At 66.8% G+C, this 109,583-nt stretch carries 99 protein-coding genes (1 of these 99 running past the window's edge); 55 read left to right on the plus strand and 44 right to left on the minus strand.

Annotation, left to right across the window (positions count from 1 at the left end):
* On the plus strand, positions 1-249 hold the 3' portion of the coding sequence (locus ACT6UX_RS09290; protein ID WP_444774866.1) for an aldo/keto reductase. The gene continues 657 nt to the left of window position 1, outside the view; the window shows 249 of its 906 coding nt (coding positions 658-906); its start codon lies beyond the left edge, outside the window; its stop codon occupies positions 247-249.
* Here the strand turns inward: ACT6UX_RS09290 and ACT6UX_RS09295 are convergent.
* The 4 genes from ACT6UX_RS09295 to ACT6UX_RS09310 are packed head-to-tail and all read right to left on the minus strand — an operon-like array spanning position 246 to position 4,329.
* Entirely contained in the window at positions 246-1,145 is a 900-nt protein-coding gene (locus tag ACT6UX_RS09295; RefSeq protein WP_444774867.1) for an NAD-dependent epimerase/dehydratase family protein, read from the minus strand. The genes ACT6UX_RS09290 and ACT6UX_RS09295 overlap by 4 nt on opposite strands.
* An 11-nt stretch (positions 1,146-1,156) precedes the next feature.
* Positions 1,157-2,236 (minus strand): DNA polymerase IV, encoded by a 1,080-nt coding sequence (gene dinB / locus ACT6UX_RS09300; RefSeq protein WP_444774868.1) that lies wholly within the window; start codon positions 2,234-2,236, stop codon positions 1,157-1,159.
* Positions 2,237-2,284: 48 nt separating this feature from the next.
* A complete protein-coding gene (locus tag ACT6UX_RS09305; RefSeq protein WP_444774869.1) occupies positions 2,285-3,649 on the minus strand; it encodes an ATP-binding protein in 1,365 nt (454 codons plus the stop codon).
* Positions 3,646-4,329: a response regulator gene (locus tag ACT6UX_RS09310; protein WP_444774870.1), complete on the minus strand. Its 684-nt coding sequence runs from the start codon at positions 4,327-4,329 to the stop codon at positions 3,646-3,648. The genes ACT6UX_RS09305 and ACT6UX_RS09310 overlap by 4 nt, the downstream gene beginning before the upstream one ends.
* Before the next feature lie 120 nt (positions 4,330-4,449).
* Between ACT6UX_RS09310 and ACT6UX_RS09315 the strand changes: the two genes are divergently transcribed.
* From ACT6UX_RS09315 to ACT6UX_RS09340, 6 genes are all read left to right on the plus strand, one after another.
* A complete protein-coding gene (locus tag ACT6UX_RS09315) occupies positions 4,450-5,694 on the plus strand; it encodes an efflux RND transporter periplasmic adaptor subunit (protein WP_444774871.1) in 1,245 nt (414 codons plus the stop codon).
* Positions 5,695-5,742: 48 nt separating this feature from the next.
* The gene (locus ACT6UX_RS09320) at positions 5,743-8,901 is read left to right on the plus strand and encodes an efflux RND transporter permease subunit (protein ID WP_444774872.1); all 3,159 of its coding nucleotides are present in this window, start codon (positions 5,743-5,745) and stop codon (positions 8,899-8,901) included.
* Positions 8,898-10,442, plus strand: coding sequence for an efflux transporter outer membrane subunit (locus ACT6UX_RS09325; protein ID WP_444774873.1), 1,545 nt, complete (start codon positions 8,898-8,900; stop codon positions 10,440-10,442). Before ACT6UX_RS09320 ends, ACT6UX_RS09325 begins: the two co-directional genes overlap by 4 nt.
* 19 nt (positions 10,443-10,461) lie before the next feature.
* On the plus strand, positions 10,462-11,487 hold the full coding sequence (locus tag ACT6UX_RS09330; RefSeq protein ID WP_444774874.1) for an adenylate/guanylate cyclase domain-containing protein: 1,026 nt from the start codon (positions 10,462-10,464) through the stop codon (positions 11,485-11,487).
* 94 nt (positions 11,488-11,581) lie between these two features.
* A complete protein-coding gene (locus tag ACT6UX_RS09335; RefSeq protein ID WP_444774875.1) occupies positions 11,582-14,737 on the plus strand; it encodes an efflux RND transporter permease subunit in 3,156 nt (1,051 codons plus the stop codon).
* A gap of 42 nt (positions 14,738-14,779) precedes the next feature.
* Positions 14,780-15,574, plus strand: coding sequence for an alpha/beta fold hydrolase (locus ACT6UX_RS09340; RefSeq protein ID WP_444774876.1), 795 nt, complete (start codon positions 14,780-14,782; stop codon positions 15,572-15,574).
* Here the strand turns inward: ACT6UX_RS09340 and ACT6UX_RS09345 are convergent, their stop codons facing one another.
* Positions 15,575-16,519 (minus strand): hypothetical protein, encoded by a 945-nt coding sequence (locus ACT6UX_RS09345; protein ID WP_444774877.1) that lies wholly within the window; start codon positions 16,517-16,519, stop codon positions 15,575-15,577.
* Positions 16,520-16,697: 178 nt separating this feature from the next.
* Between ACT6UX_RS09345 and acnA the strand changes: the two genes are divergently transcribed.
* The 6 genes from acnA to ACT6UX_RS09375 all read left to right on the plus strand — a co-directional run bounded on the left by acnA (position 16,698) and on the right by ACT6UX_RS09375 (position 25,146).
* Complete coding sequence (gene acnA, locus ACT6UX_RS09350; protein WP_444774878.1) at positions 16,698-19,385, plus strand: aconitate hydratase AcnA; 2,688 nt, start codon at positions 16,698-16,700, stop codon at positions 19,383-19,385.
* Between the two features lie 20 nt (positions 19,386-19,405).
* Positions 19,406-19,960 (plus strand): DinB family protein, encoded by a 555-nt coding sequence (locus ACT6UX_RS09355; RefSeq protein WP_444774879.1) that lies wholly within the window; start codon positions 19,406-19,408, stop codon positions 19,958-19,960.
* The gene (locus ACT6UX_RS09360) at positions 19,960-21,081 is read left to right on the plus strand and encodes an alpha/beta fold hydrolase (RefSeq protein WP_444774880.1); all 1,122 of its coding nucleotides are present in this window, start codon (positions 19,960-19,962) and stop codon (positions 21,079-21,081) included. The genes ACT6UX_RS09355 and ACT6UX_RS09360 overlap by 1 nt, the downstream gene beginning before the upstream one ends.
* Positions 21,082-21,087: 6 nt before the next feature.
* Positions 21,088-21,759 carry a nitroreductase gene (locus ACT6UX_RS09365; protein WP_444774881.1) on the plus strand — a complete coding sequence of 224 codons (672 nt, stop codon included), beginning with the start codon at positions 21,088-21,090 and terminating at the stop codon, positions 21,757-21,759.
* Between the two features lie 85 nt (positions 21,760-21,844).
* Entirely contained in the window at positions 21,845-23,782 is a 1,938-nt protein-coding gene (gene acs, locus ACT6UX_RS09370; RefSeq protein WP_444774882.1) for an acetate--CoA ligase, read from the plus strand.
* An 8-nt stretch (positions 23,783-23,790) separates the two neighbouring features.
* Positions 23,791-25,146 (plus strand): amidase, encoded by a 1,356-nt coding sequence (locus ACT6UX_RS09375; RefSeq protein WP_444774883.1) that lies wholly within the window; start codon positions 23,791-23,793, stop codon positions 25,144-25,146.
* A 55-nt stretch (positions 25,147-25,201) separates the two neighbouring features.
* Here the strand turns inward: ACT6UX_RS09375 and ACT6UX_RS09380 are convergent, their stop codons facing one another.
* A complete protein-coding gene (locus ACT6UX_RS09380) occupies positions 25,202-25,837 on the minus strand; it encodes a flavin reductase family protein (protein ID WP_295134660.1) in 636 nt (211 codons plus the stop codon).
* Between the two features lie 94 nt (positions 25,838-25,931).
* Here ACT6UX_RS09380 and ACT6UX_RS09385 point away from each other — a divergent pair, with 94 nt between their 5' ends.
* The 8 genes from ACT6UX_RS09385 to ACT6UX_RS09420 all read left to right on the plus strand — a co-directional run bounded on the left by ACT6UX_RS09385 (position 25,932) and on the right by ACT6UX_RS09420 (position 32,124).
* Complete coding sequence (locus ACT6UX_RS09385; RefSeq protein ID WP_444774884.1) at positions 25,932-26,510, plus strand: SCO family protein; 579 nt, start codon at positions 25,932-25,934, stop codon at positions 26,508-26,510.
* Positions 26,511-26,586: 76 nt separating this feature from the next.
* A complete protein-coding gene (locus ACT6UX_RS09390; RefSeq protein WP_444774885.1) occupies positions 26,587-27,807 on the plus strand; it encodes a polyhydroxyalkanoate depolymerase in 1,221 nt (406 codons plus the stop codon).
* A 53-nt stretch (positions 27,808-27,860) separates the two neighbouring features.
* Positions 27,861-28,661 (plus strand): mechanosensitive ion channel family protein, encoded by an 801-nt coding sequence (locus ACT6UX_RS09395; RefSeq protein WP_444774886.1) that lies wholly within the window; start codon positions 27,861-27,863, stop codon positions 28,659-28,661.
* A 15-nt stretch (positions 28,662-28,676) separates the two neighbouring features.
* Positions 28,677-29,534, plus strand: coding sequence for a metallophosphoesterase (locus ACT6UX_RS09400; RefSeq protein ID WP_444774887.1), 858 nt, complete (start codon positions 28,677-28,679; stop codon positions 29,532-29,534).
* Between the two features lie 76 nt (positions 29,535-29,610).
* The gene (locus ACT6UX_RS09405) at positions 29,611-30,000 is read left to right on the plus strand and encodes a YciI family protein (RefSeq protein WP_444774888.1); all 390 of its coding nucleotides are present in this window, start codon (positions 29,611-29,613) and stop codon (positions 29,998-30,000) included.
* On the plus strand, positions 29,997-31,238 hold the full coding sequence (locus tag ACT6UX_RS09410) for an RNA polymerase sigma factor (protein ID WP_444774889.1): 1,242 nt from the start codon (positions 29,997-29,999) through the stop codon (positions 31,236-31,238). Before ACT6UX_RS09405 ends, ACT6UX_RS09410 begins: the two co-directional genes overlap by 4 nt.
* A gap of 76 nt (positions 31,239-31,314) precedes the next feature.
* A complete protein-coding gene (locus ACT6UX_RS09415) occupies positions 31,315-31,725 on the plus strand; it encodes a VOC family protein (RefSeq protein ID WP_444774890.1) in 411 nt (136 codons plus the stop codon).
* A gap of 6 nt (positions 31,726-31,731) precedes the next feature.
* Positions 31,732-32,124 (plus strand): DoxX family protein, encoded by a 393-nt coding sequence (locus ACT6UX_RS09420; RefSeq protein WP_444774891.1) that lies wholly within the window; start codon positions 31,732-31,734, stop codon positions 32,122-32,124.
* A 1-nt stretch (position 32,125) separates the two neighbouring features.
* Here the strand turns inward: ACT6UX_RS09420 and ACT6UX_RS09425 are convergent, their stop codons facing one another.
* The 3 genes from ACT6UX_RS09425 to recQ form a co-directional block, all read right to left on the minus strand.
* Complete coding sequence (locus ACT6UX_RS09425; protein WP_444774892.1) at positions 32,126-34,171, minus strand: ATP-binding protein; 2,046 nt, start codon at positions 34,169-34,171, stop codon at positions 32,126-32,128.
* Positions 34,168-35,661 carry an ATPase domain-containing protein gene (locus ACT6UX_RS09430; RefSeq protein ID WP_444774893.1) on the minus strand — a complete coding sequence of 498 codons (1,494 nt, stop codon included), beginning with the start codon at positions 35,659-35,661 and terminating at the stop codon, positions 34,168-34,170. The genes ACT6UX_RS09425 and ACT6UX_RS09430 overlap by 4 nt, the downstream gene beginning before the upstream one ends.
* A gap of 111 nt (positions 35,662-35,772) precedes the next feature.
* Positions 35,773-37,590 carry a DNA helicase RecQ gene (gene recQ / locus ACT6UX_RS09435; RefSeq protein WP_444774894.1) on the minus strand — a complete coding sequence of 606 codons (1,818 nt, stop codon included), beginning with the start codon at positions 37,588-37,590 and terminating at the stop codon, positions 35,773-35,775.
* 158 nt (positions 37,591-37,748) lie between these two features.
* Between recQ and ACT6UX_RS09440 the strand changes: the two genes are divergently transcribed.
* Positions 37,749-37,958, plus strand: coding sequence for a DUF3309 family protein (locus tag ACT6UX_RS09440; RefSeq protein ID WP_444774895.1), 210 nt, complete (start codon positions 37,749-37,751; stop codon positions 37,956-37,958).
* Between the two features lie 65 nt (positions 37,959-38,023).
* Positions 38,024-38,380: a hypothetical protein gene (locus ACT6UX_RS09445; RefSeq protein ID WP_444774896.1), complete on the plus strand. Its 357-nt coding sequence runs from the start codon at positions 38,024-38,026 to the stop codon at positions 38,378-38,380.
* A gap of 145 nt (positions 38,381-38,525) precedes the next feature.
* Here ACT6UX_RS09445 and ACT6UX_RS09450 read toward each other — a convergent pair whose 3' ends face one another.
* The 3 genes from ACT6UX_RS09450 to ACT6UX_RS09460 form a co-directional block, all read right to left on the minus strand.
* Positions 38,526-39,299, minus strand: a complete 774-nt coding sequence (locus tag ACT6UX_RS09450; protein ID WP_444774897.1) for a short-chain dehydrogenase/reductase — start codon at positions 39,297-39,299, stop codon at positions 38,526-38,528.
* A gap of 173 nt (positions 39,300-39,472) precedes the next feature.
* The gene (locus tag ACT6UX_RS09455; RefSeq protein WP_444774898.1) at positions 39,473-40,363 is read right to left on the minus strand and encodes an MBL fold metallo-hydrolase; all 891 of its coding nucleotides are present in this window, start codon (positions 40,361-40,363) and stop codon (positions 39,473-39,475) included.
* 24 nt (positions 40,364-40,387) lie between these two features.
* Entirely contained in the window at positions 40,388-42,064 is a 1,677-nt protein-coding gene (locus ACT6UX_RS09460; protein WP_444774899.1) for an SMP-30/gluconolactonase/LRE family protein, read from the minus strand.
* Positions 42,065-42,188: 124 nt separating this feature from the next.
* Here ACT6UX_RS09460 and ACT6UX_RS09465 point away from each other — a divergent pair, with 124 nt between their 5' ends.
* The 3 genes from ACT6UX_RS09465 to ACT6UX_RS09475 are packed head-to-tail and all read left to right on the plus strand — an operon-like array spanning position 42,189 to position 44,460.
* A complete protein-coding gene (locus ACT6UX_RS09465) occupies positions 42,189-43,340 on the plus strand; it encodes a CaiB/BaiF CoA transferase family protein (RefSeq protein ID WP_444774900.1) in 1,152 nt (383 codons plus the stop codon).
* Between the two features lie 24 nt (positions 43,341-43,364).
* Entirely contained in the window at positions 43,365-44,060 is a 696-nt protein-coding gene (locus ACT6UX_RS09470) for an EI24 domain-containing protein (RefSeq protein WP_444774901.1), read from the plus strand.
* Between the two features lie 10 nt (positions 44,061-44,070).
* Entirely contained in the window at positions 44,071-44,460 is a 390-nt protein-coding gene (locus tag ACT6UX_RS09475; protein WP_444774902.1) for a hypothetical protein, read from the plus strand.
* Between the two features lie 5 nt (positions 44,461-44,465).
* Here ACT6UX_RS09475 and ACT6UX_RS09480 read toward each other — a convergent pair whose 3' ends face one another.
* A complete protein-coding gene (locus ACT6UX_RS09480; protein WP_444774903.1) occupies positions 44,466-45,956 on the minus strand; it encodes an alpha/beta fold hydrolase in 1,491 nt (496 codons plus the stop codon).
* A 120-nt stretch (positions 45,957-46,076) separates the two neighbouring features.
* Here ACT6UX_RS09480 and ACT6UX_RS09485 point away from each other — a divergent pair, with 120 nt between their 5' ends.
* The gene (locus ACT6UX_RS09485; RefSeq protein WP_444774904.1) at positions 46,077-46,880 is read left to right on the plus strand and encodes a LytTR family DNA-binding domain-containing protein; all 804 of its coding nucleotides are present in this window, start codon (positions 46,077-46,079) and stop codon (positions 46,878-46,880) included.
* A 134-nt stretch (positions 46,881-47,014) separates the two neighbouring features.
* Here the strand turns inward: ACT6UX_RS09485 and gtdA are convergent, their stop codons facing one another.
* Positions 47,015-48,058: a gentisate 1,2-dioxygenase gene (gene gtdA / locus ACT6UX_RS09490; RefSeq protein WP_444774905.1), complete on the minus strand. Its 1,044-nt coding sequence runs from the start codon at positions 48,056-48,058 to the stop codon at positions 47,015-47,017.
* A gap of 7 nt (positions 48,059-48,065) precedes the next feature.
* Positions 48,066-48,881 carry a gamma-glutamyl-gamma-aminobutyrate hydrolase family protein gene (locus ACT6UX_RS09495; RefSeq protein WP_444774906.1) on the minus strand — a complete coding sequence of 272 codons (816 nt, stop codon included), beginning with the start codon at positions 48,879-48,881 and terminating at the stop codon, positions 48,066-48,068.
* Positions 48,882-49,043: 162 nt separating this feature from the next.
* Here ACT6UX_RS09495 and secB point away from each other — a divergent pair, with 162 nt between their 5' ends.
* Positions 49,044-49,565, plus strand: a complete 522-nt coding sequence (secB, locus tag ACT6UX_RS09500; RefSeq protein ID WP_444774907.1) for a protein-export chaperone SecB — start codon at positions 49,044-49,046, stop codon at positions 49,563-49,565.
* Here secB and dnaQ read toward each other — a convergent pair.
* From dnaQ to ACT6UX_RS09515, 3 genes are all read right to left on the minus strand, one after another.
* Positions 49,562-50,245 (minus strand): DNA polymerase III subunit epsilon, encoded by a 684-nt coding sequence (gene dnaQ / locus ACT6UX_RS09505; protein ID WP_444774908.1) that lies wholly within the window; start codon positions 50,243-50,245, stop codon positions 49,562-49,564. The genes secB and dnaQ overlap by 4 nt on opposite strands.
* A 26-nt stretch (positions 50,246-50,271) precedes the next feature.
* Positions 50,272-50,934 (minus strand): dephospho-CoA kinase, encoded by a 663-nt coding sequence (gene coaE, locus ACT6UX_RS09510; RefSeq protein ID WP_444774909.1) that lies wholly within the window; start codon positions 50,932-50,934, stop codon positions 50,272-50,274.
* A 187-nt stretch (positions 50,935-51,121) separates the two neighbouring features.
* A complete protein-coding gene (locus tag ACT6UX_RS09515) occupies positions 51,122-52,099 on the minus strand; it encodes a quinone oxidoreductase family protein (RefSeq protein ID WP_444774910.1) in 978 nt (325 codons plus the stop codon).
* 112 nt (positions 52,100-52,211) lie between these two features.
* On the opposite strand from ACT6UX_RS09515, the gene ACT6UX_RS09520 reads away from it, so the two are divergent.
* The 5 genes from ACT6UX_RS09520 to ACT6UX_RS09540 are packed head-to-tail and all read left to right on the plus strand — an operon-like array spanning position 52,212 to position 56,486.
* Entirely contained in the window at positions 52,212-53,348 is a 1,137-nt protein-coding gene (locus tag ACT6UX_RS09520) for a PQQ-dependent sugar dehydrogenase (protein ID WP_444774911.1), read from the plus strand.
* Positions 53,349-53,353: 5 nt separating this feature from the next.
* Complete coding sequence (locus ACT6UX_RS09525) at positions 53,354-53,953, plus strand: Maf family protein (protein ID WP_444774912.1); 600 nt, start codon at positions 53,354-53,356, stop codon at positions 53,951-53,953.
* Positions 53,950-54,840 carry a shikimate dehydrogenase gene (locus tag ACT6UX_RS09530; RefSeq protein ID WP_444774913.1) on the plus strand — a complete coding sequence of 297 codons (891 nt, stop codon included), beginning with the start codon at positions 53,950-53,952 and terminating at the stop codon, positions 54,838-54,840. Before ACT6UX_RS09525 ends, ACT6UX_RS09530 begins: the two co-directional genes overlap by 4 nt.
* Before the next feature lie 3 nt (positions 54,841-54,843).
* Complete coding sequence (locus tag ACT6UX_RS09535) at positions 54,844-55,281, plus strand: PaaI family thioesterase (RefSeq protein ID WP_444774914.1); 438 nt, start codon at positions 54,844-54,846, stop codon at positions 55,279-55,281.
* The gene (locus tag ACT6UX_RS09540; RefSeq protein ID WP_444774915.1) at positions 55,278-56,486 is read left to right on the plus strand and encodes an MFS transporter; all 1,209 of its coding nucleotides are present in this window, start codon (positions 55,278-55,280) and stop codon (positions 56,484-56,486) included. Before ACT6UX_RS09535 ends, ACT6UX_RS09540 begins: the two co-directional genes overlap by 4 nt.
* Positions 56,487-56,651: 165 nt before the next feature.
* Here ACT6UX_RS09540 and rho read toward each other — a convergent pair whose 3' ends face one another.
* The 11 genes from rho to ubiE form a co-directional block, all read right to left on the minus strand.
* Positions 56,652-58,031 (minus strand): transcription termination factor Rho, encoded by a 1,380-nt coding sequence (gene rho, locus ACT6UX_RS09545; RefSeq protein WP_444774916.1) that lies wholly within the window; start codon positions 58,029-58,031, stop codon positions 56,652-56,654.
* Positions 58,032-58,172: 141 nt separating this feature from the next.
* On the minus strand, positions 58,173-58,616 hold the full coding sequence (locus ACT6UX_RS09550; RefSeq protein WP_444774917.1) for a cupin domain-containing protein: 444 nt from the start codon (positions 58,614-58,616) through the stop codon (positions 58,173-58,175).
* A 12-nt stretch (positions 58,617-58,628) separates the two neighbouring features.
* Entirely contained in the window at positions 58,629-59,537 is a 909-nt protein-coding gene (locus ACT6UX_RS09555; RefSeq protein ID WP_444774918.1) for an NAD(P)-dependent oxidoreductase, read from the minus strand.
* Positions 59,534-60,007 (minus strand): GNAT family N-acetyltransferase, encoded by a 474-nt coding sequence (locus ACT6UX_RS09560; protein ID WP_444774919.1) that lies wholly within the window; start codon positions 60,005-60,007, stop codon positions 59,534-59,536. Before ACT6UX_RS09560 ends, ACT6UX_RS09555 begins: the two co-directional genes overlap by 4 nt.
* Before the next feature lie 3 nt (positions 60,008-60,010).
* Positions 60,011-60,445, minus strand: a complete 435-nt coding sequence (locus ACT6UX_RS09565) for a carboxymuconolactone decarboxylase family protein (RefSeq protein ID WP_296333097.1) — start codon at positions 60,443-60,445, stop codon at positions 60,011-60,013.
* A 36-nt stretch (positions 60,446-60,481) separates the two neighbouring features.
* Complete coding sequence (locus ACT6UX_RS09570) at positions 60,482-60,943, minus strand: RrF2 family transcriptional regulator (RefSeq protein WP_444774920.1); 462 nt, start codon at positions 60,941-60,943, stop codon at positions 60,482-60,484.
* An 18-nt stretch (positions 60,944-60,961) separates the two neighbouring features.
* Positions 60,962-61,444 (minus strand): dUTP diphosphatase, encoded by a 483-nt coding sequence (gene dut / locus ACT6UX_RS09575; protein WP_444774921.1) that lies wholly within the window; start codon positions 61,442-61,444, stop codon positions 60,962-60,964.
* A 52-nt stretch (positions 61,445-61,496) separates the two neighbouring features.
* Positions 61,497-62,723, minus strand: coding sequence for a bifunctional phosphopantothenoylcysteine decarboxylase/phosphopantothenate--cysteine ligase CoaBC (gene coaBC, locus ACT6UX_RS09580; protein ID WP_444774922.1), 1,227 nt, complete (start codon positions 62,721-62,723; stop codon positions 61,497-61,499).
* A gap of 13 nt (positions 62,724-62,736) precedes the next feature.
* Entirely contained in the window at positions 62,737-63,477 is a 741-nt protein-coding gene (locus tag ACT6UX_RS09585; protein ID WP_444774923.1) for a sulfite exporter TauE/SafE family protein, read from the minus strand.
* 4 nt (positions 63,478-63,481) lie between these two features.
* The gene (ubiB, locus tag ACT6UX_RS09590; protein ID WP_444774924.1) at positions 63,482-65,008 is read right to left on the minus strand and encodes a 2-polyprenylphenol 6-hydroxylase; all 1,527 of its coding nucleotides are present in this window, start codon (positions 65,006-65,008) and stop codon (positions 63,482-63,484) included.
* The gene (gene ubiE, locus ACT6UX_RS09595; protein WP_444774925.1) at positions 65,009-65,806 is read right to left on the minus strand and encodes a bifunctional demethylmenaquinone methyltransferase/2-methoxy-6-polyprenyl-1,4-benzoquinol methylase UbiE; all 798 of its coding nucleotides are present in this window, start codon (positions 65,804-65,806) and stop codon (positions 65,009-65,011) included. It abuts the gene before it with no gap.
* 25 nt (positions 65,807-65,831) lie between these two features.
* Here ubiE and ACT6UX_RS09600 point away from each other — a divergent pair, with 25 nt between their 5' ends.
* The 6 genes from ACT6UX_RS09600 to ACT6UX_RS09625 all read left to right on the plus strand — a co-directional run bounded on the left by ACT6UX_RS09600 (position 65,832) and on the right by ACT6UX_RS09625 (position 72,246).
* Positions 65,832-66,566, plus strand: a complete 735-nt coding sequence (locus tag ACT6UX_RS09600) for an SDR family oxidoreductase (RefSeq protein WP_444774926.1) — start codon at positions 65,832-65,834, stop codon at positions 66,564-66,566.
* 143 nt (positions 66,567-66,709) lie between these two features.
* Positions 66,710-67,648 carry an ABC transporter permease gene (locus ACT6UX_RS09605; protein ID WP_444774927.1) on the plus strand — a complete coding sequence of 313 codons (939 nt, stop codon included), beginning with the start codon at positions 66,710-66,712 and terminating at the stop codon, positions 67,646-67,648.
* The gene (locus tag ACT6UX_RS09610) at positions 67,645-68,541 is read left to right on the plus strand and encodes an ABC transporter permease (RefSeq protein ID WP_444774928.1); all 897 of its coding nucleotides are present in this window, start codon (positions 67,645-67,647) and stop codon (positions 68,539-68,541) included. Before ACT6UX_RS09605 ends, ACT6UX_RS09610 begins: the two co-directional genes overlap by 4 nt.
* A gap of 65 nt (positions 68,542-68,606) precedes the next feature.
* A complete protein-coding gene (locus ACT6UX_RS09615; RefSeq protein WP_444774929.1) occupies positions 68,607-70,178 on the plus strand; it encodes an ABC transporter substrate-binding protein in 1,572 nt (523 codons plus the stop codon).
* The gene (locus ACT6UX_RS09620; protein ID WP_444774930.1) at positions 70,178-71,164 is read left to right on the plus strand and encodes an ABC transporter ATP-binding protein; all 987 of its coding nucleotides are present in this window, start codon (positions 70,178-70,180) and stop codon (positions 71,162-71,164) included. Before ACT6UX_RS09615 ends, ACT6UX_RS09620 begins: the two co-directional genes overlap by 1 nt.
* Positions 71,161-72,246, plus strand: coding sequence for an ABC transporter ATP-binding protein (locus ACT6UX_RS09625; RefSeq protein ID WP_444774931.1), 1,086 nt, complete (start codon positions 71,161-71,163; stop codon positions 72,244-72,246). Before ACT6UX_RS09620 ends, ACT6UX_RS09625 begins: the two co-directional genes overlap by 4 nt.
* A 6-nt stretch (positions 72,247-72,252) precedes the next feature.
* Here the strand turns inward: ACT6UX_RS09625 and pdxR are convergent, their stop codons facing one another.
* On the minus strand, positions 72,253-73,803 hold the full coding sequence (pdxR, locus tag ACT6UX_RS09630; RefSeq protein ID WP_444774932.1) for a MocR-like pyridoxine biosynthesis transcription factor PdxR: 1,551 nt from the start codon (positions 73,801-73,803) through the stop codon (positions 72,253-72,255).
* A gap of 91 nt (positions 73,804-73,894) precedes the next feature.
* On the opposite strand from pdxR, the gene ACT6UX_RS09635 reads away from it, so the two are divergent.
* Positions 73,895-74,632, plus strand: coding sequence for a pyridoxamine 5'-phosphate oxidase family protein (locus tag ACT6UX_RS09635; RefSeq protein ID WP_444774933.1), 738 nt, complete (start codon positions 73,895-73,897; stop codon positions 74,630-74,632).
* Here ACT6UX_RS09635 and ACT6UX_RS09640 read toward each other — a convergent pair.
* Positions 74,605-75,567: a LysR substrate-binding domain-containing protein gene (locus ACT6UX_RS09640; protein WP_444774934.1), complete on the minus strand. Its 963-nt coding sequence runs from the start codon at positions 75,565-75,567 to the stop codon at positions 74,605-74,607. The two genes, ACT6UX_RS09635 and ACT6UX_RS09640, sit on opposite strands and share 28 nt — an antisense overlap.
* A gap of 84 nt (positions 75,568-75,651) precedes the next feature.
* Here ACT6UX_RS09640 and ACT6UX_RS09645 point away from each other — a divergent pair, with 84 nt between their 5' ends.
* On the plus strand, positions 75,652-76,983 hold the full coding sequence (locus tag ACT6UX_RS09645; RefSeq protein WP_444774935.1) for an MFS transporter: 1,332 nt from the start codon (positions 75,652-75,654) through the stop codon (positions 76,981-76,983).
* On the opposite strand, the gene ACT6UX_RS09650 is transcribed toward ACT6UX_RS09645, so the two are convergent.
* Positions 76,970-77,947 carry a Bug family tripartite tricarboxylate transporter substrate binding protein gene (locus tag ACT6UX_RS09650; RefSeq protein ID WP_444774936.1) on the minus strand — a complete coding sequence of 326 codons (978 nt, stop codon included), beginning with the start codon at positions 77,945-77,947 and terminating at the stop codon, positions 76,970-76,972. The genes ACT6UX_RS09645 and ACT6UX_RS09650 overlap by 14 nt on opposite strands.
* A gap of 174 nt (positions 77,948-78,121) precedes the next feature.
* Here ACT6UX_RS09650 and ACT6UX_RS09655 point away from each other — a divergent pair, with 174 nt between their 5' ends.
* Positions 78,122-78,403, plus strand: coding sequence for a type II toxin-antitoxin system ParD family antitoxin (locus ACT6UX_RS09655; protein WP_444774937.1), 282 nt, complete (start codon positions 78,122-78,124; stop codon positions 78,401-78,403).
* Positions 78,400-78,705 (plus strand): type II toxin-antitoxin system RelE/ParE family toxin, encoded by a 306-nt coding sequence (locus ACT6UX_RS09660; protein ID WP_444774938.1) that lies wholly within the window; start codon positions 78,400-78,402, stop codon positions 78,703-78,705. The genes ACT6UX_RS09655 and ACT6UX_RS09660 overlap by 4 nt, the downstream gene beginning before the upstream one ends.
* Before the next feature lie 15 nt (positions 78,706-78,720).
* On the opposite strand, the gene ACT6UX_RS09665 is transcribed toward ACT6UX_RS09660, so the two are convergent.
* Together ACT6UX_RS09665 and ACT6UX_RS09670 are read right to left on the minus strand one after the other, a co-directional pair.
* The gene (locus tag ACT6UX_RS09665) at positions 78,721-79,683 is read right to left on the minus strand and encodes a ribonucleotide-diphosphate reductase subunit beta (RefSeq protein WP_422032403.1); all 963 of its coding nucleotides are present in this window, start codon (positions 79,681-79,683) and stop codon (positions 78,721-78,723) included.
* A 106-nt stretch (positions 79,684-79,789) separates the two neighbouring features.
* Entirely contained in the window at positions 79,790-81,658 is a 1,869-nt protein-coding gene (locus ACT6UX_RS09670) for a ribonucleoside-diphosphate reductase subunit alpha (protein ID WP_444774939.1), read from the minus strand.
* A gap of 450 nt (positions 81,659-82,108) precedes the next feature.
* On the opposite strand from ACT6UX_RS09670, the gene ACT6UX_RS09675 reads away from it, so the two are divergent.
* Positions 82,109-86,947: an NAD-glutamate dehydrogenase gene (locus tag ACT6UX_RS09675; protein ID WP_444774940.1), complete on the plus strand. Its 4,839-nt coding sequence runs from the start codon at positions 82,109-82,111 to the stop codon at positions 86,945-86,947.
* Positions 86,948-86,977: 30 nt separating this feature from the next.
* Here ACT6UX_RS09675 and ACT6UX_RS09680 read toward each other — a convergent pair whose 3' ends face one another.
* From ACT6UX_RS09680 to ACT6UX_RS09690, 3 genes are read right to left on the minus strand one after another with little or no spacing between them, the layout of a single operon-like run.
* Positions 86,978-87,964: an alpha/beta fold hydrolase gene (locus tag ACT6UX_RS09680; RefSeq protein WP_444774941.1), complete on the minus strand. Its 987-nt coding sequence runs from the start codon at positions 87,962-87,964 to the stop codon at positions 86,978-86,980.
* A gap of 38 nt (positions 87,965-88,002) precedes the next feature.
* Positions 88,003-88,872 (minus strand): metal ABC transporter permease, encoded by an 870-nt coding sequence (locus ACT6UX_RS09685; RefSeq protein WP_444774942.1) that lies wholly within the window; start codon positions 88,870-88,872, stop codon positions 88,003-88,005.
* A gap of 16 nt (positions 88,873-88,888) precedes the next feature.
* Positions 88,889-89,635 (minus strand): metal ABC transporter ATP-binding protein, encoded by a 747-nt coding sequence (locus ACT6UX_RS09690; protein WP_444774943.1) that lies wholly within the window; start codon positions 89,633-89,635, stop codon positions 88,889-88,891.
* A 265-nt stretch (positions 89,636-89,900) separates the two neighbouring features.
* Here ACT6UX_RS09690 and ACT6UX_RS09695 point away from each other — a divergent pair, with 265 nt between their 5' ends.
* Positions 89,901-90,659: a DUF1223 domain-containing protein gene (locus ACT6UX_RS09695; protein WP_444774944.1), complete on the plus strand. Its 759-nt coding sequence runs from the start codon at positions 89,901-89,903 to the stop codon at positions 90,657-90,659.
* A gap of 3 nt (positions 90,660-90,662) precedes the next feature.
* On the opposite strand, the gene ACT6UX_RS09700 is transcribed toward ACT6UX_RS09695, so the two are convergent.
* From ACT6UX_RS09700 to ACT6UX_RS09725, 6 genes are read right to left on the minus strand one after another with little or no spacing between them, the layout of a single operon-like run.
* A complete protein-coding gene (locus ACT6UX_RS09700; RefSeq protein ID WP_444774945.1) occupies positions 90,663-91,649 on the minus strand; it encodes a Bug family tripartite tricarboxylate transporter substrate binding protein in 987 nt (328 codons plus the stop codon).
* Between the two features lie 35 nt (positions 91,650-91,684).
* Entirely contained in the window at positions 91,685-92,461 is a 777-nt protein-coding gene (locus ACT6UX_RS09705) for an enoyl-CoA hydratase/isomerase family protein (protein ID WP_444774946.1), read from the minus strand.
* Positions 92,458-93,642 carry a CaiB/BaiF CoA transferase family protein gene (locus tag ACT6UX_RS09710; protein WP_444774947.1) on the minus strand — a complete coding sequence of 395 codons (1,185 nt, stop codon included), beginning with the start codon at positions 93,640-93,642 and terminating at the stop codon, positions 92,458-92,460. Before ACT6UX_RS09710 ends, ACT6UX_RS09705 begins: the two co-directional genes overlap by 4 nt.
* Position 93,643: 1 nt before the next feature.
* A complete protein-coding gene (locus ACT6UX_RS09715) occupies positions 93,644-94,432 on the minus strand; it encodes an enoyl-CoA hydratase/isomerase family protein (protein WP_444774948.1) in 789 nt (262 codons plus the stop codon).
* A 9-nt stretch (positions 94,433-94,441) separates the two neighbouring features.
* Positions 94,442-95,197 (minus strand): enoyl-CoA hydratase/isomerase family protein, encoded by a 756-nt coding sequence (locus tag ACT6UX_RS09720; RefSeq protein WP_444774949.1) that lies wholly within the window; start codon positions 95,195-95,197, stop codon positions 94,442-94,444.
* Positions 95,198-95,255: 58 nt separating this feature from the next.
* The gene (locus ACT6UX_RS09725; protein ID WP_444774950.1) at positions 95,256-96,242 is read right to left on the minus strand and encodes a Bug family tripartite tricarboxylate transporter substrate binding protein; all 987 of its coding nucleotides are present in this window, start codon (positions 96,240-96,242) and stop codon (positions 95,256-95,258) included.
* A gap of 92 nt (positions 96,243-96,334) precedes the next feature.
* On the opposite strand from ACT6UX_RS09725, the gene ACT6UX_RS09730 reads away from it, so the two are divergent.
* From ACT6UX_RS09730 to ACT6UX_RS09755, 6 genes are all read left to right on the plus strand, one after another.
* Positions 96,335-97,234 carry a LysR substrate-binding domain-containing protein gene (locus ACT6UX_RS09730; protein ID WP_444774951.1) on the plus strand — a complete coding sequence of 300 codons (900 nt, stop codon included), beginning with the start codon at positions 96,335-96,337 and terminating at the stop codon, positions 97,232-97,234.
* A gap of 45 nt (positions 97,235-97,279) precedes the next feature.
* Entirely contained in the window at positions 97,280-100,597 is a 3,318-nt protein-coding gene (locus tag ACT6UX_RS09735; protein WP_444774952.1) for a helicase-related protein, read from the plus strand.
* Positions 100,598-100,621: 24 nt separating this feature from the next.
* Positions 100,622-100,876, plus strand: a complete 255-nt coding sequence (locus tag ACT6UX_RS09740; protein WP_298315795.1) for an RNA-binding S4 domain-containing protein — start codon at positions 100,622-100,624, stop codon at positions 100,874-100,876.
* 78 nt (positions 100,877-100,954) lie between these two features.
* Positions 100,955-101,290: a ferredoxin FdxA gene (gene fdxA / locus ACT6UX_RS09745; RefSeq protein WP_298315792.1), complete on the plus strand. Its 336-nt coding sequence runs from the start codon at positions 100,955-100,957 to the stop codon at positions 101,288-101,290.
* A gap of 290 nt (positions 101,291-101,580) precedes the next feature.
* On the plus strand, positions 101,581-102,108 hold the full coding sequence (locus ACT6UX_RS09750) for a CarD family transcriptional regulator (protein WP_298315789.1): 528 nt from the start codon (positions 101,581-101,583) through the stop codon (positions 102,106-102,108).
* Between the two features lie 97 nt (positions 102,109-102,205).
* Positions 102,206-103,015, plus strand: a complete 810-nt coding sequence (locus ACT6UX_RS09755) for a hypothetical protein (RefSeq protein WP_444774953.1) — start codon at positions 102,206-102,208, stop codon at positions 103,013-103,015.
* Here ACT6UX_RS09755 and ACT6UX_RS09760 read toward each other — a convergent pair.
* Positions 103,012-104,424, minus strand: a complete 1,413-nt coding sequence (locus ACT6UX_RS09760; protein ID WP_444774954.1) for a M48 family metalloprotease — start codon at positions 104,422-104,424, stop codon at positions 103,012-103,014. The two genes, ACT6UX_RS09755 and ACT6UX_RS09760, sit on opposite strands and share 4 nt — an antisense overlap.
* A 112-nt stretch (positions 104,425-104,536) precedes the next feature.
* Between ACT6UX_RS09760 and pip the strand changes: the two genes are divergently transcribed.
* The 4 genes from pip (at position 104,537) to dnaK (ending at position 109,476) form a co-directional block, all read left to right on the plus strand.
* A complete protein-coding gene (gene pip / locus ACT6UX_RS09765) occupies positions 104,537-105,547 on the plus strand; it encodes a prolyl aminopeptidase (protein WP_444774955.1) in 1,011 nt (336 codons plus the stop codon).
* Between the two features lie 27 nt (positions 105,548-105,574).
* Positions 105,575-106,630, plus strand: a complete 1,056-nt coding sequence (locus ACT6UX_RS09770; RefSeq protein ID WP_444774956.1) for a TauD/TfdA family dioxygenase — start codon at positions 105,575-105,577, stop codon at positions 106,628-106,630.
* Positions 106,631-106,708: 78 nt separating this feature from the next.
* Complete coding sequence (locus ACT6UX_RS09775) at positions 106,709-107,311, plus strand: nucleotide exchange factor GrpE (RefSeq protein WP_444774957.1); 603 nt, start codon at positions 106,709-106,711, stop codon at positions 107,309-107,311.
* Positions 107,312-107,535: 224 nt separating this feature from the next.
* A complete protein-coding gene (dnaK, locus tag ACT6UX_RS09780; protein ID WP_444774958.1) occupies positions 107,536-109,476 on the plus strand; it encodes a molecular chaperone DnaK in 1,941 nt (646 codons plus the stop codon).
* Positions 109,477-109,583: the final 107 nt, after the last annotated feature.

Raw genomic sequence — 109,583 nt, forward strand, 5'->3', positions numbered from 1 at the left:
CAGCCGTTCGGCGGCGGCGGACTCCTGCGCAAGCTCCTCAGGCGCAAGCTTCCGGACTGGGCCGGCGAGATCGGTGCCACGAGTTGGGCACAGCTCCTGCTCAAGTTCGCGCTGGCGAACCCGGCCGTGACCTGCGTGATCCCCGGCACGGGCAAGCCCGAGCACATGGCGGACAATCTGAAGGCGGGCTTCGGCATCTATCCCGACTCGGCGCTGCGCAAGAAGATGATCGACGAGATCGCTGTCTAAAGCGGCAGCTCCGCCTCGATCCATTTCGTCGCCGAGCCGTGCTTCGGCTGCCAGCCCAGTTCGCTGCGGGCGCGCCGGGCGCGGACGCGGCTGTTGGAGCCGAACGTGTAGGCCGCGCTGTTCTCGCCGAGTTCCCTGGCGGCTTCTTCGAACGGCCAGGCCTGCGGCTCGCCCAACTTCAGGCGGCGCGCGATCGCCACGCAGATTTCACGATACGAGGCCTCGCCGTTCTCGGCGAAGTAGAAGGCACCCGCCGGGGCCTTGCCGAGGGCGAGACGATAGAGGTCGGCCACGTCCTCGACATGAACGTTCGACCAGATGTTCAGCCCCTTGCCGACATGGCGCACCACGCCTGATGCCTGCGCCCGCTTCGCGAGGCCTGGAATCTGTGCGCTGTCTCGCGCAAGGCCCAAGCCGTTGCCATAAATCATCGTCGGGCAAACGACGATGGAGCGCACGCCGCGGCTGCTCGCGTCGCGTATCATCCGGTCGATGGCGACCCGCGCCTGCTTGCCGGGCACCGGTACGAACGACGTCTCTTCGTCGTAGATCTTCTCCGAGGCGACATCGCCATGGGCATCGTCGGCCACGATGCTGGAGCCGCTGGTATGCAGGAACGGCTTGTTCGATCCTGCAAGCGCCTCCAGGAACGCATCGATTGCACCGCGATGATCGCTGTTCGCGGTGTTGACCACGGCATCGGCGCGCCTGGCTTCGGCGGAGAGGATCGCGGCATCGTCGAGGCCGCCAATGACCGGCTCGACACCGAAGACCGCGAGTTTCTTACCCTTCTCCGCATCGCGAACGAGACTGCGGATCGCGTGTCCATCGTCGAGCAGGCGGCGTGCGATCGTGCCCCCGATATATCCGGTCGCGCCGGTCATGAAGATCTTCATGGTCATGTCTCCTAGAGAGCCAGTGTCATTTGGGGCGATGCCTTGCGCTCTTCGCGTAGGTGGAGGTTGTGCAGCGAGACGCCCAGCAGGCGCACTTTCTTTTCGAGCGGAAAGATCGAGCGCACCAGTTCGCGCGCCGTGCGTTCCAGCAGGTCGCGGCTGTCGACACCCTCTTCGAGGGTCCTGCTGCGCGTCACGATCCGGAAGTCGGCATACTTGATCTTCACCGTGACCGTGCGCCCAACGATGCCGGTACGCTCGCAGTACGACCACACATCGCCCAGCACCGAGGCGACGCCGTCCTCCACTGCCGCCGGCCGGTCGAGATCCTCCATGAAGGTCGTCTCCGAGCCGACCGACTTGCGCGGCCGGTTGGGCACGACGCGGCGCTCGTCATGGCCGCGCGCGATGGCGTGATAGTAAGTACCGGAACGGCCGAAATACTGCTGCAGCAACTCGAGCGTCTGGGCCTTCAGGTCGGCGCCGCTGTGGATGCCCAGACGGTTCATCTTTTCCGCCGTCTTCGGCCCCACGCCGTGAAAGCGACCGACTGGAAGCCCTTCCACGAAGGCTGGACCCTTCTCCGGCGGGATCACCGTCTGGCCGTTGGGTTTACGATGATCGGAGGCGAGTTTGGCCAGGAACTTGTTGTAGGAGATGCCCGCCGACGCGGTGAGGCCCGTGCGTTCGAGAATGCGCGCGCGGATCTCGCGGGCGATCTCGGAGGCGAGGGGCATGCCCTTGAGGTTGGTCGTCACGTCGAGATACGCCTCGTCGAGCGAGAGCGGCTCCACCAGCGGCGTATAGTCGAGGAAGATCTCGCGGATCTGCCGCGACACCTCCTTGTAGACCTCGAAGCGCGGCTTCACGAACAGCAGCTCCGGACACAGGCGCTTGGCGGTGACCGAAGGCATGGCGGAGCGCACGCCGAATTTCCGCGCCTCGTAGCTCGCCGCCATCACGACGCCGCGCTGCCGTCCCCCGACCGCGACCGGCTGGCCACGCAGCGAGGGATCGTCGCGCTGCTCCACCGACGCATAGAAAGCGTCCATGTCGACGTGGATGATCTTGCGGATCTCTGCTTCCGCCATGGCAGGAGTATAGGGCTCTCGCGATCCGCGGTCCCCTGGATCAGTGCCTCAGGCCGGACGGGACGATTGCAGGCGAAGCGTGAAGACCGCGCCTCCGCCGGGCCGGTCATCGACGGAGATGGTGCCGCCATGAGCCGCGGCGACGCGTGTCACGATGGCCAGTCCCAGCCCGCGGCTTTCTGGCCGGGCGCGGTCGCGCCGCCAGAAGCGCTTGAAAATCGTCTGGCGTTCGGCGACCGGCACGCCCGGCCCTTCGTCGAGCACGCGAACCGTTCCGTCCGCTGCGACCTCGACTTCGATCGCCCCGCCGGCCGGCGTGTGGCGAATCGCATTCTCGACCAGGTTGCGAACCGCGCGGAACAGCGCCTCGGCATGGCCATGCACCCATACCGGCGCTTCGACACCGGTCAGAGCGATCGTCTTGTCGCTGTCGACGGCAAGCGGTGCCATGAAGGCGACCGCATCGGCGCATACGGCCTGGAGGTCGGCCTGGGCGCCCCCGTCCACGACGAATGCCTCGAGTTCGGCGATGTCGAGGACCTGGTTCACGGTGCGCGTCATGTTGACGATGTCGGCTTCCAGCGACCGTCGCAGCGGCTGATCTTCCATCGTGTCGATGCGCGCACGCATGATGGCGAGCGGCGTCCGCAATTCGTGCGCCATGTCGGCGGTGAACTCGCGCTGCGCACGGAACCCTGCCTCCAGCCGGTCGAGTGCCTGGTTGACCGCGTGCACGAGCGGAACGATCTCCCTCGGCATCGACTGCTCGGACAGGCGGACATCGGTGCTGGTCGGGCCGATCGCCGCCGCCGTATTCGACGCTTCGCGCACCGGATCGAGCGCGCGACGGAAGATCATGATGTCGATCAGCAGAAGCAGCAGCAGGATGGGAAAGGTGATCCACGCGACGCGCGGCAGGAAGGAGGCGACGATGTCATCGATGATCACGTCGCGGTGTGCCAGGTCCTGTCCGACCTGGATCCAGTAGAGATGATCGCCGATCGCGCGCGGCACGTTGACCCCGATGAGCAGGGTGCCCTTGCTCCGGCGTCGCATGAACGAATCGTTGATCAGCGGATCGTCCGGCGCCGAGAGCGGCGCATCATCCGGCCGCGAGGTGAACAGGACATTCCCCTTCGCGTCGAGAATCGCATAGGCATACAGGGCGTACTCGCCCGAATAGATCGGCCGGGCCTCCGGTGGGATATCGAGCGTGACGTCGCCGCCATCGGGCATGGGATGCAGGAAGCTGGCGATCGTCAAGGCCTGCGCCCGCAGCGCATCGCGATGGAGACTGTTCGCGGCTTCGTAGAGCAGCCAGTACAGCGCAAGCGGCATCAGGATGGACGTGACGCCGATCGCCACGATATGCAGCGCGACGACACGGGAGATGATCGATCGGAAGCGCGTCAAACGGCAGCCTTTTCCTCAGCCAGCAGATAACCCACGCCGCGCACGGTATGAATCTTCACCGTCGCGCCGCAGTCGGTCAGCATCTTCCGCAGACGATGGACATAGACCTCGACCGCATTCGAACCGACATCTCCCGACAAGCCGAACAGCTGGTCCTCGAACAGACGCTTCGGGACCACATGGCCGCCGCGTCGCAGAAGAATTTCAAGGATCGCCGTCTCCCGCGCGGGAAAGACCCGCACCGTGCCGTCGATGAAGACCTGACGTCCCTCGGTCTCGAGCGAGACATTGCCGAAAGTGAGCTGGCGGCCCAGCAGATTGCCGGGCCGCCGCAGCAGCGCCTGCAGGCGCGCCACCAGCTCTTCCATGGCGAAGGGCTTCACGAGATAATCATCGGCCCCGGCGCGCAACCCGTTGACCCGATCGCTCACCCCGCCACGGGCCGTGAGCACGAGAACCGGCGTCGAATCGCCGCGTCCCCGGATTCCCCGCAGCAGCGACAGCCCATCCTGGTCCGGCAGACCGAGGTCGAGCACGATCGCGGCGTAGCGCATGGCCGCCAGGGAATGCTCCGCATCCCCAGCATTGCTCACTGAATCCGCTGAGAATCCGCTGCGCGCCAGGCCTTTCGCCAGCAAGGCGACGAGTTCCGCGTTGTCCTCGACGACAAGGACTCTCATGAACGTCCGTCCTCCCGACGTAGTCGCAAACTTCGTCATCCTATCACGGCAAGCGCTTTGTAACTGCCGGGCAGGCAGCAAGTCAGGCGCACGTAATGTGAAGCGAATAGCTTCCGCGCCATGACCGCTGCGCCCAAAACCTCCACCACAGCTCGCTCGCGTCGCTACCGCCTGTGGTTCGCCGGCGCTGGCATCGTAACCCTCGCCCTCGCAGCGGTTTGGACCCTCGATACCGGTCCGACCAACGCGCTCATTCGGCCGGCACTGGCGGTGGAGAACGACGGCGCCTTCCGTCCCAGCGAGACCCAGTGGGCCAGCCTGCGCATCGCGCCGGTCGAAGCCGCTTCCTTCCGCGACGAGCGCGCGACCGACGGCAAGATCGGTATCAACGAAGACACGACGACGCCCGTCTTCTCGCCATATTCCGGCCGGGTGACGCGCCTGATCGCCAAGCCGGGCGAGCGCGTCCAGCGCGGCGACCCTCTCTTCGCCATCGAGGCCAACGAGTTCGTCCAGGGCCAGAACGATCTCGTGAGCGCCGTCGCCGGCGTCGAGAAGGCCCGTTCCAAGCTCGCGCTCGCGCAGAATTTCGAGAAGCGTCAGAAGGAATTGCTGGCGATCCGCGGCGGCTCGCTGAAGGACCTCGAACAGGCTCAGTCCGACCTGGTCTCGGCACAGGGCGACCTGCGCTCCTCCGAGATCGCACTGGCCGCGGTGCGCAACCGCCTGCAGATCCTCGGCCGCACCGATGCCGAGATCGATGCGCTGGAGAAGGTCGACCATATCGGCGCGGAAGCGATCGTGTCGGCGCCCATCGCCGGCACCGTGATCCAGCGCAAGATCGGCCTCGGACAGTACATCAATGCCGGCGCCGCCGACCCGGTGTTCAACATCGGCGACCTCTCGACGGTCTGGCTGGTCGCCAACGTCCGCGAATCCGACGCGCCGAAGATGAAGGTCGGCGCCCCGGTCGAGGTCTCCGTGCTGGCCCACCCCGACCGCGTCTTCAACGCCCGGCTGTCCTACGTCGCGCCCGCGCTCGATGCCAACACGCGGCGCCTGCCGGTCCGCGCCGAGATCGCCAATGCCGATCGCGAACTGATGCCGGAGATGTTCGCCAGCTTCCGCATCGTGACGGGCGAACCGACGACCAACCCGGCCGTCCCGCAGGAAGCCGTCGTCTATGAGGGCGCCAACGCCCATGTCTGGGTTGCCGATCCAAAGGACAAGTCCGTCGCGTCGCGCCCGATCGAGGTTGGCGCGACCTCGAATGGCATGGTCGAGGTCAAAAAGGGCCTCGCCCTGGGCGAGAACGTGGTGACCAGCGGCACACTCTTCATCGATCGCGCGGCCAAGCGCGACTGACGGCCCGGCGCGCCCTTCAAGCGCGTCCCTCCAACCCATCGGCTGCCCATGCAATCCATCGTCGCCGCCGCCCTCAAGCAGCGAATCCTCGTCGTCATCCTGAGCGTGGTGTTGTCCGTCGCCGGATTGTTCGCCTACTCGCGGCTGAATATCGAGGCCTACCCCGATCCGGTGCCGCCGCTGGTCGACATCATCACGCAGAACCCGGGCCAGTCTTCCGAGGAGATCGAGCGGTACATCACGATCCCGATCGAGATTCAGATGGCCGGCCTGCCCTACGTACAGGCCATCCGCACGGTCTCGCTGTTCGGCCTGAGCGACGTGAAGGTACAGTTCACCTACGACCTGACGTACCAGCAGGCCTCGCAGATGGTGATCAACCGCCTGTCGCAGCTCGGCCCGCTGCCGAACGGCGCTCAGCCCACCCTGTCGCCGACCAGCCCGATCGGCGAAGTCTTCCGCTACCGGATCGTCGGCCCGCCGGGTTACTCCGTCTCCGACCTCAAGACGCTGCAGGACTGGGTGCTGGAGCGCCGCCTGAAGGCGGTGCCGGGCGTCGTCGACGTCACCGGCTGGGGCGGCAAGACCAAGACCTACGACATCACCGTCAATCTCGACCGCCTGCTGGCCTACGGGCTCACCCTGAAGCAGGTGCTGGACGGGCTGAACAACGCCAACATCAATGTCGGCGCCAACACCGTGAACATCGGCTCGCAGTCGGCGATCGTGCGCAGCGTCGGCCAGATCCGGTCGATGGACGACATCCGAAACACGATGCTGACCGTGCGCGACGGGGCGCCCGTCCTGGTCTCCGACGTCGCCGACGTCACCGTCGGCAATCAGCCGCGGCTCGGCATCGCCGGCCAGAACGACGACGACGACATCGTGCAGGGAATCGTGTTGATGCGGCGCGGCGCGGAGACCATGCCGACGCTCAGCGGCGTGCTGACGGAAGTCGACAGGATCAACAACGCCAACATCCTGCCACCCGGCGTGCGCATCGAGCGCATCTACGATCGCAGCTCGCTGGTAAACATCACCACCCACACCGTCCTGCACAACATGGTCGTGGGCGTCTGCCTCATCTTCCTCATCCAGTGGCTGTTCCTGGGTGATCTGCGCAGCGCCCTGATCGTTTCCGCCACGATCCCCTTCGCGCTCCTGTTTGCCGTGGTCGTCCTGGTGCTGAGCGGCGAATCGGCGAACCTGCTCTCGATGGGCGCGATCGACTTCGGCATCATCGTCGATGCCACCGTCATCATGGTCGAGAACATCTTCCGGCATCTGTCCGAAAGCGATCACCAGTCCGGCTCCCAGCGGCGCGCGCCGGACGGTCTCACCGGCAAGCTGGCGACGATCTTCAACGCCTCGACCGAAGTCACCCAGGCGATCTTCTTCTCCGCCACCATCATCATCGCGGGCTTCCTGCCGCTGTTCACTCTGTCGGGAGTCGAGGGCCACATCTTCGGACCGATGGCGCGGACCTATGCCTACGCCCTGCTGGGCGGCCTGATCGCCACCTTCACCGTGTCGCCCGCGCTCTCCGCCCTGCTGCTGCCCGACAAGATGGCGCATGCCGAAACGCGTGCCGTGCGTGCCCTGCGCCGCGCCTACGAGAAGCTACGCAACGCCGCCCTGGCCAGCCGCCGGGCCACCTTCGCAGCCGGACTTGGCGCGCTGGTCCTGGCGGGCGCCGCCGGCAGCACGATCGGCCTCGAGTTCCTGCCCAAGCTCGAGGAAGGCAACATGTGGATCCGCGCCGTGATGCCCGCATCGATCTCGCTCGAGGCCGGCAACGACTATGCCAACCGCATGCGCCGGCTCATCAAGACCTTTCCGGAAGCCGAGACCGTCATCTCCCAGCACGGCCGCCCCGACGACGGCACCGATTCGACCGGCTTCTTCAACGCCGAGTTCTTCGTGCCGCTCAAGCCGGTGGACCAGTGGCGAAAGGGTCTCGACAAGGAAGCCCTGATCGCCGAGATCAACGGCGCGCTCGAGAAGACCTTTCCCGGTGTCGAGTTCACCTTCTCGCAGTACATCCAGGACAACGTCCAGGAAGCGGCCTCCGGCGTGAAGGGCGAGAACTCGGTCAAGATCTCGGGCAACGACCTCGAAACGCTGGCCAAGCTCGGCAACGAGATCAAGGCGGTGCTCGCCACCGTGCCCGGCATCACCGACCTCGCCGTGTCGGCCTCGCTCGGCCAGCCGACCATCCGCATCGACATCGACCGCGCCAAGGCCGCGCGGTACGGCCTGTCACCGGGCGACATCAACGCCACGGTGCAGGCCGCGATCGGCGGCCAGGCCGCGGGCGACGTCTACGAGAGCGGCAGCGACCGTCACTTCCCGATGGTCGTCCGCCTCGCCTCCCGCTATCGCCAGAGCCTCGACGCGATCAGCCGCATCCAGATCGGCGTGCAGGGCGCGAACGGCACCATCACGCAGGTGCCGTTGAGCGAAGTCGCCAAGGTCGAGCTGGTCTCCGGCGCCTACTACATCTACCGGGAGCAGCAGGAGCGCTACGTCCCGGTCAAGTTCAGCGTTCGCGGCCGCGACCTCGGCAGCACCATCATCGAGGCGCAGCAGCGCGTCGCGGAGAAGGTGCAGATCCCGGGCGGCTACCGCATCGAATGGGTCGGCGAGTTCGGCAATCTGAAGAATGCCCTGCAGCGGCTCGCCGTGGCCGTGCCGATCGCCATCGGCCTGATCGGGCTGCTGCTCTACATGAGCTTCGGATCGTTCCGCGACACGCTGCTGGCCGCGAGCGCCATTCCCATGGCGCTGACCGGCGGCATCCTCGGCCTCTGGGTCACCGACATGCCGTTCAGCATCTCCGCCGCCATCGGCTTCGTGGCGCTGTTCGGCATCGCCGCCATGAACGGCATCATGGTGCTGAGCTGCTACAACCGGCTGATCGATGCCGGTCGCGATCGCAGCATGGCGCTCTACGAGACCTGCTCCCTGCAGATGCGCCCGGTGCTGATGACCTGCGTCGCAGCCGCCGTCGGCCTGCTGCCCGCCGCCTTCTCGACGGCGATCGGCAGCCAGGTCCAGCGCCCGCTCGCCATCGTCGTGGTCGGCGGCACTCTGATGGCGCCCTTCCTCTTCCTCACGGTGCTGCCGGCCATGATCGGCCTGTTCTCGCGCCGCCGTGCCGCGGTCCCGGCGTCTCACCCCCACGATACGGTTGCCGAGGCGACATGATGCGACACTCTCTCCTTGCCACGTTGCCGCTGCTCGCAGCCGGCGCCCTCGCCGGTTGCTCGGTTGGACCGGACTTCGCCTCGCCGGAAGGCCCGAAGACGGCGACCTATCTTCCAGACCAGAAGAACGACCTGATCGCTGCCGGCATACCGGGCGGCGAGGCGCAGCGGATCGTTCAGAGCATGGATATTCCCGGTCAATGGTGGGGCGTGTTCCAGTCGCCGCAGCTCAACAGCCTGATCGAGCGCTCGCTGCGCGCCAATCCGGACGTTAAAGCGGCCGTCGCCGGCCTGCGCGTTGCCCAGCAGAACGCGCGCGCCCAGCGCGCGACCCTGTTTCCGACCATTCAGGGTACGTTCAACGCCACCCAGAACCAGACACCGGCCAGCCTGCAATCGGCCACAGCCGACCAGCAGCCGATCTACGGCCTGTTCGTCGGCGGTCTCCAGATCACCTATGCCCTCGATCTCTGGGGCGGCAATCGCCGGCAGATCGAATCGCTCGACGCACTGGCGGAAGCTCAATGCTTCCAGCTCGAGGGTACCTATCTCTCGCTCGCCTCGAACGTCGTCGCGGCCGCCATCGTCGAGGCGTCGCTGCGCGGCCAGGTCGAGGCGACCAGGCGCATCGTCGCCACCCAGCGCGACACGCTCGGCATCCTGACGCGCCAGTCGGGACTCGGCGCCATCCCCGGCGCCGACGTCGCCACGCAGCAGGCCGCCCTCGCACAGGCCGAATCGACCCTGCCACCGCTCGAGAAGGCACTCGCCCAGCAACGCAACCTGCTGGCCACCCTGACCGGCCGGCTGCCGAGCGATCCCGTCGCCGAGCGCTTCGAGCTCACCGATCTCAAGCTGCCGTACGAACTGCCGCTCACGCTGCCCTCGCAGCTGGTCGAGCAGCGGCCCGACATTCGGGCCGCCGAAGCCAACCTGCATGCCGCCAGCGCCCAGGTCGGCGTCGCCATCGCCAACCAGCTGCCGCAGGTGACGCTGGGGTTCGGCCTCAACACCAGCGCCCTGTCGCTCGGCACGCTGTTCATGCCCGGACTCGCGGGCGCGACCACGGGCGCCAGCGCCATCCAGACTCTGATCGACGGCGGCGCACTGGCCGCCAAGAAACGATCGGCGGTCGCGGCGCTCGAACAGGCCGACGCGCAGTACCAGTCGATCGTGCTGGCCGCCTTTCGCAACGTTGCCGACACGCTGAACGCCCTCGAGTACGACGCGCTGGCGCTGAAGTCGGCGGTCGAGGCGGAGCGGGCGGCGGCCACGGCCCTCACCATCGCGCGCAAGCGTCTCGAACTCGGCGACACGACCTATGTCGTCGTGCTGATCGCCGAGCTCACCTATCAGCAGACTCTCCTGACCCGCGTGCAGGCGCAGGCCGCGCGTCTCACCAACACCGCCGCACTCTTCCAGTCGCTGGGCGGTGGCTGGTGGAATCGCGACGGCGCCGGCCCGGGGAATGGCCGGTCGCGCTGCAAGCCTCCGGCCTCTCCCTGGTCCATCTCCTCAAACACCCAGCGCCGACACGGCTGATCGGGGTGCCATGTCGGCCATGGCCACGAAGCCCCGCCAGCCGGCCACCGCATTCAAGGCAGCCATACTGTTGGCAGCCTTCGTCATGTCGGCCGCGGTGGGCTATGCCGACATCGTCACCGGCGACCTGCGACTCACCGCGCTCTATCTCGTGGTCATCTTCGGTGCGTCGTGGTTTGCCGGTCGGTGGATCGGCATCGCCGCGGCATCGATCGCCTTCGCGTGGATGGTGGGTGCAAATCCGCCACCGGATTTCGTCAGCACCCGGTTTACCTATTACGGCATCGAAGCCCTCGGCACCGTCGCGGTGTTCCTCGCCTGCGCGCTCCTCGCCGACCGGCTGAGGCAAAGCCTCGACCGCGAGCGGCTTCAGAATCTCAACCTCTCACGCTACCTGCCCTCGGAGCTGGTCGACCGACTGGCACGAGAGGGACTGCGTGCGGCCCGGGGCCGACGGATGAAGGCCGCGATCCTGTTCATCGACATGCGCGACTTCACCGCATCGGTGCAGACCATGGAACCCGACGCCCTGTTCGGCTTCCTCCAGGAATACCGGACCGTGGTCTCGCGCATCGTCGAGGGCGAGGGCGGACTCATCGACAAGTTCATCGGGGACGGCGTGCTGGCGCTCTTCGGCGCCCTGCGTCCATCGCCCAACGATGCAGCCGCCGCCATCCGATGCGGCCTCCGGCTGCTCGCGGCGATCGATGGCTGGAACGTCGAACGCGCGAAGCACGGCGAGTCGCCGGTCCGTGTCGGCGTGGGCATCCACCACGGCGAGGTCGTCATGGGCGCCATCGGTGACGAGCAGCGGCTCGAATATTCCGTCGTCGGTCACGCGGTGAACGTCTGCTCGCGCATTGAACGCCTGACGAAGAAATATCACTCTCCTCTGCTGATATCGGAAGAGACCCTGGTCGAGGCCGCGCGGAGCGGCATGTCGTTCGAAGGCTGGCACCATTTCATCGACGAGGAAGTGCGGGGCATCTCCGGTGAACTGAGACTGGCGGCACCGCGAAGTGCAGACCTGCAGAAGGTTGCATAGATGTTGTACTCGCAACGCTAGTGTGTCTGCGCGACTTGTGTCTTAGCTCCTCGCGAAGGCACCGCCATCCCACGGCCTGCCGCGAGGGCCGTAGATGCAAACGATCGTCGGCGCTGCACTCCGTCAGCGCATTCTGGTTCTGATCCTTGCCGTCCTGATGATCGCTGGCGGCCTGTTCGCCTACAAGCGCCTCAACATCGAAGCCTATCCCGACCCGGTGCCGCCCCTCGTCGACATCGTGACGCAAAATCCCGGCCAGTCATCCGAGGAGATCGAGCGCTACATCACGATCCCGATGGAAGTGCAGATGGCGGGACTTCCCTACGTGAAGTCCATCCGCTCGATCTCCCTGACCGGCCTCAGCGACGTGAAGGTCCAGTTCACCTACGATCTGACCTACCGAGAGGCCGCCCAGCTCGTGACCAATCGGCTGGCCCAGCTCGGCCCGCTGCCCAACGGCGCACAGCCCATCATCTCGCCGACCAGCCCGATCGGCGAGATCTTCCGCTATCGCGTGGTCGGTCCGAAAGGCTTCAGCGTCACCGAACTGAAGACGATGCAGGACTGGATCCTGCTGCGCCGTCTCAAGGCCGTAGCCGGCGTAATCGACGTCACGACCTGGGGAGGCAAGAGCAAGACCTTCGACGTCATCGTCAATCTCGACCGGCTGCTGGCGCACGGGCTCACGCTGAAACAGGTGATCGACGGCCTGAACGGCGCCAACATCAATGTCGGCGCGAACACGGTCAATCTCGGGCCGCAATCGGCAGTCGTGCGGGCCGTCGGCCAGATCCGGTCGATGGAGGACATCCGCAACACCATGCTCACGGTGCGAGACGGCTCGCCCGTCCTGGTCTCGGATATCGCCGATATCGCCGTCGGCAACGAGCCGCGGCTTGGCGTCGCCGGTCACGACGACGACGACGATGTCGTCGAGGGCATCGTCCTGATGCGTCGTGGCGCAGAGACGATGCCGACGCTACGCGCCGTCGAGCGCGAGGTCGAACGCATCAACGGATCGAGCCTGCTGCCACCCGGCGTGCGCATCGAACGAATCTACGATCGCAGCGTGCTGGTCGACGTCACCACCCACACGGTCCTGCACAACATGGTGATGGGCGTCTGCCTCATCTTCCTGATCCAGTGGCTGTTCCTCGGCGACCTGCGCAGCGCCCTGATCGTCTCCGCCACGATCCCCTTCGCGCTCCTGATCGCCGTCGCCATCATCGTGATCAACGGCGAGTCGGCCAACCTGCTCTCCATGGGCGCAATCGATTTCGGCATCATCGTCGACGCCACCGTCATCATGGTCGAAAACATCTTCCGCCATCTCGCGGAGGCCGGCCATGCCGGACCGGCACGGTCGGCGCGGGAAGAGCCGGAGGGCCTCACCGGCAAGCTGTTCACGATCTACGAAGCCTCGGGCGAGGTGACCAGGGCGATCTTTTTCTCAGCTACGATCATCATTGCGGGCTTCCTGCCGCTGTTCACCCTGTCAGGGGTCGAGGGGCGCATCTTCGGGCCGATGGCACAGACCTATGCCTATGCCTTGGCCGGCGGCCTGATCGCGACCTTCACCGTGTCGCCGGCACTCGCCGCCCTGCTGTTGCCGGAGAAGGTCTCCGAGACCGAGACTTTTCTCGTCCGCGGATTGCGTCGGCTCTATCGCCGGGCCTATTCGCGCGCACTCGCCTGGCGTCACGTCATGTTGGCCGTCGGCCTGGGCGTGCTGATGGCGGCCGGCGTCGCAGCAAGCACCGTCGGCCTCGAGTTCCTGCCCAAGCTCGAGGAAGGCAATATCTGGATGCGCGCCGCCCTGCCGCCTTCGGTCTCGCTGGACGAAGGCAACGGCTACGTGAACCGCATGCGCAAGCTCGTGAAGAGCTTTCCCGAAGTCGAAACGGTGATCTCGCAGCATGGCCGACCCGACGACGGCACAGACCCCGACGGCTTCTCCAACGCCGAGTTCTTCGTCCCGCTGAAACCCGCCAGCAAGTGGCGCAAGGGCCTCGAGAAGCCTGCGCTGATCAGCGAGATGAGCGACGCGCTGAGCCGGGCCTTCCCCGGCGTCACCTTCGCCTTCTCTCAATACATCCAGGACAATGTGCAGGAAGCCGCCTCGGGCATCGACGCGGAGAATGCGATCAAGATCTCCGGGCCCGACCTCATCACCTTGCGCAAGATCGCCGTCGACATCCGCGGCGTCCTGGAGGGCGTGCCCGGAATCACCGACATCCAGGTCCCGCCGCTTCTCGGCCAGCCGACCATCCGTATCGACATCGATCGCGCCAAGGCCGCACGATATGGCCTGTCGCCGGGCGACATCAATGCCACGATCCAGGCGGCGATCGGCGGACAGGCGGCAGGCGATCTCTACGAGGAGGGCAGCGACCGTCATTTCCCGCTGCTGGTGCGTCTGGCGTCGCGCTACCGCCAGGACATGGACGCGATCCGCCGCATCGCCCTCGGCACCGTCGGTCCCAACGGCAGCATCGTGCAGGTCCCGTTGAGCGAAGTGGCAACGGTGAAGCTGGCGACTGGCGCCTTCTACATCTACCGCGAGCAGCAGGAGCGCTACATACCGGTGAAGTTCAGCGTGCGCGGACGCGACCTGGGCGGCGCCGTGCTGGAAGCCCAGCAGAAGGTGAACGAACAGGTGAAGTTGCCGAGCGGCTACCGGCTCGAGTGGGCGGGCGACTTCGTCAACTTCGAGAGCGCCATAGCGCGCCTCGCCATCGCCGTGCCGATCGCCATCGGCCTGATCCTGCTGCTGCTCTATGTCAGCTTCGGCTCGCTGACCGACACGCTCCTCGCCGGTGCCGCCATGCCGCTCGCTCTGTCGGGCGGTATCCTGGCCCTCTGGTCCGCCGACATGTCCTTCAGTATCTCCGCGGCCATCGGCTTCGTCGCCCTGTTCGGCATCGCGGCCATGAACGGCATCATGTTGGTCAGCTGCTTCAACCGCCTGATCGCCGCGGGCGTCGACCGCGAACAGGCGCTGCGCCAAACCTGCGAACAACAGATGCGCCCGGTGCTGATGACCTGCGTCGCCGCGGCCGTCGGCCTGCTACCGGCCGCTTTCTCCACCGCGATCGGCAGCCAGGTCCAGCGCCCGCTCGCCATCGTCGTGGTCGGCGGCACCCTGCTGGCACCCTTCCTCTTCCTTACCGTGCTGCCGGCCATGATCGCCGTCTTCTCGCGGCGCCGCTTCAAAGCGCCCTTACCGCGAGCCGGTCTGGTGACAGCCTGACACCGTCTTGACCGCAAGCCGGGGGCCCCCGAAAAGAGGTCGATGTCCTCGACAGACGAATTCATCGACCTCGGCGACCGGCGGCTTCGGGTGCGCCGCCTCACCCCGGCGCGCGACGACGGGCTCGACCGCACGGTGCTCGTCTTCCTGCACGAGGGCCTGGGCTGCATCGAGATGTGGCGCGACTTCCCCCAGAAACTGTGTGATGCCACCCGTTGTGCCGGCATCGTCTACGACCGCACCGGCTATGGCCGGTCGAGTTCGTGGCCAAGTGATCCGGGCGTCCGCTACATGGAGATCGAGGCCGATCTCGTCCTGCCGCGCCTGCTGGCCGCGCTCGGCATCGAGGATTGTGTGCTGGTGGGCCACAGCGACGGCGGCACAATTGCCCTGAACTATGCCGCGACCGATCCCGAGCCGCTGCGGGCGGTGGTCACCCTGGCCGCCCACGCGATCAATGAACCGATCTGCGTCGAGGCGATCACGCGGGCGCGGGAAGCCTTCGCCACCGGCGACCTGCGCCCGCGGCTCGCCAAGTATCATGCCGATGTCGAAGGCGCCTTCCGGCTGTGGGCGGACGCCTGGGTCTCGCCCGGCTTCGAACCGATGGACGCCAAGGGCAGGCTGCCGGGCGTCGTCGTGCCGGTGCAGGCGATCCAGGGCGAGGACGACGAATACGGCACCGAGCTGCAGCTCGGAATCATCGCCGGCAAGGTCGGGGGCTATTGCGAAACGCGGCTGGTGCCGGACTGCGGCCACAGCCCGCACCTGCAGCAGCCGGTCTATGTCCTGTCCGAGATCACGCGCTTCGTGGCGCCGCTGGCGCTGGCCGGCTGATCAGAGCCGTTTCAGCTCGCTCGACGCTGCCCAGTTGAACTCCGAAACGGTCGGGCAGCGGGCCTGGGCAAGCTGGAACTGTTCGCGCGCGCGCTGCTTGTCGCCGCGCCGCACCGCGTCCATGCCGATGAAGAACGCCGCCGGGCATTTGCCGTTTGCGCGTTTGGCCCCATCGTCGGATTCAGCGGCAACCTCGAGTTCGCCGGCCGAGCTCTTGCCCATCAGGAACCGCATGATGGGACCCGGCCATTCGTTCAGGCTCTCCGCGCCCACGTCACGGACCAGGGCAGCGCGCCCATCGCGCCGGGCCCGGACCTGGGCGGCATAGCGCCAGAGCATCGGCGCCTGTTTCGTCTTGAAACTGGGTCGGCCCGCCAGGGTCGCGTCGAAATCGTCAGCGGACTGCGCGTAGTTGCCCAGGTTGAAATTGGCAAGGCCGCGGTAGAAGAGCGCCGACCGCCGCTCGCCCGGCGTCTGGGCACCGGCCAGGGCCGCATCGAGCAGGCCCAGCGCCCGCTGGAAGTCGGCGATCTGCATGTAGACTTGGGCCTGAGCCATCGTCAGGGACGGGTCGCCGGGCTTACGCTGCAGTGCGCTGTCCAGGGTGCGCAGCGCCGCCGCCCGGTCGCCGCCGCCCGCCAGGCCCGGCATCGTGCTGGAAAGCACGACCTGCCAGTCGCCGGGCAGGACCCGGCCCATTTCGGCGATGTCCTTCTGGCTGTCGGCCTCGCGCCCGAGACGGGCAAACTGGAAGGCGCGAATGCTGAGATAGATCGACCGGTCGAAGGCGGAGAGCTGCGACGCCGAGAGGATTTTGTTCAGCGATTCGAGGGTGGCCCCGCCATTTCCGCCCTTCGCACCGGGGAGCGAAGGGGCCGGCGAGCCGCCGGACGAAAAGCCGCGTGCGCTGGGGTCCCAGGACTCGGCCGCATTGCGCTGCGCCACCGCCTCGCCCGTCAGGGTCAGAAACGCTGCAAGAACCCCAAATACGTGACCTATTTGACGCCGCATGGGTCCAATCTGACACAACGGCCACAAAGCCGCATCCGCCGATTGCCTGAGGAGGTGCATGCCCCTATTTTGCGCCACATCCGCAGAGAACCGACCTTCCAGGAGTGTAGATATGGCCGCCGCCCATCCCAATAGCTTCAAGGCTCGAAAGACACTGAAGGTCGGTAGCCGCAGCTATACCTATTTCAGCCTGAAGGCGGTCGAGAAGGAGGTCGGCGACCTGTCCCGCCTGCCCTTCTCGCTCCGCGTGCTGATGGAAAACCTGCTGCGCAACGAGGACGGCACGACCGTCAAGAAGACCGACATCGCGGCCTTCGCGGACTGGATCAAGAATGGCGGCCGCTCCACCAAGGAGATCAACTTCCGCCCCGCCCGCGTGCTGATGCAGGACTTCACCGGCGTCCCCGCCGTGGTCGACCTCGCCGCCATGCGCGACGCCATGGGCAAGCTGGGCGGCGACCCCAAGAAGATCAACCCGCTGGTCCCGGTCGACCTCGTGATCGACCATTCGGTGATCGTCGACAATTTCGGCAACTCGAGCGCCTTCGGCGCCAACGTGAAGCTCGAATACGAACGTAACCTCGAGCGCTACCAGTTCCTGCGCTGGGGCGCGATGGCGTTCGACAATTTCCGCGTCGTCCCGCCGGGCACCGGCATCTGCCACCAGGTCAACCTCGAATATCTCGCCCGCGTCGTCTGGACCAAGAAGGAAGGCAAGGAGACGATTGCCTATCCCGACACGCTGGTCGGCACCGATTCGCACACCACGATGGTGAACGGCCTGGCCGTGCTGGGCTGGGGCGTCGGCGGCATCGAGGCAGAGGCCGCCATGCTCGGCCAGCCGCAGCCGATGGTGATCCCCGACGTGATCGGCTTCAAGCTGACCGGCAAGCTGCCCGAGGGCGCCACCGCGACCGACCTGGTGCTCACCGTCACCCAGATGCTGCGCAAGAAGGGCGTGGTGAACAAGTTCGTCGAGTTCTACGGCGAGGGCCTCGACGAGATGCCGCTGGCCAACCGCGCGACGATCGCCAACATGGCGCCCGAGTACGGCGCGACCTGCGGCTTCTTCCCGGTCGACGACATCACCCTGGGCTTCCTCAAGACGACCAACCGCGGCCCGGCCGCCAAGCTCACCGAGGCCTATGCCAAGAAGCAGGGCCTGTGGCGCTCGAAGAAGTCGCCGGAGCCGGTCTTCACCGACACGCTCTCGCTCGACCTCGGCGACGTGGTGCCGAGCCTCGCCGGACCGAAGCGCCCGCAGGACCGCGTGCCGCTCGCGGAAGCCGCCCACCAGTTCATCGCGAACATGGAGAAGGAGTTCGACCGCAAGGACGACGGCAAGCGCATCCCCTGCGAAGGCACGAATTATGACCTCGGCCACGGCGACGTGGTGATCGCGGCCATCACCTCCTGCACCAACACCTCCAATCCCTATGTCATGCTGGGCGCCGGCCTGATCGCGCGCAACGCCGTGAAGCTCGGCCTCAAGGTCAAGCCGTGGGTGAAGACCTCGCTGGCGCCGGGCTCGCAGGTCGTGACCGAATACTTCGAAGCCTCGGGCCTGCAGAAGGACCTGAACAAGATCGGCTTCAACCTGGTCGGTTACGGCTGCACGAGCTGCATCGGCAATTCCGGCCCGCTGCCCGATCCGGTCACCAAGGCGATCGGCGACGGCGACCTGGTCGTGAGCTCGGTGCTCTCGGGCAACCGCAACTTCGAGGGCCGCGTCAATCCGCTGACCCGCGCCAACTACCTCGCCTCGCCCATGCTGGTCGTCATCTATGCGCTGGCCGGCTCGATGAAGATCGACATCACCAAGGATCCGATCGGCATCGGCAAGGGCGGCAAGCCGGTCTACCTGAAGGACCTCTGGCCCTCGAACATGGAAGTCGCCAAGACGGTCGACAAGTTCGTGACGGCCAAGGCCTTCAAGAAGCGCTACGCCGACGTCTTCGAGGGCGACCGGTTCTGGCGCGGCATCAAGACCAAGCCCAGCCTGACCTACGCCTGGGACGACAAGTCGACCTACGTGCGCAACCCGCCCTACTTCGAGGGCATGGGCAAGACGCCGGCCGCCCTGTCCAACATCAGCGGTGCCCGTCCGCTCGGCCAGTTCGGCGACTCGATCACCACCGACCACATCTCGCCCGCCGGCTCGATCCGCAAGGACAGCCCCGCCGGCAAGTACCTGATGGAAGAGGGCGTCGAGGCCAAGGACTTCAACCAGTACGGCACGCGCCGCGGCAATCATGAGGTGATGATGCGCGGCACCTTCGCCAACATCCGCCTGAAGAACGAGATGGTCCCGGGCGTCGAGGGTGGCTTCACGCACCACTATACGACCGACCAGCCCGAGCCGATCTACGACGTGGCGATGCGCTACAAGAAGGAGCACACGCCGCAGGTCCTGATCGCCGGCAAGGAATACGGCACCGGCTCCTCGCGCGACTGGGCGGCCAAGGGCGTCAACCTGCTGGGCGTCAAGGCCGTGGTCTGCGAGACCTTCGAGCGCATCCATCGCTCCAACCTGGTCGGCATGGGCGTGCTGCCGCTGCAGTTCAAGAACGGCATGACGCGCAAGACGCTGAACCTGACCGGCCGCGAGACCTACGACGTGGGCGGCATCGACGGTGAGCTGAAGCCCGGCATGGACGTGCCACTGACCATCCATCGCCCCGACGGCGCGTCGGAGACGATCATGCTGACCTGCCGCATCGATACGGCGGAAGAGGTCGGCTACTTCAAGAACGGTGGCGTGCTGCATTACGTGCTGCGCAACCTGGCCCACGCGGCCTGACGCCGAAGGACACGGGACCCATGGCGACGGGGCTGCCAGGCCATGCCGTCGCCATGGCCCGCAACAACATCTGGGCGAACCACCGGCTGCTCAACGCCTGCAAGGCGCTGACGCCCGAAGAGTTCGCCGCGCCGCGCACGAGCTTCTTCCCCTCGCTGCGCGCCACGCTGAACCACATCCTCTGGGTCGACGTCTATTACATCGACGCGCTTCACCGCGATCCGACGGTGCTGAGCCGATATCACGACCCGATTCCCGACTTCCCCGACGCCGCGTCGCTCCATGACGCCCAGATCGCCAGCGACCGCCGGCTGCTGGCCTTCTGCGAGCGCCAGACCGAGGAAAGCCTGGCCGAGGGCCTGTCGCTGCCGCGCCCCAACCGCACGCCGCCGCCCTCCAGCGTGATCTCGATCCTCGAGCACCTGTTCCAGCATCAGACGCATCACCGCGGGCAGGCGCATGCGATGCTGGCCGGCACGTCGGTGAAGCCGCCGCAGCTCGACGAGTTCTTCCTCGCAGGCGAGCAGCATCTGCGGCGCGACGAATTGCTCGCGCTGGGCCTGGAGCCGAGCTGATGCGGCCGCGTCCTTCCTTTGCCGGTGCGGCCATCGAGGTGAGCGACCTCGCACGCTCCGTCGCCTTTCATCGTCTGTGGTTGCCGATGCTGGGCTTCCATCGCGTCTGGACCAGTCCCGACCGGGTGATGTGGTCACGCGGCTACGACCATTTCGTGATGCGCCAGGCCAAGGACGGCATCTCCTACGGGCCGGGCGCGCTGTGGCTCGCCGTCTCGGCCGAAAGCCGCGGTCAGGTCGACCAGGTGTTCGCCGAGCTGCGCGACGCCGGCGCCGAGATCATCCAGCCGCCGCAGGAGCTCGATTACCTCGCGCCCGGCTATTATTCGGTGGGCTTCCGCGATCCCGACGGCGTGCCCATCGAGGTCATGCATCGCTGGGACGACCTGCCCGAGGTACGCGACGCCGAGCAGGTGCGCGTGCCCGGCCACGGCGTCAGCCTCGGCGGCTATTTCTTCAAGCCGGTTGCCGGCCAGCCGCCCTATCCGGCGCTGATCCTGCTGCACGGTTTTGCGGGTCACGCCCACAACATGGTGGGACTCGCCCGCGCCGCCGCCGCCAACGGCTACGCCGCGCTGGCCCTGTCGCTACGTGGATGGCTGGGCTCGGAGGGCGAGAACGACCAGGGCCTGCGCCAGCCGCTCGACGTGCTTGCGGCCATCGACTGGCTTTCCAAGCGCCCGCTGGTCGATCGCGACCGGATCGCGTTGGTGGGCGCCTCGATGGGCGGACAGGTGGCGCTGCTCGCCGCCGCGCACAAGCCGCCGGTGCGCGCCGTCGCCGCCTTCTTCGCGCCCACGGACCTGGCGCGCTGGCGCGAGGCCAATCCCTACATGCGCGACTATCTCGACGACCTGTGCGGGCCCGAGGGCCTGCCGGTGCGCTCGCCGATCCTGCGGGTGGCGCAGATCGACGCACCTGTTCTCCTGCTGCACGGCGACCGCGACGAGAACGTGCCGGTCGAGCAGTCGCTCGCCATGGCCGAGGCGCTGGTTGCGCACGGCAAGGAGGCCGAGGCCGTCGTGATCCCCGGCGCCACCCACTATTTCACCGAACAGCAGAACGCCGCCGCGCGGCGCACGCTGTTCGACTTCCTGCGTCGTCATCTCACCCGGAGCTAGCCGTCCATGCGCGTGTCAGAAGCCGTCCATTCCCGCCGCTCCATGCGCGTCTTCAAGCCGGATCCCGTGGCCAAGGCCGATATCGAATGGATCATCGAGAACGCCAACCGCTCGGCCTCGAACGGTAACCTGCAGCCGTGGAAGCTCTACGTGACCATGGGCGCGGCGCGGAAGCGGCTCTCTGCGGCGATCCTGAGCGCCATGGATGCCGGCGATAACGGCCCGGGCGCCGAATACAACGTCTATCCGCAGGAAATGACCCCGGTCTACGACGCGCGCCGCAAGCTGGTCGGCAAGCAGCTCTACACCCTGCTCGGCGTACCACGCGGCGACGCCGCCGGCATGCTGAAGCAGTTCCGCAAGAACTACGAGTTCTTCGACGCGCCGGTCGGCATGATCCTGTCCGTCGAGAAGCGCATGGGCAACGGCCAGTGGATCGACTGCGGCATTTTCCTCGATCAGCTCATGCTGCTGGCGCGCGAGAAGGGCCTGCACACCTGCCCGCAGGCCGCCTTCAGCCGCTACCAGCACGTGGTGCGGCGCGAACTCAAGATCCCCGACGATCAGACGGTGATCTGCGGCCTGGCGCTGGGCTACGCCGATCCCGACGTGGTGCCCAACAGCCTGATCACCGACCGCGCGCCGATTGCGGATTTCACGACCTGGTTCAGCGAGTGACGCCCAAAGTCGAATTGCCGAGCCCGGCGGCAGCGGGCTAGAACGCAGGTAATTCAAGGCACAAAGCCGAAGCTGGAGGAAAGCCATGGCCGATGAAGTGATCGCCGTCAGCGCGGACTGGGCCAAGCGCGCCTATGTCGACGAGGCCAAGTACAAGGAGATGTACGAGGCCTCAACCAAGGATCCCGCCAAGTTCTGGGAAGAGCACGGCAAGCGGATCGACTGGATCAAGCCCTACAGCCCGGCTGCCGTGCGCGACGTCGACTACAACGGCGACGTCCGCATCCGCTGGTTCCACGATGGCGTGCTGAACGTATCGGCCAATTGCATCGACCGTCACCTCAGCCATCGCGCCGACCAGACCGCCATCATCTGGGAAGGCGACGATCCGGCGAAGTCGAAGAAGATCACTTATCGCGAGTTGCACGGCGAAGTCTGCCGCATGGCCAACGCGCTGAAGGAACTCGGCGTGAAGAAGGGAGATCGCGTCACGATCTACCTGCCGATGATCCCCGAGGCGGCGTACGCGATGCTGGCCTGCACCCGCATCGGCGCCATCCATTCCGTCGTATTCGGCGGCTTTTCGCCCGACAGCCTCGCCAACCGCCTGGTCGACTGCGACAGCAACGTGGTGATCACCGCCGACGAAGGTCTGCGCGCCGGCAAGCACGTGCCGCTGAAGGCCAATTGCGACGAGGCGCTGAAGAAGGCGCCGGGCGTGAAGAAGGTGCTGGTCGTCAAGCATACCGGCGGCAAGGTCGGCTGGGAGGCCGGCCGCGACGTGTGGTGGCACGAGATCGCCACCAAGGTGCCGGCCGAGTGCGCGCCCGAGCCGATGGGCGCCGAAGATCCGCTGTTCATCCTCTATACGTCGGGCTCGACCGGCAAGCCGAAGGGCGTGCTGCACACGACCGGCGGCTACATCGTCTTCGCGTCGATGACCCACCAGTACGTGTTCGATTATCACGACGGCGACGTCTACTGGTGCACCGCCGACGTCGGCTGGGTGACCGGCCACAGCTACATCCTCTACGGACCGCTGGCCAACGGCGCCACCACCCTGATGTTCGAGGGCGTGCCCAATTATCCCGATTCCAGCCGCTTCTGGCAGGTGATCGACAAGCACCAGGTGAACATCTTCTACACCGCCCCCACCGCCATCCGTGCGCTCATGCGCGAGGGCGAGGCACCGGTGAAGAAGACCAGCCGGAAGAGCCTGCGCCTGCTCGGCTCGGTCGGCGAGCCGATCAATCCCGAGGCCTGGCTGTGGTACCACCGCGTGGTCGGCGACGATCGCTGCCCGATCGTCGACACCTGGTGGCAGACCGAGACCGGCGGCATCCTGATCACGCCGCTGCCCGGCGCCACCGCCCTGAAGCCCGGCTCGGCGACTCTGCCGTTCTTCGGCGTGCAGCCGGTGATGGTCGATGCCGAGGGCAACGAACTGCAAGGCCCCTGCACCGGCAATCTCTGCCTGATCAACTCCTGGCCGGGCCAGATGCGCACGGTCTACGGCGATCACCCGCGCTTCATCGAGACCTACTTCAAGACCTATCCGGGCAAGTACTTCACCGGCGACGGCGCGCGCCGCGACGAGGACGGCTATTACTGGATCACCGGCCGGGTCGACGACGTGATCAACGTCTCGGGCCATCGCATCGGCACCGCCGAGGTCGAGAGCGCGCTGGTCGCCAACACCAAGGTGGCCGAGGCCGCCGTGGTCGGCTTCCCGCACGACATCAAGGGCCAGGGCATCTACGCTTACGTCACCCTGAAGGCCGGCGAGCAATCCTCCGAGGAGCTGCGCAAGGAACTGGTCGCCTGGGTGCGCAAGGAGATCGGCCCGATCGCCACGCCGGACGTGATCCAGTGGGCGCCCGGCCTGCCCAAGACCCGCTCGGGCAAGATCATGCGCCGCATCCTGCGCAAGATCGCCGAGAACGATTTCAGCAACCTGGGCGACACGTCCACGCTCGCCGACCCGATGGTCGTCGACGATCTCGTGAAGCACCGCGGCAAGTAAGGATTCCGATGGCCAACCCGACGATCACCCAACTCGCCGCGGACCTGGCCGCCGGCCGCACCACCTCGCGCACGCTCGCCGAAGAGGCGCTGGCCCGCATCGAAGACCCCAAGGGCGAAGGCAAGCGCGCCTTCGTGAAGGTCTGGAAGGAGCAGGCGCTGGCCGCCGCCGATGCGAGCGACGGTCTGCGCAAGGCGGGCCTCGTGCCGTCGACGCTCGCCGGCATCCCGGTCTCGATCAAGAACCTGTGCGACGTCGCGGGCGAAACCACGCTCTCGGGCTCGAAGGCGCTCGACGATGCCAAGCCCGCCACCGCGGATGCGCCCGTGGTGGCGCGCCTGCGCGCGGCCGGCGCGGTGATCGTCGGCAGCACCAACATGAGCGAATTCGCCTTCTCGGGTGTCGGCTTCAACCCGCACTACGGCACGCCCGGCAATCCGGCCGACCGCACGCGCGTGCCCGGTGGATCCTCGGCCGGCGCCGCCGTCTCGGTCGCCGACCGCATGGCCGTCGCGGCGCTGGGCACCGACACCGGCGGCTCGGTGCGCATCCCGGCCGCGGTCTGCGGCCTCGTGGGCTTCAAGCCGACGGCGCGCCGCGTACCCATCGACGGCGTCATCCCGCTCTCGACCTCGCTCGATTCGATCGGGCCGCTCGCCAACTCGGTCGAGGATTGCGCCATCGTCGACGCCGTCTTCGCCGGTGAATTCGGAAAGGGGCCGATCTCGGTGCCCGACGCGGCGCCGCTCGCCGGACTGCGCTTTGCCATCCCGAAGCATTTCGTGATGGATGAACTCGATGCGACCGTGGCCAAGGCCTTCGAGCGCGCTTGCAAGGCGCTGGCGGCCAAGGGTGTGAAGATCGAGGAGATCGACCTCGCCGAGCTGAACGAACTGCCGGCCATCAATGCCAAGGGCGGGTTCGCGGCCTCCGAGGCCTATGCCTGGCACAGGGAGCTGATCGCGCGCCGTGGTCCGGACTACGACCCGTTCGTCCATCCGCGCATCATGCGGGGCAAGGACATGACCGCCGCCGACTACATCGAGCTGCTGGCAAAGCGCGCCGACCTCTGCCGTCGCGTCTCGGCCATCACCTCGAACTACGACGCGGTGATCATGCCGACCTGCGCCATCGTGGCGCCGACGATCGAGGAAGTCTCGACGCCCGAGGGCTTCACGAAGAAGAACCTGCTGCTGCTACGCAACACCACGGTCGGCAATTTCCTCGACCGCTGCGCCATCAGCCTGCCGTGTCACGCCAAGGGCGAACTGCCCGTCGGCTTCATGATGATGGGCGAGGCGATGGCCGACAGGCGCGTGCTCGCAATGGCGCGCTCGCTGGCGCCGGTGGTGGCGGCGCACTGAAGTTCTGCCCCCTCCGTCGGCGTCTTACGCCGACGGAGGGGGCAGAAGCTCTTGCTCACTGAAACCGCGGATCGTCCGGGCGGCGCATCTTCCAGACGTTCTCGACCGTCGTGTATTCGCTGTAGCCCAGCCGCGCGACCGGCTTCATCGACAGGATGTCGACACGGCCGTCCTTCAGGATGGCGTCGTCGATGTGGATGCCGACCACCTGGCCCAGCACGATCGATCCGCGCTTGGCCTCGTGCCCCGGCTCTTCCGGCAGCTCGATCGTCTTCCAGTACTTGCACTCGAGCGCCACCGGCGATTCCTTGACCCGCGGCGGCTTCACGAAGCGGCAGGGCTCGGGCGTCAGGCCGGCGAGCTTCATCTCGTCGATGCCGTAGGCCACCATCGCGGTGGTGATGTTCATCTTCTCGCTCATCTCCGCAGTCACCATGTTGACCACGAACTCGCCGGTCTCCTCGGCGTTCATGCGGCTGTGCTTGGTCGGCGTGTCGCCGTAGGTGCCGGTGATGGCGAAGTAGACCATGGGCGGGAACTCGCCGACGCCGTTGTAGAAGCTGTAGGGCGCGAGATTGACCCGGCCCTGGCCGTCGACCGTGGAGATCCAGCCGATGGGCCGCGGTACGATCAGCGCCTTCAGCGGATCCTGCGGCAGTCCGTGGTCGCGCTTGGCGGCATCGTAGAACATCGTACTTCCCTCTCGATCGAAACGCACAGGCAGAGAGGTTGTGCGACGAGGCGTCCGGCTTGTCGAGCCGCCCCGTGCAGCCCATGTTCACGCCATGTCACGCACAATGAAGGCGCTGCTCGGCGTCTGGATCGCGGCGCTCGTCGTCGCCGCCGGCTGGATCGGCTGGGATGCCACGCAGGGCGGCAAGCCGTCGATCGGCGGGCCGTTCCAGCTCGTCGACCAGGACGGCCGCCCCTTCTCGAGTGAACAACTCAAGGGCAAGCCCACCCTGATCTATTTCGGCTTCACCTATTGTCCCGACGTCTGCCCGACCTCGTTGCTGTTGATGGAAACGGCGGTCGAAAAGCTGGGACCGGATGCGGCCAAGAAGGTGAACCTCGTCTTCATCACCATCGATCCCGAGCGCGACACGCCGGAACTGCTCAAGGGCTATGTGCCGAACTTCGGGCCGGGAATCATCGGCCTCACCGGGACGCCACAGCAGATCGCCGACGTGGCCAAGGCCTATCGCGTTTACTACCAGAAGGTGCCCGGCAAGGAGGGTTCGCCCTACCTCATGGACCACTCCTCGATCGTCTACCTTCTCGACCGCAACGGTCGCTTCGTCACCCACTTCACCCATGACGCCAAGGCCGAAACCATTGCCAACGCCGTGGGGCGCCTTCTCTAAGTCGTTGATTTTTCACAATTGTTGCGCCGCAATATCGGCGTGACAAGGGCCCGCGTGAGCGTACAATCCGCGCCCCATGCTTTATCAAGCCTACGAATTCCAGCGCCAGCTCTCCGTCCCCCTCCGGATGTGGGCCAGCGCCCTCGAGCAGGTCTATTCCAGCCCCTACAATCCGTGGGCGGAAACCTGGTTCGGCAAGTCGATCGCCGCGAGCGCGGAGATCATGACGCGCCTCACCCAGAATTACGGCAAGCCGGCATTCGGATTGAAGACGACGGTGGTCGGCGACGACACCGTCGCCGTCAACGAAGAGATCCTGCTGCGCAAGCCCTTCTGCCAGCTCCTGCACTTCCATCGCGACACCACCCGCCGCGATCCCAAGGTCCTGGTCGTGGCGCCGATGAGCGGCCACTACGCCACCCTGCTGCGCGGAACGGTCGAGGCGCTGCTGCCCGACCATGACGTCCACATCACCGACTGGATCGACGCACGCGAGGTGCCGCTGAGCCAGGGCAACTTCGATCTCGACGACTATATCGACTACGTCGCCGACTTCTGCCGCTATCTCGGACCCGACGTCCATGTCATCGCGGTCTGCCAGCCTTCGGTGCCCGTGATGGGCGCCGCCGCGCTGATGGCCGAGGCGAAGGAGCCGCGTCAGCCCAAGTCGCTCACCCTGATGGGCGGCCCGATCGACACCCGCGTCAGCCCGACGGTCCCCAACGACCTCGCGATGCGCAATTCGATGATGTGGTTCCGCCAGAACGTCATCTCGACGGTGCCGCTCAACTATCCGGGCGCGCTGCGCCGCGTCTACCCCGGCTTCCTGCAGCTCACCTCGTTCATCAGCATGAACCTCGACCGCCATGTGAATGCGCATATGCGGCAGTTCGAGCATCTGGTGAAGGGCGACGACGATCCGGCCGGCGCTCACCGCGCCTTCTACGACGAATATCTCGCCGTGATGGACCTCAGCGCCGAGTTCTATCTCCAGACCATCGAGGTCGTGTTCAAGGAACATCTGCTGCCGCGCGGCGAGTTGGTGAGCCGCGGCCGCAAGATCGATCCCTCCTTCATCGAGACCGCCCTGATGACGGTCGAGGGCGAGCTCGACGACATTTCGGGCGTCGGCCAGACCAAGGCAGCACACGCCCTGACGCCCAACATTCCCGGGGCGAGGCACGTGCACTGGGAGCAGCCGCGGGTCGGTCACTACGGCATCTTCAACGGCCGCAAGTGGCGTGAGCAGATCATGCCGCGCGTCCGCGCCTTCATTCGCGAGAACGACGCCCGCTAAGGCCCTCCGGCCGGCGGAGGAACCGCCCACGCGCCGCGGGCGTTGCCTCCCTCATGGAGATCGAGCAACAGTGGAACCATGCCGCCAACATAATGGTGGCCATGGGTACGACCTATGGGCTTCGGGTCGTCGGCGCGATCATCATCCTGTGCATCGGCTGGATGATTTCCCGGCTGCTCTACCGGGCAGTGGTCCGCCTGTGCCAGCGCACGCCGAGGATCGACCGCACCGTCGCGCTCTTCCTCGGTAACGGCGCCCGCTATACCGTCCTCGTTTTCACCTTCGTCGCCGTTCTCACGACCTTCGGCATCGCCACCACGAGCTTCGTCGCCGTTCTGGGTGCGTTGGGCATCGCCATCGGCCTGGCGCTCCAGGGCACGCTCAGCAATCTCGCGGCAGGAATCATGCTGGTTGTTTTTCGCCCGTTCCATATCGGCGACCGGGTCGAGACCGGCGGAGTCACGGGCATCGCGCGTGAGATCAACCTGTTCTTCACGGAGATCGACGGCGACGACAACACGCGCATCATCATTCCCAACGGCAAGCTATGGGGAGAGATCCTGAAGGTGCCGACCCGCAATGATACCGCGCGACTGGAATTCCGCGTTCCCCGGCCCGCAAACGAAGACATTGACACCTCGATCTCGCGCCTTCGCGCAACGATCGAACGGGATGCCCGGGTTCTCAAGGTCTCGGCGATCGGCATCGATACGCTGGAGGCCGACAAGTACACATTGGCTGCACAGGTATGGACCCCGCGGGAGTCGGCCATGCAGCTCAAATACGACCTCAATCGAGGGATCAAGCACGAGTTCGACCGCGAGCCGGCGGCGGTGGAGCGCCTATCCGGATAGGGCTAGCATGGCCCCATGACCGACCTCCCCGTCACCGTCTCAGAGTGGAAGCCCGCTCCCTTCGATCTGAAGGGCGAGACGGTGTTCGCCATCGGCGATGTCCATGGCTGTGCGCCCGAACTCGGCGCGCTCCTGAATTCGATCGCGGGACTGGCCGGTGAGACCGCAAGCAAACGACGGCTCATCTATCTCGGCGACATGATCAACCGCGGCCCCGACAGCGCCGGTGTGCTCGAACTGTGGGCCCGCTCGGAGGAAGCGCACGGCGTCGACCATGTCGACCGGCTGATGGGCAACCACGAGATCATGATGATGCTCACTTTGGTCGGCGGTCCGCATGCGCACAAAGCCGAGACCATGTGGCTCAGCAAGCGAATGGGCGGCCACATTCTCCTCGACGAGATGGCGGCCCGCGCCGGCCGGGAAGCGGCCCATGCCGACCAGGCCCTGCTGCACGATGCGCTGGGCGAGACGGTCGTGCACCGCCTGCAGGGCATGCGCTCTCATGTCAGGCTGGGCAACACGGTCTTCGTCCATGGCGGTCTCGATCCCCATGCCGAGCAGGACGAGTTCCTCGCCCGCCCCTGGCTGATCTTCACAGAGGCGCGCTGGGCCTGGATCAATCATGGTTTCCTCGACTGGAAACAGGGTTTCGGCGGCACCTTGGTGGTCCATGGCCACACACCGCCCGACAAGCACCGGGCGATCAGCGGCATGGAAGATCCGCACCTCTTCGAGGGAGATCGTCTCGGTCTCGACGGCGGCAGCGCCCGTACCGGAATCGTGACCGGCGCGCAGATCGAGGATGGCCGCTATCGCATCCTGAAGGCCGGCATTCCCTTCGAGACTCCGGTCTCTTCCGACGCCGGGTGAGCTGAAATAATTCAGGGCCGGGCTGTCGGCACGAGGCCCGGTCCTGCGTCCTCCGTCCAACAGGAGCCGAAGACCCATGCTCTACGCCATCCTTTGCTACAATTCCGAGGAAGCCATCGGCTCGTGGTCGAAGGAATACCACGATGAGACCATGACGAAGCTCTATGCCGTGAACGACAAGCTCGCCCGGCAGGGACGGCTGGGGCCGGTCGCCCGCCTCCTGCCGACGACGGCCGCCACGACCCTGCGCAAAGGGCGCGAGGAGATGGTGATCGACGGGCCGTTCGCGGAGACCAAGGAACAGCTGCTCGGCTTCTACGTCATCGACTGCACCTCCCTGGAGGAGGCGATCGATACGGCGAAGGAACTGGCTAAGGCCAATCCCGGCACCGGCAGCTACGAGATCCGGCCGGTGGCCGAGTTCCATCCCAGCCAACTCGCCGACGAGAAGCAGCCGGCCACATGACCGATCTCGGCTGGATCGATCCGATTCTGGGTGCGGCCCGCCCCCGGGTGATGGGGGCGCTGCTGCGCTACTTCCGGAGTCTCGATACCGCCGAGGAAGCCTTCCAGGAAGCCTGCCTGCGCGCGCTGAAGACCTGGCCGCAGAACGGCCCGCCGCGCGATGCCGCGGCCTGGCTGATCCTGGTCGGTCGCAATGCCGCGATGGACCAAGTCCGCCGGCAGGCGAAGCAAACGGAACTGCCGGACGAGGCGGTGCTCTCGGACCTCGACGACGCCGAGTCCTCGCTGGCCGACCGGCTCGACGGCGAGCACTACAAGGACGACATTCTGCGGCTGCTGTTCGTGTGCTGCCACCCCGACCTCCCGGCGACCCAGCAGATCGCGCTGGCGCTGCGCATCGTCTGCGGCCTCTCGGTGAAGCAGATCGCCCAGGCCTTTCTGGTCGGCGAGGCCGCGATGGAGCAGCGCATCACCCGCGCCAAGGCCCGCATCGGCAATGCCGGCGTTCCGTTCGAGACACCGGGCGCGCCGGAGCGGGCCGAACGGCTCGCCGCCGTGGCGGCCATGATCTACCTGCTCTTCAACGAGGGCTATTCCGCGAGCAGCAGCCGTGAGGCCGAGGCGCGCAAGCCGCTGGCCGAGGAGGCGATCTGGCTCGCCCGCCTGTTGCTGCGCCTGTTTCCCGCCGAGCCCGAGATCATGGGCCTCACGGCGTTGATGCTGCTGCAGCGCGCGCGGGCCAAGGCTCGCTTCGACGGGGAGGGCAACATCGTGTTGCTGGAGGACCAGGATCGCAGCCTGTGGAGCCGGCCGCGCATCGCCGAGGGACTGGCCCTGATCGACAAGGCGATGCGCCACCGCCGGCCGGGCCCCTACCAGATCCAGGCGGCCATCGCGGCATTGCATGCCCGCGCGCAACGCGCGCAGGACACGGACTGGGCACAGATCGACCTGCTCTATGCCAACCTCGAACGGCTGCAGCCGTCGCCCGTCGTGACCCTCAATCGGGCGGTTGCGGTCTCGAAGGTTCGCGGACCCGAGGCCGCGCTCGAGATGATCGAGCCGCTCGGCGCACGGCTGCAGGGCTACTTCTATTTCCACGGCCTGAAAGGGGCGTTGCTGCAGCAACTCGAACGCCCCCAGGAAGCCCGGGAAGCCTTCGGCCGCGCGATCGCGCTCGCCAACACCCCGGCCGAGGCGGCACATATCCGGCACCATCTAGACCGGCTGTCTTGCTGAAAAAATCCGGCCGGCCGTGTCGGATCGGAAGCCGGCCGTTCGTCCTCGGCACATGACATCAGCCAAGGAGACCGTCATGAGCCCTGCCGTCCAGCCGCCCGTCCTCGGTGGCCCCTGCCCCTATCTCTCAGTCAGCAATGCCAGCCAGGCGGCCGAATTCTATGCGACGGCGCTCGGCGCCCGGGAAGTCATGCGCATGCCGCCCGACGACAAGGGCCGTTACATGCACATTCATCTGGTGATCAACGGCGGGTCCCTGATGCTGGCCGACGCCTTCCCCGAGCATGGCGCTCCGCTGGAAAAGCCCGCGGCCTTCATCCTCCATCTCCAGGTCGACGACGTGGATGCCGCCTTCGACAAGGCCTTGAAGGCGGGAGGCACCGTCGTGCTACCGGTGCAGGACATGTTCTGGGGCGACCGCTACGGCCAGTTCCGCGACCCGTTCGGCGTCCTGTGGTCCATGGGCACGACCATGAACAAGAGCTGAGCAAGCATGGTCTCTGCAAGAGCACTCTGGGCAGGCCGCGTCCTCAGCGGCCTCGCCATCCTGTTCCTGATCTTCGACGGGATGATCAAACTGCCGCCACTCGACATCGTAACCGGCACCATGAAAGAGCTGGGCTACCCGACGACTGATTCCTTTGCACGCTTCCTAGGGGCAGTGACCCTCGCCTGCACGGCGCTTTACGCCTGGCCTCGAACCGCGTTGCTGGGCGCGGTCCTGCTGACCGGCTTGTTCGGGGGCGCGATCGCGACGCACTTGAGAATCGACAGCCCTCTGTTCAGCCACACGCTGTTCGGCATCTATTTCGGCATTACGGTCTGGGGCGGCCTGTGGCTGCGCGACGAGCGCGTGCGGCGGGTGATGCCGTTCCTGACCCGATGACTCACCCCAGCAAGTTTTGGATCTGCTCGGCAAGTTGCTGCTGCTGATAGGGCTTGCTGAGGCGCGGCAGGACAAACCCGGGGCGTGTTGGCAGATCGGCGTAACCGGTGGCGAGCAGTATCGGAAGGTTCGGCCGCAGCGCCCGAGCTTGCTCGGCGAGTTCCAGTCCGGTCATGCCGGGCATCGCATAGTCCGTGATCATCAGGTCGAGGGATTGGCCGGAACGCAAGATTTCCAGCGCCTCCGATCCTGAAGTCGCCCCGACGACTGTGTGTCCGAGATCCTCGAGGAGCGAAGTCGTGCTCAGGCCGATGAGATAGTCGTCATCGACGAAGAGAATGATCGCCCGGCGCTTCTCTCCCGGCGGTTCGACGGGAGACTCGGGAGCGAGGGGGATTGCCGCAGCATGGGCGACCGGCAACCACAGCTCCGCCCGCGTTCCCTGACCGGGCGTACTGAAGAGACGCAGAGCCCCTTTGAGTTGTTGGGCCAAACCGTGGATCATCGAGAGGCCAAGCCCGGTTCCCTTGCCGAGGTCCTTGGTCGAAAAGAACGGCTCTATGGCCTTCCCGAGTGTCTCGCCGTCCATGCCTACGCCGGTATCCGACACAGTGAGGCGAACATAGCGGCCGTCCGCCAGATCTCTCTCCGCGTCCGCGAGCGCGACATCGAGGGTCAAGGTCAAAGTGCCACCCGCCGGCATGGCATCCCGGCTGTTGACGGCAAGATTCAGCAAGGCGAGTTCGAGCTGATTGGCATCGACATGGGCCGGAGGAATGCCGGCGGGAAGATCGACGACCATCGTAATCGACGGGTCGAGCGAACGATGGAGCAGGTCATCCATGCCTCGCACCAATGCCCCGAGGTCGACGGGCCGGGCATCCAGCGACTGATGACGCGCGAAGGCGAGGAGGCGCTGCGTCAGTGACGCACCACGTTGCGCGCCCTGCATTGCGCCGTCGATCAGCCGATCACTGGAGGGGCTGGAAGGCACGCGTTTGCGCAGTAGTTCAAGATTACCGATGACGGCCGTCAGGAGGTTGTTGAAGTCGTGGGCGACGCCGCCAGTGAGCTGGCCGATCGACTCCAGTTTCTGCATCTGCCGCAGTTGTGCCTCCGTGCGTTCCCGCTCGGCAATCTGTGCCAGGAGTTCGTCGTGTGCGCTGCGAAGCTGAGCCGTTCGCTCCTCGACGCGCCTCTCGAGCTTCTCGTTCATGCCCTGAAGCGCCATCTCCGCCGACTTGCGGGCCGTAATGTCCGAAGCAAGGCCGACGAAACGCCGCGGCGATCCCAGGCCATCGCGGACCAAGCGTGCACGGACATCCAGCCAGAGAATTGTGCCGTCCGGGCGCTCGAAGCGGAGATCGACCGCAAAGTCTTCATTGGACGCAATGCTGTGGCTCAAGGCTCGAGCCACGCGGATCCGATCTTCGCCTGCAATCCCGCGCAGCAGCTCATGGAGCTCGATCTCCCGGGGGCCCGAGCGGCCGAGGATCGCTTTCCCCTCGACCGAGATCCCAAGTTGCGAGGTCGAAAAGTCGAATTCCCAATCTGTCAGGCGGCCGGCACGCAATGCCGTCCGCAGACGCACGTCGCTTTCCCGCAGATTGGCGAACAGCCGCCGCGTCTCATGCTGTCGTCGCCGACCCTTTGCGGCAGCGCGCGCAACGCTGATCAACGTGGTGGGATGGAATGGCCTCTCGAGAAACGAGACGTTGCCCAAGGCTTCGAGCCAGCGGGACGCGATGGGATTGCGCTCTGGGCCTCCGCCATGATCGGTTATGAGGAGAAACGGCAGGTCCGACCATGGAGGCTGTGTGGCGAGCCAGCCCGCCAGGGGTCTCAGGTCGGCGCCGCGAACAGCCTCTTCCGTCATCAGCACGAAAGCGACCTCGTCGTCGAGTGTATCGACCACGCTCGCGAGGTGCGGACACACGACGCACGGCACACCTGTTGGCTCGATGAGAGAAGACGCGACTGTGGCATCCCGCCCTTTCGGCGCCAGCACCAACGCTCGCAGGGGCGGTCCCAGGCTCTGGACCGTCATCCGCGTCGCGCCGGGCGCGACGGCGCACGCCCTTCGGGGTAGGAAGGCGTGCCGCGGAGGACGCCCTGAAATTCCACCAGGGGCTCACCGATATGCAGACCACGATCGATCCAGAACTCGCGTATCGTATCCTCGTGCCTGCCGCCGCGTTTCTTGATCACCGAGAGAGCGCGACGCACCGATCCCCCCGCCTCGAAGAAGCGAAGCAGGATCACGGCATCCGCGAGATAGGTGACGTCCACCGGCGATTTCATGTCGCCGACGATCCCTTGTTGCGCCACCGTTACGAAGGTCGAGACGCCGGTACGATTGAGGTATTGAACGAGTTCATGCATGTGAAGGATGAGCGACCTCTCCTCAGGCATGGCTGCCTGATAGCCGTTCAGGCTGTCGATCACGACCGACTTCATTGACGGATCGCTGGCCGCACTCTGAACAACATGGGCGAATTCGCCGGGCGACAACTCTGCGGCATCCAGCTGCGTCATTTGCAACCGACCCGTAGCCCGCATGGCGGCGAAATCGAAACCAAGCGGCTTGGCCCGGTCCACGATCAAGTCGAGTTCCTCGTCGAATACGAACATCGCAGCCTTGTCGCCGTTTCGAATGGCTTCTGCCGCGAATTGCCACCCCAGCGTCGACTTTCCACAACCCGCCGGTCCAACGAGGAGCGTGCTTGTTCCTTGCTCGATCCCGCCACCGAGCAGACCGTCCAAAGCGGGCAGTCCCGTACCGATCCGCCCCCGGGAGGATGATCGTCGGCTCTCCGCCGCGACCAGTCGTGGAAAGACGCGGGCGCCGCCCGGACGGATGACGAAATCGTGGTAGCCCCCGCGAAACCCCTGCGCCCTGTATTTCATCACGCGCAGGCGTCGTCGTTCGCCGCCATAGTCCGGCGTCATCTCCTCGAGCCGGATGACACCGTGTGCGACGCTGTGCACCGTCTTGTCGTGAATGTCGGTCGTCAGATCGTCGAGCATGAGAACCGTCGCACCATGCCGCGCGAAGTAGTGTTTCATCGCCAGAATCTGGCGCCGGTATCGCAGCGAGCTTTGCGCAAGCAACCGAATTTCCGATAGCGAATCGAGAACGATCCGCTGAGCCTTGCTCTGTTCGACGGCTTCGAAGATCAGCTTGGTGGTTTCGCCCAGTTCGAGATCCGACGAGTACAGCAGGCTCTGCTGCTGGCTCGCATCGAAAAGGCTCTCCGGTGGCACAACTTCGAAGATCTCGACGTTGTCGCCCATCTCCCAACCATGGGATTCGGCCGTGGCATGCAGCTCCGCCTCGGTTTCCGACAAGGTGATGTAGAGGCCTCGCTGTCCAGCCTCGGCGCCCTCGAGAAGAAACCGCATTGCCATCGTTGTCTTGCCGGTACCCGGACTCCCCTCCAGCAGGAAAACGCGACCGACGGCCAAGCCGCCCAGCAGAACATCGTCCAGGCCCGGTACACCCGTCCGGTCCACAGACCGACTCATGCTGGCCGCCATCGCCTCCTCCGCCTTTGATGGCCACGCGGGGCCGGGAACGCCGGCCGGCTTCCACGGCAGCGCGATCTCCAAAACGGCGGGGAGGCTGAAGAAGTTCCGGAATCGGGCTTGTCAGGCTGACCGGTGCCCGATGACGGCCAGGAACTCGGCGCCATAGCGTTCGAGCTTGGCGTCGCCGATGCCGTGAATCTCGCGCATGGCGGCCTGGGTCGCGGGCCGGTGGGTGGCGAGTTCGACCAGGGTCCGGTCCGAGAAGACGACATAGGCGGGCACGTTCTGGGCCCGCGCCAACCGGGTACGCAGCGCGCGCAGCGAGTCGAGAAGCTGGCTGTCGGCGTCGCTCACGATCGCTGGCGCCGTGGCCCGCCCGCGGCGCTCCCCCTTTGCGGTACTCGACGCGGCGATCTTCCGCAGCTCGACCGTCTGCCTGCCCTTGAGCACGGCCCACCCTTCGTCGGTGACCCGCCAGCGGCCATGCTCCATCAGCTCCTGCGCAATCAGCCCGACCGCCGAAAGCTGGCGGAAGATCGAGCGCCAGTCCGCCGCCTTGCGATTTCGGCCGACGCCGAAGGTCGGCAACTGGTCATGATTGAACTTCGACACGTTGTCGGTGAGGTCGCCGGTCAGGATGGCGACGAGATGCTCCATGCCGAAGCGTTCGCCGGTGCGCACGATGGCCGACATCGCCTTCTGCGCGTCGACGGTCGCGTCGAACAGTTCGACGCCCTCGACGCAGAGATCGCAGTTGCCGCAGGGCTCCGACGCCTCGCCAAAATAGGCGAGAAGCGTCTGGCGCCGGCAACGGGGTGCTTCGGCAAGCGCCAGCAGGGCGCCCAGCCGCTGGCGCTCGATGCGCTTGCGCTCATCCGACGAATCGCTCTGCTCGATCTGCAGCCGCCGAAGCTGCATGTCGCCCAGCCCGTAGAGGGTGAGGGTATCGGCGGGCAGACCGTCACGGCCGGCGCGTCCGATCTCCTGATAGTAGGCCTCGACGTTTGACGGCAGATCGGCGTGGCACACGAAGCGCACATCGGGCTTGTCGATCCCCATGCCGAAGGCGACGGTAGCCGTCATCACCAGCCCGTCTTCCTGCTGGAAGGCATCCTGGTTGGCGTCGCGCACGCCCTTCTCGAGACCGGCGTGATAGGGCCGCGCCTTGATACCGGCCGCCATCAGCGCCTCGGCCAACTCCTCGACCTTGCGGCGAGACGAGCAGTAGACGATGCCGCTTTCGCCCGGATGGGCCTGCACGAAGGACAGGACCTGGCGCGTCGAACGTTCCTTGGGCCTGAAGGCCAGCCGGAGGTTGGGACGATCGAAGCTGCGAACGAAGACGCGCGGCTCCGCAGCGAACAGCTTCTCCACGATATCGCCCCGGGTCGGCGCATCGGCGGTGGCGGTGAAGGCCAGGGTCTGCAGGCGGCCGCCGATCTGGCGCGCGAGATTGCCGAGCGTCAGGTATTCGGGCCGGAAATCATGCCCCCATTGCGAGACGCAATGCGCCTCGTCGATGGCCATCATCGTGACATGCGCCTCGGCCAGCAACTCGACCGTGTCGGGCCGGGCCAGTCGCTCCGGCGCCACATAGAGAAGACGCAGCTCGTCCCGGCGCAGCAGCCCCAGCACGCGGCTGTTCTCGGCCGGATCGTTGCTGGAATTGAGGCTGCCGGCGGCGACACCGGCGGCGGTGAGCGCCCGGACCTGGTCGCGCATCAGCGCGATCAAGGGCGATACCACCAGGGTGAGGCCGGGCCGGACGATGGCGGGAAGCTGGTAGCAGAGCGACTTGCCGCTGCCGGTCGGCATCACCGCCAGCACGTTCTCCCCGGCCAGCACGGCGCGCACGATTTCCTCCTGGCCGGGACGGAAGGCGCTGAAACCAAACACTGAATGCAGGAGCGCCCGAGCGCGGGGGAGGAGACCGTCCATCGTCGGCGGCAAACTACCCCCGCCCGCCTGCCTGCGACCATGTGGAACGCCGTCGCTGGGGAAAGATCGTTGGCTGGTTCCGTACGGAATAAAGACCATTCCGCGGCGGAACCCGCACTCCCTGTGCTCGTTCATTCGCCAACGATAAGGGGATACTCATGCTGGGATTGAGCCTTGCCGTCCTGCTGGCGGCTGCAGGCATTGCGGCCTTTCCGTGCTGGCGCCACAGCGCGGGGTGGGGCTATGGACCGAGCGCCGTGGCCGGCGGCCTTCTGGTCCTGGTCGCGGCGGTGACCGTCGGGGACCGGATCACGCTCAGTTCCTCCCAGCAGACCGCGCCAATCCGTATTGGCATCCACCGCGTCTGAACAGGGGACTATTGAAGCGGGTTTTGCTATTCGCTCTTCCGGAATTCATCACGGGAGACCGATCAATGCTTCGCCTCGCCACTCTGGCCGCCGCCGCCCTCGTCGCCTCGGCAGCGTCACCCGCCTTCGCGCTCGACTGTCCGAAGCCGCAGCCGACGGCCAAGCCCGGCATCCTGAAGGAAACCCCGGCGCAGATGACGGCCGTCGGCAAGCAGCTGGCGAGCAGCGACACGTTCAATGCCATTGCCTCGGCGACGGCCGATCTCCGCCTCCGCTATCCCGGCGTCGAGAGCGCCGAGGTCGTGAACTACCTCCTCACGGCCTACTGCCCGGCCGTGGCGGCCGACAGCAAGCTGAGCGAAGCGCAGAAGAAGGCGGCGGTCGACGGCTTCGCCGCCAAGGTGATGCGCCAGGTCTACTGATGGGCTGAGCGAAGCTCAGCCAAGGAGCGGCAGGACATTGCCTGGGGTAATGTCCGAGAGCGCCGAAGGAAGAACGACCATCGGCCTCTCATGACCCCTCCGGCCCTGCGGGCCACCTCCCCATTTGAATGGGGAGGCAAAGGCTCTAATGGCGGGCGGCCTGCCCGCCATCGAGGGTCATGACCACGCCGCTGATGTAGCTGGCTCGGTCGGAGGCGAGGAAGACGGCGAGGTCGGCGACCTCGTCGGGCTCGGCAGCACGGCCGAACGGCATGTGTTTGGTCAGCTCCGCCCAGCGCTCGGCATCGCCGAACTTCTGTTCGGCCTGGGCGCGTAGCCGCGTCAGCATACGGTCGGTGCGGGTCGCCGGCGGATTGATTCCCACGACACGAACGCCGTGATCGACGCTCTTCGATCCCACGGCGCGGGTAAAGGCCATGATACCGGCGTTGCCCATCGTGCCGGCGACATAGTCGTAGTTGAAGCTCTCGCCGGCGAGGCCGATCACGTTCACGACGACGCCCGCCTTGCGCGCGTACATCTTCTCCAGCATGGCGCGTGTGGCGTTCACGTAGCCGAACACCTTGAGATCCCAGGCCTCGCGCCATTTCGGCTCGGTCATGCCGAAGACGTCGCCCTGCGGGATGGCGCCCGCGTTGTTCACGAGGATATCGGCATGGCCGACCGCCTCGACGATGCTGCGCGCGGTGTCGCCGTTCGAGAAGTCGGCGGGATGGATCTCGACCGGTACGTTGTGGCGGGCGCGGATTTTTTCACGGGCAGCTTCCAGGGACTCCTTCGACCGCGAGGCGATGTGCACCGTGCAGCCTTCGGCCGCGAATCCCATGGCGCAGGCGAAGCCGATGCCCCGGCTGCCGCCGGTAATCAGCACGGTCTTGCCCGTCAGCTTCAGGTCCATTGGTCGTTCCCCCTTGGCAGGCTGTTGAAATGGCTTTTTCAGATGCCGGCGGACAAGATCGCCCCGTCAACGGTACCAGGATACCTGCTCCAGGGGTGCTACTCTCGCTTCGTTTGATTCGTTTATTTCGTTTGTTTCGTTTATTTGCAGGACTCGGCTACTTCAACGGCGTGTCACAGCCGGTAGACGCTGTCGATGGCGGCGCGCCCATCCTCGGTCTTGACCCGTCCGTCCTTCACCATCTGGACGAGATGGGCCAGCATCGACCGCCCGGCCGCCGGATGCAGATGGACCGGCGTGTCGGCGTAGTTCTTGGCCACCATCTGCGGGATGGTCTGCGGACCGTCCTTGAGGCGCGCGATGATCTGCGCCTCGCGGCCCAGCCGATGCTCGATATAGGCCTGCACGAACGGATTGGGATCGCGGATCTCGGCGCCGTGCGTCGGGATGTAGAGGCTCTCGTCGCGCGGCAGCAGCTTGCGCAGCGAATTGAAGTAGTCGGCCATGTTGCCGTCGGGCGGCGAGATCACCGCCGTCGACCAGCCCATGACATGGTCGCCCGAGAGCAGCGCCTTGTCTTCCTTCACCGCGAAGCAGAGATGGTTGGAGATGTGCCCCGGCGTATGGACCGCCTCGACGTTCCAGCCGTCGCCCTGGATCACGTCGCCATCGTTCAGCTTGACGTCGGGGGCGAAGGAGAAATCGCCCTCCTGCTCCGCCGTCACGCCTTCGGGCGTGGGATGCGGCCCGTAGCTGTAGACCTTGGCGCCGGTCGCCTTGGCGAGCGCCGGCGTCGCCGGCACATGGTCGATATGGGTGTGCGTCACCAGGATGTGCGTCACCGTCTCGCCGCGCAACGCGCGCAGCACGGCATCGATATGCTCCTGATCGTCCGGACCGGGATCGACGACCGCGACATTGCCATGTCCGACGATGTAGGTGCCGGTGCCCTTGAAGGTGAAGGCGCTCGGATTGTTGGCGACGACCCGCCGGATCAGCGGCGTCACCTCCATCGCCGTGCCGTAGTCGAACTTGAAGTCCCTGATGAACGGAATACCGGCCATGGCAGCCTCTTTGGAATGCGCCGACTACGGCGGTGTCAACTTGTAGAGCGCGTTGCGGATGTCGGCGCTGACATAGACGATGCCCGTGCGGCCGACGGCGACGCCGGTCGGAACCAGTGCCGGCGGTCCACCGGCGAACGGCGCCAGGCCGATGTCGAGATTGGAGGCGATCACCGTCTTGGCACCCGTCGCCGGATCGATGGCGACGACCCTCTTCTGGCCGACCTCGGCGACGTAGAGCTTCCCATCCGGCCCGAGGTCGATGCCCTCGGGGCCGGCGAGATTGTCCGCCACCACCTTGCGTGTCCCCGTGGTGACGTTGATCTCGGTGACGGCGCCAGCCGAGATCTCGGTGACGTAGATGAGCGGGCCCGAGCCATGGACCATGGCGACGGGACCGCGCAGCTCCTTCAAGACGGTGCTGCGCTCCTTGCCGTCGGCACTCACCTTCACGAGGTTGCCGCTCGCCAGCTCGGCCACGTACATCGTGCCATCGGCGAACTCCACCGCATCCACCGGCGCGGCGAACTCGCCCAAGGTCGCCGTCACCTTGCCGGTCTTGCGATCTACCTTCTCGACGGTGTTCGAGAACCAGCTCGAGAGCAGCACGTTCTTCGGCCCGACCGAGATTCCGATCGGATAGGCGTGCGTCTCGCCATGGACGCGCAACACGTCGGTCACGTCGCCGTTGGCGCCGTCGACCGTGCGATAGCTGAACACGTCGGCCACGTGCACCGTGTCCTTGCCGCCTTCGCTGGTCACGGCGAGGTCGGTCGGAACGGCGAGCTTGCCCTCGACGATGGTGCGATGCGCGCCCGTCTGCTTGTCGACCAGGTAGACGCCATTGTCGGTCATCGAGGTGACGAACAGGCGGCCGCGCGAATCGAAGGCGAGATTGTCGAGGCCGGGCTTCATGGAGGCCACCAGCTTCTTGGCCTTGCTGGTGAGGCTGACGCTCCAGATGCCGCCCGTACCGGTATCGACGACGTAGAGGTTGTCGCGGTTCTGCGGATCGATGTTGGCGGCGGCCGGGGTCTTGAAGCCCGAGGCGATCACTTCGGTGGCGCCGGTCTCGAGATTCACCTTCACGATCTCGCCCTTGAACCAGAGCGGGCCGTAGAGGAAGCCGTCGTCCTTGTGGACCTCGAAGCCGTTGAGACCGCCGAGCTTTTCGGAAATGCGGCGCAGCTCCGACCGCCCCAGCGGCTTGAAGTCGGGCTTGTCGACGTTCTTGATGTCGATTTCATAGAGCGCATCGCCGAGGAAGACCTCGGAAACGAACAGCCGCCCATCCTTGCCGAACGCAAGCGAATTGGGGCCGCTCAGCCCCTGCGCGACCTCGATGGTCTTGCCGTTGGGCTTGCGGACATAGACCTTGCCGATCAGGAACGCCGTCCAGGCCATGGTGCCGTCATCGGCAAAGGCGATGTCGTCGGCCATGCCGGTCGGCGGATCGATCACGCGGTCGACTTCGCCTGAGTCGACCTGGACGCGGTACAGCGTCTGACCGATCACCGAGCCGGCAAACAGCTGGTCGTCCTTGTTGAAGGCGAGCCCGTGCACGCCATGGAACCAGGAGCCCGGCACCAGGAACTGCTGACTGTACTCCTTGGGCGGCGGCGCTTCGGCCTGCTGCGCAAGCGCGCCACCGGTTACGCCGAACGCAATCACCGCCGACGCGACAATGCGGCCCAACCCCATCCCGTTTCCTCCGACGTCCCAATCGCGGCGCGGACTTTAGACCGCGTGACAGGTTTTGTAACGCCGAACCCTTCGGCTACGATCACGGTTCGACAGAAGAACGCTCATTCTGCAGGAGGAAATCATGGCGGGTCCGCTTTCTGGACTGACGATCGTCGAGCTGGCCGGAATCGGTCCGGGACCGATGTGCTCGATGATGCTGGGCGACATGGGGGCCGACGTGATCCGGGTCGATCGCACCAAGGCGCACGTCATGGACCGGTTGGCCGATCCGAAGTTCGCCGTGCACAACAGGAGCCGCCGGTCGGTTTCCGTCGACCTGCAGAGCAAGGAAGGCGTCGAGGTCGTGCTGCGCCTGATCGAAAAGGCCGACGGCATGACCGAGCCGTTCCGCCCCGGCGTCGCCGAGCGTCTGGGCCTCGGCCCGGACGTCTGCCTCGCGCGCAATCCCAAGCTCGTCTACGGCCGCATGACGGGCTGGGGACAGGATGGCCCGCTCGCCAAGGCCGCCGGCCACGACATCAACTACATCGCCCTGACCGGCGCGCTGCATGCGATCGGCGGCAAGGACAAGCCGGTGCCGCCGCTCAACCTGGTGGGCGATTTCGGCGGCGGCGGCATGCTGCTGGCCTTCGGCATGGTGTGCGGCCTGCTCGAGGCCCAGCGCTCCGGCAAGGGCCAGGTGGTCGATGCCGCCATGGTCGACGGCGCGGCCCTGCTGCTGGGTGGGATCTACGGCATGGCCGGAGCCGGTCTGTGGAGCGACGAGCGCGAGGGCAACATGCTCGATGGCGGCGCACACTTCTATGGCACCTACGAGACCCGGGACGGCAAACACGTCTCCATCGGCTCGATCGAGCCGCAATTCTACGCGCTGCTGCTCGAGAAGACGGGCCTGAAGGACGAGCCGCTGCCGTCGCAGATGGATCGCAAGGCCTGGGGCCAGCTCAAGGACCGGCTGGGCACCATCTTCAAGACCAAGACACGCGACGAATGGTGCGCGATCATGGAAGGCACCGACATCTGCTTCGCCCCGGTGCTCAGCATGAAGGAAGCGCCGCACCATCCCCACGCCAAGGCACGCAACGCCTATGTCGACGTCGCCGGCTTCGCGCAGCCGGCCGCCGCGCCGCGCTTCTCGCGCACCAAGGAAGGTGTGAAGGGGCCCGCGGCGAAGCGCGGCCAGCATACCGACGAGATCCTCGGCGAGCGTGGTTTCTCGGCCAAGGAGATCGAGGAACTGAAGGCGTCCGGCGTCGTCGGTCCGCAGGCCTGATCTCGTCAACCTGATGGACACCCCATGATCCGTGCCTTCGAACTGGCGGTGCAGCAGCTCGGCGATCCCAAGCTGCGCGTCATCGTCTGGCAGTCGCTGGCGCTGTCGCTGGTGCTGCAGATCGCGCTGGGCGTGTTGGCCTGGTGGGCGCTGCAGTCCTTTGCGACCTTCCAGTGGTCATGGGTGAACGAGACGATCCGCTGGCTGGGCGGCGGCGCGGTCGCCGTCCTGGCGCTGATGCTGTTCCCGGCGAGCTTTGGCATCGTCATTTCGGTGTTCATGGAGCGGATCGCCGACATCGTCGAGGCGCGGCACTATCCTCATCTCGGCCCGGCGCGTGGCATCCCGCTCTGGACCGGGCTCTGGTCGGGCATCGTGTTCCTGTTCGCGCTGCTCGCCATCAACCTCGTGATGCTGCCCTTCTATGTGGTGGCCCTGTTCGTCGCCGGGCTGGGCGCCGTCCTCTTCTACGGCGTCAACGGCTGGCTGGCGGGCCGGGAATATTACGAGCAGGTTGCCTTGCGCCGGCGCGATCCGGCGGAGGTCAAGGCCTGGCGCAAGGCCAATCTCGGCACCCTCTGGCTCAGCGGTATCCTCATCGTCTTCCTGGGCACAATCCCGATCCTCAACCTGATCGTCCCGGTGCTCGGCATGGCGATGATGGTCCACATCGCCCAAACCCTGAAGCCGCCTCTTAACCGGCCGGTGACGCCGCGTTAGAGTGAAGGCCATGAAATCTGCATTTGGGGCGCTCGCGGCCACCCTTCTGCTGGCCGGGTGCCAGACGGGCGGCTCTCAGGAATACTCGCTGGGGGCCGGCGAGAAGGGCGTCTTCAGTTCGCGCAACGCCGGCTCGCCGATCCCCGCCGATCGCATCAAGGGGCTGGACGAAGCGCAACTGGTCGCGCTGTTCGGCGCCCCGCAGCTCGATCGCAAGGACGGAACGGCCCGCGTGCTGCGCTACAAGTCGGACGCCTGCACCCTCTTCATCTCGATGTATCAGCGCGACGGGCAGCCGTTCCGCGCCGAATTCGCCGACGCCTACGACACCCAGCTCCGCCCGCTGCCGCCCGACCAGTGCGCCGGTTCGGTCGTGGCGCAAAAGAAGCGTGTCGCCTGATGACCTCAGGTCCCGCTCTCGCCTGAGAGCTGCCGCCAGAGAGCGGCGATGGCTGCGCAGGCCCGTTGCTGCGCGATCATGTCGAGATGGCCAAGGCCCGGCACGACCTCCACCGAAATACGCGGATTCAGTTCCCTGAGCAGCGGCGCGTACTGCTCGGCCCGGAACAGTTCGTCATCCGCCCCGACGGCGACGATCATGGGCCGGTCGATGCGAGCAATCTCGCTCCGCCAGTTGCGGCTGAGCTGGAGGCCGGCAGCGAGCCGGAAGGAATAGGCCGGCGTGCGATTCTCGCTCGGCGCCGACGCCGTGGCGAAGCGCACCACGGGAAGTCCCTGGAACCACGGCAGACCGAAGCCATCGAGGATCGTGAGGGCGGCCACGCGCGGCACCGCCACACTCGCCCAGCCGCCGGAGGCCGGTCGCGTGGTGGGTGCATCCTGCGCGATGTAGGGCGAGATCGCGAGATAGGCATCGAAGGCCTGCCGGTTGGCGCCGCTCGCCGTGCGCAAGACGAACCCGCCGCCGGACGAGAAGCCGATCAGCGTCTTGCGGATCCTGGAATCGGTGAGACCGACCGCCTTCACGAAATCCGTGAGATCGTCGTCGAGCTGGTCGCGATACGACGTGTCGCCTTTCGCCGTGCCGCTGCCGCCATGGCCGCGCAGGCTGATCGAATAGACCGTCGCGCCGGCCGCCTGCAGCGCCTGCGCCGACTTGTGCATCGAGATGCTGGCGCTCGACGAGCCGTGGACCAGCACGACGGCGCGGTCGGCCCGTGCCGGATAGACGCGGTAGGCGAGCGGCGCACCGTCGCGCGCCGCCACGCGCTCGACCGGAGGAAGTTCGGCCATGTTCCAGGCCGACATGCCGGGCAGCGAATCGCCCGCCATCAGGCGCGGAAGTTCACCGGGTGTGCTGAAGACGATCGCGCCACCGAACCCCGCCGCGACGACCAGCAGCAGGATCGCGGGCACCGCGCCGAGCCGCTGGACCCAGCGGTTGGACCGTCCGCCCACGCCGCCCAGCCAACCAAGGCCGATCCCCGCCACGAAGCCGCCGACAGCGCCGGCCAGGGCGATCCACAACGGGTCGGCCCGGAGCGCCGGCGCCATCCCGAAGATCACACCCAGCGCATAGCGTGCAGCAAAGATTGAGAGGCCGAAGACCAGCATGAACCAGCCGCCGGCGATCTCCAGCCGTCCATCGTCGAGGTGTCGCACGGTGCGACGGCGGCCCAGCAGGAAGCCCAACGGCAGCGCGACCGCCAATGCCGCCAGCCAGGCGACCAGGGCCAGCGCAGGCTGGGCGGCCTGACCGAGTCCGACGAAGGACAGGACCAGTCCGACGGCCGGCAGCGCCGCCAGCCGCCACAGTGGCAGGGTGCGGGAACGGAGCCCGAGAATTCCCAGCCAGACGACAAGGACCATCAGCGGCCACACCCAGAGCGGGGTGTTCCTGACGATCTGAAGTACGGTTTCGTAAAGTGATGACATTGGGGACCCCGGAGAAGATGGCGTTGCCCTTCACCTTCCCTGCGCTACCGGTCCGGCTCCATCATCGCTTCGCGGAAAGGCTGGTGTTTTTCGCCATCTGCCGTCATTCATCCGTTCACGATGCGCGAATCGCCCTACGTCCGGTCGTTGCCGTATCAGCTTCTGCCGGTCCTCGGCATCGCGCTGGTGCTGGCCGTGCTCGGTCCGTTCGGCACCTACCAGCGCATGGACCTCGTCCAGCGGCTGGCCCATTTCGGCATCATTGGCGCCTTGAGCTGGATCCAGGTGGTCCTTCTGGCCGCCTGGTTCGGGACCATCGAGCCGATCGACCGCTGGCCGGTGGCGGGTCGGATGACCCTGGTCGGGCTGCTGGCGGCGGTCCCCAGCACCTTCGAGGTCATCGCCGTTCATTCCTGGCTGGTGCGACCCATCCCGCTTTCACTCGCACCGCAACTGTATCCCGAGAACGCCTTCCTGACCGTGGTCGTCTCGGTGATGATCGGCCTGTTCGTCGAGCAGCGCCTGCGGGCGAAGGCAGATGCCGAGCGCGAACGCGTCGCCGCCCTGCCGGCGTCCAAACCCGCGTCCAGCCAGCCGGCCCCGGCCCTACCCGATTTCTTCCGCCGCATCCCGCCGGCCCTGGGCCGCGACCTGATCGCGCTGGAGATGGAGGACCACTATCTCCGCATCCACACTGCCCTCGGCAGCGACCTGATACTGATGCGTCTGCGCGATGCGCTGTCAGAGCTAGGGCCTGACCGTGGTCGGCAGGTCCATCGCTCCTGGTGGGTCGCAGAGGGCGCCGTCGCCTCGGTCGACCGCACTCCGGGCCGGCTCGTCCTGATCCTGCGCAACGGCCTGCACGTGCCCGTCAGCAAGACCTACCGGGACAGCGTCAGAGAAGCAGGCTGGCTCGAAAAGTAAAAGACCCGTCGTCTCGACCGGAGCGCCGCAGGCGCGTCGTGGAGAGACCTTGCCTCAGCCAAAAGGCTGCAGATCGTGGAGAAGAGATCTCTCCCCTCCGCGCCTGCGGCGCTCCGGTCGAGATGACGAGAAGACTATTTCCCGCCGCGTTCTTCGCGCCACAGGTCGAGCTTCTCCTGGATCGGGCGATCGGAGAAGGAGAAGAGGACGGCGTCGCTGTCGGCGCGATGCTCGACCCGGGCCCAGCTCGGCACGACGAAATGGTCGCGCTTCTTCCAGCGCATCACCGTGTCGCCGATCCGGCTCTCGCCTTCACCCTCGACGACCGAGAACACCGTGCCGTCGGTGCTGCGATAGGGCGCCGTCGCAAAGCCCTTCGGCAGGAGCTGCATGAAGGTGCCCATGGTGGCGATCGGCGCGCCGCCGTTCGCCGGATTGACGTAGCGCAGCTTGTAGCCGTGGCAGGGATCGGGCGCGCCGGCGCGGGCCAGCCCGTCGAGCGCCTCGCGCGTGCGCGCATAGGGATAATTGAAGATCGGCGAGGTCTGCCGCGACGGCTTCCAGTCCACCGGCAGGAGACCGCTCGCGAACTTCGCGTCGGAGGTGCCCTGCGGCGTCGTCACGACCTGCTCGTCGGTTTCGCCGGTCTCGGCGAAGCCCGCGTTGAACATCGCCACGAGCGGGATGTCGAGCCCGTCCAGCCACACCATCGGCTGCGACGAATCGTTGCCGTGATCGTGCCAGGTCCAGGTCGGCGTGATGACGAAGTCGCCCTCGTGCATGATCGTGCGCTCGCCATCGACCGCCGTGTAGGCGCCCGCGCCTTCGACGATGAAGCGCAGGGCCGACTGGGTATGGCGATGGCTGGGGGCCACCTCGCCCGGCAGGATCAGCTGCAGGCCGGCATAGAGCGTGGGGGTGATGCAGGCGCTGCCCGTCATGGCCGGATTCTCGAGGATCAGCACCCGCCGCACCGCTTCCCTGGCCGTGATCAGGGAGCCCGACTCCATCAGGAACGGCCGCACCTTGTCGTAGTCCCAGTGCGCGGCCTGGTACTTTGGCGCCGGCCGGGGCGGCACGAGCTGGTGCAGCGATTCCCAGAGCGGCGCCATCGAAAGCCCGCCGATGCGCTCGTAGAAGTCGCGCCGCGCGTTGTTTCCCGTGGTCGGCGAGGACACTGAATGCCTATTCGGCGGCGCGCAGCATCGGTGCGGCCCGTGCCGCCATGCGTTCGCGGCAGGCGGCCGCGAAGGCATCGAAGAGCTTCATCGAGACCGGGTTCTCGAGCGCCTTGTATTCGGGATGCCACTGCAGCGCGAGCACGAAGCCCGGTGCGTCGGGCACGCTCAGCGCCTCGACCTGCCCGTCCTCGCAGCAGGTCGCCTCGACCCGTGCGCGGGGCGCCAGGACGTCGACGCCCTGGCCGTGCAGCGAATTCACCTTCACGCGGCGGGTGGCCAGCAGGCTCTGCAGCATCCCGCCCTCGGCGATATCGATGTCGTGTGCCGGCGCGTAGTTCACATCCATGTCGGGCGACTTGGGTGAGCGGTGATCGCGCCGTCCCTCGACCTCGTGCACATGCTGGTGCAGCGAGCCGCCCAGCGCGACATTGACCTCCTGCAGGCCGCGGCAGATTGCGAACAGCGGCACGCCGCGGTCGATCGTGTGCCGGATCAGCGGCAGGGTCGTCGAATCGCGGGCGGGGTCGTGCTGCGTGCCCTCGCGGCTCTCCTTGCCATAGTGATGCGGCTCGACATTGGACGGGCTGCCGGTCAGCAGCACGCCGTCGAGACTGTCGAGCAGCCGGTCCATGGCCTCGATGAATCCGGGTTCGTCGTCGAATTCCGGGCCGATGGCGGGGATCAGGACGGGCAGGCCGCCGACGGCGCGCAGCGCTGCCTGGACATACTTCTCGCCGACCGTGTGATGCCAGCCGCCTCGTCCGTTCTCCTTGAGACAGGCGGAAACACCGATCAGGGGGCGTGAAGAACTGCGAGTCATTGGCTGCCGGGACGTGCAAATAGCGGGAGAGGTATTTTCACCGCTGCCCCGTGTCTTGGCAATCGGCCCGCGCTCGCTCCTGGCCGCTGCTTGTGCAGTGCAGCCCTGCATGGTACCGCCGCGCCGCAGCAAACTTTTGTCCAAGACGATTGGAAGAGCGCCATGACGACCACCCCTCCGCCGTCCGCCCCGCCCGCCGGCACGACTGCCCAGGCCGGCCCCGCCGCCCCCCTTACGATGCACGGCCAGTACATCAAGGATTTCAGCTTCGAGAATCCGCGCGCGCCGCAGAGCCTGATCGAGCAGACGCAGCCGCAGCTCACGCTGAACGTGCAGGTCGCCAATCGTCAGTTCGACGCCAAGACCTTCGAAGTGTCGCTCACCATCGAGGCCTCCGCGCATACGCCGGAGAAAGAGCCGCTGTTCATGCTCGAACTGGTCTATGGCGGCACCGTCACCCTGGGTGAGATCCCGCAGGAGGCTTTCGGCCCGATGCTCTTCATCGAGACGCCGCGCCTGCTCTTCCCGTTCGCGCGCGCCATCGTGGCCAACGCCACGCGCGAGGCGGGCTTTCCGCCGCTCAACATCGCACCGGTCGACTTCGTGGCACTCTACCGCCAGCAGCTCGAGGCCAATGGCGGCCAGGCGCCCGGCATGCCCGCCGGTCCGGTCGGTCACGCCTAAGCGTCGGCCTTCAGCCAGAGAGGATCGCTGATCTTCTTCAGGAACTCGGCATGTGCGACGAGCTCGGCAGGGCTCGCCGCATGCGGCCGGGGCGGCCGGATGGGCCGGCTCTGGTCCATGAGGCCTTGCACACCCGCCGCGACCATCTCTGGCGCCAGACCGAGGTCGCGCTGCCGGCCACCGCTCAGCTCCAGATAGACTTCCGCCAGAAGCTCCGAATCGAGCAGAGCGCCATGCTTTGTGCGCTTGGCGTTGTCGATCCCGAATCGATCGCATAGCGCGTCCAGGCTGGCGCGCTGGCCGGGAAACTTGCGGCGCGCCATCGTGACGGTGTCGATATAATCGTTCGCCAGCTTGGGCTTGCCGACGCGCGCGAGTTCGGCGTTCAGGAAGCCCAGATCGAACTGTGCGTTGTGGATGACGAGCTGGGCATCCCCCAGGAACTCCAGCAGCTCCTCGACCTTGTCAGCGAACAGCGGTTTGTCGGCCAGGAATTCGTCGGAGAGGCCGTGTACTTCCTGCGCCCCGGCCGGCATCGGCATCTCGGGATTCAGATAGAGCTGCAGCGAGCGGCCGGTGGCCACGAGGTTCACCAGCTCGATGCAGCCGATCTCGACCACGCGGTTGCCGGAGAGCGGATCGAGGCCGGTGGTCTCGGTATCGAGGACGACTTCACGCATCCCGCTCTTGTAGCCTGATTGGCCGCCTACTTGCGACGCGCGCGGGCGAGACGGGCTGTGAATTTCTCCCGCCACGGATTGGGCGGCCAGAACTGTCCGCGCAGGCCGCGCAACTCGGCCACGGCCTCGCGAAGGGCGGCCCGCGTCGGTGCGAGGCCCATGCCGGTCGGGATCACGATGCTGGCCTTGCGCCGCTTCAGCGCGTCCGGCACCTGCTGGCGCAGGATGCCTTCGAACTTCTCGGCGGTCATGCCGGGCCGCGCCATGACGCGCCGGCGCTGCAGGAAGGCCGGCGCGCTGACGACGAGAGTGGCGTCGACGCGACGCTCGCCCATCCCCTCGAACAGCAGCGGGATGTCGAGCACGACCAGCGTCTCGCCTGCCAGCGCGGCGCGCCGCAGGAAGGCGCGCTGCATGCGGTGGACGAGCGGATGCACGATCGCCTCCAGTCGCCGCAGCGCTTCCTTGTTGCCGAAGACGCGGGCGCCCAGCGCCTGACGGTCGAGCACGCCCGCGTTCACAACCCCGGGAAACGCCGCCTCGATGCCGGGCAGCGCCGCGCCGCCCGGCGCTTGCAACGCATGGACGGCAGCATCGGCGTCGTACACGGGCACACCCATCTCCCGCAGCATTTTCGCTGCGGTCGATTTTCCCATGCCGATCGAGCCGGTCAGTCCGACGATGACCATTTAGGGTCTTCCCGTTTCACGTTTCCCCCTCACCTCATCCTGAGGAGGCCCGAAGGGCCGTCTCGAAGGATGGGCAACAGACGTGGTGCTCGTGCCCACCCTTCGAGACGCGCTCCTTGCGGAGCGCTCCTCAGGGTGAGGCCATTTTTGAAAGGCCGATGCGACTCTTTCCTGATTGGAGGGACTTTTAGGGGACCAGGACGGTCTGGCCGGTGGTCTTGCGGCTCTCCAGGTCGATATGCGCCTGCGCGGCCTCGGCCAGCGGATAGTGCTGGTCGATCGAAATCTTCACCTTGCCGCTCTTCACCATCTTGAACAGCGACCGGGCGCTGGCCTCGAGGTCGGCGCGCGTGGCGGTGTAGGCGGCGAGGCTGGGACGCGTGACATAGAGCGAGCCCTTGGCGTTGAGGATTCCGATCGGCACCGGCGCGACGGCACCCGAGGCATTGCCGAAGGAGACCATCAGACCGCGCGGCTGCAGGCAGTCGAGCGAGGCCGCCCAGGTGTCCTTGCCGACGCCGTCGAACACCACGGGCACGCCCTTGTTCTTGGTGATCTTCTTCACCTCGGCCACGATGTCCTGCTTGGTATAGTCGATCACCCACTTGTAGCCGTTCTTCTTGGCGAGGGCGGCCTTCTCGGGCGAAGAGGTCGTGCCGATCACCTTGTAGCCGCGCGCCTTGGCCCACTGGCCGAACAGCAGGCCGACACCGCCGGCGGCGGCATGGAACAGGATCGTATCGCCCTTCTTCAGCCACGCCTTGGCGGTCCGGTCGACGAGATACTCGGTCGTCATGCCCTTGAGCATGATGGCAGCAGCCTGCTCGTCGCTCACGCCCGCCGGCACCTTCACCAGCTGGTCGACGCCCATCAGGCGCTCCTGGCAGTAGGCACCCAGCACGCCGCAATAGGCGACGCGGTCGCCCTTCTTGAAACCCTTCACCCGGGCGCCGACCTCGACGATCACGCCGGCGGCCTCACGGCCGACCGCGTTGGGCAGGGGCGTCTGATACAGGCCGGAGCGGGTGTAGACGTCGATGAAGTTCAGGCCGATCGCCGTGTGACGCAGTTTGACCTGGCCGGGACCGGGCTTGCCGACCTCGACGTCCTCGAACTGCATCTTCTCCGGGCCGCCGTTCTCGTGAATCAGAATGGACTTGGACATCTCGAATTTCTCCCCTTGCTGCGGCGACCGAGGAACGTCGCCTGCTTGCGTGCGTCGAGTATAGTGACCGGCTTTTCATGCGCCAGCCCGGCGGCTTTCGACAGGAGAGTTTATGCGCGGGAAGGTCTTTCTCGAACGTCGACAGCTTCTGGTCGGGACCGCTGCCGCGCTGGCCGCTCCCGCCGTGGCGCGCGCCCAGCAGATCCTGCGCAGCAGCAAGGCTTCCTACAGCCTGAGGATGCTCACACTCGATCTCGAACAGCCTTGGGGCATGGCCTTCCTGCCCGACGGCCGCCTGCTGATCACGGAGCGGCCGGGGCGTCTGCGGATCTTCGCCAATGGCCGCCTGGAGCGGGCGCCGGTCGGCGGCCTGCCGAAGGTCTACGCGCGCGGCCAGGGCGGGCTGCTCGACATTTGTCTGCATCCCGACTTCGCCCGGAACGCCCAGCTCTATCTGACGTATTCAGGCGAAGGCGACGGAGGCGCCGCGACGGTGCTGGCGCGGGCCGAGTTCCGAAACAACGCCCTGGTCGGCGTGCAGCGGATCTTCGAGGCCCTGCCCCGCACGTCCGGTGGTCTACATTTCGGCTCGCGTGTCGTCTTCGACCGGGCGGGATTCCTCTACGTGACCTGCGGTGAGCGCTACCAGATGCAGCGCGCGCAGAACCTCGCCGATCTCGGCGGCAAGGTTGTGCGGCTGCGCGACGACGGCACGGTCCCGGCGGACAATCCCTTCGTCGGCCGCGAGGGCGCGCGGCCGGAGATCTTCAGCTATGGCCATCGCAATCCGCAGGGCATGGCGATGCATCCCGGTACCGGCCGCATCTGGCTGGTCGAGCACGGGCCGCGTGGCGGCGACGAACTCAACCTGCTGAAGGCCGGCGCCAACTACGGCTGGCCGCGGGCAACCCATGGCATCGACTATAGCGGTTCGACGATCAGCCAGAACAAGAGCCTGCCCGGGATGGAGGATCCGGTGCGCGTCTGGGTCCCCTCGATCTCGCCGAGCGGTCTCGCCTTCTACACCGGGGATCGCTTCCCCGGCTGGAAGGGCTCGGTCTTCACCGGCGCCCTGTCCGACAACGCGCTGTTCCGCATCGAGCTCGACGGCGACCGCTATGTCGGGGAAGAGCGGTTGCTCGTCGACCTGCTTCCCTATATCCGCGACGTTCGTCAGGGGCCGGACGGCCTCCTCTACATCGTCACCCACACCGACAGTGGGGGACTCTATCGCCTGGAGCCTGCGTAGCGGCCATGCTGATCCTCGCCTCCGCCAGCGTTTCGCGTCGCCAGATGCTGCAGAATGCCGGCCTCGACTTTTCGGTCGAAACGTCCGGCGTCGACGAGGACGAGGTGAAGCTCAGCCTGTCCGCTGAAAAAGCGACGCCACGGGACATCGCGGAGACGCTGGCCGAGCTCAAGGCGCAACGCGTCTCCAAGCGCCATCCCGAGGCGCTGGTGATCGGCGCGGATTCGACGCTGGCCTGCAACGGCCGCCTGTTCGACAAGCCCCCGACGATGGAAGCGGCGCGCAAACAGCTTCAGGCGCTGGCCGGTCAGACCCACGAGCTGCATTCCTCGGTCGTGGTGGCGAGAGGCGGCGTGCGGCTGTGGCATTGCAACGACAGCGCACGGCTCACCATGCGGCCGCTGCCCGATCGGTTCCTCGACGCCTATCTCGCGCGTGCCGGGGAAGTGGTGACCGGTTCGGTCGGCGCCTACCAGCTCGAAGGGGTTGGCGCGCATCTCTTCACCAAGGTCGAAGGCGACTACTTCACCATCCTCGGCCTGCCGCTGTTGCCGCTGCTTTCGTTTCTCGCCGGCCATGGCATCGGACTGGAGACAGCCTCATGAGCGCTTACGACACCCTGCTCGCCGAGGCCGCGGGCCGGCCCTTCGCCGCCATCGTCGGCTGGCCGGTCCAGCATTCGCGCTCGCCCGCGCTGCATGGTTTCTGGCTGAAACAGCATCATGTCGACGGCCATTACGGCCGGCTGCCCGTGAAGCCCGAGCGCGCCGCGCTGGAGGAGCTGGTTGCTTTCCTGAAGAAGACGCCCAACGCGCGCGGCTGCAACCTCACCCTGCCGCACAAGGTCGAGATCCTGCCGCTGCTCGATCGCATCGACCCCGTCGCGCGGCGGATCGGCGCCGTGAACACCATCGTGAAGCAGCCCGACGGCACGCTGGAGGGGCGCAACACCGACGGGTTCGGCTTCCTCGAGGCCCTGAAGTACAACGCACCACACTGGATGCCCGACGCCGGGCCGGTCGCGGTGCTGGGCGCCGGCGGAGCCGCCCGCGCGATCGTCGCGAGCCTGATCGATGTCGGCGTGCCCGAACTGCGGCTGGTCAACCGGACACGCGAGACCGCGATCGATCTGGCCGTCGCGCTTACTCCACCGGGCGGGCAGCGCATCGTGGTCGGCTCGTGGGACGAGCGATCCGAGCTGCTGCAAGGCGCGACCCTGCTGGTCAACACGACGTCCCTCGGGATGATGGATCAGCCCGCTCTCGACATCGACCTGGCGAAACTGCCGCACACCGCGGCGGTCTACGATATCGTCTACGTGCCGCTGGAAACCTACCTGCTGGCCGCCGCCCGTTCCCGCGGCAATCGCTGCATCGACGGATTGGGCATGTTGCTGCACCAGGGCCGCCCCGGCTTCGAGGCGTGGTTCGGGCCCAGGGTCGACGTCTCGGCGGCACAGCGCCATGCAGTCGCCGCCGATCTCGGGGCCTGATCCATGGACGAGAGCAACCCGCCAGCATCCGATCCACCAGCCGGCTACGAGCCGCTGTTCCGCACCAGCCCGTTCCTCGACCATAACGGGCCGTTCTTCTATCGCGAGAACGGCGACGGCACCTTCGTGGTCGGCCTGCGCATCCAGCCCAAGCACGCCAATGCGCGCGGCGTCGCCCATGGCGGCATCCTCATGACCCTGTGCGACATCTCGCTGGGCTATCGCACGACGCGCAGCCAGACGCCCTCGCCGCTGATCGTGACCGCCAGCGTGAAGACCGACTTCGCCGGTTCGGCGAAGATCGGCGACTGGGTCGAGGCCCATGTCGACGTTCAGAAGGTCGGCGGACGGCTGGCCTTCGCCAACTGCTACCTGAAGGTCGGCGAGGAGCGCATCGTTCATGCGAGCGCGGTGTTCGCCAGGACGGGCGACCGCCCTTGAAGCTCGTTCTGACGGCGTTCCTGCCGTTTGCCTTCGGCTATTTCCTGAGCTTCCTGTTCCGCTCGCTCAATGCCGTGGTCGCGCCCGCGCTGCGCAGCGAACTCGGCCTCGACGAGGCCGCCATCGGCGTCGTGACGTCGATGTATCTGGCAGCCTTCACGGTGGCCCAGCTTCCGGCCGGCGTGGCCCTCGATCGCTTCGGTCCGCGCCGCGTGGCGCCCGTCATGCTGCTGGCGACCGCGCTGGGGGCCGTCATCTTCGCGCTCGGCCAGGACGTCGTCATGCTGAGCATCGGCCGCGCCCTGATCGGCCTTGGCCTGTCGGTGGCACTGATGTGCGGCTTCAAGGCCAACGTCCTCTACTGGCCGATCGGCCGCCTGCCGCTGGTCAACGCGGTCATGATGACGTTCGGCGGGCTGGGCGCCGCGATGGCCACACGCCCGGTGCAGTGGCTGCTGGTCGACTTCGACTGGCGGGAGGTCTTCCTGGGTCTCGCCGCGATCACCGTCGCCGTGGCCATCTACCAACTGCTTGCCGCTCCCCGCTACGAACGCGGCGGCAAGGGCCGGCTGGCCGACGAACTGAGCGGTCTGATGGGCGTGCTGCGCACGCCGCTTTTCTGGAAGGCGGGACTGGCGCCGACATTCTCCCTCGGTGTGTGGGTCTGCTATGCGAGCTTCTGGGCCGCAGGCTGGCTGCGCGACGTCGCGCATCTCGATGAGCCCTCGGTCGGCGTCGCGCTGTTCGTGCTCTCGATCGCCATCGTGCCAGGCTATTTCTTCAGCGGCATGATCGTCGACCTGCTGCACCGGCGCGGCATACGCGGCGGCCGGGTGCTGCTGGTCTACGGGATGCTGTTCCTCGCGATCCACGTGCCCATCGCGCTCAATGTCACGGCCGCGCCGAAGCTGCTGTGGTTCGCCTATGTGATGTTCGGCGGCATGTCGGTGGTCTGCTATGCGCTGGTGACGCGCGCCTTCGCGCCTGAGCTGGCCGGCCGGGTCAACACGACGCTGAACCTCATCTGCATGCTGATCGCGTTCGTGGTGCAGGCGGCGATCGGGCCGGCGCTGGCCTGGATGGAGGCCGCGCACGGCCTGTCGCGCCCCGGGGCGCATCAGGTCGTGACGGTCGCCCTGCTGGTGATGCAGGCGTTGATCTGGCTGTGGTTTGCGTCGAGCCGGGAGGCTCGGGATCTGCCTTAGAAAAGCGAAGAGCGCCGACAAGCGGCGCTCTTTTGAGTTCTTGTCTTTCTGAGCCGTGTGGGTCGGCGCTGTTTACAGCGCCTGACTCGCGCTTGGTTACAAGCGCTGCCGCCCACCCGCGCCACAGCAGCTTTGCCCTGCAGGGCAAAGCTGCGAGAAGGCGCGTTACTGATTCATCGACCCGAAGAAATCCTGGTTGGTCTTCGAGGTGCGGAGCTTGTCGAGCAGGAACTCGATCGCATCGACGGCGCCCATCGGCATGAGGATGCGGCGCAGCACCCACATCTTGGAGAGCGTCGCACGGTCGACCAGCAGCTCTTCCTTGCGGGTGCCCGACTTGGTGATGTCGATCGCCGGGAAGGTGCGCTTGTCGGAGACCTTGCGGTCGAGGATGATTTCCGAGTTACCGGTGCCCTTGAACTCTTCGAAGATGACTTCGTCCATGCGGGAGCCGGTATCGATCAGGGCGGTCGCGATGATGGTCAGCGAGCCGCCTTCCTCGATGTTGCGGGCGGCACCGAAGAAGCGCTTCGGACGCTGCAGGGCATTGGCGTCGACACCGCCGGTCAGCACCTTGCCGGAGCTCGGCACGACGGTGTTGTAGGCACGCCCCAGACGGGTGATCGAATCGAGCAGGATCACCACGTCCTTCTTGTGCTCGACCAGGCGCTTGGCCTTCTCGATCACCATTTCGGCGACGGCGACGTGGCGGCTGGCCGGCTCGTCGAAGGTCGAACTCACGACCTCGCCCTTCACGGTGCGCTGCATGTCGGTCACTTCCTCGGGGCGCTCGTCGACGAGCAGCACCATGAGGAAGACCTCGGGATTGTTGGCGGTGATGGCGTGCGCGATGTTCTGCAGCAGCACCGTCTTGCCGGTGCGCGGCGGCGACACGATCAGGGCGCGCTGGCCCTTGCCGATCGGCGCGATCAGGTCGATCACGCGGGTCGAGATGTCGAGCTGCTGCTGCGGCGTCGTGCCGGCCTTCTTGGTCAGCGTGCCGGTACGACGCGCGCCGACCCGTCCCGACGAGGTCGCCTTCGCCCCCCCGATGGCTTCCTCGGTGATGGCCGGGGCCATGGCGGCCGCTCCACCGTCGAGCTCGAGCTTCAGCTTCTCATCGGGATAGAGCGGCGTCAGCGAGTCGAAGTTGATGCGATGACGCAGCGAGTCGGGATCGTCGAAGTTGATCTTGTTGATCTGCACCATGGCGAAGTAGCGCTCGCCGTCCTTGGGTGCGCGGATCTCGCCCTCGACGGTGTCGCCGGTGCGCAGGCCGAACTTACGGACCTGCTGGGGGCTGACATAGATGTCGTCGGCGCCGGGCAGGTAGTTGGCTTCCATCGAGCGCAGATAGCCGAAACCGTCGGGAATCACCTCGATGGTGCCGACGCCGAAGATCGCCTGGTCGGCGGCGGCCAGCTTCTGGAGGATGGCGAACATCAGCTCCTGGCGGCGCATCATCGCCGCACCCTCCACGCCCTGCTCTTCGGCAAAGGCCAGGAGTTCGGGAGGCTTCTTCTTTTTGAGGTCTTGGAGATTCATGGGTCTTCAGTCTTCTGGGGAATGATGCACGCGCTTGCAGCGACCGGGGCGGTCGAAGTCTGAGATAGCGCCATGTCGTACGGGACGGGCCCCTTCGAGTTTCCGCCGGGGAGGCGGCACCAAGGGCCCTGTGCGGCTTTTCTATAGGGGCCGTCGCCACCCCTGTAAAGACGCCTCAGTCGCGGCGGGGCGCCGCGTGCGGGTCCACAGGCCGATGCTCGGTGCCGGCACCGGCGTCAGGAACACCAGCCGGCCGGGCTCCTTCACGAGTCCGCGGTGCCAGACGCCACGCGGGACGATGAAGGTCTCCCCGGCCTTCAGCCGTACCCGCTGCTCACCCTCGGGCTCATCCAGGATCAGCTCCATTTCGCCCGACAGGAGGGTCAGGATCTCGTCGCCCGCCGGGTGGCGCTCCCAATGGTCCCAGTCCCTGCCCTGGTCGCTCGCGCCCATCAGCCGGCCCTCGCCGAGGTCGCAGCGCTCCCCGATGCCTGCCCAGAAGCGCTCGCCGCCTTCCAGGGTTCGGGCGCTGTCGTCCGCCTTCAAGTGGATGTAGGTCCCATCGAGGGTGAACGCGCGCGCCATCGCTCCCTCCGGCTACTCGCCCTCGGCCAGCATCTCGGCGTAGCGGAAGATCTCGGTATGGTCGGCGCCCTTGCCCAGCTTGCCGTCGGCCGCCGTCCAGTAGGCCACGGCCTGCTGAAGGCCCGGTACGTTGACCTTGAGATGATTGGCGACGTCACCCGCGGTGCGCAGGTCCTTGGCCATCAGTGCGGTCGTGAAGCCGGCCGCGAAAGTGCGCGACACGACGAACTGGCGGCCCTTTACCTCGGTGGCGTTGCTCTTGCCGGTCGAGCTGTTGAAGACGTCGACCATCGTTCCGGGATCGAGCCCGAACGATTCGCCCACGACCAGGGCCTCGCACATGGCGACCAGGCCGGCGGCCGAAAGATAGTTGTTCAGGGCCTTCAGCGCATGACCGGCGCCGGCGGGACCGCAGAGCGTGATGGTCTTGCCCATGGCGCCGAAGACGGGCCGCGCCCGTTCGAGATCGGCGGCCGCGCCGCCCACCATGATGCTGAGCGAACCGTCGATCGCGCGCTTCACGCCACCGGAAACCGGCGCATCGAGCAGCGCCACGCCGCGGCCCGCGAGATCCCTGGCGAGCTTCTGGGTGTCGACCGGGTTGGACGAGCTCATGTCCATGACCACCGCGCCCGCTTCAAGCCCCTCGATCGCGGGGTCCCGCCCTTCGAGGATGGCCTGCCGCACGATCTTGCCGTCGGGCAGCATCGTGATCAGCGCCGCGGCGCCCTGGGCGGCGGCCTTCGCCGAGGCCGTGGCCAGCGCCGACGGATGGGCGCCGACGAAATCGGAGACCGCCTTCTGCGAGACGTCGAACACGCGCAGCGTGAAGCCCGCCTCGACGAGGCGGGTCGCCATCGGGCGGCCCATCATGCCGAGGCCGATGAAGGCGATCGTGGCGGGGGGTGCGAGCGTGGTCATGACGAGGCTCCTGACGTGAGGTCATATTCATAGAACGGCAGGACGCGACCGGGAATCGCATCCGACGGCTCGTTTCGCAGAAAGCGCGCGCCCATGCGCTCGTAGAAGCGGGCGGCGTTCACGTCGGCGAGGATCGTCATGCGCGGGTATCCCAGCTTTCGCGCCAGCCCGACCGCGGCCTCGAACAGCAGGCGGCCCGTCCCGCCGCCCATGGCGGTCGGCTCGACGAACATCAGCGCAAGCTCGGCATCGTCACCGTTACGACCGACACTGACGGTACCGACCGTTTGACCGGTCTCGTCGGTCGCCACCAGCACGCGCCCCTCGGCGATGCTGCGCTCCTCGACCGTGAGCGAGGGGACGCAGAGCCGCATGAACTCCGCGTCGTAGCCCCAATGCGCCTTCGACCTGAGGCAGAGCGCGGTGAGGCTGGCCTCCTCACCGGGCCGTGCCGGCCTCACCGTGGCCATGGTTCAGATGCCGCGGTCCTTGAAGACGTCGCGGGCGGTCTTGAAGGCGTCGAGGCTGGCCGGAATACCGCAATAGATCGCGACCTGGAGGAAGATCTCCTTGATCTCGTCCTTGGTCAGGCCGTTGTTCAGGGCACCGTTGATGTGCAGCTTGAGCTCGGGGCCGCGGTTGAGCGCCGCCAGCATCGCGAGGTTCAGCATCGAGCGGTTCTTCTTCGAGAGGCCCGGCCGCGTCCAGGCATAGCCCCAGCAGTATTCGGTGGTGATGTCCTGGAAGGCCATCATGAACTCGTCGTCGGCCGCGCCGGCCAGCGAGTTGTCGACATAGGCCGCGCCGAGCACGGCCTTCCGCATCTTCATGCCTTCGTCGTAGAGCTTCTTATTGCGCGGTGCGGGCTTGGCTTTCTTCGCCTTCGCGACAGCGGTCTTCTTGGCCATGTCTTGCTCCTCCGGATGAAATCGGGGAGCTGTATATCAGATCGTCGCGTGGCCCGCGTGGGGTTGCACGGCCGCAACGTTGAGCCCCTTGGAGCGCGCCTGCTGGCAGAGATCCTCGATGGTCACGTTGTCGAGTTGCGCCATCATTTCCTCGCGCAGCTTCTCCCACAGCGGCCACACCACCTCATGCGCGAGCGGCGAGCCGATCGAGGGATCGCTGGGCTCGGTCTCGACCTCGAGGTTGCGCACCACCCGCACGACCTCGCCCAGGGTGATGCTGGCCTTTTCCCGCCCCAGCCGGTAGCCGCCCCGCGGCCCGCGTTTGCCCGAGAGGATGCCGGCGCGCACCAGATGCTGCAGGACCTGTTCGAGATATCGTTTGGGGATGCGCTGGCGCTCGGTGATGTCGCCGCTGCGCACCGGGTGATCGCCGACGTGGAAAGCCACGTCGAAAACCGCTTCGATCGCGAACATCGTCTTCTTGCTGAGGCGAGGCATCCGTTTTCTCGTCCCTCTTCAGGCCCTCTTGATCGAGCCGGCCGTTACGCCCGTCGACCCGAAACCGCCGGCGCCGCGTGCCGTCTCGTCGAGGGTCGAGACCTCTCGCCAAGCGGCACGGGCATGACGCGCAATGATAATCTGTGCAATTCGCATGCCGCGCTCGATGCGGAACGGCTCCCGCCCGAGGTTAATCAGGATGACGCCGACCTCGCCGCGATAGTCGGCATCGATGGTGCCGGGGGCGTTGGCGACCGTGACGCCGTGCTTGGCGGCAAGACCGGAGCGCGGCCGGACCTGGGCCTCGAACCCCACCGGAAGGGCAATGGAGACACCGGTCGGAACGATCCGGCGCTCGAGCGGCCCCAGCTCGATGGGCTGGTCGATCGCCGCCAGCAGGTCCGCTCCGGCGGCGGCGGCCGTCGCATAGTCGGGCAACGGCAGGTCATGGCCGTGCGGCAGCCGCACGATCTCGATTTCGACGCTCTCGATGCCCTTCATCGGCTCCCCATTAATCAAAAAGTCCGAGCCCTTTCGAAATCGGGCCGGGCATTCACTCTGCCGCCTGTGCCTTGCCTGCCTGCGCGAGATGCAGCGCGATCCGCCCGGCCAGGCGCCGGGCGACATCGCCCTTGCCGAGCGGCGGCCAGTCCTCGGTGCCCGCTTCCGTGATCAGGTGCACGGTGTTGCGCTCGCCGCCGAAAGTGCCGGTGGCCGGCGACACGTCATTGGCCACGATCCAGTCGCAGCCCTTGCGGGTGCGCTTTTCGACGGCATTCGCCACCACGTTCTCCGTCTCCGCGGCAAATCCCACGACCAGGGCCGGCCGGCCGGGGCCGGGCCGTGACAGCGTCGCCAGAATGTCGGGATTGGGCGACAGTTCAAGTGCCGGCGGCGGCGCGCCTGCCTGTTTCTTGATCTTGCCGGTGGCGGGTCTGGCCGCCTTCCAGTCGGCGACGGCGGCGGCGCAGACGGCGATGTCGAGCACGCCTGCATCGAGACAGGCCGCGAGCATCTGGTCAGCCGATTCGATGCGCACCACCTTCACAGCCGGAGGGTCCGGCACCCCGACCGGTCCGCTCACCAGGGTCACGTCGGCGCCGAGTTCCGCGAGGGCCGCCGCGATGGCATGGCCCTGCTTGCCCGAGGAATGGTTGGAGATGAAGCGCACCGGATCGAGCGCCTCGCGGGTCGGGCCCGAAGTGACCAGGGCGCGCCGGCCGGCGAGCGGCCGGTCGCGCACCAGAATCGCTTCGATGGCGGCGACGATCTCGGCCGGCTCCGACATGCGGCCGGGGCCGTGTTCGTTGCAGGCCATGGCGCCCTCGTTCGGCCCCACGAAGACGATGCCGCGCCTGCGGAGCGTTTCGACGTTGGCGACGGTCGCGGCATGGGTCCACATGCGCACGTTCATTGCCGGCGCCGCGAGCACCGGCTTGTCGGTGGCGAGCAGGACGGTGGCCGCGAGATCGTTGGCCAGGCCACCCGCCATGCGCGCCAGCAGATCGGCGGTCGCCGGCGCCACGACCAGCAGGTCGGCATCGCGCGAGAGCTGGATGTGGCCCATCTCGCTCTCGTCGGTGAGGGAGAACATGTCGCCGTAGACGCGGTCTTCCGAGAGCGCCTGGAGGGTGAGCGGCGTCACGAATTTCGCGCCGGCTTCCGTCAGCACGCAGCGCACCGAAGCGCCACGCCCGCGCAGGAGCCGGATCAGCTCCGCCGACTTGAAGGCCGCTATGCCGCCCGCGACGATCAGCAGGATACGCTTGCCGTGCAACATGGCCGTCAACCTATCACAAGAGCCGGGTGGCGACAGTATAGAGGCCGGTCAGCAGCAGCGCCCAGAAGACGGCCAGGCGGAACTGCTCCACCGAGAGCCGCGACCGGATCTGCTGGCCGAGCCACATGCCGCCGATCGCGGGAACCACGGCAGCGGCCGAGACGACGGCACGCGGCCCGTCGAGCACGCCGAAGAACAGGAGCGAGGCGGTCAGGGTCAGGGACGTGGCGCACAGCACGACGCCCAGGGTCTGCACGAGCTCGACCGGCTTGATGTCGAGCCCTTGCAGGTAGGGCATCAGCGGAATGATCGGCACGCCCACCAGGCCTGCCACGAAACCCGACACGACACCGATGACCGGCGCCAGCGGCTTCTCGAGATCGGCGTGGATGGTGAGGCGGATGCGCAGCAGGCCGAGCGTGCTGTAGACGATCAGCACCGTGCCCAGCACCAGGAAGGCCCAGCCGGGCCCCTTCTGGCCGATCAGCCAGACCGTTAGATAAAGCACGACCGTGAGCGGTAACATCAGCGGCCACTGACGGCGAACGATGTGCCAGAAATGACCGCCCACCGATGCCTGCCATACATTGGTGATGATCGTCGGCAGCGCGATCAGCGCCACCGCTTCCGACAACGGCAGGAAGAGCGACATCAGCGCGATCGAGATGGCCGGCAGACCCAGTCCGACCAGGCCCTTGACGGTGCCTGCGAGCAGGAAGATCACGAGGCCGACGACGATCTGATCGGTGGTCACGAGCTCACTGCCACCAGGCGGCGATGGCGGCCACCAGGGCCAGGATGGCGACGGTCTCGGAGAAACCGGGCCGCCACAGCCGGCCACCCCGAGGCGGCTCCAGCGCGTCGCGCTCGGCCTTGCGCCGCTCGTGCTCGGCCACGAGATGCAGGCTGTCGATGAGGCGCGGCAGGCGGCGCAGCCCCTGGGCGAGATCGTCGACCGCGCGGCCGACGGTGGCACGCGGACCGAAATGGGTGACCATCCAGTCCTCGATCAGCGGCCGCGCCAGCTCCCAGATGTTGACGTGAGGGTTGAGCTTGGTGCCCATGCCTTCCGCCATCAGCATGGTCTTCTGCAAGAGCAGCAGCTGCGGCTGGACCGTCATCTCGAACTGCTCGGTGACGCGCAGCATCTGCGCCAGCAGGCGGGCGATCGAGATCTGATGGCTGGGCTTGCCGAAGATCGGCTCGCCGATCGAGCGGCAGGCCTGCGCGAAGGTTTCGAGCGACTGGTCGGGCGGCACATAGCCCGCCCGGAACTGGACCTCGGCGACGGCGCGATAGTCGCGCCGCAGGAAGGCGACCAGCAGCTCGGCGAGATAACCGCGCGTGGCCTCGTCGACCCGCCCCATGATGCCGAAATCGACCGGCACGATGGTGCCCTGGCGATCGACGAAGGCGTTGCCGCCGTGCATGTCGGCATGGAAGAAGCCGTCGCGGAACACCTGATAGAAGAAGGCTTCGGCGCACTTCCGCATGATCTCGTGCGGATCGTGGCCGGCGGCGATGATGGCGTCGCGATCCCCGATCGGGATGCCGTCGACCCGCTCCTGCGTCATCACGCGCTCGGCAGTGCGGTCCCAGTCGATCTTCGGCGTCCGATAATTCGGATCGTCGGCGAAATTCTCGCCCAGTTCCTCGGCCGCCGCCGCCTCCATGCGCAGGTCCATCTCGACACGCACGACATCGGCGAAGGCGCGCACCGATTCGACCGGCTTCAGGCGGCGGAAGCGCGGCTGCGTGCGCTCGACCAGTTCGGCGACCCAGTAGAAGAGATCGAGGTCCCGTTCGAAGGCCTTGGCGATGCCGGGTCGCAGCACCTTCACGGCGACATCGCGACCGTCGGCGGTGACCGCGAAATGCACCTGGGCAATCGACGCCGCCGCCACCGGCACGTCGTCGAACTGCGAGAAGATGGTGCCGAGCGGCTGCCCGAGTTCGCTTTCGATGATGCGGCGCGCCTCCGCGCCGGGAAACGCCGGGATATGGTCCTGCAGGCGCGCGAGATCGGCGGCCACCTCCTCGCTCAGCAGGTCGGCGCGGGTCGAGAGCGCCTGGCCAAGCTTGATGAAGGACGGTCCCATGTCCTGCAGCGCCGCCGCCAGCCGCTCGCCGGGCCGGCGCGGGTCGTTGCGCGGCGCGAAGAGACGGGCCCAGGCGATCAGCGCCGGCGCGATGCCCAGCGACTCGAGCGGAAACAGCGCGTCGTGGCGAGCGAAGCTCACCGCCATGCGCAACAGGCGCCAGGCATTGCGGAGTGCGCGGAACATCTAGATGCGCCAGCCCTGATGCAGCGCCACGACGCCCAGCGACATGTCGCGCCAGGAGACGTTCTCGAAGCCGGCGGCCCGCATGCGCGCCGCCAGCTCGCGCTGGGGCGGAAAGCGGCGGATGCTCTCGTGGAGATAGCGGTAGGACTCGGCGTCCCGGGCAATGACCTTGCCGAAGAACGGCAGCGCGCGCTCCGAATAGGCGTCATAGACGCGGCCGACCGGCGCCGAAGTCACCTTGCTGAACTCCAGGCAATAGAAGCGGCCGCCGGGCTTCAGCACGCGACAGGCATCGCGCAGCGCCTGGTCGATGTCGGTGACGTTCCGCAGACCGAAGGCGATCGTATAGGCATCGAACGAGCGATCCGGGAACGGCAGGTGCTCCGCATCGCCGGTCGCCCAGGTGAGCCCCTGTAGCAGGCCTTGGTCGACGGCGCGGTCGCGCCCGACCTCGAGCATCGCCGGATTGATGTCGCACACGGTGACGTCGGGCCGTTCGCCCTGACGGCGCAGCAGGCGGAAGGCGATGTCGCCGGTGCCGCCCGCTACATCCAGAAGCTTCTCGCCCGGCCGCGGGTTAACCACGTCGACCATGGCGTTCTTCCAGAGCCGGTGCACGCCGCCCGACATCAGGTCGTTCATCAGGTCGTAGCGCGGCGCCACGCTGGCGAAGACCTCGCGCACCAGGCCCGCCTTTTCGGCCGCCGGCACGTCGCGGAAACCGAAGGACGCACGCCCTTCCGGGGCCTGTCCCTCGGGGCGGGCTGCGCTAGGATCGTCGGAATGGGCTTGGTCCATGGGGCCGCAACCTAGAGGAATCGCCATGCTGCTGAAAGACCGGGTCATCCTGATCACCAACGTCGAGAAATTCGCAGGCCACGGCACCACAAGGGTCGCCCTGGCCCAGGGCGCCACCGTGCTGGCGCACGATCCGTCGTTCGAGGCGCCCAGCGCCCGACGCAAGTACGAGGCGGAGTTCCCGGGCGCTCATGCGCTGTCGGCAACCGAGCCGGCGACGATGGTCGAACTCGCCCTGAAGCGGCACGGTCATATCGACGCGCTGGTCAACAACGACGCCTACCCCGCCCTGCGCGCGCCGCTTGGCGAAGCCCGGGTCGAGGACTTCCGCGATGCGCTGGAAGTCATGGCCGTGGCGCCGTTCCGGCTGACGCAGCTCGTCGCGCCGTCGATGCGCAAGCGCAAGTCGGGACGCATCGTCTTCGTCTCCTCGGCTGCGCCGCTGCGCGGTATCGCCAACTATGCGCCCTATGTCTCGGCGCGCGCGGCCGGCAACGGTCTCGTCTCCTCGCTCGCCAAGGAGCTGGGCCGCGACGGCATCACGGTGAACGCGGTCGGCTCGAACTATGTCGAGAACCCCGACTACTTCCCGCCGGCGCTGCTCGCCAACAGCGAGGCGATGGCGAAGATGACGGCGCAGATCCCACTCGGTCGACTCGGCAAGTCCGACGAGCTCGGTGCCACGATCTGCTTCCTCTGTTCCGACGGTGCCGGCTTCATCACCGGACATGTCCTGCCGCACGCAGGAGGCTGGGCGTGACATCGCAAAAAATCGCATGCACAATCTCTGCATAACGAACGCCGCGCAGGTCTGACCGAAGCAGCGGCTGCCAGGGAGAAGCGTCGAGACACGCCGGGAAACCGGCGCGCTTCTTCTTGGCCGAAACGGTCCGAGGACGGCGCATGGGAAGACAGATCGTCCACCGCCTGCTGGTCTCGTTCCCCGCGCTGCTCGGGGTTCTCTTCCTGTGTTTCTGTCTCCTGCAGGTGGTGCCCGCCGATCCGGCGATGATCATCGCCGGCCCCGACGCCAAGGCCGAAACGATCGCGGCGATCCGTGAGGAACTCGGCCTCGACCGCTCGATCCCCGTCCAGTTCGCCGACTATATCGGCCGGGTGCTTCAGGGTGATCTCGGGCGCTCCATCATCTCCAACAAGATGGTGAGCGAGGAGCTTGCGCTCACCATCGGTCCGACGGTCGAGCTGATGCTGGGCGGCATGGTGATTGCGATCCCCCTCGGCCTGGCGCTGGGGACGCTCGCTGCCGTCAAGCGTGGCACCCTGGTCGATCGCGCGATCATGGCCGTCTCGGTCGCGGGCGTGTCGATGCCGGTCTTCTTCATCGGCCTGGTCCTGATCCAGTACATGGGCTTCCAGTGGGGCCTGTTCCCCTTCACCGGCCGCACCGGTCCGATCTGGGACGGTGGCCTGCCAAGCCTCGTGCTGCCGGCACTGACCCTGGGCAGCGTGCTGATCGGGCCGATCGCGCGGCTGACGCGCACCGCTGTGCTCGAAGTGCTGGGCGCCGACTATGTCCGCACCGCCCGTGCCAAGGGCCTGCGCGAGACCGTGGTGATCATCCACCACGCGCTGCGCAACGCGATGATTCCGGTCGTCACCTTGATCGGTCTGCAGGCGGCCTTCCTGCTGGGCGGCGCCGTCGTTACCGAGACGATGTTCTCGTGGCCCGGCGTCGGACGGCTGGCGGTCGGCGCGATCGTGTCCAGCGATTTCCCGACGGCCCAGGGCGCCATCATGATCCTCGCGATCGCCTTCCTCACGATCAACCTGATCGTCGACGTCCTCTACGTCTACCTCGATCCCAGGATGCAGCGGTCATGAGCGTCGAAGCCCTCAACGCCTCCGCTCCCACACCGACAGCCGCCGACGAGAACGGCCTCTTCGCGCGCTCCGGCGTGTTGCGCCGGCTGGCCCGGGACAAGGTGGCGCTCGTGGCCGCGCTGCTGCTGACCGCCATCGGCCTCGCTGCCCTCTTCGCGCCGCTGGTCGCGCCCTACGACCCCTATCTCACCGATCTCACCAAGGTGATGCAGCCGCCCAGTGCGGAGCACTGGTTCGGCACCGACAATACCGGCCGCGACATTCTCAGCCGGGTCATCTACGGCTCGCGCAACACGCTGATGCTCGGCCTGATCGGCGTCATCGTCGGCGGCTTCCTGGGCGGCTTCCTCGGCATCCTGGCGGCCTACTATCGCCGGCTCGACGGCTGGATCATGCGGCTGGTCGACGTGATGCTGGCGTTCCCGGCGATCCTGATCGGCCTCGCGGTGGCGGCGATCTTCGGCGCCGGCCTCACCGCCGTGGTGATCGCGCTGGTCGTGGCGACCGTTCCGGACGTGGCCCGCGTGGCACGCGGCGCCGCTATCGGCATCATGAGCCAGGAATTCATGGAGGCGGGCCGCGCCGTCGGCGTCTCCGACCGCACGCTGATCTGGCGCTACCTCACGCTCAACTGCATATCGACCATCTTCGTGTTCCTGACCCTGCGCTTCGGCCAGATCATCCTGATCGGTTCGGCCCTGGGCTTCCTCGGCATGGGCGCCCAGCCGCCCACGGCCGAGCTCGGCATGATGGCGGCGCAGGGCCGCGACTTCCTGTTCATGGCGCCGCACATCGCGACGATCCCCAGCTTCATGATCTTCGTGATCGTGCTGGCCGCCAATCTCCTGGGCGACGCGCTCCGCGACGTCCTCGATCCGAGACTGCAGAGCTGATCCTGCACACTCCTTCGACAAGGGTCCCGACGTGACGCACTGAACAACAACAAGGCGAGGAAGCGATGCGTAAGTTCCTGACGGGCGTAACGGCGTTGCTTGGCGTGATGGGCCTCTCCCCGGTGGCGGAGGCGCAGACCTTGCGGATGATGAAGTCGCTCGATGCGCCGCATTACGACGGCCAACGCACGACCTGGTCGCCGACCTCCGACATCGTGAACATGTTCCAGGACACGCTGGTGGCGATGGACTGGGACGGCAAGACAGCCATTCCCTACCTCGCCAAATCGTGGACGATCAGCCCGGACGGCAAGCTCTACACCTTCAAGCTGCGCGACGATGTGAGCTTCTGCAGCGGCAAGAAGTTCACCGCCGAGGACGTCATCTACTCGTTCAAGCGGCTGAAGAGCCCCGAGCTCAAGGCGCCGCTGGCCTGGCGCGCCGGCAACATCAAGGAGCTGCGCGCGCCCGATCCCTACACGGTCGAGTACGAGCTGAACGAGCCCTTCGCCGACCTGCTGCTGCAGCTCACCATGTTCACGACGGCCATCCACAACAAGGAGAGCGTCGAGGCACTGGGCAAGGACTACGGCGTCAAGGCGATCGACGGCACCGGCCCGTGGTGCTTCGAGAGCTGGCAACCGCGCACCGAGATCGTGCTGAAGCGGCACGACGCCTATAAGTGGGGGCCCTCGATGTACACCAACAAGGGGCCGGTGAAGTTCGAGAAGCTCAGCATCAAGATCGTGCCCGAGGATTCCAGCCGGGTCGCGGCGATGATGGGCGGGCAGTTCGACGTCACGCACCAGATCCCGTTGCAGTTCATCCAGCAGGTCAAGGCCTCGCCCAATCTCAACGTCCAGGAGGCCAAGCCCAACTTCCAGCTGATGTACTACGGGTACAAGACCACGCGCCCGATGGTGGCCGACAAGCGCGTGCGCGAGGCGATGAACATCGCCATCAACCGTGCCGACATCGTCAAGGGCATCATGCTGGGCAATGCCGAGCCGGCCTACACCTTCATCGATCCCAAGGCGCTCGACTTCGCCGACTCGACCAAGGGCCTCATCAAGGAGGATGTCGAGCGCGCGAAGAAGCTGCTCGACGAGGCCGGCTGGAAGGTCGGCGCCGACGGCATCCGCGAGAAGGACGGCGTCAAGCTGGCGCCCAGGGTCCTGTTCACCCAGGTCGCCTACTTCCCGCGCGTCTCCGAGGCGATCCAGGGCTACATGCGCAAGATCGGCGTCGACTGGAAGATCGTGGGCTACGACTCGACCATCGCACCCGCCGAGATGGGCAAGCAGGACTTCGAGTTGTGGACGGTGACGTTTCCCTACATCTCGTCCGGCGATCTGCTGAACTTCTACTTCGATTCCAAGAACATGCCGGCGCCCAACCGCATGAACTGGAACGACGCCAAGACCGACGAGTATCTCAAGATGGGCCGCGCCTCGATCACCGACGCCGACCGGGCCAAATACTATGCGCTGGCCCAGCAGCGTGTGACCGAGGAGCACCTCTGGATGCCGGTCATGAACATCGCGATGTACACGACCAGCCTCAAGAAGCTGAAGGGCGTGCGTCCGCACATGCTCTACCAGAACACCTTCTACAAGGGTCTGGATTACTCCTACTGATGGAAAAGCTCCTCGAGGTGCGCGGTCTCCGCACCCACTTCCACACCGACCGCGGCCTCTTCCGCGCGGTCGACGGCATCGACTTCTCCGTCGGGCGCGGCCGCACCGTCGGACTGGTCGGCGAATCCGGCTGCGGCAAGAGCGTCACCTCGCTCTCCGTCATGGGCCTGGTGGCGAGCCCGCCCGGCCAGGTCGCAGCCGACGCGATTTTGTTCGAAGGCCGGGACGTGCTCGGCCTCTCGGCCGACGAGCGTCGTCGCCTGCGCGGCGGCAAGATGTCGATGATCTTCCAGGAGCCGATGACCTCGCTCAATCCGGTCCACACGATCGGCCAGCAGATCGTCGAGGCGATCCTGGCGCACACACAGCTGTCGCCGCAGGCCGCCAAGGCCCGCGCGATAGAAATGCTCGAGCTGGTGCGGATCCCCTCGGCGAAGCAGCGGGTCGACGACTATCCGCACCTCCTGTCCGGCGGCATGCGCCAGCGGGTCATGATCGCCATGGCGCTGTCCTGCGAGCCGGCCCTGCTGATCGCCGACGAGCCGACCACGGCGCTCGACGTCACCATCCAGGCGCAGATCCTCGACCTGCTGCAGGACCTGCAGCGCCGGCTCGGCATGGCGATGCTGATCATCACCCACGATCTCGGGGTGATCGCCGAGATCGCCGACGAGGTGGTGGTGATGTACGCCGGCAAGATCGTCGAGAGCGCGCCGGTCGATGCGCTGTTCGCCGATCCGCAGCACCCCTACACGATCGGCCTGCTGGGCTCGATCCCGCGCATCGAGGTCGACCGCGAACGCCTGTCGACCATCGAGGGCTCGGTGCCCAGTCCCAACAACCAGCCCAAGGGGTGCCGCTTCGCGCCGCGCTGCCCCTTCGCCGACCCACGCTGCCACGTCGAGCCGCCGCCGCTGCGCGACCTCGGGCCGGCGCATCGAGTGGCCTGCTGGAAGGCGCCGGTCGAACTGGCGAGGGCGGCATGAGCACAGCAACGGCAACGCCCGTCCTGCAGGTGGATGGGCTGGTGAAACACTTCCCGGTGAGCCGCGGGCTGATCCGCCGCAAGGTGATCGGCATGGTGCGCGCCGTGGAAGGGGTAAGCTTCGAGATCGCCCGCGGCGAGACGCTGGCGCTGGTGGGCGAATCGGGCTGCGGCAAGTCGACGACCGGCCGCCTCGTGCTGCGCCTGATGGATCCGACCGCGGGTTCGGTCCGGTTCAAGGGCGAGGAGATCGCGACCCTCGACAAGCACGCGCTGCGCCGCCTGCGCCGCCACATGCAGATCATCTTCCAGGACCCCTATGCCTCGCTCAACCCGCGCATGACGGTGGGCGAGATCCTGGCCGAGCCGATGGCGGTGCATGGGCTCCACACCGAGGCCGAACGGGCGACACGGGTCAAGGACCTGCTCGACGTCGTGGGTCTGCTGCCCGAACATGCGCGGCGCTATCCGCATCAGTTCTCCGGCGGCCAGCGCCAGCGCATCGGCATCGCCCGCGCGCTGGCGGTCAATCCCGACCTCATCATATGCGACGAGCCGGTCTCCGCGCTCGACGTCTCGATCCAGGCGCAGATCGTGAACCTGCTGCAGAACCTGCAGCAGCGCTTCGGCCTCTCCTATCTCTTCATCGCCCACGACCTCGCGGTGGTGAAGCACATCAGCGACCGCGTCGCGGTCATGTATCTCGGCCAGCTCGTCGAGATCGCCGCTAAGCGCGACCTCTACGACCGGCCGCTGCACCCCTACACGCAGGCCCTGCTGTCGGCGATCCCGCGCCCCGATCCCAGCGTCCGCAAGGAGCGCGTTCTGCTGGCGGGCGACGTGCCAAGCCCCTTTGCGCCACCGCCAGGCTGCCGCTTCCACACGCGCTGCATCCATGCCCAACCGCGCTGCAAGCAGGAGCAACCGGTGCTGCGCGACGCCGGCGACGGCCATCGCGTGGCCTGTCACTTCTACGAGACACTGCCGAAACCGGCGGCCGCTTCGACGGCCAGCACGTCGCTCGGCAAACTACCCGAACGCCTCGCCGCCTTCGAGGCAGCCATGGCGGCGCGCGCCGTCTGATGCCGCTTAGCGCCGGCGCTTCGGGTGCCCGGTCGACCCGAGTACCGTGTCGCGCAGCTTCACCAGAGCGCGATCGATCTCGGCTTCGGGTATGCCGGCATAGCCCAGGATGAGGCCGTGCCGCCGCGTGCGGCCGGCGTAGCAGACCGAAAGCGGTTGGACGGTCAGGCCGTGGGCCGCCGCGGCCGCCGTCACGGCGACGTCGTCGAAGCGTTGCGCGATCTGCGGGGAGGGGCTCGCGATCACGTGCATGCCGCCCGGATCGGGAGCCACCGTGAGCAGCCCGTCGAGATGCCGCGCGGCCGCCTTGAGCAAGGCCTCGCGGCGGCCGGCGTAGAGAAGACGCGTGCGGCGCAGATGGGTGGCGAAATGGCCCTCGGCGATGAACCGTGCCAGCGCACCCTGCCCCAGCAGCGGCGCCCGCACCGAGATGCGGTCCATGATGCGTTCGGTGGCCTCGACCAGCGAGGCCGGCAGGACGAGGAAGCTCAACCGCAGCGCGGGGAAGAGCAGCTTGGAGAAGCTGCTGAAATAGGCGACGCGGCCTGAGCGATCGAGGGTGCGCAGCGGCGCCAGCGGCCGTCCGCTGTAGCGATACTCGCCGTCGAAATCGTCCTCGGCGATCCAGCCCTTGCTTCGTTCGGCCCAACTCAACAGCTCCAGCCGGCGCTGCAGGCTGAGCACGGTGCCGAGCGGGAAATGATGCGCCGGCGCTACGACCGCCAGCCTGGCCTCGGGCGCCGTTGCCTGCGCCACCTCGGGCGAAAAGCCCGACTCGTCGATGGCGATGGGCACGGCCCTCACGCCCGAACCCGCCAGCGCCTCGCGCACGCCGACGAAGCCCGGCTCCTCGATCCAGGCCGTGTCGCCGGCATCGAGCACGACCTGCGCGAACAGCGAGAGGCCGTGACGGATTCCCGTCGTGACCACGACCTCGGCCGGATCGCAGGTGAAGCCGCGCGCCACGCCGAGATAGGTCGCGATCGCCTGACGCAGACCGGCATGGCCGAACGGATGCGCGGCGCTGGCCGCTTCGAGGCCGGGCCGGCGCCACTCCCGTTCCAGCAGCTTGGCCCACAGCGCGAAGGGAAAGGCCTCGCGGTCCGGCTGCCCGGTGGGAAAGCCCAGAGGCGGGCCGGCCGGGACGGGTGGGCCCGTCTCGGCCAGCAGCGCCCGCGTCCGACGCGCCACGGCGGCCCTGGCGGCCGACTTGCCCGGCAGCGGTGCGCCGGTTCGCGGCACGGTCAGCATCTCGTCGGGCAGGTTGGCCGCGACCGACATGGCCGCGCCGGCCTGGCTCACGACGTAGCCCTCGGCGACGAGTTGATCGAAGGCGAGCACGACCGTGCCACGCGCGCAGTCGAGATCCTCTGCCATCTGCCGCGACGAGGGCAGCCGCGCGCCGGGCTCCAGCCGACCCTCGAGGATCGCGCGCCGCATCTGCTCACCGATCTGGCGATGCAGCGGCTCGGACGAGGTTGGATCGAGCGCAAGGCCAAGTGGCGGAGCGCGCCGGGAACGGGGCGTCGCGCGGGGCTTCGAAACTGGTCCAGTCACTTTCCACCAAACTGGCTCTTTCACCTGATCCGTATCGCGCCGATGGTCCGCCCGCAAGCAACCCCTTCTCCGGTGCGCCAAAGGTCACGTCATGAGCCCTCCCGATTCAGTCACCCCGCCCGACAGCTATCCCGTCACCAACGTGAACAAGGTGAAGCGCGTCCACGAGCGCGGTCGCTACGACAAGGAAACCATCCACGCGATCCTGGATGCCGCCCTGGTCTGCCACATCGCCTATGTGATCGACGGCCGCCCCTACTGCACGCCGACCTCGTTCTGGCGCGAAGGCAGCCACCTCTACTGGCACGGCTCCTCGGCCAGCCGCATGATCCGCAGCCAGAAGGAAGGCGTCGACGTCTGCCTCACCGTCACGCATCTCGATTCGCTGGTGATGGCGCGCTCCGGCTTTCATCATTCGGTGAACTATCGCGCGGTCATGGCCTTCGGAAAGGCGCATGTGATCGACGATCCGGAAGAGAAGCTGAAGCTGATGGACCGCTTCATCGACCGCATCTATCCCGGCCGCTCCAAGCTCATCCGCCAGCCGAACAAGCAGGAGTTCAAGGCGACGACCATGATCGGCATGGAGATCGAGACCGCGTCGGGCAAGATCCGCAACACCCATGTCGCGGACGAGGAAGAGGACTACGAGGGCGTCCCCGCCTGGTCGGCCCTCTACCCGGTCACGCAGGTCATCGGCGAACCGTCCGATTGCGCGCGCCAGCTTCCGGGCCTGACCCGGCCGGACGACATGGCCGACTTCGTTCCCGGGGCGCGCCTCGACGAGGTGATGACCAAGACCTACAAGCGGACTTTCGGCGAGGGCTGAACGTCACGACGGCGACCGGTCGTCCTTTCGGCCTCCGCGACCGCCCACGTCACGAACCGTCGCACACGCTCGTCGCCCGTCAGGGCGGCGGGCCAGCGCACGATATGCGCCTTGCTCGACGGCATGTCCCAGGACGACGGCAGCACCCGCACCAGCCGCCCGTCCTTCAGCGCGTCGTGCACCAGCAGCGAGCGTGCCATGACGACGCCCGCGCCCTGCAACGCCGCGCTGATCGCGGTGTGAATGGTGCCGAAGCGCAGGGCCGCGGCCGGCGGCTTGCCGGCGATGCCCAGCCGCTCGAACCAGACGGGCCACGACCATTCCGCGCCCTGGCCACGACCGGGCGTTCCCTTGTGCAGCAGCGGCAGCGTCGCCAGCGCCCGGGGATCGCGCAGCATCCGGCCGCCGGGCAGCAATCCCGGCACGCAGACGGGAAAGACCTGCTCCTGGAACAGCAGGCGCTGCGTCGACGAAGAGCGCGCCGTCGCGGTGGGCTGCCAGAGGATATGCACGTCGATGTCGGCCGCGCGCAGTTCGGCCTCGCTCTCGACGATGGTGAGTTCGACTTCGAGGCCGGCATTGGCCGCGGCAAAGGCCGGCAGCCGGCGCACCAGCCAGTAGTCGGCAAGGGCGGCACCCACGCCGACCCGCAGCCCCGACGGCGTGGCGACGGCCCGACAGCGCGCGCGGAGATCGGACAGACCATCGAGCAGTCCGGTAAGACCGGCAGCCAACGTCAAGCCGGCTGGCGTCGCGCTGAGACCGGTGCTGGAGCGATGGAGCAGCGCGGCGCCGACATAGGCTTCGAGCCGGCGCAGGCGGTGGCTGACCGCACTCTGGGTCATGCCGAGTTCGGCCGCTGCCCGCGTCATGCTGCGATGGCGGAGCGCGGTGTCGAAGGCGACCAGGGCGTCGAAGGGCGGCAGCGAGCGCATTTTCCAGCATCATGAACGAAATTCATATCGAAGTGAATGCTTGGCGCTCGGGCTTGCGGGCACGGGGCGGCGACACTCGCCGCCATGAAAAGCTTCCGGCGCACTCCTGCCCTCGCCCTCTCCTTTGCGGGCTTCCTCACCCAGCTCGACGTCACCGCCGTCATCGTCGCCCTGCCGACCATCGGCGACGATCTGGGATTCGGCCTGGCGGCCTATGCCTGGACGATGGACGCCTACAGCCTGGCCTTCACCGCCACGCTGCTCGCCTCCGGTGCGCTGGCCGACCGCCATGGACGGCGGCGCGCGCTTCTGGCCGGCAATGTGCTGTTCGCCGCGGCCTCGCTCGCCTGCGGGGTGGCCTGGGACGGCCCGTCGCTGTGGGCCGCCCGCGTCGCACAGGGCCTCGGAGCCGCCTTCGTGATCACCGGCTCGATCGCGCTGACCGCCTGCGCCTACCCCGATCCAGCGGATCGCGCGCGGGCCTTCGGCCTTGCGGGAATCGTGTCGGGCGCGGCGATGGCGATCGGCCCGACCCTGGGCGGCGCGGTTGCCGCCTGGTTCGGCTGGCGCTGGATCTTCCTCGCCAACCTTCCTTTTTGTCTGATGGCCGCGTGGATCGTGCCGCGGCTCGTCGCCGAGGAGCGCGCCACCGATTCGCGGCCGCTTGATCCGGTCGGCATCGCCCTGCTCACGCTGGCGCTCGGCGCCGCCATCGAAACACTGCTGGCCGGGCGCACGCCGATGCACATCGCCCTCGGCACCGGCGCGACTCTGATCTTCGGCGCTTCGTTCGTCGCGCAGCAGCGACGCCGGCCTCAGCCGATCCTCGATCCCGTCCTGCTGGCACAGCCGGCGATGATCGCCGTCGCCTTGCTGCTGATTACCGTGTCGATCGGCTACTGGGCGGCGCTGGTCTATCTGCCATTGTTCCTCACGACGGCTTTCGGTCTCTCCACGGCGCAGGCCGGTGTCGCCATGCTCGCCGCCACCCTGCCGATGGTCTTCCTGCCGCCCCTCGCCGGCCGCCTGGCCACGCGATGGGGATGGAGAGCGCTGTTCACCTGCGGACTCATGGTGATCGCCGCGGGCGACCTCGCCCTGGCGCTGGAGCCGACCTGGACGATGGCGCTCCTCGGCATGGTCGTGATCGCAACGGGCGCCGCGCTCGTGCAATCGCAGCTCTCCGGCGCGGTCGTGACCCTGGCGCCACCGGCACAGGCCGGCATGGCCTCGGCGCTCACCATCGTGATGCGCCAGGGCGGCTTCGCGCTCGGGATCGCAGCCCTGGGCGCCGCGCTGGGATCGGAACAGGCAGCGAGCGCCTACACCCTCTCGTTCCTGTTGGCCGCTGCCGCGTCCGGACTGGGTGCCGTCGCCGCGCTCCTGCTTCTGCCTTCCGATGCTACTCGGCCTTGATGCCGGCGGACTTGATCACCTTCGCCCACTTCTCCGTGGCGTCCGCGAGGATCGCGCCGAATTCCGCCGGCGTGCCGCCCACCACCGTGCCGCCCAGTTCGACGATGCGGGTCCTGATCCTGTCGCTGGCGAGGCCGGCGTTCAGTTCCTTGTTCAACAGAGTGATGATCTCGGCCGGCGTACCTTTGGGTACGCCGATGCCGGCAAAGCCGCTCGCCTCGTAGCCCGGCACGAAGTCCGCCACCGGCGGAACGTCCGGCAGCACCTCCAGACGCGCCTTGGTCGTCACCGCCAGCGCGCGCAGCTTCCCGGCCTTGACCTGCTGTATCGATTCAGACAGCGGCGCGAAGACGACCTGCACGTGGCCCGCGATCAGGTCGGCGACGGCCGGCGCGCCGCCCTTGTACGGAACGTGCACCAGGTTCACGCCGGTCATCATCTTGAAGAGTTCGCAGGCGATGTTCTGCGGCGTGCCCTGGCCGGCCGATCCGTAGTTGATCTTGCCGGGGTTGGCCTTGGCGTAGGCGATGAGCTCGGGAAGTGTGTTCGCAGGAACCGACGGATTGACCACGACGAGGTAGGCGAGGCGCGCGGCGCAGATGACCGGCGCGATGTCGCGCATGAAGTCGAAGCTGAGATTTGAATAGAGCGCGGCGTTGATCGCATGGGGCGTCACGACCTGCAGCAGCGTGTAGCCGTCGGGCGCGGCCTTGGCGACGGTCTCGGTGCCGATGTTGCCGCTGGCGCCGGGCTTGTTCTCGACGATGAACTGCTGGCCGAGACGCTCGGTCAGCCATTCGGCCATCAGGCGACCCTGGATGTCGGTCGCACCGCCGGCGGGAAAGCCGACGACGATGCGGGCGGTGCGCGATGGATAGGCCTGCGCGTGCGCCATGCCGGGCACGAACGGCAACGCGGCGGCACCGACGGCGAGATGCGCCAGTGAACGGCGACGAGTTTTCATGATGGCTGCCTCCAGGGTTCACGACGGCGCGCGGACGCAACGCAACTGGACGCTCAGCGGAGGAAGCCTACATCGGTCTCATGGGAGGGTGGAAGGGAGCAGCGCCCTCAATAGGTTGACGGCCCTGCCAGCGTTTGGAACGATGGTGTGATCAAGTCATACCGGTGGGTGAAGATGAGCAGAGTTTCAAAGCGTACGTTCAGCCTTCCGATCGAACAGGCAGCCTATATCGACTCGAAGGTCGAATCGGGAGCCTATGCCTCCAGCTCCGAAGTCATCCGGGCGGGTCTCCGTGCGCTGCAGGAGCGCGACGCTGCCGTCGAAAGATGGCTACGAGACGAAGTCGTTCCCGTCTATGACGCGATGACGGCGAATCCGGAACGCAAGCTCTCGAGCAAGTCTGTCCTCTCCGAGGCGCGCGCGCGCTACGCCCCGAAACGCAAGGCCCGTCGTTGAAGCGTCGTATCGTTACTTTCGCGCCCGAGGCCCGGGACGATCTCATCAAGCTGGGCGACTGGATCACGGAACGAGCGGGTGCCGAATTAGCGCTGAACTACATCGAGCGCCTGATGTCCTATTGCACTGGCTTCGAGATCGGCAGCGAACGGGGTCAGAGGCGCGACGACCTGCGTCCTGGCTTGCGAGTGGTGGGCTTCGAACGACGAATCGCGATCGCCTTCACCGTCTCCTCGACAGAGGTGACGATTCTTCGCTTCTATTACGGTGGCCGGAACTGGGACGCGTCCGTCCCTGGTTGATGCGCACCGGCGACGTCAGCTGAACGCCTCGTCCCAGGTGCCGCGCGTAGAAGCCTTGGAGTATTCGGTCGAGCGGTTCTCGAAGAAGTTGGTGTGCTCGATGGCGTTCATCATCTGGTCCATCCACGGCAGCGGGTTCTTGGCGTCCGCGCGATAGATGGGCTGCAGGCTGAGCTGGGTCAGGCGACGGTCGGCGATGTAGCGGATGTAGCGCTTCACGTCGGTCGCGGTCATGCCCTCGATGCCGCCCAGTTCGAAGGCGAGGTCGATGAAGGCGTCCTCGTGATCGACGATGGTCGAGCAGGCGACGTAGATCTCGCGCTGCAGCTCCTCGGTCCAGACTTCCGGGTTCTCCTGGATGAAGGTCCGGAACAGCTTGACGATCGAGTTGCAGTGCAGCGTCTCGTCGCGCACCGACCAGGTCACGATCTGGCCCATGCCCTTCATCTTGTTGAAGCGCGGGAAGTTCATCAGCATGGCGAAGCTGGCGAACAGCTGGAGGCCTTCGGTGAAGGCGCCGAACACGGCCAGCGTCTTGGCGATGTCGGCCTTCGAGTCGACGTTGAAGCCCTGCATGTAATCGTACTTGTCCTTCATCTCCTTGACGGTGAGGAAGACGGAGTACTCGGTCTCGGGCATGCCGATCGTGTCGAGCAGGTGGCTGTAGGCGGCGACGTGCACCGTCTCCATCGCCGAGAAGGCGGCCAGCATCATCTGCACTTCGGTCGGCTTGAAGACGCGGCTGTAGTGCCGCATGTAGCAGTTGTTCACCTCGACGTCGGCCTGGGTGAAGAAGCGGAAGATCTGCGTCAGCAGATGGCGCTCGCTGTCGGTCAGCTTGTTGCGCCAGTCCTTGACGTCGTCGGCCAGCGGCACTTCCTCGGGCAGCCAGTGGATGCGCTGCTGCGTCAGCCAGGCGTCGTAGGCCCAGGGATAGTGGAACGGCTTGTAGATCGGCTTGGCGTCGAGGAGTGACATGGCGCAGGCGTCCAATATGTCGGGCGAATGAATGGGGTCGCTTGAAATTAAAACCCCCTGCCGCGGTCCCGAATGCCGGGAACGCGACAGGGGAGACAACGCTCGTTTACTGGCAGCTAAGACATTCTTCGTAGTCATTGCTCTGCGGACCCGGCGGCGTTCCGAGCGGCAGAGAGGAGGGAGCGTCGATTCTAGGCGCCGTAAGGGCATGGTCGCCGAGCGGTGCGGCGAGGGCTTCGCCTGCCACGCTCTCGGCGCGCTGGATGGAGAGGGAGCGGCAGTAATAGAGGCTCTTCACGCCGCGCTTCCAGGCCATCATGTGGATCTGATGCAGGTCGCGCTTATGCACGTCGGCCGGCAGGAAGATGTTCAGCGACTGGCTCTGGCAGATATAGGGCGTCCGGTCGGCCGCATGCTCGACCAGCCAGCGCTGGTCGATCTCGAAGGCGGTCTTGAATACCGCCTTCTCGTGATCGTCGAGGCAGTCGAGATTACGCACCGAGCCCTGGTCGGTCATGATCGCCGTCCAGGTGTCCTCGTCGTTCTTGCCCTTCTGGTTCAGCAGCTTCTCGAGGTACGGATTGCGCACCACGAAGGAACCCGAGAGCGTCTTGTGATTGTAGACGTTGGCGGCCGACGGCTCGATGCCGGGCGAGGCGCCGCCGCAGATGATCGAGATCGACGCCGTCGGCGCGATCGCGAGCTTGTTGGAGAAGCGGTCCTGGAAGCCGAAATCCTCCGCATCCGGGCAGGCACCGCGTTCCTTGCCCAGCGTCATCGACGCCTCGTCGCACTGGCCGCGGACGTGCTTGAACATCTTCTTGTTCCACACCTTGGCCATCACGGATTCGAGCGGAATGCCGTTGGCCTGCAGGAAGGAGTGGAAGCCCATGACGCCGAGACCGACCGAGCGCTCGCGCATCGCGGCATAGGTCGCCCGCGCGAAGTCGGAGCCGGCGGTGTCGATGAAGCTCTGCAGCACGTTGTCGAGGAAGCGCATCACGTCCTCGATGAAGGTCGGATGCTCGTGCCACTCGAGATAGGTCTCGAGATTGAGCGACGACAGGCAGCAGACGGCAGTACGCTGCTTGCCGTGATGGTCGATGCCGGTCGGCAGCGTGATCTCGCTGCACAGGTTCGAGGTCTTGACCTCTAGGCCCGCGAGCTTGTGGTGCTCGGGACGGGCGTTGTTCACATGGTCGACGAACACGAGGTAGGGTTCGCCGGTTTCCACGCGCGCCGTCAGGATGCGGATCCACAGGCCGCGCGCCGAGACGGTGCGCTGCACGGCGCCGTCCTTGGGGCTGACCAGCGCCCATTCCTCGTCGTTCTCCACGGCGCGCATGAAGGCGTCGGAGATCAGCAGGCCATGATGCAGGTTCATCGCCTTGCGGTTGGGATCGCCACCGGTCGGACGGCGGATCTCGATGAATTCCTCGATCTCGGGATGGTTGACCGGCAGGTAGACGGCGGCCGAACCGCGGCGCAGCGAGCCCTGGCTGATCGCCAGGGTGAGCGAGTCCATCACGCGGATGAATGGCACCACGCCCGAGGTCTTGCCGTTCATGCCGACCTTTTCGCCGATCGAACGGAGATTGCCCCAGTAGGAGCCGATGCCGCCGCCACGGGCCGCCAGCCACACGTTCTCGTTCCACAGCCCGACGATGCCCTCGAGGCTGTCGTTCGCCTCGTTCAGGAAGCACGAGATCGGCAGGCCGCGGGTGGTCCCCCCATTGCTGAGCACGGGTGTGGCCGGCATGAACCACAGATTGCTGATGTAGTCGTAGAGGCGCTGGGCATGGGCATCGTCGTCGGCATAGGCCGAGGCAACGCGCGCGAACATGTCCTGATAGGTCTCGCCCGGCAGCAGGTACCGGTCGTTCAGCGTGGCCTTGCCAAAAATCGTGAGCCGGGCGTCCCGGGAAGAATCGGTAACAACCCGCGCACCGCTTCGAACTTGAACGACATCAAACACTTGCGGTCCCCTTTTTCTTTTTTGTCCACAGTTGTGGATAGAACACTCTGTGGAAGAAGCCTACATCTTGGGAGCGATTGGCCGCTTCCCACTATCCATAGATAGTACGGATGCCGCCGGGCCTGTCATTGCGAAATTTACTCCCCGTTTGTGAATCTCAGGAATGGTTGGTTAACCCCCTGAAAAACCGGCCGAAAATCGGCTTTGAAATTCTGTTTCCCGAGCGGTTTTCGACTCTTCGCAGGTGCAGCATAGAGGAGAACAAAACGCGCTTTCCCGCGGATTCCGTGCCTCCCAGACAGAAACCGCAGCGAATCGGCTCAACCTCTCGGGGCCAAGCCGGGAAAGGCGAGATACGATGGGCATTCTCGGCGTCGCCAAGAGTCCGTCGTCAGAATGTCATGGTCAGGCGTAACATCGCCCCCGGTTTTGCGGAGGAATGCACAAAATATGGTCACCGCTTCGGTGCCGCGCGTCTATGGGTTGGACGCCATCTGCGCTGCCGCCCTGCAGGCCGGCGGTGAGGATTCCGCACAATTTGCGCGCAGGCTGTTCGGCCGCCTGTCCGACAAGGACCTGGCCGCTGCACCCGTAGACCAGCGCGCCGCGGCTGCAACCTCGCTGCTGGCCTTCGCCCGCCGCCGCCTGCCCGGCGTCGCCAAGGTCCGCATCTTCAACCCGTCGCTTCCAGACCATGGATTCGAGAGCCGTCACACGATCGTGCAGATCGTGAACGACGACATGCCGTTCCTGGTCGATTCGATCGCCAACGAGTTCAACCGCCGCGAAATCGCGGTCCATCTGCTCGCCCATCCGGTGCTGGCGGCACGCCGTGACCTCGACGGCGACCTGGTGGGCATCGCGCTGGAGGCCGGCGAACGCGCGCGCTCGGAATCGATGATGCACATCGAGATCGACCGCCAGACCGATCCGGTGCTGCAGGACGAGATTGCTTCCGCGCTCACGCGCGTGCTGGCCGAAGTGCGGCTGGCGGTCGACGACTGGCGCGCCATGCGCCGCGCCTGCCTCGACGCGATCGTCGATCTCGCGCCCGGCCGCGCACCGGACCTCGCGGAATACGATGACTTCCTGCGCTGGCTCGAAGCCAACCATTTCACGTTCCTGGGCCATCGCCGATACCGCTACGTCGACGATTCGAGCCAACCCGGCGGCCTGCGCTACGAGCTGGTGCCGGGATCGGCGCTGGGCATCCTGCGCCGCGACGAGGTGCGCCTGTTCGACCCCGGCGTGGGCAGCGGCGAGGCGATGGCGCGCTTCGCGCAGGGTCCGCACAACATCCTGATCGTCAAGACCGACCGCCAGTCGCTGGTCCACCGCATTGGGGCCATGGACTGCGTGATCGTGAAGACCCGCGACGCCGACGGAAGGGTCACCGGCGAGCATCGCCTCGTCGGCCTGTTCACGTCGGCCGCCTATCACGCGGCGGTGCACGACGTGCCGCTGCTGCGCGGCCGCGTCGAGACGTTGCTGCGCCGCTCGGGATTCGACCGCCACGGCCATGACGGCAAGGCCCTGCTGGCGATCCTGGATTCCTATCCGCGCGACGAGTTGTTCCAGATCGACGAGGAGACGCTCTACGATCATGTGCTGGGCATTCTGCAGCTCCAGGAAAGGCGGCGCGTGGCGCTGTTCACCCGCCTCGACACGCTCGGCCGCTTCGCCTCCGCTCTGGTCTTCGCCCCGCGCGAACGCTTCGATGCGGCGCTTTCGGAACGCTTCACGTCGCTTCTGGAGAAGGCCTGGGATGCGACCGCCGTCTCGGTCGCCACGTCGATCGGCAGCAATTCCGCCCTGGTCCAGTCGCTCCATACGCTGAGGCTCCACACGCCGGGGCGGCCCGTCCCCGATCTCGCCGCGCTCGAACGCGACATGATCGAAGCCGCGACGTCATGGAACGACCGTCTGCGCGCTACCCTGCAGGAGAAGCTCGGGGAGGCCGAGGGACGCGCCGCCGCGCGGCGCTGGCGGGACTGGTTTCCCGTCGTCTATCGCGAGACCTTCGATGCGGCGCAGGCCGCGACCGACATCGAGCAGCTCCAGAGGTTTGGCGACGGCGCCGGGTTCGGCGTGCAGGTCGGCCGCCGCAGCGGCATGCCGGCGCACCGCTTTGCGCTGCGCCTGTTTCATCCGCGCAAGCCTTTCGCGCTGTCCGACATCCTGCCTCTCGCGGAGAATCTCGGCCTGCGCGTGATCAGCGAGGTGCCGTTCCTGCTGCGCAAGGAGAGCGATGAGGAGCCGGCCGATGGCGTGGCCATGCAGGTGTTGCGGGTGGAGACCGCGGACAAGTCGGCGGTCGATCTCACGCTTGCCGGGCCGCGCTTCATCGAGGCGATCGAGAAGTTGCGGTCAGGCGCGCTGGAGAATGACGGGCTGAACAGGCTGGTCCTCGGCGCCGGCCTCGCCTGGCGCGAGATCGCCATCGTGCGCGCCTATGCCAAGTACCTCCGGCAGGCCGGCATCACGTTCAGTCAGGAATATATGGAGCGCACGCTGGCGGCCTATCCGCGGGTGGCGCGGCTCTTGGTCGATCTCTTCGTCGCGCGCCTGGATCCGGCCTTGGGCGATGCGAGCGGTGGAGAGCGCACGGCGCGGATTGAGTCCATCGAGGCGGAGTTCGCGACCGCGCTCGAAGCCGTCACCACGCTCGACGAAGACCGAATCCTGCGTCGCTTCCACAATGCCGTGCGCTGCACGCTGCGCACCAACTACTGGCAGGCCGGCGGCACCAAGGCGTGGATCTCCCTCAAGATCGACAGCCGCGCCATCGACGACCTGCCGGCACCGCGGCCTCTGGTCGAGATTTTCGTCTACAGCCCGCGCATGGAAGGTATCCATCTGCGCGGCGGACGCGTCGCCCGAGGCGGCATCCGCTGGTCCGACCGGCGCGAGGATTTCCGCACCGAGATTCTCGGACTGATGAAGACGCAGATGGTGAAGAACGCCGTCATCGTCCCGGTCGGCTCGAAGGGCGGCTTCTACGTGAAGCAGCCACCGGCCAATCCTCAAGGAGGCGCGGGCACGCGCGAGCAGATTCAGGCCGAGGGCATTGCCTGCTACCAGACCCTGATCCGCGGCCTGCTCGACATCACCGACAATTATGCGGACGGGGGGATCGTGCCGCCTGCCGACGTGGTGCGCCACGACGGCGACGATCCCTATCTGGTGGTCGCCGCCGACAAGGGCACGGCCACCTTCTCCGACATCGCCAACGCGCTGGCCCGCGACTACGGCTTCTGGCTCGACGATGCCTTCGCCTCGGGCGGCTCGGCGGGCTACGACCACAAGAAGATGGGCATCACCGCGCGCGGCGCGTGGGAGTCGGTGAAGCGCCACTTCCGCGAACTGGGCCAGGACATCCAGGAAACCCCGTTCACCGTCGCCGGCGTCGGCGACATGTCGGGCGACGTGTTCGGCAACGGCATGCTGCTGTCGCCGCACACCCGGCTGGTGGCGGCCTTCGACCATCGTCACATCTTCATCGATCCCTCGCCCGACCCGGCCACGAGCCTGGCCGAGCGGCAACGGTTGTTCGCGCTGCCGCGGTCCTCCTGGATGGACTACGACAGGAGCCTGCTGTCGCCGGGCGGCGCGATCTTCGACCGGGCGGCCAAGTCGCTGGCGCTGTCGCCCGAGGCCTGCGCGGTGCTGGGAATAGAGCAGCCGGCGATGGCGCCGCTCGACCTCATGCGGGCCATCCTGACGGCGCCGGTCGACCTGCTTTATTTCGGCGGCATCGGGACCTACGTGAAGGCCTCGGACGAAAGCCATGGCGAGGCCGGCGACCGCGCCAACGACGCGTTGCGTGTAGACGCCGCGCACCTGCGCGCCCGCGTGATCGGCGAAGGCGCCAATCTCGGCTTCACCCAGCGCGGCCGCATCGAGGCAGCACTGGCCGGGCGCAAGATCAACACCGACGCGCTCGACAATTCGGCCGGCGTCGACACGTCGGATCACGAGGTCAACATCAAGATCGCGACCAGCGCCGCCATCGCCGCCCGTGCGCTCGACGCAACGGATCGGGACCCGCTGCTCTTCTCGATGACCGACGAGGTCGCGGCGCTGGTGCTGCGCCACAATTACCAGCAGAGCCAGGCGGTCAGCGTCGCCGAGGGCCAGGCGGCGGAGGAGCACGACCGGCTGGAGCGCTTCATGCGTGCCCTTGAACGCAAGGGTCGGCTCGATCGCGCCGTCGAGTTCCTGCCGGGCTCCGCCGCCATGCGCGTGCGCGCCCAGAATCGCCAGCCGCTGACGCGGCCCGAACTGTCGGTACTGCTGGCCTACGCCAAGATCGATCTCAACGAGGAAATCCTCGCTTCCGACCTGCCCGACGATCCCCGCCTCGAAGAAGAGTTGCTGCGCTACTTCCCGACGGCGCTGCGGGAAAACCATCCGGCGGCGCTGCACGGTCATCGCCTGCGCCGCGAGATCACGACGCTGGAGGTCGTGAACTCACTGGTCAACCGGTGCGGCCCGACCTTCGTGCACACGGTGGCGCAGCGGACCGGCGCCTCGGCGGCCGCCATCGCGCAGGCCTTCACGGTCGTGCGCGACGCCTGGAAGCTGCGGGAGCTGTGGGCCGACGTCGAAGCGCTCGACCCTGCCCTCAAGGCCGCGGCGCAGATCCGCATGCTGATCGCCTCGCAGCGCTTCATCCTGCGCGGTGTGCAATGGGTCCTGCGGCGCCTGCCGCAGCCGCTCGACACGTCGGCGGCAACGGCCCAGCTCGGCCGCGCCGTTGCCGAGTTGGGAGCCCTGCCCGCGGATCTCGTGGGCGAGGCCGAAGGCGCGGCGCTGGGCGAGCGTTCCGCCGCACTCGAGGCGATGGGCGCGCCGGCCGATCTCGCCCGTCGCGCCGCCGCACTCGAAACCCTGTCCGCCGCGGGTGACCTCGCCCTGGCCGCCGAGGCCAACGGGTGCACGATCGGCAGTGCCGCGAGGCTCTACTTCCGGCTGGGTGAGCGGCTGTCGCTCGCGCTGCTGGCAAACGCCGCGCAAAAGCTGCCGCGAGAAGGGCTGTGGCCGTCGCAGGCCGCGCTCGCGATGCAGGACGAGTTGGCGGCACTCCATGCCGACCTGCTACGGTCCGCCCTGCGCGCCGGCGGGCGTGAAGAGTGCGACCCCGATTCGGCCCTCGCCGCCTGGAGCGAACCACGCAAGCTCGCCCTGGAGCGCGTCGACCGTCTCCTCAAGGAGGATCTCGCCTCGGCCGGCGCCATCGATCTTGCCATGTTGTCGGTCGCCACCGCGGAGTTGCGCACCCTGGTGTAGTCGGCTTTGGACTGAATGGGCCGCCTTGCCTCAGAGCCCCTTTAGGAACTCGATCAGCAGGCGATTGACCTCGCTCGCGCGTTCCTGCTGCACCCAGTGGCCGGCGCCGTCGAGGATGTGGCTGCCGCGCAGGCCCGGCAGCGTCGTCGGGTAGGCGTCGAGCTGGCTCTTGGCGGCCGGGAAGCGCAGCACGCCGTCGCGGCTGCCGGCGATGAACATCGAGGGCTGGCGGATCGGCTGGCCGCGCCACGGCCCGCTGAGCTCCCAGTTGCGCCGCAGGTTGCGATACCAGTTGAGCCCGCCGCGGAAGCCGGCGCGCGCGAACTCCCCGGCATAGTAATCGAGATCGGCATCGCTGAGCCATGCGGGCAGCGTTTCCGGCTCGACGGTGTTGGCCAGAAGCGAGCCTCCCGTCAGGCGCCCAAACCCCTTGTCCTTCTCCACCATCTCGCCGCCGGCCGTGTAGTAGAGCTTGCGCAAGGCGCCGCGAATGTCCTGCTGCAGCTCGGCCTCGGCGACACCCGGCTTCTGGAAGTACTGCAGATAGAAGTTGTCGATGCCGAGCTTCTCCAGTGCCGACAGGATGTCGACATAGCCCGGCGGCGCATAGGGCACGCTCATGGCGCAGACGGCGGTGAAGAGGTCGGGCCGCCACAGGGCGGCATGCCAGGCGACGGGTGCCCCCCAGTCGTGGCCCACGATCACCGCCCTCGTCTCGCCCAGCGCCTTCACCAGTTCGGCCATGTCGCCCACCAGGTGAAAGAGCGTGTACTGGTCGATCGGCTCGGGCGACTGGGTGCCGCCATAGCCCCGCATGTCGGGCGCGACGGCGCGGAAGCCCGCTTCGCTCACCGCCTTGAGCTGGTGGCGCCACGAATACCAGCTCTCCGGCCAGCCGTGGCAGAACAGCACGAGCGGTCCACTGCCGTCCTTTGGGCCGGCTTCGGCATAGCGCATGTGGATGGTGTTGGCCGTCGTGGTCTTGAGGGTGACGCCCGTTACCGGCGAGTTGGTCATGCTTGGTTCCTCCGCAGGAGGCACCCTAGCCCGCCGCGTCACCCGCGCAAGTGAACCGACCGCGACAGGCGGGCGCGCACCGAGGCACGCGACCCGAAGAGCAGCGACACCAGGAAGAACGAGCTGGCGCACAGCACGATCACCGGACCGGACGGCAGGCCGGCATGAAACGACACCAGCAGTCCAATGGCCGCGGAGGCGAATGCCATCGGCGCCGCGACCAGGCTCATCGACCAGACTTCACGCGCCCAGAAGGACGAGGCGACGGCGGGCAACAGGATAAGGCCCAGCGCCATCAGCGTGCCGAGTGCCTGGAACCCCGCCACCATGTTGAGCACGGCGAGCGACAGGAAGAGATAGTGATAGAGCGAGCCGCGCATCCCCATGGCAGCGAGGAAGCCCGGATTGAAGCATTCGACGACCAGCGGGCGGTAGATGGCGGCGAGACCGATCAGGGTCACGGTCGCGGTCGACACGACGAGGATCAGCGCCGGCTCGTCGACGGCCAGGATCGCACCGAACAAGATGTTCATGAGATCGACGGCGGAGCCGCGCAGGGAGACGATCAGCACGCCGAGCGCCATTGCCGTCAGGTAGGCGGCGGCAAAGCTCGCATCCTCGCGCATGCTGGAGAAACGCGCGATGACGCCCGAGAGCAGCGCCGTCGTGACGCCGGCGATGAAGCCACCCAGGCTCATCGCCGGCAGCGACAGGCCGCCGATCAGGAAGCCCAGGGCGGCGCCGGGCAGAAGCGAATGTGCCAGCGCGTCGCCCATCAGGCTCATGCGGCGCAGGATCAGGAACACACCGATCGCCGAGCCGCCCATCGACAGGGCCAGGCTCGCGACCAGCGCGCGGCGCATGAAGCCGAAATCGGCGAAGGGCGCGATCACATACTCGTGGAACATGACGCGAAGCGCTCGATCAGGCGCTGAGACGCAGGGGCACGTCGCAGGTGCCGGCAGGCTCGTCGCGCGATTCGGCGAGGGCGCGGGCCCGCAGCAGATTCTCGGGCGACAGGACACGGGACGTGGGACCCGCATCGACCAGTTCGCATGCCAGCAGCAGCGCGTAGGGGAAGTCGCGCCGAACTTGGTCGAAATCGTGCAGCACCGCGACGACGGTGCGCTTCTCATCGCGCCAGCGGCGAATCACGACCATCAGATCGGAAACGGTCCTGCTGTCGATGGCAGCGAACGGCTCGTCGAGGAGCACGAGGTCGGCATCCTGCAGCAGCAGGCGCGCGAACAGCACGCGCTGGAACTGGCCGACGGACAGTGTGTCGATCGGACGGCGCTCGAGGCCAGAGAGGCCGACTTCCTCGATTGCGCGCCGGGCGTCGTCGAGATCGACCGGGCGGGCGGCCCCGAAGGCGCCGAATCGCGACCAGCGGCCGAGCAGGACCGTATCGAGCACCGAGATCGGGAAGGAACGATCGATCTCCGCCTGCTGGGGCAGATAGGCGATCCGCTTCGCGGTGCACTCGATGCGGCCCTCGACCCGCGGCGCCAGACCGAGCAGCGCCTTCAACAGCGTGCTCTTGCCCGCCCCGTTGGGACCGACGATGGCCGTCATCTCGCCGGCCGGGATCTCCGCGGAGACGTGATGGACCGCCGGGCGACGGTCGTAATAACTCACGGTCAGGTCGGTGAGGCGCAGCGCGGCGGTCATGGCGAGCCTAGAGCGCCCACCAGGCACACAGCCAAAGCAGCGTCGAGACGCCGATCGCTGCAGCGATCCGGGTCGGAGCGCTCATGGCGAGCAGGGTCGTACCGGGAGAGAGAGGGCGAAGCATACGGTGGATTGTTATAATATTACGCTTTGTGAGTCCATAAGGGGCGGATTGCCCCACGCGGCCGGACGTCACCGGGCAGTGAGCGATCGGTGAGCGATTGTTGATTGGCAGAGCACGGGCGACGCGCGCATCCTGTCGCTCATGACGACGTGTCTAATTCCCAGTCGCAGATCCCTGCTGATAGGCGGGGCCGCCGCCGGCCTGTCGGCGGCGCTGCCATTGGCCGCGCGGCCAGCCAGCGACGGGCCATGGGCCGTCGAGCTCTTCACGTCGCAGGGATGCAGTTCCTGCCCGCCAGCCGACGCCTACCTCGGTCGCCTGTCCCTGCGCCCAGACATCGTCGCCCTCGCCTTCCACGTCGACTACTGGGACTATATCGGCTGGCGGGATCCCTTCGCCTCGCGCGAAACGACCGAACGTCAGCGCGCCTATGCCCGCGTGCTGAAGCAACGCTATGTCTACACGCCGGAGATGGTGGTCGACGGCATCGGTCACGACACAGGTCGGGACAAGGCGCCCATCGAAGCGCTGCTGGCCAGGGCACAGGCTCTCTCGCCCCGGCGGGCGACGCCCGAACTCGCGCGGACGATGGGGAAGCCGCTCACCATCAGGCTGGATGCCTTCCCGCTCGGCGGGCGCACCGCCGATGTGACGCTCGCCGTTTATGACCGCCGCCACACCACGCCGGTGAAGAGCGGCGAGAACCAGGGCCGCATGATCGAGAACTTCAATGTCGTGCGACGGCTCGAACTGATCGACCATTGGGACGGCGCAGCGAAAAGCTGGACCGTCCCCGGCGGTGACATCGGCGCCACCCAGGGCGTGGCCGTGCTGGTCCAGTGGTCCGACCACGGCGCGATGATCGGCTGCAACAAGCTGGAACCCGCCTATTCGGGCTGACGGCTATTCCATCTTGGCGCCGGTCGCCTTGATGATCGGCTCCCACCGCTCGATCTCGCGCGTGAAGTAGGCGGCCGACTTGGCTGCATCGGCATCCCCCACCGGATCGATCGACATATTGCGCAGATCTGCAAGCAGCTTCTCTTCAGCCATGACCTTGCGCGTGGCCTCGGCGATCGAAGTCACGATCGGCTGCGGTGTGCCGGCCGGCAGTCCCACCGGATTGACCGTCAGTACCTGGACTTCGGGCAAGCCGCACTCACTGGTCGTCGGCACCTCGGGCGCCAGCGCCGAGCGTTTCTCGTCGCAGACCGCGAGATAGCGCAGCTTGCCCGACTTGTAGTGACTGAACGAGGTCCCGAACGTGTCGAGCATGAAATCGACCTCTCCCGACAGGCAGGCCTGCAGCGCCGGACTGTTGCCCTTGTAAGGCACGTGCAGAGCACTGAGATTGCCGGCCTTCATCTTGAAGAGCTCGGCCCCAAGATGGTTGATGCTGCCCATGCCTGAGGAACTGTACCGATATTTGTCGGGATGGGCCTTGAGGAGCGCCACCAGCTCCGGCAGCGTCTTGGCCGGCAGCGCCGGGTTCGCCGCGATCACCATCGGCACGCGCCCGACGATGAACAGGACGAAGTCCTTGACCGGATGATAGGGCGGCGTCGGCATCAGCAGCGGGCTCGTGACCTGCGTCGAGGACGAGCCGAACAGCATCGTATAGCCATCGGGCTTCGACTTCGCGACGAGGTCGGCGCCGATCGTGCCGCCGGCCCCCGCCTTGTTCTCGATCAAGACGGGCTGGCCCAGCAGAGCCGACAGGCGCTCGCCATAGCGGCGGCCGAACACGTCGGTCGGGCCACCCGGCGGGAACGGCACCACCAGCCTGATCGGCTTGGAAGGATAGGTATCCTGCGCGACGGCCGCTTTCGCGCCCTGCAACGCGCCCACGCCGAGAGCGGCGGCGCCGATGAGAAGCTTGCGTCGATTCATTTTCTTCCTCCCTTTCTTTCTTGCCGTTGTTGCCGTCACCAGCTCGGAATGCGCTTGTCGAAGAAGGCGGCGATGCCTTCGCGGGCCTGCGGGCTCGCCAGGCCAAGGCTGATTGAATCCACCGCGGTCGCCATAGAGGCGCGATGGCCGGACTCGTCGCTGTGCCAGACGAACTGCTTGGTGCGCGCCACGGCATCCGGGCCGCTGCGCAGCAGGCCGGCCAGCAGCTTGTCGAGCTCGGCCTCGAGCGACGCCGCCGGCACGGCGCGCGTGATCAGGCCGATTCGGTCGGCTTCCAGCGCGTCGATGCGGCGGCCGGTCAGAACCAGCTCCATCGCCTTCTTGCGGCCGACGGCCAGGAAGAGAGCCATCAGCGCGGGCGACGGCGGGAAACCGTGATGGACTTCAGGGTAGGCGAACAACGCCGTTTCCTCGGACAAAGCGATGTCGCACCAGCTCGACAGGGTGGCGCCGGCGCCGAAGGCGTACTTCTCGATCAGCGCCACGGTCGGCTTGGGACAGAACCACACCGCCTCGTTCAGCGCCTTCAGCTTCTCGTAGGTCGCCACGATCGTGTCGTTCGACGCATCCTGCAGCGCCCGCAGGTCGCGCAGCTCGCGCCCGGCGCAGAAGATGCCGCCGCGGCCGCGCATCACGAGGACCCGGCAGGAGGGATCGGCTGCAAGAGTGCGGCAGTGCCCTGTCAGCGCATCGATCAGCGTATTGTTCAGTGCGTTTCGATGCGCTGGATTGTCGATCCAGAGCACGGCCACGCCGTCGGCCCGCCGTTCGAGTTCGATCCTGCCGCTCATATCGCTCCCTCTTTCCGAAGCGCCGTGATGCGCGCCTCGTCCAATCCAAGTTCACCACGCAGGATGGCGTCGGTGTGTTCGCCGAGCCGCGGCGGGGCGGCGCCGGGCGCCGCCGGCGTCGCCGACAGGTTGAGCGGCACACCGACCAGCGGCATCGAACCGCCATCTCGGCGGGCCACGTCGAGCACCATCTTCATCGCTGCGATCTGCGGATGGGCCAGCGTCTGCGAGATGTCGTTCACCGGCGCGCACGGCACATTGGCGGCGTCCAGCGCCTCGACCCAGTCGGCCGTGGACCGGGTCGCGAAGATCGCGGCCAGCGCCGGGATCACCTTGTCGCGGTTCTCGATGCGCAGCGCCGAGGTGGCGAGCGCCGGATCGGACGCGAGCGCCGTCGCGCCGATCGCCCCGCACAGACGCTGCCATGCCGCGTCGTTGGTGGCGCCCGCCAGCACGTGACCGTCGCGTGTCGCAAAAGCCTGGTAGGGCACGATGTGCCACACGCCCGATCCGTCGCGCGGCGGTACCTTGCCGCCCATCGTGTAGGCCGGCACGTGATAGCCGAGCAGCGCGATCGCCGTTTCCATCAGGGAAACCCGGATGTGCTGGCCGCCCGCCTTTCCGGCCTGCCGCGCATAGAGCGCCGTGGCGATCCCCGAAAAGGCCAGCAGTCCGGTCGCCATGTCGATGAAGGACGCACCGGCGCGGATCGGGCCACCGTCGCGCTCGCCTGTCATTGCCATCATGCCACTGAAGGCCTGCAGCATGAGGTCGTAGCCCGGCTTGTCCGCGAGCGGTCCCTCGTGACCATAGCCGCTGATGGTCGCATGCACGAGATCGGGCCGGACCGCGCGCAGCGTCGCGTCGTCGACACCCAGCCGCCGCGCGACCGCAGGCAGGAAGCTGTCGATCACCACGTCGGCCTTGCGCACGAGCCCGGCCAGCACTTCCTGGCCGGCGCGGCTCTTGAGATTGAGCGTCATGCCGCGCTTGCCGCGGTTGACGCTGAGGAAGTTGGCGCTCTGGCCGTCGATGACTGGCGCCCACTTGCGATTCTCGTCGCCGCCCACATCCTCGACCTTGATCACGTCGGCGCCGAAGTCGGCGAGCATCTGCCCGCAGGACGGCCCCGCGAGGACGCGGCTGAGATCGAGGACGCGGATGCCCGTAAAGGCTGTCATGTCAGGTACCGCGCACTGCGGCCTCGCGCTTCTCACGCCAGGCATTGTGAGCTTCCTTGGAGTCCTCGGTCTGGCTGAGCGCCATGAAACGATAGACGTCGACTTCCGAAGCATCCTGGATGTTGGGAATGTCGAGGCCCTTGGTCAGCGATTCCTTCGCCAGCCGCGCCGCGAGCGGCGGCAGAGCCGCGATGTCGTCGGCGACCTTGAGGGCGCGATCCATGAGCTCGGCGTGCGGCACCAGCCACTGCGCAAGGCCGATGCGATAGGCCTCGGCACCGTCGATCGGATGGCCGAGCGCAGCCTTCATCGCATTGCCCTTGCCGACCCAGCGCGACAGGCGCACCGCGCCGCCATAGGCCGGCATGATACCGAGTCGCACCTGCGGCAGGCGCCATTCGGCGCGCTCCGACGCCACGATCAGATCGCAGCAATAGGTGGCGATGCAGCCGATGCCGATCGCGTAGCCGTTGACCGCGGCGATCACCGGCTTGGGAAAGTCGGTCAGCAGGTTGGCGACGAACTTGCGCCAGTGCGGGATGCCGGTGATGAACGCCGCCGGCGATGCGACCGTGTGCGTTTCGGTGTCGGCGAGGTTGGCGCCGGCCGAGAAGGCGGCGCCCTTCTCGTCGCCGGTCAGGATGACACAGCGGATCTCGTGGTCGTGCTCGAGTTCGCTGAGCCGCGCTTCGAGGCCTTCGTTGAAGTCCTCGTCCCAGGCGTTGCGCGCCTCGGGCCGGCTCAGGGTCAGGATGGCCACATGGCCGCGTTTCTCGCAAAGCAGGGGCATCGTTCTCTCCTATTTTCCCTTCCAGACCGGCGGTCGCCTCTCGCGGAAGGCGCGCATGCCCTCCACGGCGTCCTCGCTTTCGAACACCGGCTTGAAGCGCTCCAGTGACACCGCCATCGCGGCTTCGGGCCCGAGCCCGGCGGTCTCGTAGATCATCGCCTTGGTCGCACTCACCGCGAGCGGTGCGGCGGCGCAAAGATCCATCGCAAGGCCCAGCGCCTTCTCCATCAGGAAGGCGTCGGGCACGACGTGGTTGACCAGGCCGAGCTCGTAGGCGCGCCGCGCCGTGATCGGATTGCCGGTCATCGACATTTCCAGCGCCACCTTCTGCGGGATCGCGCCGTTCAGCCAGAAAGCATAGATCGGCGCGCGCCCGACACGAGCCTCGGTCAGCGCGAAGCTCGCGGTCTCGGCCGCAACGCATAGGTCGCACGAGATCGCCATGAAGCAGCCGCCACCCAGCGCCGCTCCGTTGACCGCGGCAATCACCGGCTTGGAGACCGACACCTCGTCGCGCAGGATCGGGATGAAGCCGTGGCCATGGCCGCTCGACGCCTCGGAGAGGTCGCGTCCGGCACAGAAGGCCTTGTCGCCGGCAGCGGTCAGGATCGCCACCCGCGCCGCGGGGTCAGCGTCGAAGCGTTTCCACGCCGCCAGGACGCCGTCGCGCATTGCCGTGTTCACGACATTGCGCTTCTCCGGCCGGTTCAGGGTGACGATCGCCACCGGACCCTGCATCTCGTAGAGGACGGGATCCTGGCTCATCCGATGGCCCTCCTGGCCTGCAGCGCCGTCGATGAATCCGCTCGCTTGCCGGGCAGCATCATTCGTCCAGCTTGATGTTGCCGCTGCGGATCACGTCGCCCCACTTCTTCGATTCGGTATCGAGGAAGGCGCGGAACTGGGCGGTGTCGTTGCCGACGATGGTGTTGCCACCGGCGATCAGCTTCCGGGCGACATCGGGATCGGCCAGCGCAGCCTTGGTGGCATCGTACAATCGCTTGATGATCGGCTCGGGCGTATGGGCGGGTGCGAACAGGCCGACCCAGCTATCGGCGTTGAACCCCTTCAGCACCGTTTCGTCGAGCGTCGGTACGTCGGGGAGGCTCTGCGAGCGTTGCAGGCCGGTCATCGCGATCGCCCTGAGCCTGCCGGCCTGGATCAGCGACAGAGTGGCCGAAACGGTCGAGAAGCTGAGATCGACGTTGCCCGCGACGACATCCATGATGGCGGCGCTGTCGCCTTTGTAGGGCACGTGCACCATGGCGGAGCCGACACGTGACTTGAAGAGTTCCGCCGCGAGATGAGTGGGCGCGCCGATGCCCGACGAGCCGTACTGCATCTTGGCCCCGTTGGCCTTTACGTAAGCCACCAGTTCGGCCGGCGTCTTCACGGGCAGCTTCGGGTTGACGACGATGACGACGTCGTTCGTCGCGACGAGGCTGATCGGCACGAAGTCGTTCACCGGATCATAGGGCACCTTGAGCATGTGGGGATGGATGGTGAGCGCGCCGATGCCGCCCAGCAGCAGCGTGTAGCCATCGGGCGCGGCCTTGGCGACGACGTCGGTCCCGATCCGACCGTTGGCGCCTGCGCGATTGTCGATGATGAAGCTTTGTCCGAGTTCACGACCCATGCGCTCGGCCAGTACGCGGCCGATATTGTCGGTCACGCCGCCGGGCGTGAACGGCACGATCAGCCGGATCGGCTTGTCGGGATAGCTCTGAGTCTGCGCCCAGGCTCCGGCAAGCGCCGATCCGGTGCAGGCAAGCGCCGCCAGCGCGCCCAGCACAAATCGTCTCGTCTTCATTTTGCGTTTCCTCCGAGGGGAAGGATTCGCCGAGTCCGATCATATGAGAATTATATTTTTTAAATCAGACTATTCTGATTATCCTATTACTGATGAACTTGCGCTCCCTTCGCTGCTTCCTGGCCGTCGCCGAAGAACTGCATTTCGGCCGCGCGGCGAAGCGCCTCGCCCTTTCCCAGCCGCCGCTCACCCAGCACATCAAGAACCTGGAATTGGAAATCGGCGCGTTGCTGTTCCATCGCACCAAGCGATCGGTGCGCATCACCGACGCAGGCACCGCGCTGCTCGACGAGGCGCGCCGGCTGATCGCCCAGGCCGACGGGCTGCGTCATGTCGTGCAGCGCGCGCACGAGGGCCGCGGCGGCTATTTGCGCGCTGGATTGATCACCTCCTCGGTCTTCACCGAGATCCGGAAGCTCTACAGCAAGATTTCGCGCGGCGTGCCGGGCGTCACGGTGTTGTGGCAGGAAATGAGTTCGTCGGAGCAGATCGAGGCGTTGCACGAGGACAAGCTCGACATCGGCTTCCTCCACATGCCGACGCCTCATCCCGACCTGGTGACACGCACCATCGTCCGCGAGCCGATGTTCATGGCGATGTCGGACGTGCACCGCCTGGCCGGCCGCCGCCGGGTGAGGCTTTCGGAATTCGCCGGTGACGATTTCGTCCTGCCGCTCCGGCACATGTCGCCGATCTTCTACGACAGCATCATCGCTGCCTGCCGCGCCGCCGGCATCAGCCCGACGATCCCGCCCCATCAGCCGCGCAATCTGCTCACCATCCTCAGCCTGGTCTCGGTCGGCGCCGGTGTTTCGGTGATACCGCGTACGCTGGCCGCCGCGGGATTTCCCGGCGTCGCCTTCAAGCCGCTGCGCGGCGAGGCGCCGATCAACGAGGTTTCTGTGGTGTGGCGGGCCGACAACCGCTCGCTTGTCCTGGCGCGGGCCCTGCAGGCACTCGGCCTCGCGCAGGCCAGGGGCGCCTCGGCCTGAAGGGGCGGCCTTGCTTCCGCCGCGGCCGCGCGCGATGGTGCCTGCATGTCGTTTTCCGGCGCCTCCGGCCGCCTGACCGCCGTCCTCGGCCCCACCAATACCGGCAAGACCTATCTCGCGATCGAGCGCATGCTCGGCCACGACTCGGGGATGATCGGCTTTCCGCTGCGTCTGCTGGCGCGCGAGAATTACGATCGCATCGTCAAGTTGAAGGGCGCCGCCCAGGTCGCGCTGATCACCGGCGAGGAGAAGATCGCGCCTTCGAGTGCGCGCTACTTCGTCTGCACCGTGGAATCGATGCCCGTCGAGAGGCCGGTTTCCTTCCTCGCCGTGGACGAGGTGCAGATGGCGGCCGATCCGGAGCGCGGCCACTTCTTCACCGACCGGCTGCTGCATGCGCGCGGCCTGAACGAGACGATGCTGCTGGGCGCCGACACGATCCGTCCGGTATTGAACCGACTGCTGCCCGACATCGACGTGGTCGCCCGCCCGCGCTTCTCCAACCTGACCTATGTCGGATCGAAGAAGGCGACGCGCCTGCCGCATCGTTCGGCGGTCGTGGGATTTTCGGCCAACGAAGTCTATGAAATCGCCGAGTTGATCCGCCGTCAGCGCGGTGGCACCGCGATCGTGATGGGCGCCATGAGCCCGCGGACGCGCAATGCCCAGGTCGACATGTTCCAGTCGGGCGAGGTCGACTATCTCGTGGCGACCGACGCGATCGGCATGGGCCTCAACATGGATGTGAACCATGTGTGGTTCGCGTCGTTGCGGAAGTATGACGGCCGCAGCTCACGGCCGCTGCGCACCGGCGAGCTGGCGCAGATCGCCGGCCGCGCCGGCCGGCACATGAACGACGGCACCTTCGGCACCACGGCTGGGGTACCCGGCCTCGACGCGGAGGTCGTCGAGGCCATCGAGAACCACCGCTTCGATCCGCTGCGCGACCTGCAGTGGCGCAACAGCCAGCTCGATTTCCGGTCGGTCCAGGCCCTGGTCGGCTCATTGAACGCCAGCCCGCCCCATCCCGCGCTCCAGCGGGTCCGCGAGCAGGACGATCAGCTCGCCCTGCAGACGCTGGCGGCCCAGTCGGCGTTTTTGCCGCGCCTGCACTCGCCTCGCCGAATCAAGCTGCTTTGGGAAGTGTGTCAGGTCCCCGACTTCCGCAAGACGATGACGGAAGAGCACATTCAGCTGCTGGGACAGCTCTTCGGACATCTGACGCAGGGCGGTGAGAGGCTGCCCGAGGACTGGATCGAGAGCCACGTGAAGCGCCTCGAGCGTTTCGATGGCGACATCGACACGTTGATGGCGCGCATCGCACACGTTAGGACATGGACCTATATTTCCCATCGGCCCGACTGGATTCAGCGCGCCACCCACTGGCAGGAGCGCGCGCGCGCCATCGAGGACAGGCTTTCGGATGTTTTGCACCAGCGGCTCACACAACGGTTTGTCGATAGACGCGCGGCTTTGCTTGTACGAAGATTGCGCGATGAGGGTGAAATGAACTCGTCAGTCGCCGCAGCGGGCGAAGTCACGGTCGAGGGCGAGCATCTCGGCCGCGTCGAGGGCTTCCGCTTCGTACCGGATGCCACGGAAGGACAGACCGACCAGAAGGCGGTGCTGAGCGCAGCTCTGCGCGCCCTGCGCCAGGATCTGCCCGACCGCCTGCAGGCCTTCGTGAACAGTCAGGACGGCGAAATCGTCTTCGACGGGCAGTTGCGTGTCTGCTGGGGCGGCGGCCCCGTGGCGCGGCTGTTGCCGTCTGGCGACGTGCTGGCACCCAAGGTCGAGGCGATTGCCACCGACCTGCTGGACGGCCCGGCCCGGGAGGAAGTGCGCAAGCGCGCCGCGACCTGGGTGGAAACCCGCATCCGCCTCGGCCTCAGCGAGTTGATGGACGCACGCGCCACGACGGAACTTCCGGCCGGTGCCCGCGGCGTCATCTTCCAGCTCTGCGAAGGACTGGGAGTTCTGCCGCGCCGCCCGGTCGAGGAGCAGCTCACCCAGCTCAGCGACGAGGATCGCAAGGCACTGGCGCGCCTCGGCGTCCGCATTGGCGTGTTCTCGCTCTATTTCCCGAGCATGCTGAAACCGGTGCCGATCCGCCTGCGCGCCGGACTCTGGATGATCGCCAGGAACCGCGAGACGATCCCGACGCTGCCGGCCGAGGGCCGTACCTCGATGGATCTGCCGCGCGATGCCGAGCGCGATTTCTACACGACCATCGGCTATCTGCCGCTCGGCGACCACGCGATCCGCGCTGACATGGTCGAGCGTCTGGCCGCCATGGCGCGGGCCGCGGTTCGCGACAGCCGCGAAGCGTCGCGCCGTGCCCAGCAGCAGGAAAACCAGGAAAAGAAGCCCGCCGGTGAGGTAAAGGGTGCCGCGCCCGCGATTCCCGCCCCTGCGACGGCGGAAGAGATCAGCGAGTGGGCGATCGTCGCCGCGGCTTTCGGCGAGAGCGAGCCGTCAGCCGAACCCGAATCCCCTGCTTCCGAGCCTGTCGCCGCCGCCGAGCCGGTCCCTGAACCGGCGCCGGCGCCTGCCGAGGCAGCGGTTGCCGTCGCCCCTGCCGAGGCCGCACCGATTGCCGACCCGGTTCCCGCAGAGACGCCTGCGCCGCAGGAGCTGACGACCGAAGAGACGGTGGTCGAAGAGACGTTGGTCGAAGGGGCGGTGGCCGAACCAACCGCGACCGAACCGGCCCCGGAAACGGCGGCGGAAGCCGCGCCGGAGCCGGCCGAGAACGCCGCTGCCCGGTCCGAGAGCAAGCCGGTGAAGAAGGAGCCGCGTCCGCTGCCGCCGGGCTGGTTCCGGGCCACGCCGCAGATGATGTCGCTGGTCGGCTGCTCCGAGCCCGAGATGGCCAATGTGTTGCGGGCCCTCGGCTATCGCGTGCATCCGCCGTCGGAAGAGAACGGACCGCTCTACGCCTTCTCCATCAAGCCGCGCTTCGTGCGCGAGCGGGAGGAGCAGCGCGAGCGTCAGCGCCTGCAGGAGCGCGAACGCAACCAGCGTCGCCGCGAGCGCCCGGAACGGCCCAACGAGCGTCAGTTCTTTGCCGATTCACCGCGCCCGCCCAAGGGCAGGGATGACGGCCCGCGCAGTGGATCGCGGCCAGGGGGCGGCCAGCCCGACAAGGGCCCGCGTCCCGAGGGTCCGAGGCAGGAACGCAAGGACGGTCGCCCACCGCAGGACAATCGCGGTCGCGACGACAGGCGTGGCCCGCGCCCGCCGCGGCGCGACAGCGGCGGACCAGCCCTGCGCCTGTACGCTTCGACGGAGGCGAAGGGCGATCCGGCCGCGGATTCGCCGTTCGCCAAGCTGCTCGAGCTCAAGCTCGGTGGAAAGAAGTAGCTGCCCGTGAGTCGCTGAGGCGCGATGCGGCTCGACAAGTGGCTCTGGCACGCGCGCTTCTTCAAGACCCGCACCCTGGCGTCGCGTTACGTGGAGAAATCGCGCTGCCGGATCGATGGCCGCGCCGTCGAGAAGCCGCATGCCACCGTCGCACCGGGCATGGTGCTCACTTTTGCGCTTGGACCTCGGGTGCGAGTCGTCCGTATCGTAGCGCTCGGTGAACGTCGCGGGCCCGCACCGGAAGCACGCGCGTTGTATGAGGAGATCGACTCGCCTTAAATGGTGTGCGCGCCTTCGCCAGCCTTGCGCGGCGGGGGTTCGCACGTTAAGCAGCCGCCGCTCGTTTCTGGAGCTGATATGACCTACGTCGTGACTGAGGCTTGCATCAAGTGCAAGTACATGGACTGTGTCGAAGTGTGCCCCGTGGATTGCTTCTACGAGGGAGACAACATGCTGGTCATCAATCCGGACGAATGCATCGACTGCGGTGTCTGCGAGCCCGAGTGCCCGCCGAATGCCATCCTGCCCGACACCGAAAAGGGCCTGGAGAAATGGCTGGAGCTGAACCGCAGTCTGTCGTTGACCTGGCCCAACATTACCCGCAAGGGTGAGGCACCGGCCGATGCCGAGCAGTTCAAGGACGAGAAGGACAAGTTCGAGAAGTACTTCAGCGACAAGCCTGCGGCCCGCTAGAACCTACCTCGCGTAAAGTTCTTTATTGTACCTTTTGCAACAGCCATGCAGTTTCTGCATGGCTCGACCGTTGCTGAAATGCAACATATTACGCGACTCAACGCCTGAATTCTGATATGAGACTGCCGCTTGAAGCGGTCCGGGGTCCGGTCCGCCGCTCGCTCGGTGTCCACTTCGGTATCCGAAAGAAACCTACCGATGGCGTGACGCCGGGCCGAATACGCAGGGGAGCGTATGCGGTGGGTCGCGGTATCGCAGAAAGCGGGGCTGTTGTGAAGGGACTAGATGATATGGCCAAGCCGAAGAAGGCGCCCGCCAAGCCGAAGGAATATGCCTTCGAGAAGGGCGATTTCGTGGTGTACCCGACGCATGGCGTCGGCCGCGTGATTGATATCGAAGCCAAGGAGATCGCGGGTCACAAGCTCGACCTGTTCGTGATTTCATTCGAGCAGGAGCGCATGATGCTGCGCGTTCCGGTGGCGAAGGCGAAGATTTCCGGTCTGCGCAAGCTCAGCTCGCGCAAGATCATGGAAAGCGCGCTGGTGACCCTCAAGGGCCGCAGCCGCGTGAGCCGCGCCATGTGGAACCGCCGCGCCCAGGAATACGAAGCCAAGATCAACTCGGGCGACCCGGTGTCGATCGCCGAAGTCGTGCGCGACCTCCATCGCAACGCCGGCCAGCCCGACCAGTCCTACAGCGAACGGCAGATCTACGAGGCCGCGCTGGACCGGCTGGCGCGCGAACTCGCCGCGGTCGAACGGATCGACAAGGATCTGGCGACCCAGAAACTCAACAGCGTCCTGCAGAAGGTCGCCTAGACGGTCCTGGTACGACCATGAGCGAAAAGGCGGCCCGACATTTTCCTGTCGAGCCGCCTTTTTCATGTTCGGCCACTCGACGCGCGTCTCCTCGGTCATGACCAAAGTTGCCTCGATCGCCCGCCTGCGCGAAGGCGGCACCACGTGGGCGCTCGGCGCCCTGGCCGGCGACGACGCCGCGCTCGAGCGGCTGGGCAGCGCGCTGATGCAGCATTGGCAGCCCGGCGACCGGCTCGTGGTGCTGGGCAACATGCCAGGCGCCGCCGGCAATACGCCGCGCACGCTCGACCTCATGCTGCTGCTGCGCCGGCGCCTGCTGGCGAGGCCGGGCGCCGAAGTCGAGGATTTCGTCTTCCTGCGCGGGCCACAGGAGGAAATCTGGCACAAGGCGCTGCAGCTCCAGTTCGCGCTGGCGCCGCTCGATGTGCTCGACTGGATGCTGTCGCGGGGACTGGCCGCCATCATCGAGGCCTACGGCTATTCCATCGCCGAGGGGCGCATCGCCAGCCGCAACGGCCCCCGGGCGATCGCCCGCTGGACCTCGGGCCTGCGCGCGTGTCAGGCCGCCCGACCGGGCCACGCCGATCTCCTGAACGCCCTGTCCCGCGCCGCCTTCAGCGCCGACGGCCGTCTCGTCTTTGCCGCCAGCGGAGTCGATCCCGGCCGGCCGCTCGATGGGCAGGCCGATGCCTTCTGGTGGAGCACCCAGACCGACTCGGCCCTCGACGAGGCGCTGGGCAAGGCCGGCAATGGCGGCTGGCCCGCGATCGAGCGTGTCGTGCGCGGCACCGCCCCGTCCCGGAACGTCCCGCAGGACTCCGGCCGCGTCCTGACCGTCACGCGGGGCGCACCGGCCCTGGTGGGGCTCGATGCCGGCGGCAACGTGCGGGAGCGGATCGAAGCCTAAGGCTCGATGATCTTTATCTGCGCGCGGCTTGCGAGCTCGGCGGGTGTCTGCGCCGCGTTCAGCACGAGAAGACGTTCCATCTTGAGATCGGGATAGGGCATGCGGGCGGCGAGCTGTGCAGGCGTCGATCCCGCCGGCGAGACGATGCGCAGCCGGTACGGCCGCAGTGCTCCGGCTTCGGCCGGCGTCAGGGTGTGGAAGGTCCTCGCCGCCCGCACCATCTCGTCGATCTGGCGATCCTGGTTCGCGCCTTCGCTGACCAGCGCGAAGTTGCACACGCGATTGCCGTCCCGGATGACGATGTAGCGCGCCTGGCCAAGCCCGGTATCGGAGCCGCGCGGGCGAGCGCCGATCGCCGCCTCGTTGCCGTTGATCTCCAGGGTCTGGATGTTGGTGGGCGTGGGCTTCAGCTTGTTGCGCATCCAGTCGTCGAGCGGACCCGCAATCGAAGTCGACAGGCAGGCGAACAGCATCAGAGACCGGTCGCGGTTGACTGCCAGCACGCCGTCGCTGTCGTTGAGCAGGCGGAACCCCGGCGGCGCGGTGAAGGCGAGGCGCATCGTCGGGTGGAGGAAAGTGCGACCCCGGATGAAGCCTTCGCGCGGCGAATCGTCGACGGACATGCCGTCGATCGCCGCGAAGTAGCCCTTCTCGTTGGTTTCGCCCGGGGCATTCGCGAGCGGCAGGCCGGCAATGGCGGAGGTGCGTTCCATCGGCACGGGATGGGTCGACGCGGCACTCGGCCGATCGCTGACATCAGGCGACTCGCCCATGATTTGCGCTTCAAGCGAGCCCTGGCGACGCAGGCGCTCGATCAGGGACGCCATCGCATCGCCGCGATAGCCGGCCTTGACGATATAGCCGAGACCCAGACGGTCGGCCTCGAGTTCCTGTTCGCGCGAGTAGCGTCGCAGGGCGAGCAAGCCGTCCTGCGCCACCGCACGGCCGACGGTAACCGACCCGCTGGCGGCCGCCGCGCCGATCGCGGCATCGAGCACACCCTGACGCGCACGCGCGCGCTGCGCGGCGTGGCGCTGCACCAGATGGCCGAGTTCATGACCGACCGCTGCGGCAAGCTCGGCCTCGTTCTCCAGCAGGGCCAGCAAGCCTCGCGTCACGAAGACATAGGATTGCACGGCATGCGCATTGGCGACCGGCGAATCGAGCACGACGAAGCTGAAGCCGCCGACACCGGCAGCCGTCGCCACGCGCTGACCGACCTGTTCGACATAGGCCTGCAGACGGACATCCTGGTCGGCCGGGCCGACGAGCTTTTCGATGCCGCGGGGCAGGGCGGCCGGGCCGCGTCCGGTCGCCGCAGCCGAGGCTGAGGCGGACGGCTCTGCAGACGTGCAGGCAACGACGCTGGCCAGCAATGCGACCAGCGCCAGAATACGGCGAATACCCACGGATCCTCCTGGAACGACTCGACCTTAGACGCTCGACCGACGAGGCTGCAATCGCCTGCAAGGCTGGTACGAGTGCTGCCGCTATGGCAGTGATGCCTCCGAGGACAATCGCATGCCGCGTTCAGAGACCCCTCTTCGCTCCGACCTTTTCCCTGAGATCTCGCCCTATGCCAGCGGGATGCTGGCGGTCGACGGTCGCCACACGATCTACTGGGAGCAGAGCGGCAATCCAGAGGGGGTGCCGGTCGTCTTCCTGCATGGCGGGCCGGGCGCCGGCTCCGCCCCCGTCCATCGTCGCTTCTTCGATCCGCAGTTCTACCGGATCGTGGTCTTCGACCAGCGCGGCTGCGGCCGCTCGATGCCGCTCGGCGAGTTGCGGGACAACACCACGGCCGATCTCGTGGCCGACATGGAGAAGCTCCGGACGCATCTCGGCATTCCGAGCTGGCTGCTGTTCGGTGGCTCGTGGGGCAGCACGCTGGCGCTGGCCTATGGCCTCAGCCACCCCGGCCGGGCGACCGGCTTCATCCTGCGTGGCATCTTCCTGGGCGCGCGCCCGGAGATCGACTGGTTCCTCCAGGGCATGCGCACCATCTTCCCGGAAGCGTGGCGCGAGTTCGCCGAGCATCTGCCCGCAGAGGAACGCGGCGACCTGCTGGGCAACTATTATCGCCGGCTGATCGACCGCAATCCCGACCTGCACCGTCCGGCGGCACGGGCCTGGAGCCGCTACGAGGCGGCCTGCTCGACGCTCTACCCGACGGTGCGCGCACCGTTCGAGACCGACCACGGCGGCTTCGCGCTGGCTCTATCGCGCATCGAGGCGCACTACTTCGCCAACGGCACCTTCGTGCCGGAAGGCTGGCCCTGGGCCGGTCTCGATCGCATCCGCCACCTCCCCGGCACCATCGTCCAGGGCCGCTACGACATCGTCTGCCCGCCGGTGACGGCCGATGCACTGGCCCGCGCCTGGCCCGAGGCGCGCTACGTGATCGTCCCCGATGCCGGTCACAGCGCGCTGGAGCCCGGCATCCGCGCCGCCCTGGTCAACGCCACTGAGAGCTACCGTCTGTCGACCAGCGATACCGAACTATTCGCCCCGCGGTTTCCCTGGGACGCATAAGAAGACTGAACTGAGGAACGCCTGATCATGTCGTACGAACTCCCGCCGGAGCAGACCGGCGCCGCCGCCTGGTATGGACCCGAGATCGCCACGCGCGACGACTGGATGATGCCGCTCTCGGCCGCCGAGGTGGCCGAGGTCGAGGCGGCGACCCAGGCGCTGGTCGCGCGCGATGCCGACATCGCCGTGCTGAAACCGCAGGATTTCCCGCTGCCGACCCTCGGCGCCAGGCTGCGCTCGCGCGTCGACGACGAGGTGCTGAGCGGCCGCGGCTTCCTGTTGCTGCGCGGCCTGCCGGTCGAGCGCTGGTCGATCCGCGAATCGGCGACGGCCTTTTTCGGCCTGGGCGCCCATCTCGGCAGCGCCCGTTCGCAGAACGGCAAGGGCCATGTGCTGGGCCACGTGCAGGATCTCGGGCTCGACGTGAACGACCCCAACGTGCGCATCTACCAGACCCACGAGCGGCAGACCTATCACACCGATTCCTGCGACATCGTTGGGCTGCTCTGCCTCAAGACCGCGAAATCGGGCGGGCTGTCGGCGCTGGTGAGTTCGACCACGATCTTCAACGAGATGCGCCGCCGCCGGCCCGACCTGCTGAAGCTGCTGTTCCAGCCGATCGCCACCGACCGGCGCGGCGAGGTGCCGGAAGGACAGAAGCCCTTCTTCGAGATTCCGGTGTTCAACTGGCACCAAGGCTACCTGACCGCGATCTACCAGCGCCAGTACATCGACTCGGCCCAACGCTTCCCCGAGGCGCCGCGGCACACGCCGGAACTGGTCAAGGCCCTCGACCTGTTCGACTCGCTGGCCAACGACCCCGCACTGAACACGTTCATGGAATTCAAGCCGGGCGACGTCCAGCTGGTGCACAACCATACGATGCTGCACGACCGCACCGGCTTCGACGACTGGCCCGAACCGGAGCGCCGCCGCCACCTGCTGCGGCTGTGGCTGGCGGCCGATGCAGCCCGGCCGCTGCCCGAGATCTTCGCCCAGCGCTACGGTCAGGTAACCATCGGTGACCGCGGCGGCATCATCGTGCGCGGCACCAAGCTGCATGCGCCCCTGCAGGCGAGCTGAGCCAGTTGACCCGGGCCGGCCTCATCCCTAAGTGAAGGCCGCTTCGAGCAACCAACACACCACACAAAGGGACACACCATGGCCAGCGATCCATCCGCGGGCGGCGCCCCGGCGGATATGCCGGTCGACCCCGACAATATCGACATTCCGCCCCGGCCGGAGACCGCGGCCGAATGGCAGCGGCTCGTCGACCAGCTCCAGGCCGAGAAGGCCGAGCTCCAGGACAGGCAGCTCCGGGCTCTGGCCGAGGCGCAGAACGTGCGCCGCCGGGCTCAGCAGGATGTCGAGAAGGAGCGCAAGTTCGGTGTCGAGCGCTTTGCCCGCGATGTACTTTCGGTGGCCGACAATTTCGGCCGTGCCCTGTCGGCGCTGCCCGCCGACCTCGATTCCCTCGATCCGGCCATGCGCAACGTGATCGTCGGCATCCAGGCGACCGATCGGGAGCTGCAGTCGGTGCTGGAGCGCCACGGCGTCACCCGCATCGAGAGCCTCGGCAAGCCGTTCAACGCCGAATTCCATCAGGCCATGATGGAGGTCGAAAATCCCGACGTTCCGCACGGCACGGTGGTCCAGGAACTGATCCCCGGATACCTGATCGCCGGCCGGCTGCTGCGGGCCGCGATGGTCGCGGTTTCCAAGGGCGGCCCGGCCGCCGGCGCAGCGGCCGCCAACGCGAATTAAGGTGATGGCCGGCCTCGCCGGCCATTCCCCATGAGTCCGACCGGTAGTGCGCCGAACGGCACATTCCAGCGGAGATTTTGGTCCTCACGTCCATTGCAGGCAGGCGGACAGGACCTATATAGCCCCTGTCCTGACCCGGTTTTTCCGGCAGGTAACCACAGTACGGGGGCCGATCGGGCGCCTTTGGGCCCGGAACGGCTTGCCGAGGGAAGAGAGTAGAAATCATGGCGAAAGTCATTGGCATCGACTTGGGAACGACCAACTCGTGCGTCGCGGTCATGGAAGGCGGCGACACCAAGGTCATCGAGAATTCCGAGGGCGCGCGCACGACGCCTTCGATGGTCGCCTTCACGGATGGCGGGGAGCGCCTGGTCGGCCAGGCTGCCAAGCGCCAGGCCGTCACCAACCCGCTGAAGACCCTCTATTCGGTCAAGCGCCTGATCGGCCGTCGCTTCGACGACCCCATGGTCGCCAAGGAGAAGACGCTCGTCCCCTTCAAGATCGAGAAGGCCGCGAGCGGCGACGCCTGGGTCGAGGTGAATGGCGAGCAGTACAGCCCGAGCCAGATCTCGGCCTTCATTCTCGGCAAGATGAAGGAGACGGCCGAGGCCTATCTCGGCGAGAAGGTCGAGCAGGCGGTCATCACCGTCCCGGCCTACTTCAACGACGCCCAGCGCCAGGCCACCAAGGATGCCGGCCGCATCGCCGGCCTCGAAGTGCTGCGCATCATCAACGAGCCGACGGCCGCGGCGCTCGCTTACGGCATGGACAAGCGCAAGACCGGCACGATCGCGGTCTATGACCTTGGCGGCGGCACGTTCGACGTGTCGATCCTCGAGATCGGCGACGGCGTGTTCGAGGTCAAGGCGACCAACGGCGACACCTTCCTGGGCGGCGAGGACTTCGACCAGCGCATCATCAGCTACCTGGCCGACGAGTTCAAAAAAGAGCAGGGCATCGACCTGCGCAACGACAAGCTCGCCCTGCAGCGTCTCAAGGAAGCGGCCGAGAAGGCCAAGATCGAGCTCTCCAATTCCAAGGAGACCGAGATCAATCTGCCGTTCATCACGGCCGATGCCAGCGGTCCCAAGCATCTCGTGCTCAAGCTCTCGCGTGCCAAGCTCGAGTCGCTGGTCGACGACCTGGTGCAGCGGACGCTCGAGCCCTGCAAGGCGGCGCTCAAGGATGCCGGCCTTCAGGCCGGTCAGATCGACGAGGTCATCCTGGTCGGCGGCATGACGCGCATGCCGAAGGTCATCGAGGTGGTGAAGCAGTTCTTCGGCAAGGAGCCGGCTCGCAACGTCAATCCCGACGAAGTCGTCGCGGTCGGCGCAGCGGTCCAGGCGGCTGTGCTGAAGGGCGAGGTCAAGGACGTCCTGCTGCTCGACGTGACGCCGCTGTCGCTCGGCATCGAGACGCTGGGCGGCGTGTTCACGCGCCTCATCGAGCGCAACACGACGATCCCGACCAAGAAGAGCCAGACCTTCTCGACGGCCGACGACAACCAGACGGCCGTGACCATCCGCGTCTTCCAGGGCGAGCGCGAAATCGCCGCCCAGAACAAGATGCTGGGTCAGTTCGATCTGGTCGGCATCCCGCCGGCACCGCGCGGCGTGCCGCAGGTCGAGGTCACGTTCGACATCGACGCCAACGGCATCGTGCAGGTCTCGGCCAAGGACAAGGCCACCGGCAAGGAGCAGCAGATCCGCATCCAGGCTTCGGGCGGCCTCAGCGAGGCCGACATCCAGAAGATGGTGAAGGACGCCGAGCTGCATGCCGAGGAGGACAAGAAGAAGCGCGAGCTGATCGACGCCCGTAACCAGGGCGAGGCGCTGGTCCATTCGACCGACAAGCACCTGAAGGAGTACGGCGACAAGGTGAGCCCCACCGAGAAGGCCGAGATCGAGGGTGCGCTCGAAGGGCTGAAGACGGCCCTCGCGGGCGAGGACGTCGAGGCCATCAAGGGCAAGACCAACGACCTGACCCAGGCCGCGATGAAGCTCGGCGAGGCGATGTACAAGGCCCAGCAGGCCGAAGCCCAGGCGGGTGCCGCCGGGACGGCGGCCGGCGGGACGGGTGGCGGCGCGACCGACGCGAAGGGCGAGAAAGTCGTCGACGCGGAGTTCGAGGACGTCACCGACAAGAACAAGAAGACGGGTTCCTGATCAGGGACACCCGGACGAACGAGACGGCCTCCCGCGCGAGCGGGAGGCCGACCAGGAAGGGGCCAGGGGGGGCTGCGTAGAGCGGTATGTCGCAAGACGTTTACGAG

It is taken from the genome of Reyranella sp. (assembly GCF_052439685.1).
In the GTDB taxonomy this organism is placed as follows: Bacteria; Pseudomonadota; Alphaproteobacteria; order Reyranellales; family Reyranellaceae; genus Reyranella.

Bases quoted from the DNA above. Each gene is read 5' to 3' on its own strand.
- ACT6UX_RS09320 (WP_444774872.1), top strand. From the start codon at position 5,743: ATGCAATCCATCGTCGCCGCCGCCCTCAAGCAGCGAATCCTCGTCGTC.
- ACT6UX_RS09640 (WP_444774934.1), bottom strand. From the start codon at position 75,567: ATGCGCTCGCTGCCGCCCTTCGACGCCCTGGTCGCCTTCGACACCGCG.
- ACT6UX_RS09315 (WP_444774871.1), top strand. From the start codon at position 4,450: ATGACCGCTGCGCCCAAAACCTCCACCACAGCTCGCTCGCGTCGCTAC.
- ACT6UX_RS09380 (WP_295134660.1), bottom strand. From the start codon at position 25,837: ATGTTCTACGATGCCGCCAAGCGCGACCACGGACTGCCGCAGGATCCG.
- ACT6UX_RS09520 (WP_444774911.1), top strand. From the start codon at position 52,212: ATGCGCGGGAAGGTCTTTCTCGAACGTCGACAGCTTCTGGTCGGGACC.
- ACT6UX_RS09690 (WP_444774943.1), bottom strand. From the start codon at position 89,635: ATGACCGCCGCGCTGCGCCTCACCGACCTGACCGTGAGTTATTACGAC.
- rho (WP_444774916.1), bottom strand. From the start codon at position 58,031: ATGAATCTCCAAGACCTCAAAAAGAAGAAGCCTCCCGAACTCCTGGCC.
- ACT6UX_RS09625 (WP_444774931.1), top strand. From the start codon at position 71,161: ATGAGCACAGCAACGGCAACGCCCGTCCTGCAGGTGGATGGGCTGGTG.
- ACT6UX_RS09310 (WP_444774870.1), bottom strand. From the start codon at position 4,329: ATGAGAGTCCTTGTCGTCGAGGACAACGCGGAACTCGTCGCCTTGCTG.
- ACT6UX_RS09720 (WP_444774949.1), bottom strand. From the start codon at position 95,197: ATGAGCCAGGATCCCGTCCTCTACGAGATGCAGGGTCCGGTGGCGATC.
- ACT6UX_RS09445 (WP_444774896.1), top strand. From the start codon at position 38,024: ATGCTTCGCCTCGCCACTCTGGCCGCCGCCGCCCTCGTCGCCTCGGCA.
- ACT6UX_RS09360 (WP_444774880.1), top strand. From the start codon at position 19,960: ATGCGGCCGCGTCCTTCCTTTGCCGGTGCGGCCATCGAGGTGAGCGAC.
- dnaQ (WP_444774908.1), bottom strand. From the start codon at position 50,245: ATGCGTGAAGTCGTCCTCGATACCGAGACCACCGGCCTCGATCCGCTC.
- ACT6UX_RS09725 (WP_444774950.1), bottom strand. From the start codon at position 96,242: ATGAAGACGAGACGATTTGTGCTGGGCGCGCTGGCGGCGCTTGCCTGC.
- ACT6UX_RS09750 (WP_298315789.1), top strand. From the start codon at position 101,581: ATGGCCAAGCCGAAGAAGGCGCCCGCCAAGCCGAAGGAATATGCCTTC.
- ACT6UX_RS09405 (WP_444774888.1), top strand. From the start codon at position 29,611: ATGCTCTACGCCATCCTTTGCTACAATTCCGAGGAAGCCATCGGCTCG.
- ACT6UX_RS09715 (WP_444774948.1), bottom strand. From the start codon at position 94,432: ATGCCCCTGCTTTGCGAGAAACGCGGCCATGTGGCCATCCTGACCCTG.
- ACT6UX_RS09610 (WP_444774928.1), top strand. From the start codon at position 67,645: ATGAGCGTCGAAGCCCTCAACGCCTCCGCTCCCACACCGACAGCCGCC.
- ACT6UX_RS09410 (WP_444774889.1), top strand. From the start codon at position 29,997: ATGACCGATCTCGGCTGGATCGATCCGATTCTGGGTGCGGCCCGCCCC.
- ACT6UX_RS09700 (WP_444774945.1), bottom strand. From the start codon at position 91,649: ATGAATCGACGCAAGCTTCTCATCGGCGCCGCCGCTCTCGGCGTGGGC.
- ACT6UX_RS09680 (WP_444774941.1), bottom strand. From the start codon at position 87,964: ATGACCAACTCGCCGGTAACGGGCGTCACCCTCAAGACCACGACGGCC.
- ACT6UX_RS09400 (WP_444774887.1), top strand. From the start codon at position 28,677: ATGACCGACCTCCCCGTCACCGTCTCAGAGTGGAAGCCCGCTCCCTTC.
- ACT6UX_RS09605 (WP_444774927.1), top strand. From the start codon at position 66,710: ATGGGAAGACAGATCGTCCACCGCCTGCTGGTCTCGTTCCCCGCGCTG.
- coaE (WP_444774909.1), bottom strand. From the start codon at position 50,934: ATGGTCATCGTCGGACTGACCGGCTCGATCGGCATGGGAAAATCGACC.
- ACT6UX_RS09515 (WP_444774910.1), bottom strand. From the start codon at position 52,099: ATGTCCAAGTCCATTCTGATTCACGAGAACGGCGGCCCGGAGAAGATG.
- ACT6UX_RS09560 (WP_444774919.1), bottom strand. From the start codon at position 60,007: ATGGCCACGGTGAGGCCGGCACGGCCCGGTGAGGAGGCCAGCCTCACC.
- ACT6UX_RS09565 (WP_296333097.1), bottom strand. From the start codon at position 60,445: ATGGCCAAGAAGACCGCTGTCGCGAAGGCGAAGAAAGCCAAGCCCGCA.
- ACT6UX_RS09770 (WP_444774956.1), top strand. From the start codon at position 105,575: ATGTCGTACGAACTCCCGCCGGAGCAGACCGGCGCCGCCGCCTGGTAT.
- ACT6UX_RS09600 (WP_444774926.1), top strand. From the start codon at position 65,832: ATGCTGCTGAAAGACCGGGTCATCCTGATCACCAACGTCGAGAAATTC.
- ACT6UX_RS09550 (WP_444774917.1), bottom strand. From the start codon at position 58,616: ATGGCGCGCGCGTTCACCCTCGATGGGACCTACATCCACTTGAAGGCG.
- acs (WP_444774882.1), top strand. From the start codon at position 21,845: ATGGCCGATGAAGTGATCGCCGTCAGCGCGGACTGGGCCAAGCGCGCC.
- ACT6UX_RS09755 (WP_444774953.1), top strand. From the start codon at position 102,206: ATGACCAAAGTTGCCTCGATCGCCCGCCTGCGCGAAGGCGGCACCACG.
- ACT6UX_RS09325 (WP_444774873.1), top strand. From the start codon at position 8,898: ATGATGCGACACTCTCTCCTTGCCACGTTGCCGCTGCTCGCAGCCGGC.
- ACT6UX_RS09685 (WP_444774942.1), bottom strand. From the start codon at position 88,872: ATGTTCCACGAGTATGTGATCGCGCCCTTCGCCGATTTCGGCTTCATG.
- coaBC (WP_444774922.1), bottom strand. From the start codon at position 62,723: ATGTTGCACGGCAAGCGTATCCTGCTGATCGTCGCGGGCGGCATAGCG.
- dinB (WP_444774868.1), bottom strand. From the start codon at position 2,236: ATGGCGGAAGCAGAGATCCGCAAGATCATCCACGTCGACATGGACGCT.
- ACT6UX_RS09475 (WP_444774902.1), top strand. From the start codon at position 44,071: ATGAAATCTGCATTTGGGGCGCTCGCGGCCACCCTTCTGCTGGCCGGG.
- acnA (WP_444774878.1), top strand. From the start codon at position 16,698: ATGGCCGCCGCCCATCCCAATAGCTTCAAGGCTCGAAAGACACTGAAG.
- ACT6UX_RS09635 (WP_444774933.1), top strand. From the start codon at position 73,895: ATGAGCCCTCCCGATTCAGTCACCCCGCCCGACAGCTATCCCGTCACC.
- ubiE (WP_444774925.1), bottom strand. From the start codon at position 65,806: ATGGACCAAGCCCATTCCGACGATCCTAGCGCAGCCCGCCCCGAGGGA.
- dut (WP_444774921.1), bottom strand. From the start codon at position 61,444: ATGAAGGGCATCGAGAGCGTCGAAATCGAGATCGTGCGGCTGCCGCAC.
- ACT6UX_RS09535 (WP_444774914.1), top strand. From the start codon at position 54,844: ATGGACGAGAGCAACCCGCCAGCATCCGATCCACCAGCCGGCTACGAG.
- ACT6UX_RS09355 (WP_444774879.1), top strand. From the start codon at position 19,406: ATGGCGACGGGGCTGCCAGGCCATGCCGTCGCCATGGCCCGCAACAAC.
- ACT6UX_RS09390 (WP_444774885.1), top strand. From the start codon at position 26,587: ATGCTTTATCAAGCCTACGAATTCCAGCGCCAGCTCTCCGTCCCCCTC.
- ACT6UX_RS09775 (WP_444774957.1), top strand. From the start codon at position 106,709: ATGGCCAGCGATCCATCCGCGGGCGGCGCCCCGGCGGATATGCCGGTC.
- ACT6UX_RS09440 (WP_444774895.1), top strand. From the start codon at position 37,749: ATGCTGGGATTGAGCCTTGCCGTCCTGCTGGCGGCTGCAGGCATTGCG.
- ACT6UX_RS09330 (WP_444774874.1), top strand. From the start codon at position 10,462: ATGGCCACGAAGCCCCGCCAGCCGGCCACCGCATTCAAGGCAGCCATA.
- ACT6UX_RS09620 (WP_444774930.1), top strand. From the start codon at position 70,178: ATGGAAAAGCTCCTCGAGGTGCGCGGTCTCCGCACCCACTTCCACACC.
- ACT6UX_RS09365 (WP_444774881.1), top strand. From the start codon at position 21,088: ATGCGCGTGTCAGAAGCCGTCCATTCCCGCCGCTCCATGCGCGTCTTC.
- ACT6UX_RS09460 (WP_444774899.1), bottom strand. From the start codon at position 42,064: ATGGGGTTGGGCCGCATTGTCGCGTCGGCGGTGATTGCGTTCGGCGTA.
- ACT6UX_RS09710 (WP_444774947.1), bottom strand. From the start codon at position 93,642: ATGACAGCCTTTACGGGCATCCGCGTCCTCGATCTCAGCCGCGTCCTC.
- ACT6UX_RS09295 (WP_444774867.1), bottom strand. From the start codon at position 1,145: ATGAAGATCTTCATGACCGGCGCGACCGGATATATCGGGGGCACGATC.
- ACT6UX_RS09415 (WP_444774890.1), top strand. From the start codon at position 31,315: ATGAGCCCTGCCGTCCAGCCGCCCGTCCTCGGTGGCCCCTGCCCCTAT.
- ACT6UX_RS09480 (WP_444774903.1), bottom strand. From the start codon at position 45,956: ATGTCATCACTTTACGAAACCGTACTTCAGATCGTCAGGAACACCCCG.
- ACT6UX_RS09705 (WP_444774946.1), bottom strand. From the start codon at position 92,461: ATGAGCGGCAGGATCGAACTCGAACGGCGGGCCGACGGCGTGGCCGTG.
- ACT6UX_RS09420 (WP_444774891.1), top strand. From the start codon at position 31,732: ATGGTCTCTGCAAGAGCACTCTGGGCAGGCCGCGTCCTCAGCGGCCTC.
- ubiB (WP_444774924.1), bottom strand. From the start codon at position 65,008: ATGTTCCGCGCACTCCGCAATGCCTGGCGCCTGTTGCGCATGGCGGTG.
- ACT6UX_RS09645 (WP_444774935.1), top strand. From the start codon at position 75,652: ATGAAAAGCTTCCGGCGCACTCCTGCCCTCGCCCTCTCCTTTGCGGGC.
- ACT6UX_RS09570 (WP_444774920.1), bottom strand. From the start codon at position 60,943: ATGCCTCGCCTCAGCAAGAAGACGATGTTCGCGATCGAAGCGGTTTTC.
- ACT6UX_RS09555 (WP_444774918.1), bottom strand. From the start codon at position 59,537: ATGACCACGCTCGCACCCCCCGCCACGATCGCCTTCATCGGCCTCGGC.
- ACT6UX_RS09485 (WP_444774904.1), top strand. From the start codon at position 46,077: ATGCGCGAATCGCCCTACGTCCGGTCGTTGCCGTATCAGCTTCTGCCG.
- pip (WP_444774955.1), top strand. From the start codon at position 104,537: ATGCCGCGTTCAGAGACCCCTCTTCGCTCCGACCTTTTCCCTGAGATC.
- ACT6UX_RS09450 (WP_444774897.1), bottom strand. From the start codon at position 39,299: ATGGACCTGAAGCTGACGGGCAAGACCGTGCTGATTACCGGCGGCAGC.
- ACT6UX_RS09655 (WP_444774937.1), top strand. From the start codon at position 78,122: ATGAGCAGAGTTTCAAAGCGTACGTTCAGCCTTCCGATCGAACAGGCA.
- ACT6UX_RS09495 (WP_444774906.1), bottom strand. From the start codon at position 48,881: ATGACTCGCAGTTCTTCACGCCCCCTGATCGGTGTTTCCGCCTGTCTC.
- dnaK (WP_444774958.1), top strand. From the start codon at position 107,536: ATGGCGAAAGTCATTGGCATCGACTTGGGAACGACCAACTCGTGCGTC.
- ACT6UX_RS09525 (WP_444774912.1), top strand. From the start codon at position 53,354: ATGCTGATCCTCGCCTCCGCCAGCGTTTCGCGTCGCCAGATGCTGCAG.
- ACT6UX_RS09530 (WP_444774913.1), top strand. From the start codon at position 53,950: ATGAGCGCTTACGACACCCTGCTCGCCGAGGCCGCGGGCCGGCCCTTC.
- ACT6UX_RS09735 (WP_444774952.1), top strand. From the start codon at position 97,280: ATGTCGTTTTCCGGCGCCTCCGGCCGCCTGACCGCCGTCCTCGGCCCC.
- ACT6UX_RS09465 (WP_444774900.1), top strand. From the start codon at position 42,189: ATGGCGGGTCCGCTTTCTGGACTGACGATCGTCGAGCTGGCCGGAATC.
- ACT6UX_RS09615 (WP_444774929.1), top strand. From the start codon at position 68,607: ATGCGTAAGTTCCTGACGGGCGTAACGGCGTTGCTTGGCGTGATGGGC.
- recQ (WP_444774894.1), bottom strand. From the start codon at position 37,590: ATGGACGGTCTCCTCCCCCGCGCTCGGGCGCTCCTGCATTCAGTGTTT.
- ACT6UX_RS09455 (WP_444774898.1), bottom strand. From the start codon at position 40,363: ATGGCCGGTATTCCGTTCATCAGGGACTTCAAGTTCGACTACGGCACG.
- ACT6UX_RS09695 (WP_444774944.1), top strand. From the start codon at position 89,901: ATGACGACGTGTCTAATTCCCAGTCGCAGATCCCTGCTGATAGGCGGG.
- ACT6UX_RS09425 (WP_444774892.1), bottom strand. From the start codon at position 34,171: ATGACGGTCCAGAGCCTGGGACCGCCCCTGCGAGCGTTGGTGCTGGCG.
- ACT6UX_RS09730 (WP_444774951.1), top strand. From the start codon at position 96,335: ATGAACTTGCGCTCCCTTCGCTGCTTCCTGGCCGTCGCCGAAGAACTG.
- ACT6UX_RS09665 (WP_422032403.1), bottom strand. From the start codon at position 79,683: ATGTCACTCCTCGACGCCAAGCCGATCTACAAGCCGTTCCACTATCCC.
- ACT6UX_RS09335 (WP_444774875.1), top strand. From the start codon at position 11,582: ATGCAAACGATCGTCGGCGCTGCACTCCGTCAGCGCATTCTGGTTCTG.
- ACT6UX_RS09470 (WP_444774901.1), top strand. From the start codon at position 43,365: ATGATCCGTGCCTTCGAACTGGCGGTGCAGCAGCTCGGCGATCCCAAG.
- ACT6UX_RS09675 (WP_444774940.1), top strand. From the start codon at position 82,109: ATGGTCACCGCTTCGGTGCCGCGCGTCTATGGGTTGGACGCCATCTGC.
- ACT6UX_RS09430 (WP_444774893.1), bottom strand. From the start codon at position 35,661: ATGGCGGCCAGCATGAGTCGGTCTGTGGACCGGACGGGTGTACCGGGC.
- ACT6UX_RS09740 (WP_298315795.1), top strand. From the start codon at position 100,622: ATGCGGCTCGACAAGTGGCTCTGGCACGCGCGCTTCTTCAAGACCCGC.
- ACT6UX_RS09650 (WP_444774936.1), bottom strand. From the start codon at position 77,947: ATGAAAACTCGTCGCCGTTCACTGGCGCATCTCGCCGTCGGTGCCGCC.
- ACT6UX_RS09395 (WP_444774886.1), top strand. From the start codon at position 27,861: ATGGAGATCGAGCAACAGTGGAACCATGCCGCCAACATAATGGTGGCC.
- ACT6UX_RS09340 (WP_444774876.1), top strand. From the start codon at position 14,780: ATGTCCTCGACAGACGAATTCATCGACCTCGGCGACCGGCGGCTTCGG.
- fdxA (WP_298315792.1), top strand. From the start codon at position 100,955: ATGACCTACGTCGTGACTGAGGCTTGCATCAAGTGCAAGTACATGGAC.
- ACT6UX_RS09375 (WP_444774883.1), top strand. From the start codon at position 23,791: ATGGCCAACCCGACGATCACCCAACTCGCCGCGGACCTGGCCGCCGGC.
- secB (WP_444774907.1), top strand. From the start codon at position 49,044: ATGACGACCACCCCTCCGCCGTCCGCCCCGCCCGCCGGCACGACTGCC.
- ACT6UX_RS09385 (WP_444774884.1), top strand. From the start codon at position 25,932: ATGTCACGCACAATGAAGGCGCTGCTCGGCGTCTGGATCGCGGCGCTC.